At 74.5% G+C, this 112,797-nt stretch carries 98 protein-coding genes, 3 tRNA genes and 1 pseudogene (1 of these 102 only partly in view); 41 read left to right on the top strand and 61 right to left on the bottom strand.

What is annotated here, in order from left to right; genetic code table 11:
• The 3 genes from QSK52_RS12430 to QSK52_RS12440 form a co-directional block, all read right to left on the bottom strand.
• The coding region (locus QSK52_RS12430; protein WP_285736291.1) for an NAD-dependent epimerase/dehydratase family protein at positions 1-103 on the bottom strand (103 nt) is incomplete at its 3' end.
• Between the two features lie 129 nt (positions 104-232).
• Positions 233-892, bottom strand: a complete 660-nt coding sequence (locus QSK52_RS12435; RefSeq protein WP_285736045.1) for a LuxR C-terminal-related transcriptional regulator — start codon at positions 890-892, stop codon at positions 233-235.
• A gap of 146 nt (positions 893-1,038) precedes the next feature.
• Positions 1,039-1,111: transfer RNA gene (locus QSK52_RS12440), tRNA-Thr, on the bottom strand.
• A 180-nt stretch (positions 1,112-1,291) separates the two neighbouring features.
• Here QSK52_RS12440 and QSK52_RS12445 point away from each other — a divergent pair.
• Complete coding sequence (locus QSK52_RS12445; protein WP_285736046.1) at positions 1,292-3,199, top strand: FUSC family protein; 1,908 nt, start codon at positions 1,292-1,294, stop codon at positions 3,197-3,199.
• Between the two features lie 16 nt (positions 3,200-3,215).
• Here QSK52_RS12445 and QSK52_RS12450 read toward each other — a convergent pair whose 3' ends face one another.
• From QSK52_RS12450 to rsmI, 9 genes are all read right to left on the bottom strand, one after another.
• Entirely contained in the window at positions 3,216-5,027 is a 1,812-nt protein-coding gene (locus QSK52_RS12450) for an ABC-F family ATP-binding cassette domain-containing protein (RefSeq protein ID WP_285736047.1), read from the bottom strand.
• A 71-nt stretch (positions 5,028-5,098) separates the two neighbouring features.
• Positions 5,099-6,085: an aldo/keto reductase gene (locus tag QSK52_RS12455; RefSeq protein WP_285736048.1), complete on the bottom strand. Its 987-nt coding sequence runs from the start codon at positions 6,083-6,085 to the stop codon at positions 5,099-5,101.
• 77 nt (positions 6,086-6,162) lie between these two features.
• Positions 6,163-7,098, bottom strand: coding sequence for a 4-(cytidine 5'-diphospho)-2-C-methyl-D-erythritol kinase (locus QSK52_RS12460; RefSeq protein WP_285736049.1), 936 nt, complete (start codon positions 7,096-7,098; stop codon positions 6,163-6,165).
• A gap of 2 nt (positions 7,099-7,100) precedes the next feature.
• Entirely contained in the window at positions 7,101-7,994 is an 894-nt protein-coding gene (gene rsmA / locus QSK52_RS12465; RefSeq protein WP_285736050.1) for a 16S rRNA (adenine(1518)-N(6)/adenine(1519)-N(6))-dimethyltransferase RsmA, read from the bottom strand.
• 16 nt (positions 7,995-8,010) lie between these two features.
• Positions 8,011-8,148, bottom strand: coding sequence for a hypothetical protein (locus tag QSK52_RS12470; RefSeq protein WP_285736051.1), 138 nt, complete (start codon positions 8,146-8,148; stop codon positions 8,011-8,013).
• A 63-nt stretch (positions 8,149-8,211) separates the two neighbouring features.
• Positions 8,212-9,090, bottom strand: coding sequence for a TatD family hydrolase (locus tag QSK52_RS12475; protein ID WP_285736052.1), 879 nt, complete (start codon positions 9,088-9,090; stop codon positions 8,212-8,214).
• A complete protein-coding gene (metG, locus tag QSK52_RS12480; RefSeq protein WP_285736053.1) occupies positions 9,090-10,691 on the bottom strand; it encodes a methionine--tRNA ligase in 1,602 nt (533 codons plus the stop codon). Before metG ends, QSK52_RS12475 begins: the two co-directional genes overlap by 1 nt.
• 83 nt (positions 10,692-10,774) lie before the next feature.
• A complete protein-coding gene (locus QSK52_RS12485; protein ID WP_285736054.1) occupies positions 10,775-11,191 on the bottom strand; it encodes a hypothetical protein in 417 nt (138 codons plus the stop codon).
• A gap of 216 nt (positions 11,192-11,407) precedes the next feature.
• Positions 11,408-12,262 carry a 16S rRNA (cytidine(1402)-2'-O)-methyltransferase gene (rsmI, locus tag QSK52_RS12490; RefSeq protein WP_285736055.1) on the bottom strand — a complete coding sequence of 285 codons (855 nt, stop codon included), beginning with the start codon at positions 12,260-12,262 and terminating at the stop codon, positions 11,408-11,410.
• A 151-nt stretch (positions 12,263-12,413) separates the two neighbouring features.
• On the opposite strand from rsmI, the gene QSK52_RS12495 reads away from it, so the two are divergent.
• Together QSK52_RS12495 and QSK52_RS12500 are read left to right on the top strand one after the other, a co-directional pair.
• Complete coding sequence (locus QSK52_RS12495) at positions 12,414-14,174, top strand: dolichyl-phosphate-mannose--protein mannosyltransferase (RefSeq protein ID WP_285736056.1); 1,761 nt, start codon at positions 12,414-12,416, stop codon at positions 14,172-14,174.
• Positions 14,175-14,324: 150 nt separating this feature from the next.
• A complete protein-coding gene (locus QSK52_RS12500) occupies positions 14,325-16,082 on the top strand; it encodes a penicillin-binding transpeptidase domain-containing protein (RefSeq protein WP_285736057.1) in 1,758 nt (585 codons plus the stop codon).
• 35 nt (positions 16,083-16,117) lie between these two features.
• Here the strand turns inward: QSK52_RS12500 and QSK52_RS12505 are convergent, their stop codons facing one another.
• The 7 genes from QSK52_RS12505 to QSK52_RS12535 all read right to left on the bottom strand — a co-directional run bounded on the left by QSK52_RS12505 (position 16,118) and on the right by QSK52_RS12535 (position 24,296).
• Positions 16,118-17,626, bottom strand: a complete 1,509-nt coding sequence (locus QSK52_RS12505) for a N,N-dimethylformamidase beta subunit family domain-containing protein (RefSeq protein WP_285736058.1) — start codon at positions 17,624-17,626, stop codon at positions 16,118-16,120.
• Positions 17,627-17,740: 114 nt separating this feature from the next.
• Positions 17,741-19,147, bottom strand: a complete 1,407-nt coding sequence (locus QSK52_RS12510; RefSeq protein WP_285736059.1) for an APC family permease — start codon at positions 19,145-19,147, stop codon at positions 17,741-17,743.
• 70 nt (positions 19,148-19,217) lie between these two features.
• A complete protein-coding gene (locus QSK52_RS12515; protein ID WP_285736292.1) occupies positions 19,218-20,642 on the bottom strand; it encodes a penicillin-binding transpeptidase domain-containing protein in 1,425 nt (474 codons plus the stop codon).
• Between the two features lie 86 nt (positions 20,643-20,728).
• Entirely contained in the window at positions 20,729-22,078 is a 1,350-nt protein-coding gene (locus QSK52_RS12520) for an FtsW/RodA/SpoVE family cell cycle protein (RefSeq protein WP_435053230.1), read from the bottom strand.
• A 93-nt stretch (positions 22,079-22,171) separates the two neighbouring features.
• Complete coding sequence (locus QSK52_RS12525) at positions 22,172-22,675, bottom strand: DUF1269 domain-containing protein (protein WP_285736060.1); 504 nt, start codon at positions 22,673-22,675, stop codon at positions 22,172-22,174.
• 128 nt (positions 22,676-22,803) lie between these two features.
• Positions 22,804-23,451 carry an ABC transporter gene (locus QSK52_RS12530; protein WP_285736061.1) on the bottom strand — a complete coding sequence of 216 codons (648 nt, stop codon included), beginning with the start codon at positions 23,449-23,451 and terminating at the stop codon, positions 22,804-22,806.
• Positions 23,448-24,296: an ABC transporter ATP-binding protein gene (locus QSK52_RS12535; RefSeq protein WP_285736062.1), complete on the bottom strand. Its 849-nt coding sequence runs from the start codon at positions 24,294-24,296 to the stop codon at positions 23,448-23,450. The genes QSK52_RS12530 and QSK52_RS12535 overlap by 4 nt, the downstream gene beginning before the upstream one ends.
• Before the next feature lie 95 nt (positions 24,297-24,391).
• Here QSK52_RS12535 and QSK52_RS12540 point away from each other — a divergent pair, with 95 nt between their 5' ends.
• From QSK52_RS12540 to QSK52_RS12550, 3 genes are all read left to right on the top strand, one after another.
• Entirely contained in the window at positions 24,392-25,732 is a 1,341-nt protein-coding gene (locus QSK52_RS12540) for a VWA domain-containing protein (RefSeq protein ID WP_285736063.1), read from the top strand.
• Between the two features lie 2 nt (positions 25,733-25,734).
• Positions 25,735-26,649 (top strand): peptidase, encoded by a 915-nt coding sequence (locus QSK52_RS12545; RefSeq protein ID WP_285736064.1) that lies wholly within the window; start codon positions 25,735-25,737, stop codon positions 26,647-26,649.
• Between the two features lie 197 nt (positions 26,650-26,846).
• Positions 26,847-27,833 (top strand): IS481 family transposase, encoded by a 987-nt coding sequence (locus QSK52_RS12550; protein WP_285736065.1) that lies wholly within the window; start codon positions 26,847-26,849, stop codon positions 27,831-27,833.
• Here the strand turns inward: QSK52_RS12550 and QSK52_RS12555 are convergent.
• Positions 27,830-30,022, bottom strand: a complete 2,193-nt coding sequence (locus QSK52_RS12555; protein ID WP_285736066.1) for a terpene synthase family protein — start codon at positions 30,020-30,022, stop codon at positions 27,830-27,832. The two genes, QSK52_RS12550 and QSK52_RS12555, sit on opposite strands and share 4 nt — an antisense overlap.
• A gap of 240 nt (positions 30,023-30,262) precedes the next feature.
• Between QSK52_RS12555 and QSK52_RS12560 the strand changes: the two genes are divergently transcribed.
• The 4 genes from QSK52_RS12560 (at position 30,263) to QSK52_RS12575 (ending at position 33,341) form a co-directional block, all read left to right on the top strand.
• Positions 30,263-30,583: a hypothetical protein gene (locus QSK52_RS12560; protein ID WP_285736067.1), complete on the top strand. Its 321-nt coding sequence runs from the start codon at positions 30,263-30,265 to the stop codon at positions 30,581-30,583.
• Between the two features lie 117 nt (positions 30,584-30,700).
• Positions 30,701-31,483 (top strand): CPBP family intramembrane glutamic endopeptidase, encoded by a 783-nt coding sequence (locus tag QSK52_RS12565; RefSeq protein WP_285736068.1) that lies wholly within the window; start codon positions 30,701-30,703, stop codon positions 31,481-31,483.
• Complete coding sequence (locus tag QSK52_RS12570; protein ID WP_285736069.1) at positions 31,480-32,757, top strand: sensor histidine kinase; 1,278 nt, start codon at positions 31,480-31,482, stop codon at positions 32,755-32,757. Before QSK52_RS12565 ends, QSK52_RS12570 begins: the two co-directional genes overlap by 4 nt.
• Complete coding sequence (locus QSK52_RS12575) at positions 32,697-33,341, top strand: response regulator transcription factor (RefSeq protein ID WP_285736070.1); 645 nt, start codon at positions 32,697-32,699, stop codon at positions 33,339-33,341. The genes QSK52_RS12570 and QSK52_RS12575 overlap by 61 nt, the downstream gene beginning before the upstream one ends.
• A 1-nt stretch (position 33,342) precedes the next feature.
• Here the strand turns inward: QSK52_RS12575 and QSK52_RS12580 are convergent, their stop codons facing one another.
• The 4 genes from QSK52_RS12580 to QSK52_RS12595 are packed head-to-tail and all read right to left on the bottom strand — an operon-like array spanning position 33,343 to position 36,255.
• Positions 33,343-33,915 (bottom strand): hypothetical protein, encoded by a 573-nt coding sequence (locus QSK52_RS12580; RefSeq protein WP_285736071.1) that lies wholly within the window; start codon positions 33,913-33,915, stop codon positions 33,343-33,345.
• Positions 33,912-34,646, bottom strand: a complete 735-nt coding sequence (locus QSK52_RS12585) for a hypothetical protein (RefSeq protein WP_285736072.1) — start codon at positions 34,644-34,646, stop codon at positions 33,912-33,914. The genes QSK52_RS12580 and QSK52_RS12585 overlap by 4 nt, the downstream gene beginning before the upstream one ends.
• Positions 34,643-36,016: a putative T7SS-secreted protein gene (locus tag QSK52_RS12590; protein ID WP_285736073.1), complete on the bottom strand. Its 1,374-nt coding sequence runs from the start codon at positions 36,014-36,016 to the stop codon at positions 34,643-34,645. Before QSK52_RS12590 ends, QSK52_RS12585 begins: the two co-directional genes overlap by 4 nt.
• Positions 36,013-36,255 carry a hypothetical protein gene (locus QSK52_RS12595; protein ID WP_435053231.1) on the bottom strand — a complete coding sequence of 81 codons (243 nt, stop codon included), beginning with the start codon at positions 36,253-36,255 and terminating at the stop codon, positions 36,013-36,015. The genes QSK52_RS12590 and QSK52_RS12595 overlap by 4 nt, the downstream gene beginning before the upstream one ends.
• A gap of 353 nt (positions 36,256-36,608) precedes the next feature.
• Here QSK52_RS12595 and QSK52_RS12600 point away from each other — a divergent pair, with 353 nt between their 5' ends.
• On the top strand, positions 36,609-37,712 hold the full coding sequence (locus QSK52_RS12600; RefSeq protein WP_285736075.1) for an acyltransferase family protein: 1,104 nt from the start codon (positions 36,609-36,611) through the stop codon (positions 37,710-37,712).
• A gap of 45 nt (positions 37,713-37,757) precedes the next feature.
• Complete coding sequence (locus tag QSK52_RS12605; RefSeq protein WP_285736076.1) at positions 37,758-38,294, top strand: hypothetical protein; 537 nt, start codon at positions 37,758-37,760, stop codon at positions 38,292-38,294.
• A gap of 249 nt (positions 38,295-38,543) precedes the next feature.
• On the opposite strand, the gene QSK52_RS12610 is transcribed toward QSK52_RS12605, so the two are convergent.
• The 5 genes from QSK52_RS12610 to QSK52_RS12630 all read right to left on the bottom strand — a co-directional run bounded on the left by QSK52_RS12610 (position 38,544) and on the right by QSK52_RS12630 (position 42,073).
• Positions 38,544-39,206: a class I SAM-dependent methyltransferase gene (locus QSK52_RS12610; RefSeq protein ID WP_285736077.1), complete on the bottom strand. Its 663-nt coding sequence runs from the start codon at positions 39,204-39,206 to the stop codon at positions 38,544-38,546.
• Between the two features lie 79 nt (positions 39,207-39,285).
• Complete coding sequence (locus QSK52_RS12615; RefSeq protein ID WP_285736078.1) at positions 39,286-39,417, bottom strand: DUF6126 family protein; 132 nt, start codon at positions 39,415-39,417, stop codon at positions 39,286-39,288.
• A gap of 78 nt (positions 39,418-39,495) precedes the next feature.
• Positions 39,496-41,193, bottom strand: coding sequence for a SulP family inorganic anion transporter (locus tag QSK52_RS12620; protein WP_285736294.1), 1,698 nt, complete (start codon positions 41,191-41,193; stop codon positions 39,496-39,498).
• Positions 41,194-41,270: 77 nt separating this feature from the next.
• Complete coding sequence (locus tag QSK52_RS12625) at positions 41,271-41,531, bottom strand: hypothetical protein (RefSeq protein WP_285736079.1); 261 nt, start codon at positions 41,529-41,531, stop codon at positions 41,271-41,273.
• 185 nt (positions 41,532-41,716) lie between these two features.
• Complete coding sequence (locus QSK52_RS12630) at positions 41,717-42,073, bottom strand: ArsR/SmtB family transcription factor (RefSeq protein ID WP_285736080.1); 357 nt, start codon at positions 42,071-42,073, stop codon at positions 41,717-41,719.
• Between the two features lie 240 nt (positions 42,074-42,313).
• Between QSK52_RS12630 and QSK52_RS12635 the strand changes: the two genes are divergently transcribed.
• Entirely contained in the window at positions 42,314-42,667 is a 354-nt protein-coding gene (locus QSK52_RS12635; RefSeq protein ID WP_285736081.1) for a zinc ribbon domain-containing protein YjdM, read from the top strand.
• 997 nt (positions 42,668-43,664) lie between these two features.
• Here the strand turns inward: QSK52_RS12635 and QSK52_RS12640 are convergent.
• From QSK52_RS12640 to QSK52_RS12675, 8 genes are all read right to left on the bottom strand, one after another.
• A tRNA-Ala gene (locus QSK52_RS12640) sits at positions 43,665-43,741 on the bottom strand.
• 144 nt (positions 43,742-43,885) lie between these two features.
• The gene (gene sepX / locus QSK52_RS12645) at positions 43,886-44,875 is read right to left on the bottom strand and encodes a divisome protein SepX/GlpR (protein WP_285736082.1); all 990 of its coding nucleotides are present in this window, start codon (positions 44,873-44,875) and stop codon (positions 43,886-43,888) included.
• A 213-nt stretch (positions 44,876-45,088) separates the two neighbouring features.
• Complete coding sequence (locus QSK52_RS12650) at positions 45,089-45,715, bottom strand: GNAT family N-acetyltransferase (RefSeq protein ID WP_285736295.1); 627 nt, start codon at positions 45,713-45,715, stop codon at positions 45,089-45,091.
• The gene (locus tag QSK52_RS12655; protein WP_285736083.1) at positions 45,712-46,212 is read right to left on the bottom strand and encodes a MogA/MoaB family molybdenum cofactor biosynthesis protein; all 501 of its coding nucleotides are present in this window, start codon (positions 46,210-46,212) and stop codon (positions 45,712-45,714) included. Before QSK52_RS12655 ends, QSK52_RS12650 begins: the two co-directional genes overlap by 4 nt.
• Positions 46,209-46,646, bottom strand: a complete 438-nt coding sequence (gene moaC, locus QSK52_RS12660; protein WP_285736296.1) for a cyclic pyranopterin monophosphate synthase MoaC — start codon at positions 46,644-46,646, stop codon at positions 46,209-46,211. Before moaC ends, QSK52_RS12655 begins: the two co-directional genes overlap by 4 nt.
• Positions 46,647-46,761: 115 nt before the next feature.
• Positions 46,762-48,075, bottom strand: coding sequence for a molybdotransferase-like divisome protein Glp (gene glp, locus QSK52_RS12665; protein WP_285736084.1), 1,314 nt, complete (start codon positions 48,073-48,075; stop codon positions 46,762-46,764).
• Positions 48,076-48,101: 26 nt separating this feature from the next.
• Positions 48,102-49,022, bottom strand: a complete 921-nt coding sequence (gene galU / locus QSK52_RS12670; protein WP_285736085.1) for a UTP--glucose-1-phosphate uridylyltransferase GalU — start codon at positions 49,020-49,022, stop codon at positions 48,102-48,104.
• 58 nt (positions 49,023-49,080) lie between these two features.
• The gene (locus QSK52_RS12675) at positions 49,081-49,920 is read right to left on the bottom strand and encodes a GGDEF domain-containing protein (protein ID WP_285736086.1); all 840 of its coding nucleotides are present in this window, start codon (positions 49,918-49,920) and stop codon (positions 49,081-49,083) included.
• 63 nt (positions 49,921-49,983) lie between these two features.
• Between QSK52_RS12675 and QSK52_RS12680 the strand changes: the two genes are divergently transcribed.
• A complete protein-coding gene (locus QSK52_RS12680) occupies positions 49,984-50,571 on the top strand; it encodes a 5-formyltetrahydrofolate cyclo-ligase (protein WP_285736087.1) in 588 nt (195 codons plus the stop codon).
• A gap of 13 nt (positions 50,572-50,584) precedes the next feature.
• Here QSK52_RS12680 and QSK52_RS12685 read toward each other — a convergent pair whose 3' ends face one another.
• A complete protein-coding gene (locus QSK52_RS12685; protein ID WP_285736088.1) occupies positions 50,585-53,326 on the bottom strand; it encodes a penicillin acylase family protein in 2,742 nt (913 codons plus the stop codon).
• 219 nt (positions 53,327-53,545) lie between these two features.
• Here QSK52_RS12685 and QSK52_RS12690 point away from each other — a divergent pair, with 219 nt between their 5' ends.
• The 5 genes from QSK52_RS12690 (at position 53,546) to mscL (ending at position 58,004) form a co-directional block, all read left to right on the top strand.
• On the top strand, positions 53,546-55,084 hold the full coding sequence (locus tag QSK52_RS12690) for a potassium/proton antiporter (RefSeq protein ID WP_285736089.1): 1,539 nt from the start codon (positions 53,546-53,548) through the stop codon (positions 55,082-55,084).
• Positions 55,085-55,275: 191 nt separating this feature from the next.
• Entirely contained in the window at positions 55,276-56,574 is a 1,299-nt protein-coding gene (locus QSK52_RS12695; protein ID WP_285736090.1) for an MFS transporter, read from the top strand.
• A 95-nt stretch (positions 56,575-56,669) separates the two neighbouring features.
• Positions 56,670-56,975, top strand: a complete 306-nt coding sequence (locus QSK52_RS12700) for an FmdB family zinc ribbon protein (RefSeq protein WP_285736091.1) — start codon at positions 56,670-56,672, stop codon at positions 56,973-56,975.
• 303 nt (positions 56,976-57,278) lie between these two features.
• The gene (locus QSK52_RS12705) at positions 57,279-57,536 is read left to right on the top strand and encodes a hypothetical protein (RefSeq protein WP_285736092.1); all 258 of its coding nucleotides are present in this window, start codon (positions 57,279-57,281) and stop codon (positions 57,534-57,536) included.
• Positions 57,537-57,587: 51 nt separating this feature from the next.
• Positions 57,588-58,004, top strand: a complete 417-nt coding sequence (gene mscL / locus QSK52_RS12710; protein WP_285736093.1) for a large conductance mechanosensitive channel protein MscL — start codon at positions 57,588-57,590, stop codon at positions 58,002-58,004.
• Positions 58,005-58,014: 10 nt separating this feature from the next.
• On the opposite strand, the gene QSK52_RS12715 is transcribed toward mscL, so the two are convergent.
• Both QSK52_RS12715 and QSK52_RS12720 read right to left on the bottom strand, forming a co-directional pair.
• On the bottom strand, positions 58,015-58,218 hold the full coding sequence (locus tag QSK52_RS12715) for a hypothetical protein (protein WP_285736094.1): 204 nt from the start codon (positions 58,216-58,218) through the stop codon (positions 58,015-58,017).
• Between the two features lie 44 nt (positions 58,219-58,262).
• Complete coding sequence (locus QSK52_RS12720; RefSeq protein ID WP_285736095.1) at positions 58,263-59,234, bottom strand: sigma-70 family RNA polymerase sigma factor; 972 nt, start codon at positions 59,232-59,234, stop codon at positions 58,263-58,265.
• Between the two features lie 406 nt (positions 59,235-59,640).
• Here QSK52_RS12720 and QSK52_RS12725 point away from each other — a divergent pair, with 406 nt between their 5' ends.
• Together QSK52_RS12725 and murJ are read left to right on the top strand one after the other, a co-directional pair.
• Positions 59,641-60,597 (top strand): phosphatase PAP2 family protein, encoded by a 957-nt coding sequence (locus QSK52_RS12725; RefSeq protein WP_285736096.1) that lies wholly within the window; start codon positions 59,641-59,643, stop codon positions 60,595-60,597.
• 303 nt (positions 60,598-60,900) lie between these two features.
• The gene (gene murJ, locus QSK52_RS12730; RefSeq protein WP_285736097.1) at positions 60,901-63,000 is read left to right on the top strand and encodes a murein biosynthesis integral membrane protein MurJ; all 2,100 of its coding nucleotides are present in this window, start codon (positions 60,901-60,903) and stop codon (positions 62,998-63,000) included.
• A gap of 580 nt (positions 63,001-63,580) precedes the next feature.
• Here murJ and QSK52_RS12735 read toward each other — a convergent pair.
• Positions 63,581-64,597 carry a LuxR C-terminal-related transcriptional regulator gene (locus QSK52_RS12735; RefSeq protein ID WP_285736098.1) on the bottom strand — a complete coding sequence of 339 codons (1,017 nt, stop codon included), beginning with the start codon at positions 64,595-64,597 and terminating at the stop codon, positions 63,581-63,583.
• A gap of 273 nt (positions 64,598-64,870) precedes the next feature.
• On the opposite strand from QSK52_RS12735, the gene QSK52_RS12740 reads away from it, so the two are divergent.
• The 3 genes from QSK52_RS12740 (at position 64,871) to QSK52_RS12750 (ending at position 66,460) form a co-directional block, all read left to right on the top strand.
• The gene (locus QSK52_RS12740) at positions 64,871-65,200 is read left to right on the top strand and encodes a hypothetical protein (RefSeq protein WP_285736099.1); all 330 of its coding nucleotides are present in this window, start codon (positions 64,871-64,873) and stop codon (positions 65,198-65,200) included.
• Between the two features lie 251 nt (positions 65,201-65,451).
• The gene (locus QSK52_RS12745; protein WP_285736100.1) at positions 65,452-65,736 is read left to right on the top strand and encodes a hypothetical protein; all 285 of its coding nucleotides are present in this window, start codon (positions 65,452-65,454) and stop codon (positions 65,734-65,736) included.
• Between the two features lie 31 nt (positions 65,737-65,767).
• Positions 65,768-66,460 carry a response regulator transcription factor gene (locus QSK52_RS12750; RefSeq protein ID WP_285736101.1) on the top strand — a complete coding sequence of 231 codons (693 nt, stop codon included), beginning with the start codon at positions 65,768-65,770 and terminating at the stop codon, positions 66,458-66,460.
• An 82-nt stretch (positions 66,461-66,542) separates the two neighbouring features.
• Here QSK52_RS12750 and QSK52_RS12755 read toward each other — a convergent pair whose 3' ends face one another.
• The 8 genes from QSK52_RS12755 to QSK52_RS12790 form a co-directional block, all read right to left on the bottom strand.
• A complete protein-coding gene (locus QSK52_RS12755; RefSeq protein ID WP_285736102.1) occupies positions 66,543-68,069 on the bottom strand; it encodes a SagB/ThcOx family dehydrogenase in 1,527 nt (508 codons plus the stop codon).
• A gap of 53 nt (positions 68,070-68,122) precedes the next feature.
• Positions 68,123-70,396, bottom strand: a complete 2,274-nt coding sequence (locus tag QSK52_RS12760; protein WP_285736103.1) for a TOMM precursor leader peptide-binding protein — start codon at positions 70,394-70,396, stop codon at positions 68,123-68,125.
• 28 nt (positions 70,397-70,424) lie between these two features.
• Positions 70,425-73,670, bottom strand: a complete 3,246-nt coding sequence (locus QSK52_RS12765) for a DUF4135 domain-containing protein (protein WP_285736104.1) — start codon at positions 73,668-73,670, stop codon at positions 70,425-70,427.
• A gap of 1 nt (position 73,671) precedes the next feature.
• Positions 73,672-75,918: an ATP-binding cassette domain-containing protein gene (locus QSK52_RS12770; RefSeq protein WP_285736105.1), complete on the bottom strand. Its 2,247-nt coding sequence runs from the start codon at positions 75,916-75,918 to the stop codon at positions 73,672-73,674.
• Positions 75,915-78,242, bottom strand: coding sequence for an ATP-binding cassette domain-containing protein (locus QSK52_RS12775; protein ID WP_285736106.1), 2,328 nt, complete (start codon positions 78,240-78,242; stop codon positions 75,915-75,917). Before QSK52_RS12775 ends, QSK52_RS12770 begins: the two co-directional genes overlap by 4 nt.
• Complete coding sequence (locus QSK52_RS12780) at positions 78,239-79,030, bottom strand: biotin/lipoyl-containing protein (protein ID WP_285736107.1); 792 nt, start codon at positions 79,028-79,030, stop codon at positions 78,239-78,241. The genes QSK52_RS12775 and QSK52_RS12780 overlap by 4 nt, the downstream gene beginning before the upstream one ends.
• Complete coding sequence (locus tag QSK52_RS12785) at positions 79,027-80,277, bottom strand: cytochrome P450 (RefSeq protein WP_285736108.1); 1,251 nt, start codon at positions 80,275-80,277, stop codon at positions 79,027-79,029. The genes QSK52_RS12780 and QSK52_RS12785 overlap by 4 nt, the downstream gene beginning before the upstream one ends.
• Before the next feature lie 106 nt (positions 80,278-80,383).
• Positions 80,384-80,548 carry a hypothetical protein gene (locus QSK52_RS12790; RefSeq protein ID WP_157845508.1) on the bottom strand — a complete coding sequence of 55 codons (165 nt, stop codon included), beginning with the start codon at positions 80,546-80,548 and terminating at the stop codon, positions 80,384-80,386.
• Positions 80,549-80,825: 277 nt separating this feature from the next.
• On the opposite strand from QSK52_RS12790, the gene QSK52_RS12795 reads away from it, so the two are divergent.
• The 3 genes from QSK52_RS12795 to QSK52_RS12805 all read left to right on the top strand — a co-directional run bounded on the left by QSK52_RS12795 (position 80,826) and on the right by QSK52_RS12805 (position 83,278).
• On the top strand, positions 80,826-81,770 hold the full coding sequence (locus tag QSK52_RS12795) for an ABC transporter ATP-binding protein (RefSeq protein WP_285736109.1): 945 nt from the start codon (positions 80,826-80,828) through the stop codon (positions 81,768-81,770).
• Positions 81,767-82,576, top strand: a complete 810-nt coding sequence (locus QSK52_RS12800; protein WP_285736110.1) for an ABC transporter permease — start codon at positions 81,767-81,769, stop codon at positions 82,574-82,576. The genes QSK52_RS12795 and QSK52_RS12800 overlap by 4 nt, the downstream gene beginning before the upstream one ends.
• A gap of 216 nt (positions 82,577-82,792) precedes the next feature.
• Positions 82,793-83,278 carry an ATP-binding protein gene (locus QSK52_RS12805; RefSeq protein ID WP_285736111.1) on the top strand — a complete coding sequence of 162 codons (486 nt, stop codon included), beginning with the start codon at positions 82,793-82,795 and terminating at the stop codon, positions 83,276-83,278.
• Positions 83,279-83,295: 17 nt separating this feature from the next.
• Here QSK52_RS12805 and QSK52_RS12810 read toward each other — a convergent pair whose 3' ends face one another.
• On the bottom strand, positions 83,296-83,787 hold the full coding sequence (locus tag QSK52_RS12810; RefSeq protein WP_285736112.1) for an HPP family protein: 492 nt from the start codon (positions 83,785-83,787) through the stop codon (positions 83,296-83,298).
• A gap of 434 nt (positions 83,788-84,221) precedes the next feature.
• On the opposite strand from QSK52_RS12810, the pseudogene QSK52_RS12815 reads away from it, so the two are divergent.
• Together QSK52_RS12815 and QSK52_RS12820 are read left to right on the top strand one after the other, a co-directional pair.
• A pseudogene (locus QSK52_RS12815) lies at positions 84,222-84,736 on the top strand (DUF5753 domain-containing protein); the annotation flags it as partial.
• Positions 84,737-84,818: 82 nt separating this feature from the next.
• Entirely contained in the window at positions 84,819-85,028 is a 210-nt protein-coding gene (locus QSK52_RS12820) for a DUF397 domain-containing protein (RefSeq protein ID WP_285736113.1), read from the top strand.
• A 122-nt stretch (positions 85,029-85,150) separates the two neighbouring features.
• On the opposite strand, the gene QSK52_RS12825 is transcribed toward QSK52_RS12820, so the two are convergent.
• From QSK52_RS12825 to QSK52_RS12835, 3 genes are all read right to left on the bottom strand, one after another.
• A complete protein-coding gene (locus QSK52_RS12825; protein WP_435053233.1) occupies positions 85,151-86,137 on the bottom strand; it encodes a quinone oxidoreductase family protein in 987 nt (328 codons plus the stop codon).
• Positions 86,138-86,341: 204 nt separating this feature from the next.
• Positions 86,342-87,376, bottom strand: a complete 1,035-nt coding sequence (locus QSK52_RS12830; RefSeq protein ID WP_285736115.1) for an AI-2E family transporter — start codon at positions 87,374-87,376, stop codon at positions 86,342-86,344.
• Positions 87,377-87,540: 164 nt separating this feature from the next.
• A complete protein-coding gene (locus QSK52_RS12835) occupies positions 87,541-88,512 on the bottom strand; it encodes a helix-turn-helix transcriptional regulator (protein WP_285736116.1) in 972 nt (323 codons plus the stop codon).
• A 363-nt stretch (positions 88,513-88,875) separates the two neighbouring features.
• Here QSK52_RS12835 and QSK52_RS12840 point away from each other — a divergent pair, with 363 nt between their 5' ends.
• The 4 genes from QSK52_RS12840 to QSK52_RS12855 all read left to right on the top strand — a co-directional run bounded on the left by QSK52_RS12840 (position 88,876) and on the right by QSK52_RS12855 (position 93,251).
• The gene (locus QSK52_RS12840) at positions 88,876-89,046 is read left to right on the top strand and encodes a hypothetical protein (RefSeq protein WP_285736117.1); all 171 of its coding nucleotides are present in this window, start codon (positions 88,876-88,878) and stop codon (positions 89,044-89,046) included.
• Positions 89,047-89,052: 6 nt separating this feature from the next.
• A complete protein-coding gene (locus QSK52_RS12845; RefSeq protein ID WP_285736118.1) occupies positions 89,053-89,421 on the top strand; it encodes a hypothetical protein in 369 nt (122 codons plus the stop codon).
• 471 nt (positions 89,422-89,892) lie between these two features.
• Positions 89,893-91,668: a hypothetical protein gene (locus QSK52_RS12850; RefSeq protein ID WP_285736119.1), complete on the top strand. Its 1,776-nt coding sequence runs from the start codon at positions 89,893-89,895 to the stop codon at positions 91,666-91,668.
• Positions 91,669-91,808: 140 nt separating this feature from the next.
• A complete protein-coding gene (locus QSK52_RS12855; RefSeq protein WP_285736120.1) occupies positions 91,809-93,251 on the top strand; it encodes a transglycosylase family protein in 1,443 nt (480 codons plus the stop codon).
• An 87-nt stretch (positions 93,252-93,338) separates the two neighbouring features.
• On the opposite strand, the gene QSK52_RS12860 is transcribed toward QSK52_RS12855, so the two are convergent.
• Positions 93,339-93,411: transfer RNA gene (locus QSK52_RS12860), tRNA-Arg, on the bottom strand.
• A 279-nt stretch (positions 93,412-93,690) separates the two neighbouring features.
• Between QSK52_RS12860 and QSK52_RS12865 the strand changes: the two genes are divergently transcribed.
• Together QSK52_RS12865 and QSK52_RS12870 are read left to right on the top strand one after the other, a co-directional pair.
• Complete coding sequence (locus tag QSK52_RS12865; protein WP_285736121.1) at positions 93,691-94,452, top strand: polyprenol monophosphomannose synthase; 762 nt, start codon at positions 93,691-93,693, stop codon at positions 94,450-94,452.
• 73 nt (positions 94,453-94,525) lie between these two features.
• On the top strand, positions 94,526-95,446 hold the full coding sequence (locus tag QSK52_RS12870) for a YhjD/YihY/BrkB family envelope integrity protein (RefSeq protein WP_285736122.1): 921 nt from the start codon (positions 94,526-94,528) through the stop codon (positions 95,444-95,446).
• Between the two features lie 124 nt (positions 95,447-95,570).
• Here the strand turns inward: QSK52_RS12870 and QSK52_RS12875 are convergent, their stop codons facing one another.
• Positions 95,571-97,844, bottom strand: coding sequence for a serine hydrolase (locus QSK52_RS12875; protein ID WP_285736123.1), 2,274 nt, complete (start codon positions 97,842-97,844; stop codon positions 95,571-95,573).
• Positions 97,845-98,144: 300 nt separating this feature from the next.
• Between QSK52_RS12875 and QSK52_RS12880 the strand changes: the two genes are divergently transcribed.
• From QSK52_RS12880 to QSK52_RS12890, 3 genes are all read left to right on the top strand, one after another.
• The gene (locus QSK52_RS12880; RefSeq protein ID WP_285736124.1) at positions 98,145-98,873 is read left to right on the top strand and encodes a GOLPH3/VPS74 family protein; all 729 of its coding nucleotides are present in this window, start codon (positions 98,145-98,147) and stop codon (positions 98,871-98,873) included.
• Between the two features lie 326 nt (positions 98,874-99,199).
• Positions 99,200-100,057 carry a helix-turn-helix domain-containing protein gene (locus tag QSK52_RS12885; RefSeq protein WP_285736125.1) on the top strand — a complete coding sequence of 286 codons (858 nt, stop codon included), beginning with the start codon at positions 99,200-99,202 and terminating at the stop codon, positions 100,055-100,057.
• Positions 100,054-100,260, top strand: coding sequence for a DUF397 domain-containing protein (locus tag QSK52_RS12890; RefSeq protein WP_285736126.1), 207 nt, complete (start codon positions 100,054-100,056; stop codon positions 100,258-100,260). Before QSK52_RS12885 ends, QSK52_RS12890 begins: the two co-directional genes overlap by 4 nt.
• 128 nt (positions 100,261-100,388) lie before the next feature.
• On the opposite strand, the gene QSK52_RS12895 is transcribed toward QSK52_RS12890, so the two are convergent.
• Positions 100,389-101,513 (bottom strand): ADP-ribosylglycohydrolase family protein, encoded by a 1,125-nt coding sequence (locus QSK52_RS12895; protein ID WP_285736127.1) that lies wholly within the window; start codon positions 101,511-101,513, stop codon positions 100,389-100,391.
• A gap of 194 nt (positions 101,514-101,707) precedes the next feature.
• On the opposite strand from QSK52_RS12895, the gene QSK52_RS12900 reads away from it, so the two are divergent.
• Positions 101,708-102,799, top strand: a complete 1,092-nt coding sequence (locus tag QSK52_RS12900; RefSeq protein WP_285736128.1) for a tyrosine-protein phosphatase — start codon at positions 101,708-101,710, stop codon at positions 102,797-102,799.
• Positions 102,800-102,805: 6 nt separating this feature from the next.
• Here the strand turns inward: QSK52_RS12900 and QSK52_RS12905 are convergent, their stop codons facing one another.
• On the bottom strand, positions 102,806-105,412 hold the full coding sequence (locus QSK52_RS12905; protein WP_285736129.1) for a bifunctional FO biosynthesis protein CofGH: 2,607 nt from the start codon (positions 105,410-105,412) through the stop codon (positions 102,806-102,808).
• Positions 105,413-105,597: 185 nt separating this feature from the next.
• Between QSK52_RS12905 and QSK52_RS12910 the strand changes: the two genes are divergently transcribed.
• Entirely contained in the window at positions 105,598-106,809 is a 1,212-nt protein-coding gene (locus tag QSK52_RS12910) for a LolA family protein (protein ID WP_285736130.1), read from the top strand.
• A 186-nt stretch (positions 106,810-106,995) separates the two neighbouring features.
• Here QSK52_RS12910 and QSK52_RS12915 read toward each other — a convergent pair whose 3' ends face one another.
• Positions 106,996-107,325 (bottom strand): hypothetical protein, encoded by a 330-nt coding sequence (locus QSK52_RS12915; RefSeq protein ID WP_285736131.1) that lies wholly within the window; start codon positions 107,323-107,325, stop codon positions 106,996-106,998.
• A 223-nt stretch (positions 107,326-107,548) separates the two neighbouring features.
• Here QSK52_RS12915 and QSK52_RS12920 point away from each other — a divergent pair, with 223 nt between their 5' ends.
• The gene (locus QSK52_RS12920; RefSeq protein WP_285736132.1) at positions 107,549-108,799 is read left to right on the top strand and encodes an ABC transporter substrate-binding protein; all 1,251 of its coding nucleotides are present in this window, start codon (positions 107,549-107,551) and stop codon (positions 108,797-108,799) included.
• 10 nt (positions 108,800-108,809) lie between these two features.
• Here QSK52_RS12920 and rarD read toward each other — a convergent pair whose 3' ends face one another.
• From rarD to QSK52_RS12935, 3 genes are all read right to left on the bottom strand, one after another.
• The gene (rarD, locus tag QSK52_RS12925) at positions 108,810-109,733 is read right to left on the bottom strand and encodes an EamA family transporter RarD (protein WP_285736133.1); all 924 of its coding nucleotides are present in this window, start codon (positions 109,731-109,733) and stop codon (positions 108,810-108,812) included.
• A gap of 159 nt (positions 109,734-109,892) precedes the next feature.
• Entirely contained in the window at positions 109,893-110,930 is a 1,038-nt protein-coding gene (locus tag QSK52_RS12930; RefSeq protein ID WP_285736134.1) for a 2-oxoacid:ferredoxin oxidoreductase subunit beta, read from the bottom strand.
• Positions 110,927-112,797: the 3' portion of a 2-oxoacid:acceptor oxidoreductase subunit alpha gene (locus QSK52_RS12935; protein WP_435053240.1), read on the bottom strand. Its footprint extends 49 nt past the window's final position; 1,871 of the gene's 1,920 nt are visible here — the last part of the coding sequence; its start codon lies beyond the right edge, outside the window — the gene reads right to left on this strand; the stop codon is at positions 110,927-110,929. The genes QSK52_RS12930 and QSK52_RS12935 overlap by 4 nt, the downstream gene beginning before the upstream one ends.

The raw sequence follows: 112,797 nt of genomic DNA on the forward strand, positions 1-112,797 counted from the left end.
ACAGGTCGTCCAGCACGGTCACCTGGTGCCCCGCCTCCAACAGGTGCGCCGCCACCACACTGCCCACGTAGCCGGCTCCACCCGTGACCAGGTACTTGCTCATGCCCTCGACCTCCACGACGTTCGGGTACTCCTCGCCCGGAGCATATGGCAACCGCCCGGACCCCGGAGCGCCCCTCCCGGCCCGCACGGCCGCCCACGAGGCGATCCGTGACGCCAACTCCGTCGGAGATCAGGCCAGTTGGTCCAGCAGGCCGGTCCGGGCCGCCAGCGCGGCCGCCTCCAGCCGGGAGCGGGCCCCGAGCTTGGTCAGCACCCGCTGGACGTGCGTGCGGGCCGTCGACGGCGCGATCCGCATCGCGGCGGCGATCGCCGCGGTGTCCTCCCCGTCCGCGATCCGGGCCAGCACCTGCACCTCCCGCCGGGTCAGCAGCCGCAGCAGCCGCAGCGCCTCGTCGTCCGGCTCCGCCACCGGCCACAGCAGGTGCTCGAACGCGGCCCGCAGCACGTCCACCGCGACCGCCACCTCCCCCGCCCGGACCCGCGCGATCGCCCGGTCCACCACGTCGATCCGCTCGTCGCTGCGCACGTACCCGGCCGCCCCCGCCGCGAACGCCGCCGCGACCCGTCCCGGCGCCCCCAGCGGCCCCAGCACCACCACCGCGATCTCCGGCCGCTCCCGCCGCAACCGCCGCAACGGCTCGAACGGGTCCTCCGCCCCGTCCCCCACCCCCAGCAGGCACACCTCCGGCCGCCGTCCCGCCACCAGCTCCAGGACGGCCCCGCACGGCGACCCGATCCCCAGCACCCGGTGCCCGCGCTGCTGCAGGGCGGCCCCCAGCGCCTCGGCCATCAACCGGTGGTCGTCCGCCACCACGAGCCGTGCGCTCATCCCGCCCCTCCACTCCCGGCCCAGACAGACGCACCATCACAGCGCACAATCGCCCCGCCCGCCAGAGGACATCCCCGGGCGGGCCCCCGGAAACGCGAAGGGGAACGCGAAAGGCCCCGCCTCACGGCGGGGCCTTCGCGTTCCTGAGCCCCCATGCGGAATCGAACCGCAGACCTTCTCCTTACCATGGAGACGCTCTACCGACTGAGCTATAGGGGCTTGTTGCTCCGGGAACCTCGCGGTCCCCCTTGCGACGAGGAAGACATTACATGCTCCGCCGACCGCTTGGGAAATCGGCTTCGGCCAGGTCGGAGGGCTAAACTGCCCGAGAAGACCCGATCTGCCGTGCAATGTCGCCCAGCAGCCGCGAACTCCCGTGCAGCGAAGGCGCGTGATCCTGTGTCAGCCCCCGGCCGCAGCCGTGCTTCCGGTGAGCCCTCCGCCTGGTGGGCGCTGGCCCTGCGGCCGAACCGGCCGGTGGTGCCGCGGGTGCTGGTGGTGCGGGCGGCGGTGGGGATGGCGGTGCCGCTGGGCGTGGGGCTGGTGTGCGGGCGGCTGGCGCTGGGGGTGTTCGCGGCGCTGGGGGCGATGCACGCGACGATGAACGACCGGGTGGAGCCGTTGCGGCTGCGGGCGCCGCGGATCGCGCTGGCGCTGGCCGCGTCCACGACCGGGATGCTGATCGGGGCGGAGCTGCAGCACCGGGGCGCGGGCGGCCTGGAGATCGGGGTGGCGCTGACCCTGGTGGGGTTCGCGGGCGGGGCGCTGTCGGCGACCGGGCCGCGCGGGTCGGCGGCCGGGATGCTGCTGCTGGTGTCGGCCTCGCTGGGCGGCGGGATGGCGCTGCCGCACCCGTGGTGGGCGGCGCCCGCGATGCTGCCGTGCGGGGCGGCGCTGGTGCTGCTGATGGGGGTGCGCTACCGCACCGACGTCCGCACCGATCCGCGCACCCGGGCGCTGGCCGAGGTGTACCTGGCGCTCGGCGGCCTGCTGGCCGCCCTCGGCACCCCGGACGGCGCGGCCGCCCGCCGCCTGCTGACCGGCCGGCTCAACCAGATGCAGGACCTGCTGCCGCCGCCCCGCCCGGGCCGCCGCGAGCCGGAGCGGCTGCACCGGCTGCGCCGCTCGTACGAGGCCGCGCTGGGCGCCACCGAGGCGGCGGCCGGGCTGCTGTGGGCGTGGCGGCCGGTGCCGCCGGAGCTGGCAGCGTTCCCGGCCCGGCTGGCCGAGCAGATCACCGGCGGCCCGGAGCCCGCGTACCCCGACTGGCGGCCCGACACGCCCTCCCGGACGGCCTTCGACACGGCGCTGCGGGCCGCCGCCGACACGGTGGCGGGCCGCTGGGCGCCGCTGGACACCGCCGCCCCGCCGCCGCCGGACCCGTGGCGGCTGCGGGTGCGGCTGCTGTCGCGCGGCTCGGTGCGCTACGGGCTGCGGGTGGCGCTGTGCGTGGCGGTGGCCGAGACGGCGGTCAACCTGCTTCCGCTGGAGCGCAGCTACTGGGTGCCGATGACGGTGGCGTTCGTGCTGAAGCCGGACCTGGGCTCGGTGTTCCAGCGGGCGGTGAGCCGGGCACTGGGCACCGTGCTGGGCATCGCGGTCACCGCGGTGCTGCTGGCGCTGACCACGGACCCGTGGGCGCTGAGCCTGGCGATCTCGCTGTGCGTGGCGCTGCTGCCGTACTCGACGGCCGCGCACTACGGGCTGAACACCGTCGTGATGACGCCGGTGGCGCTGCTGCTGGTGCAGCTCGGCGGGGAGAGCGGCGCGGCCGAGTTCTGGCCGCGGGTGCTGGACACCGCGCTGGCCAGCACCATCGTGCTGGTCTTCGGCTACCTGCTGTGGCCGGAGCGGCCGCCGCACCGGATCGAGCCGGGCATCGTCACCGCCGCGAACGCCCTGCGCCGCTACCTGGCGGCGGTGGCCCGGGTCGAGCCGGTCGCCGAGGTGTGGCTGCGCCGCACCGCGTACCGGGCGCTGGCCGACGCCCGGCAGCAGGTCGACCTCGGCCTGGCCGAGCCGCCGCCCGCCGGGCGCCTCGCCGAGCAGTGGGTGCCCGCGACCGCCGCGCTGGAGCGGCTCTCGGGGGCGGTGGCCGCGTACGCCGCGCAACTGCGGTACGGCGGGCGGCAGCCCGAACCGGAGGTGATCGAACGGGTGCTGCGCTCGCTGGACCGGCTCACCGGCGCGGCCCGCGCCCACCACCCGCCGACCGGCCGGATCGCCCGGCCGACCGGCCCGCACGACCCGGGGCGCAGCGCACTGGCCCGGGCCGCGGACGAGCTCGACCTGCTGCTGGACGGGTAGGCCGCGGACGCGGGTCTCAGACCTGCTCGGCCAGCTCCAGCCAGGACATCTCCAGCTCCTCCTTGTCCTCGCGGACCTTGCGCAGTTGCGCGTCCAGCTCGGCGACCTTGGAGAAGTCGGCGGCGTGCTCGGCCAGTTGGGCGTGCAGCTTGGACTCCTGCTCGTCCAGCTTGGCGATCTGCCGCTCCAGCTTCTGCATCTCCTTCTTCGCCGCCCGCAGGTCGCCCGCCGACAGGCCGGAGGCGGCCGCGGGGGCCGGGGCCTGCACGGCGGCGGCGGCCGCGGCGGCCTCCGCCATCGCGGTGCGGCGCTCCAGGTACTCGTCGACGCCGCCCGGCAGCATCCGCATCCGGCGGTCGCCGAGCAGGGCGTACGCGGTGTCGGTGGTGCGCTCGATGAAGAACCGGTCGTGGCTGATCACGACCATCGAGCCGGGCCAGCCGTCGAGCAGGTCCTCCAGCTGGTTGAGGGTCTCGATGTCGAGGTCGTTGGTGGGCTCGTCGAGGAAGAGCACGTTGGGCTCGTCCATCAGCAGGCGCAGCAGCTGCAGGCGGCGGCGCTCGCCGCCGGAGAGGTCGCCGACCGGCGTCCACTGCTTGTCCTTGCCGAAGCCGAACTGCTCGCACAGCTGCCCGGCGCTCATCTCCCGGCCCTTGCCCAGGTCGACCCGGCCGCGGACCTGCTCGACGGCCTGCAGGACGCGGGTGTTCGGGTCCAGCTCGGCGACCTCCTGCGAGAGGTACGCGAGGCGGACGGTCTTGCCGACCTTGATCACGCCGCCGGCCGGCTGCACGTCGCCCTCGGTCGCGTACGCGGCCTGCATCGCCCGCAGCAGCGAGGTCTTGCCCGCGCCGTTGACGCCCAGCAGGCCGATCCGGTCGCCGGGGCCGAGCTGCCAGGTGAGGCGCTCCAGCAGCAGCTTGTCGCCCGCCTTGACGGTCACGTCCTCCAGGTCGAAGACGGTGCGGCCGAGGCGGGCGTTGGCGAACTTCATCAGCTCGGACTTGTCGCGCGGCTCCGGCACGTCCGCGATCAGCGCGTTGGCGGCCTCGATCCGGTAGCGCGGCTTGGAGGTGCGGGCGGGGGCGCCGCGGCGCAGCCAGGCCAGCTCCTTGCGGGCCAGGTTCTGCCGCTTCTGCTCCTCGGTGGCCTCGATCCGGGAGCGCTCGGCGCGGGCGAACACGTAGTCCGAGTAGCCGCCCTCGTACTCGCGGACCTCGCCGCGCTGGACGTCCCACATCCGGGTGCAGACCTGGTCCAGGAACCAGCGGTCGTGGGTGACGCAGACCAGCGCGGAGCGGCGGTTCTGCAGGTGCTTGGCCAGCCAGGCGATGCCCTCCACGTCGAGGTGGTTGGTGGGCTCGTCCAGCACGATCAGGTCGGGCTCGCCGAGCAGCAGCTTGGCGAGGGCGATGCGGCGGCGCTCGCCGCCGGAGAGCGGGCCGATCACGGTGTCCAGGCCGTCGGCGAAGCCCGGCAGGTCCAGGCCGCCGAACAGGCCCTGGACGATGTCGCGGATCCGGGCGTCGCCCAGCCACTCGTGGTCGGCCCGGTCCGCGATCACCTCGTGCCGGATGGTGGCCTTCGGGTCCAGCGAGTCGTGCTGCGTGAGCACGGCCATCTGCAGGCCGCCGGAGTGGGTGATCCGCCCGCTGTCCGGCTCCTCCAGCTTGGCGAGCATCCGGATCAGCGTCGTCTTGCCGTCCCCGTTGCGGCCCACCACACCGATCCGGTCGCCCTCGCTGACGCCGAGGCTGACCCCGTCCAGCAGGGCCCTGGTGCCGTACACCTTGGTGACGGACTCGATGGTGGCGAGGTTGACGGCCACGAAGCTGCACTCCTGAGGAAGGGGCTGTAACGAGCCCCCAGCCTAGTGCCGCGGGCGGCCCGGCTTCCGTCCTACCGGGCTCCGTCCAGCAACGCCCGCTGCTCGTCGGTCAGTTCCAGGTCGAGCGCGGCCAGGCTCTCGTCCAGCTGGGCCACCGAGGAGGCGCCCACCAGCGGGATCACCGGGAGCTCGCCGCCGAGCAGCCAGGCCAGCACGACCTGGTTGCGGGTGGCGCCGGTCTGCTTCGCCACCGCGTCGAGGGCGGCGAGGCGGACGGGGGTGCCCGCGTGGTCGAAGGACGGGCCGAGCGGCTTGTCCTCCCGGACGTAGCCGCCGCCGAGCAGCGGGGAGTAGGCGACCAGGGTGAGCTCGGGGCTCTCCTTGAGGTACGTGACCAGGTCGCCCTGGACGGCGGCCTGGTCGCCGTCCGCGCAGGTCAGGCCGGGCAGGTCGCCGCGGCGGCGCAGGTAGGTGTGGCCGTACTGGAGCACCTCGTAGCCGGGCAGTCCGGCCTGCGCGGCGATGTTCCGGGCCCGCTCGACCCGCCAGGACCAGTGGTTGGAGACGCCGAGCAGGCCGACCGTCCCCTCGTTGACCAGTTCGCCGAAGGCGTGCACGGTCTCGGCGAGCGGCACCGTCCGGTCCTCGACGTGCGCGTACAGCAGGTCGAGCCTCTCGACGCCCAGGCGCTTGCGGCTGGCCTCCGAGGACGCCCGGATGACCTCCGCTGACAGGCCCTCGCCGTTCTCGACGAAGCCGGTGCCGGGGGCCTTCGGGCGGGCGCCGAGCTTGGTGGCGATCACCACCTCGTCGGTGATGCCGCGGCTGGCCCGCCACCGGCCGAGCACCTCCTCGCTGGCGCCGCCCTGGCTGCCGTCCTGCCAGTACGCGTAGTTGTTGGAGGTGTCGACGAAGGTGCCGCCCGCCTCGACGTAGCGGTCCAGCACCGCGAAGGAGGTGGCCTCGTCGGTGAGCGTGCCGAACAGCATCGCGCCGAGGCTGAGCACGCTGACCTCGCGGCGGGTGCGCGGGTCGGTTCCGATGGTGCGCTTGCGCATCCGGGTTCCCCTCGTTCTCCGCGGCCCGCCCGGTGCGGGCCGCGGGAGAGAGTCTGGAACCCGGAGCGCGCTCCAGGTCAAGCAGAGGTGTGGACCACCGGGACCACCTGCGCGCCCGGGACGGGGCCGTGGGTGGCGTGGGCGGTGCGGCAGGTGCCGGAGGCGCGCAGGGCGGCGGCGACGTGGGCGGCGGCGTCGGCGTCCTTGGCGAGGAAGGCACAGGTGGGGCCGGAGCCGGAGACCAGGGCGGCCAGCGCGCCCGCCTCGGTGCCCGCGCGCAGGGTGTCGGCGAGGGCGGGGCGCAGCGAGACGGCGGCGGCCTGCAGGTCGTTGGCGAGGGCGGCGGCCAGCGCGACGGGGTCGCCCTCGGCGAGGGCGGCGAGCAGGGCGGGGTCGGCGTCGGGGTCCGGGATGTCGGCGGCGGACGATCCGAGGCCGGCTTCTTCCCGCAGGCGGTCGCACTCGCGGTAGACGGCCGGGGTGGAGAGTCCGCCGTCGGCGACCGCGAACACCCAGTGGAACGTCCCGGCCACCGGCAGCGGCTCCAGCAGCTCGCCGCGGCCGCGGCCCAGGGCGACGCCGCCGAGCAGCGCGAACGGGACGTCGGAGCCGAGTTCGGCGGCCAGCTCCAGCAGGACGGACTGCGGGGTGTCCAGGCCCCACAGGGCGTCGCAGGCGAGCAGGGCGGCGGCGCCGTCCGCGCTGCCGCCCGCCATGCCGCCCGCGACCGGGATGGCCTTGTCGATGTGCAGGTGGACGCCGGGGTCGGCGAGGCCGTGGTGGGCGGCCAGCAGCCGGGCGGCGCGGGCGGCCAGGTTGCCGTCGTCGAGCGGGACGGCGTCCGCGTCGGGCCCGGTGCAGCTGAGCGTGACGCCCTCGCCGGGGGTGGCGGTGACCTGGTCGCCGAGGGCGACGGCGAAGAAGACGTTCGCCAGGTCGTGGTAGCCGTCGGGGCGGACCCCGCCGACGCCGAGCTGGACGTTGACCTTGGCGGGGACCCGGACCGTGACCATGTTCAGTGTTCCTCTGCTGCCTCGGTGGCCTTGGGCTTGTGCTCGGCGATCGCGGCGAACTGCTCGACGGTGAGCATCTCGCCGCGCAGCGTGTGGTCGATCCCGGCGCCCCGCAGGGCCTCCTCGGCGGCGGCGGGCGATCCGGCCCAGCCCGCCAGGGCGGCCCGCAGGGTCTTGCGGCGCTGCGCGAAGGCGGCGTCGACGACGGCGAACACCTCGCGGCGGGTGGCGGTGGTGGACGGCGGGTCGCGGCGGACCAGCGAGACCAGGCCGGAGTCGACGTTCGGCGCGGGCCAGAACACGTTCCGCCCGATCGCCCCGGCGCGCTTCACGTCCGCGTACCAGTTGGCCTTGACGGAGGGCACCCCGTACACCTTGTTGCCGGGCTTGGCGGCGAGCCGGTCGGCGACCTCGCTCTGCACCATCACCAGGGTGCGCTCGATGCTGGGGAAGGTCTCCAGCATGTGCAGCAGCACCGGCACCGCGACGTTGTACGGCAGGTTCGCGACCAGCGCGGTCGGTGCCGGGCCGGGCAGTTCGGTGACGTCCATCGCGTCGCTGAGCACCAGGTCGAAGTCGGCCGCCTTCGCGGGCATCCGCGCCCGGACGGTGTCCGGCAGGTGCCGCGCCAGCACCGGGTCGATCTCCACCGCCGTGACGTGCCGCGCCACCTCCAGCAGCGCCAGCGTCAACGACCCGAGCCCCGGCCCGACCTCGACCACCGCGTCCTCGTCCGTCACCTCCGCGGCCCGGACGATCCGCCGCACGGTGTTCCCGTCGATGACGAAGTTCTGCCCGCGCTGCTTGGTCGGCTTCACGCCGAACGCCTCGGCCAGCGCACGGATGTCGGCGGCTCCCAGCAGGTGGCCGTCGGAGGTGGGTTCGGTGGTGCTCACCCGCCAAGGATACGGGTCAGCGCTTGACGAGCCGCTTCAGATCGATCTCGACGGGGAACGGCAGCTCGGTGCGGAGCGACCCTTCGTGCACGGCGACGGGGAGGTGGACGCCCTTCTCCGCGTACAGGCCGGGTTTGGTGAACCGGTCGGCCACCCGCGACCCGGGGGAGACCACCTCGACGGCCGGGGCCAGGGCGCGCCCGTCGCCGGGATGCGGTCAGTAGCCGAAGGCGCGGGCGGTGTTGGCGGCGATCGCCGTGGCGAGTTCGTCCTCCCCCAGTGCCAGGTGGTCGGCCATCGCGCGCAGCGTGACCGGGATCAGGTACGGGGCGTTGGGGCGGCCGCGGTAGGGGTGGGGGGTGAGGAAGGGGGCGTCGGTCTCGACCAGGACGCGGTCGAGGGGGGTGGCGGTGAGGGCTTCGCGCAGGACGTGGTTGGCCTTGTAGGTGACGGGGCCGGCGAAGGAGAGGTACCAGCCGTGCTCGGCGCAGGTGCGGGCCATCGCGGCGTCGCCGGAGTAGCAGTGGAAGACGGTGCGCTCGGGTGCGCCCTCTTCGAGGAGCAGGTCGATGACGTCCTGGTGGGCGTCGCGGTCGTGGATGACCAGGGCCTTGCCGTGGCGCTTGGCGATCTCGATGTGGCGGCGGAAGGACTCCTTCTGCAGGTCGACGCCCTCGGGGCCGGTGCGGAAGTAGTCGAGTCCGGTCTCGCCGACGGCGAGGACGTGCGGGAGGGCGGCGAGGCGGTCGATCTCGGCGAGGGCCGCGTCCAACGCCTCCTGCCCGCCCGCCCCGCGCTGCTGCCCGGACCAGCCGTCGGGGTCGCCGAGGAAGATCCGCGGCGCCTCGTTGGGGTGCAGGGCGACGGCGGCGTGCACCTGCTCGTACTGGGCGGCGAGGTCGGCGGCCCACTGCGAGCCGGGCACGTCGCAGCCGACCTGGACGACGGTGGTGACGCCGACCGAGGCGGCCCGGGCCAGCCCCTCGGCGGGGGTGCCGGACTGCATGTCGAGGTGGGTGTGCGAGTCGGCGACCGCCACCGCGAGCGGCTCGGGCAGCGGCGGCGGGGTGCGGTCCTGCTCCTTCTTGGCGCCCATCAGACGGCGGCCTTCTCTTCGAGGCGGGGGAAGAGGATCTCGCCCTTGGTGACGGTGGCCCCGGCGGGCAGTCGGCCCCAGTCGGCGACGGTGGCGATCCGCTGCTCGGCGAGCGCGCCGAGGGCGGGCTCGGCACCGAGGGAGGCCCAGAGCTTGGCGGCGGAGTCCGGCATCAGCGGGTTGAGCAGGACGGCGGTGGCCCGCAGCGCCTCGGCGGCGGTGTACAGGACGGTGGCGAGCCGGTCCCGCCCGTCGGGGGACTTGGCGACCTTCCAGGGCTCCTGCTCGGTCAGGTAGCCGTTGACCAGCTTGACGAACTCGAAGACGGCCGCGATGCCGCCCGCGAAGTCCAGCTCCTCGCCGATCTTCCGGTCGGCCTCGGCGGCGGCCCTGACCAGCGCGTCGGCGACGGCCTGTTCGGCGGGGCCGTGGTCGGTCGCGGCGGGGAGCGCGCCGTCGAAGTACTTGCCGACCATCGCGGCGACCCGGGAGGCCAGGTTGCCGAAGTCGTTGGCGAGTTCGGAGGTGTAGCGGGCGGTGAAGTCCTCCCAGGAGAACGACCCGTCGGTGCCGAACGGGATGGCCCGCAGGAAGTAGTACCGGTACGCGTCGACGCCGAAGTGCGAGGTCAGGTCGGTGGGCGCGATGCCGGTGAGGTTGGACTTGCTCATCTTCTCGCCGCCGACCATCAGCCAGCCGTTGGCGACGACCCGGCGCGGCAGCGGCAGCCCGGCGGCCATCAGCATGGCGGGCCAGATGACGGCGTGGAAGCGCAGGATGTCCTTGCCGACCAGGTGCACGGAGGCGGGCCAGAGCCGGGCGAAGCGCTCGGGGTCGCTGCCGTAGCCGGCCGCGGTGATGTAGTTCTGCAGGGCGTCGACCCACACGTACAGGACGTGCTTGTCGTCCCAGGGCAGCGGGACGCCCCAGTCGAAGGTGGAGCGGGAGATCGACAGGTCCTTGAGGTCCTGCTCGACGAAGCGCAGCACCTCGTTGCGGGCGGAGGCGGGCTGGATGAAGTCCGGGTTGGCGGCGTAGAACTCCAGCAGCTTCGGGCCGTACGCGGAGAGCCGGAAGAAGTAGTTCTCCTCCTCCAGCCACTCGACGGGGCGCTTGTGGACGGGGCAGAGCTTCTCGTCCTCGGTGGCGCCGGGCAGCAGCTCGCCGGGGAGCTTGTACTCCTCGCAGCCGACGCAGTACGGGCCGGTGTAGCTGCCCTGGTAGATCTCGCCCTTGTCGTACAGGTCCTGGACGAACTCCTGGACGCGGTCGGTGTGCCGGGCCTGGGTGGTGCGGATGAAGTCGTCGTTGGCGATCCGCAGGTGCTCCCAGAGCGGCTTCCACGCCTCCTCGACCAGCTTGTCGCACCACTGCTGCGGGGTGACGCCGTTGGCCTCGGCGGTGCGCAGGATCTTCTGGCCGTGCTCGTCGGTGCCGGTGAGGTACCAGACGTCCTCGCCGCGCTGGCGGTGCCAGCGGGTCAGCACGTCACCCGCGACGGTGGTGTACGCGTGGCCCAGGTGGGGCCGGTCGTTCACGTAGTAGATCGGGGTGGTGACGTAGTACGCGTCGGTGCTGGTGTGGTCTTCCAAGGCCGCCATACCCCGGAATCCTAGTGGCCCGGCCCCGTCCGCCCCGACCGCCCGGACCGCCCCGGGCGGGGGCGGCCGGGTGGGGCCGGTGGTCAGCCGGTGCGGTGCAGCCAGGCGAACCAGCGGCGCCGGGCCCGCAGTCCGGGGGGCTCCGGCGGGCCCTCGGGTTCGGCGGTGGGCGCGTAGCCGGGCCCGTTCCTGGTGACGGCGGCCATGTCCGCCACCCGCCCGGCCCGCATGATCCGGACGCGTTCGCCGCCGCAGCCGGGGCAGACCAGCTCGCGCAGCGGGGAGGGGACCCGGACGCCGTTCGCCGTGTACTCGACCACGGTGTGGCCGTCCCTGGCCGTGTGGTGCTCGATGTCGTACGCCTGCTCCCAGCCGTAGCCGCAGTTGAGGCAGGCGAAGGAGTACGCCTCGTGGACCGTCTGCACGGAGGCGGGACGGCTGGTCGTGCCGAGGCCGCTGGGTGCTCCGCCGTTCCGGGGGCTGTCGATCGTGTCGCTCATGCGCCACCTCGCTTCGCTCGGAGCCCGTCGCCCGGTCCTCACCGGCCGGGTGCGGGTCGTTCCATCCCAGGGAATGCCCGGGAGGGTCCGTCCGATGCCCGGCTTGCCAAGTCTTGGTCCCGAATTGGCCCTCCGCTGGGGTGCTCATTCCAACGTACGCGCGATTCCGGCCATTGCCATACAAACCGATCGACACACTGGATGATCCGGGGTCGCTCAGGGCGCGTGCTTGGCCGCCACCACCGCGTCGAACACGACCGACTTGCGCAGCCCCAGCTCGGCGGCGACCGCGGCGATGGCCTCCTTGCGGCGCTCCCCGGCCTCCTCCCGGACGGCCACCCGGCGGGCCAGCTCGGCCGGGCCGACCTCCTCGGGCGCGGCGGGCGGGGCCCCGGCCACCACCACGGTGATCTCGCCCCGGACGCCGTCCGCCGCCCAGGCCGCCAGCTCGCCCAGCGGGCCGCGCTTGACCTCCTCGTACGTCTTGGTCAGCTCCCGGCAGACCGCGGCCGGGCGGTCGGCGCCGAACGCGGCGGCCATCGCCTCCAGCGTCTCGGCGATCCGGTGCGGGGCCTCGAAGAAGACCATGGTGCGCGGCTCGGCGGCGACCTGGGCGAGCTGCCGGGAGCGGTCGCCCGCCTTGCGCGGCAGGAAGCCCTCGAAGGCGAACCGGTCCACCGGCAGCGCGGACAGCGCCAGCGCGGTCAGCACCGCGGACGGGCCGGGCACCGCGGTGACCTTGATCCCGGCGGTGACGGCGGCGTCCACCAGCCGGTAGCCGGGGTCGGAGACCGAGGGCATCCCGGCGTCGGTGACCAGCAGCACCCGGGAGCCGTCCTGCAGCGCGGCCACCAGCTCGGGGGTGCGGGCCACCTCGTTGCCCTCGAAGTAGGACACCACCCGGCCGGTCGGCACCACGCCGAGCGCCTGGGTCAGCCGGCGCAGCCGCCGGGTGTCCTCGGCCGCGATGACGTCCGCCCCGGCGAGTTCGGCGCGCAGTCGGGGCGGCGCGTCCTCGACGTCGCCGATGGGGGTACCTGCCAGTACGAGAACACCAGTCACGGACACCATCCTCCCCTACCCGGGGGCGGCCCGTGGCTGCTGAGGGGGCCGCGGGGCGGGGGCGCCGCGGGGGCGGGGGGCGGACGAGGGTCGGGGGCCCCTTGTGACTTCAGCCGTTGCCCCTACGATGTGGCCCGTGAACGGCGACATGGAGAGTGGTATGGACCACCCCGAGCGGGGCGGCGTGACCGTGCTGGAACCGGCCGACCCGGCCGCCGTTCCGGCCCCTCGCGCGGAGCCCGAACCGGCCTCCCGATGGGCCCGCGCGCTGTCCGGCGTCGGCTACCGGGCCCCGCGGCGCACGCCCCTGGCCGAGCAGTTGGTGCCACCGATGCCGGACGGCCCGGGCGTCACGCCCGCGGTGGTCGAGCCCTCCCCGGTGCTCGCCCGGCTCGGCGTCCGGCTGCCCGCCCCGCTGTGGTCCTGGCTGTGCCGGTGGGCCGGCTGGCTCGGGCCGCTCGGCGTCGCGGTCTTCGCCGGGGTGCTGCGCTTCGCCGGCCTCGGCAGCCCGCACGCGCTGATCTTCGACGAGACGTACTACGCCAAGGACGCGTACGCGCTCTGGCACCTCGGCTACGAGAGCAGCTGGTCCGACGACGCCAACGGCCTGATCACCGCGCCCAACCCGGTCGTCCCGCTGCGCACCGACGCCGCGTTCGTGGTGCACCCCCCGGTCGGCAAGTGGATCATCGGCCTGGGCGAGCACTTCTTCGGCATGCACCCCTTCGGCTGGCGCTTCACGGTGGCCGTGCTCGGCACCCTCTCGGTGCTGATGCTGGCCCGGATCGCCCGCCGGATGTTCCGCTCCACCCTGCTGGGCTGCGTGGCCGGCCTGCTGCTGTCCGTGGACGGGCTGCACTTCGTGCTCAGCCGCTCCGCCATCCTCGACCTGGTGGTGATGTTCTGGTTCCTGGCCGCGTTCGGCCTGCTGCTGGTCGACCGGGACAAGAGCCGCGCCAGGATCGCCGAGCGGGTCGAGCAGGGCCTCGGCGCCGACTGGTGGCACCTGGGCTGGCGCCCCTACCGGCTGGCCGCGGCGGTCTGCCTGGGCCTGATGACCGGCACCAAGTGGAGCGGCGCCCCGGCGGTCCTGGCGCTGGTGCTGCTCGCCGGGTTCTGGGACTCCTCCGCCCGCCGCCTGGCCGGCAACCGCGGCAACCTGCGCGGCCTGTGGGACTTCGCCTGGTCCGCACTGTCGGTCACGCTGACCGCCGGTGTCACCTACCTGCTGACCTGGACCGGCTGGATCCTCTCCTCCCCCGAGCCCGGCAAGGGCGGCTACCTGCGCAACTGGGCCGCGCTCAACCCGAGCGACACCTGGGGCTGGGTGCCGGACTGGGCCCGCAGCCTGTGGCACTACCACCACGAGATCTGGCACTTCAACGTCACCCTGACCAGCCCGCACACCTACCAGTCCAACCCGTGGAGCTGGCTGCTGGTCGGCCGCCCGGTCTCGTTCTTCTACGAGTCGCCGAAGAACGGCCAGGCCGGCTGCACCACCGCCGAGTGCGCCCGCGAGGTGCTCGCCATCGGCACCCCGTTCCTGTGGTGGGCGGGCATCGTCGCGCTGGTCTACTGCCTGTACCGCTGGCTGATGCGCCGCGACTGGCGGGCCGGGGCGATCCTGTGCGCGCTGGCGGCGGGCTACCTGCCCTGGTTCAACTACCAGGCCCGGACGATCTTCCTGTTCTACGCGGTGTGCTTCGTCCCGTTCCTGGTGCTCGCGGTGACCATGATGATCGGCGCGATGCTCGGCCCGGCCACCTCCTCGCCCGACCGCAGGCTCGCCGGGGCCACCGGCGCCGGACTGCTGGTCGCCGCGATCATGTGGAACTTCCTGTACTTCTACCCGATCTACACCGGGCAGACGATCCCGATGGACGACTGGCGGGCCCGGATGTGGCTCGACACCTGGATCTAGCCCGGCCCGCCCGCACGGTCGCCACACCCGTCGCACGTGTACCGGAACTGTCACAAACCAGCCCCGCGTCGTGAGTGCACGAAAGGCATCTGCCTATGGTGTCGTGGCCGCTGAACCCGAACGGCCACGACTCACCATGGGGGACTCGACGTGAACAAGGGCGCGAAGATCGGCGTCTCCGTCATCGCCGCGGCGGTGCTCCTCGGCGGGGGCTACGGGGCGTACGCCCTGGTCTCCGGCGACGACTCCGGCAAGGACGGGGCGAAGAAGCCCCGCACCGTGGTCGCCGAGCCCCCGAGCCCCGAGCTCGCCGCGTCCGGCGCCAAGGCGTTCCTGGACGCCTGGGCCAAGGGCGACCTGTCCGCGGCCGCCAAGCTCACCGACGACCCGGACAAGGCGCAGGCCGGGCTGCAGGCCTTCCAGGACAACGTGAAGCCCAGCGCCGTCCACCTCACCGTCGGCGGCCCCACCACCGCGCCCAGCGCCGCCGCGTCCAAGTCCGCGAGCGCCCCCGCCTCGGCGGCCGCCTCCGCCCCGGCGCAGGGCGCCGCGCCCACCGGCGTGCTGGAAAGTTTCAAGGCTTCCGTGGAGTTCGCCGAGACCGGCAGCCCCTGGAACTACGACGGCGTCCTCGGCGTGGTCAAGATGAGCGACGGCACCGCCGCCGTCCACTGGGTGCCCAACGTCATCCACCCCAAGCTCGACGCGGGCGAGACCATCGCGGTCAAGCCGCTCTACGCCGCCCCGGCCGCCATCACCGACCGCAAGGGCAGGCCCCTGGCGAGCTACCCCTCGCTGACCGGACTGCTCAACAAGCTCAAGTCCGCCGCCCCGCAGGCCGGCGACCCCGCCGACGCGGGCAGCGGGGTGGTCATCTCCGCCGCGGACGCCCCCGCCGGGTCCGCCAGCCCGAGCCCGAGCAGCAGCGCGACCGGCAGCGGCGGCGGCAAGGCGGCCGACGTGAAGCTGTTCACGGTCAAGGAGCCCAAGCCCGTCCCCAACCTCAAGCTCACCATCGACGCCGACCTGCAGCAGGCCGCCGAGCAGGAGGTCGCCGCGCAGGGCGGCAAGCCCGCCTCGATGGTCGCCATCGAGCCCAGCAGCGGCAACATCCTCGCCTACGCGTTCTCGCCCTCCACCGGCCAGAACCGCGCCTTCTCCGGCGCGACCGCGCCCGGCTCCACCATGAAGGTGATCACCGCCGCGGCGCTGATGGAGGCGGGCGTCACGCCCACCAGCCCGATGCCCTGCCCCGAGACCACCATGGTCACCGGCAAGTCCATCTCCAACGACGAGCCCGGCGCGCATCCCGAGTACACGCTCACCGACGCGTTCATCCACTCCTGCAACACCTCCTTCATCGAGAAGGGCAAGGACGTCCTCAAGCCGAACAGCCTGCCCTCGATCGCCAAGGACGTCTTCGGGCTCGGCCTGGTCTGGCAGACCGGCCTGTCCAACTTCGACACCGACATCCCGGTCGAGGGCAACATGGCCGGTGCGGCGAGCGAGTTCATCGGCCAGGGCAAGGTGCGCGCCAACCCGCTCGGCATGGCCTCGGTCGCCGCGACCGTCCAGTCCGGGGTCTTCCGGCAGCCGATCCTGGTGCCCGGCATGGAGCAGAAGAAGGCCGCCCGCACCCTCTCCCCCGAGGTCCTCGGCAACCTGCAGTCGCTGATGGTGCAGACCGTCCGCTCCGGCACCGCCTCCGAGGTCAAGCCCGCCCTCCCGGCCGGCTCCGGCGCGAAGACCGGCACCGCCGAGGTCGACAACAGCCCCGACGCGAACTCCTGGTTCACCGCCTACTCCGGCAACCTCGCCGTCGCCGCCGAGGTCCAGGGCGGCGGCCACGGCTCCGCGGCGGCGGGCCCGGCGGTCTCCAAGGTGCTGCGGGTCGGCAACAAGGGCTGAGCGGAGGAGGCCCCTGACCGTTCCGACCCACCCGCCTAAGGGTGCTGCGCGGCGGCGAACCCGCGGAGCAGGTTCTCGGTGACCCGGCGGGTGAAGTCGCCCGCGCGGCCGTCGATGCCGTGGACGGCGGTGCCGCCCGCGGGGCCGGTCGCTTCGAGGGACTCGACCCACCGCATGGTGCCGGTGGCGAAGACCGTCGCGCCGCTGGCGGCGGTGTAGAGGGCGGTGTCGGCGTAGGAGTGGCGGCCCTCGCAGACGACCGGGGAGTGGGCGATCGTCTCGATGCCCTTCGGGGTGGGGAAGGACGGGTCGACGCGGTCGTACTCGACGCCGACCAGGTGGGGGAAGCTGTCGCCGTTCCGGGCGCCGGTGCCGGCCAGTAGCCAGTGGTCGGCGTTGGTGACGACGTACGGGGCGTCGACGGGGTAGCCGTCGTAGAGGACGCCGAGCAGGGAGGATTCGGGGTCGGCGCCGGGCGGGGAGCGGAAGTCGGTGGTGGCGGGGTGGCCCGCCCTGTAGCCGGGGTCGTCCTTCCAGGCGCCCTTCCAGCAGACCACGGTGCGGTCGGGCCCGGTCGGCGAGGGTTCGTAACGGACGCGCCGGTAGCAGCAGTTGGCGCCGAGGAAGGCGAGGTGGGTGCCGGCGTCGCGGGCGGCGGTGACGTGGGCGCGCTGCTCGGGCGACCAGTACTCGTCGTGGCCGAGCGAGAGCACCGCCGTGGCGCCGTGCAGCAGGCCGGGGTCGGCGGCGAGGTCGATGCCGGTGGTGTAGGAGAGCGGGAGGCCGAGCTTCTCGGCGAGGGCGACGAGCGGGGCCTCGTAGACCAGGAAGAGTCCGGCGCCGTCGTCGTAGCGGTAGGGGCGGTCGAAGCTGACCTGCAGCGAGCGGGTGGGGAGGCCGCCGGTGGGGCCGTTGTAGAGGTTGTAGCCGCCCCACTCGTTGTAGGCCTGCCAGGTGGTGACGGCGTTGACGACGACGGTCGTCCCGGCGGTGCTGCGGGAGCGGACGGTCAGCGGCACGTAGCGCTGTCCGGCGCCGCCGTCGGCGTCCAGGCGGAGCAGGTAGCAGCCCTCGGGCCAGCCGGTGGTGTCGACGGTGGTGGTGCGCGGCCAGGCGGTGCTGACGGTGCGGGTGGTCCGGTCGACGGTGAACGGGGCCTGCCGGGTGCCGGGTTGCCGGTCGGAGCGCCAGATCCGGCGGGCGCGGGCGCCGCCGTACCAGCCCATCCGGTAGGCGGTGACGGTGTAGCCGGGCGCGGTGGTGGAGACGTGCAGTCCGACCTGTTCGCCGGGCAGGGCGCTGACCCGGTCCGCCCAGCCCTCGATCGCCTGGTCGGGTCCGGCGGCGGTGATCCGCCAGTCGGCGTCGCCGGGGCGGGCGTTCTCGGCGGCGGTGGCGGACGGGCCGGGGCCGGGGCCGGTGGCGGTGGCGGGGCCGCTGGCGGTGGCCGCTCCTGTGGGGCGGCCGCCGGGGCCGCAGGCGGTGAGGCCGGCCGCGGCACCCGCGGCCAGTCCGAGGAATCTGCGGCGTCCGGTGGCGCCCAATGTCACTCCCGTGTTCGAACGTGCTCCGCCCTCACCCTAGGCAACGCCCCGGCCCGGTGGTGCGTCCGTGGCCGGGGCATGGGGAACTCTTGGGCGGCGGGTGGGGGACCGGGGTCAGCGGTCCCGGGCGAGGCGGGAGTGCCTGGCGCTGTAGGTGAAGTACAGGACGGCGGCGAGGGCCAGGACGACCGCGAAGGCGAGGAAGGTGTCGGCGTGCAGCTTGGTGATCAGGTAGATGCAGAACGCGGCGCTGAGCACCGGCGTGACGGGGTAGAACGGCACCTTGAAGCCGCGCGGCAGGTCGGGGCGGGTGCGGCGCAGCACGACGATGCCCACCGAGACCGCCGTGAAGGCCACCAGGGTGCCCATCGAGGTCATGTCGGCCAGCAGCTTGAGCGGGAAGACCGCGGCGAGGACCGCGACGGCGGTGCCGACCACGACGGTGTTCCAGACGGGGGTGCCGGTGCGGGCGGAGACCCGGGTGAAGGGGCGCGGGAGGAGTCCGTCGCGGCCCATCGCGTAGAGGATCCGGGTCTGGCCGTAGATCACCACCAGGGTGATGGAGAAGATCGAGATGATCGCCCCGGCGGCGAACACCAGGGCGGGCCAGGTCTGCCCGGTGACGTTCTGCAGGATCTGGGCGAGGCCCGCCTCCTGGCCGTCGAACTGCTGCCAGGGCTGGGCGCCGATCGCGGTGACGGCGACGGCGATGTAGAGGACGGTGACGACGACCAGCGAGATCAGGATGGCGAGCGGCAGGGTGCGCCGCGGTTCGCGGACCTCCTCGCCCGCGGTGGAGACGGCGTCGAGGCCGATGAAGGAGAAGAAGATGGTGGAGGCGGCGGTCTGCACGCCGTCCCAGCCGTTGGGCGCGAACGGGGTGAAGTTGCCCGCGGTGAAGCCGGTCAGGCCGACGGCGACGAACAGCACCAGGATGCCCAGCTTGATCGCCACCATGGCGGCGTTGACCTTCGCGGACTCGCCGACGCCGCGGATCAGCAGGACGGTGACCAGCAGGACCAGCACGACCGCGGGCAGGTTGAAGACGCCGCCGTCCCCGGGCGGGGCGGCGAGCTTCGCCGGGAGGTGCAGGTCGAAGGCCAGGTCGGAGAACTGGTTGAGGTACTGGCCCCAGGTCACCGCGATCGCGGAGGCGGAGACGCCGTACTCCATGAGCAGGCAGACGCCGACGCCGAAGGCGACGATCTCGCCCATGGTGGCGTAGGCGTACGAGTAGGAGGAGCCGGCCACCGGGATGGCGGAGGCGAGTTCGGCGTAGCAGAGCGCGGTGAGCCCGGCCGTGACGGCGGCGATCACGAAGGAGAGGATCACCGCCGGTCCGGCCTCGGGCACGGAGGTGGTGAGGACGAAGAAGATGCCGGTGCCGACGGTGGCGCCGATGCCGATCGCGGAGAGCTGCCAGAGCCCGATGGAGCGGCGCAGCTCTCCGGCTCCGGTGTCTCCTGCCTCGGCGATCAGGGTGTCCACGGGCTTGCGCCGCAGCAGGGGGGTGGTGCTCATCGCTGTCCTTCTGGTGGGGGATCGGACCGGGACAGTAGCAAATGCCGCTTTTCCGCTGTTTGGCGAGGTCCTACCGGTTGAGCACGGCCTGCATGACGGACCTGGCGATGGGCGCGGCCAGCCCGCCCCCGGTGACGTCGGTGGCCTGGCTGTCGGCGACCACGACGGCGACGGCGACCGGCGGGGTGGCGGTGGACCCGGCGGGGCGGGCCCAGGCGATGAACCAGGCGTAGGGGGTGCCGGAGTTGTCGACGCCGTGCTGGGCGGTGCCGGTCTTGCCGCCGACCTCGGCGCCGGGGATGCGGGCGTTGCGGCCGGTGCCGTTCTCGACCACGTCGACCATCAACTGCCGCAGCTGCTGGGCGACTCCGGCCCCGAACGCCTGGTGGTAGAGGCTGGGGTGCATCAGCTGGACCTGGCTGCCGTCGGCCTTGGTGAGCCTGTCGACGAGCTGCGGGGACATCACCTGGCCGTCGTTGGCGGCCCCGGCGGCGACCATGGCCATCACCAGCGGGGTGGCGGCGGTGTCGTACTGGCCGATGGAGGAGAGCGCCAGCTGGGACTTGTTCATCTCGGTGTCGAAGTTGGAGCGGGCGGCCCGCACCGGGACGTCCAGCCTGGCGTCGTTGAAGCCGAAGTTCCGGGCCATCGCGGTCATCCGGTCGAGTCCGGTCTGCACGCCGAGGTAGCCCATGACGCTGTTGCAGGACAGCGTCATCGCCTCGTCCAGCGACAGCCCGGCCTGGTTGCAGGCGCTGGTGTCGTTGGTGAGCGGGGTGGTGGTGCCGGGCATGACGTACGGGTACGGGGCGTCGGTGGGGGCGTCGATGTCGGTGACGACGCCGCTGGCGAGCGCGGCGGCGGCGGTGACCACCTTGAAGGTGGAGCCGGGCGGGTAGATCTGGCGCAGGGCCCGGTTGAGCATCGGCTGGTCGGGGTCGTCCTGGAGCCTCTTCCAGGCGTTCTGGTCGGCGGTGGAGGTGCCCGCGAAGCTGCCGGGGTCGTAGCTGGGGGTGGAGGCGAGGGCGAGGATCCGGCCGGTGGCGGGTTCGATCGCGGCGACGGCGCCCTTCTGGCTGCCCAGGCCCTGCACGGCGGCGCGCTGGGCGGCCGGGTCGATGGTGGTGACCACGTCGCCGCCGGGCTGCTGCTGCCGGGTGACCGCGTCCCAGACCGCCCAGCCCGCGAGCTTCGGGTCGGTGCCGGAGAGCACGTCGTCGTAGACGCCCTCCAGCTGGGTGTTGCCGTAGGTCTGGGACGAGTAGCCGGTGACGGCGGCGTACAGCGGGCCGTCGGCGTAGGTGCGCTTGTAGGCGTAGCGGCCGCCGGTCGGCGCGGAGCCGGTGACGGGCTGCCCGGCGACCAGCAGGTTGCCGCGGGGCTGGGAGTAGCGCTGGATGGTGGCGCGCTGGTTGGCGGCGTTGTGGTCCAGCTCGTTCTTCTGGAACACCTGGACGCGGGTGGCCTGGAGGGCGAGGGCGACGATCAGCAGCATGCAGAACGTCCCGGCCCGGCGCCCGGTGGTGGAGATGCCGGGGAGCCCGTCCGGCCCGCCGTTGGTGCCCTCGGGCCGGGTGAGCCTCACGCGTCCTCCTCGGGTGCGGGGCGCCGGGCGAGGTCGCTCATCCGCACCAGCAGCGCCACGATGATCCAGTTGGTGACCACGGACGAGCCGCCCTGGGCGATGAACGGCAGCGTCATGCCGGTCAGCGGGATCAGGTCGAGGACGCCGCCCGCGACCACGAACACCTGGATCGCGACCAGGGCGGCCAGGCCGATGGCGAGCAACCGCCCGAACGGGTCGCGCAGCGCGATGCCGGTCCGGAAGCCCCGGGCCACCAGCAGGGCGTACAGCAGGAGCACCGCGAACAGGCCGGTCAGGCCGAGCTCCTCGCCGACGGTGGCCAGGATGAAGTCGGACTTGGTGGCGAAGCCGATCAGCGCGGAGTGGCCCAGGCCCAGGCCGGTGCCGAGCTGGCCGCCCCAGGCGAACGCGAACAGCGACTGGGCGATCTGGTTGGCGCCCTGCCCGGCCTCGATCGAGGCCAGCGGGTGCAGCCACTCGGTGACCCGGCTGTGCACGTGCGGGGAGAGCCAGCCCACGCCGACCGCGGCCAGCGCGGACAGCAGCAGGCCGATCACGATCCAGCCGGTGCGGGCGGTGGCGACGTACAGCATCACCACGAACAGGCCGAAGAACAGCAGCGAGGTGCCCAGGTCGGTCTCCAGCACCAGCACGCCGACGAACGCCGCCCAGATCAGCAGCACCGGCCCGAGCACCCGGCCCAGCGGGAGCTGGAACCACAGCACCCGGCGGCCGGTCAGCGCCAGCGCGTCCCGGTGCGCGGCCAGGTAGGCGGCGAAGAAGATCGCCAGCAGGACCTTGGCGAACTCGCCGGGCTGGAAGGAGAGCGGGCCCAGGGTGATCCAGATCCGCGAGCCGTACACCGGCGGGAAGAACACCGGCAGCACCAGCAGGACGAGCGCGACGAACGCCCCGACGTACGCGTAGCGCTGCAGGCGGCGGTGGTCGCGCAGCAGGAGCAGCACCGCGATGAACAGGCCCACCCCGAGGGTGGACCAGAGCAGTTGGGTGGGGGCGGCGGCGCTGCCGGGGTTGCGGTCCAACCGGTAGATGACGACCAGGCCGATGCCGTTGAGCAGCACCGCGATCGGCAGCAGCAGCGGGTCGGCCCACGTGGCGCGCCAGCGCACCGCGGCGTGCGCCAGTAGGGCGAGCACGCCGAGCGCGGCGCCGTACTGGGCGGCGTCCGGCGGGGCCTGGCCGTCGATGTTGACGCCGACCTCGACGTAGCCGAACACCGCGATGCCCACCGCGGCCAGCACCAGCACCAGTTCGGTCCAGCGCCCGGTCCGGGCCCGCCGGGCGCGGGGCGCCCGGGCCGCCCGGGTCGCGGAGTCAGTCGCCACCACCAGCCGTCCTCGCCAGCTCGAAGGGGCACGGACGGCGGGGCGCCGGGCGACGCGCGCCCGGCACCCCGCCGGAAGGTCGGTGCTGCGGCGTCAGAGCGTGGAGGCCGGGTACGCCGCCTTGGCGATCTCCCGCAGGTGCTCCTCCTCGTCGTGGCTCAGCGAGGTCTGGATCAGCTCGCCGCCGAACTGGGCGACCGCCGGGATGACCTTGTCCTGCGTCGCCGAGCGGACCAGGGCGAACACCGCGGCCTTGCCGGGCTCCAGCTTCTCGCCGACCTGGCGCATGAAGTTGTCGTCCACGCCGGTGTCGGTGGACGCGCCGACCGCCGCGCCGGTCGCGCCGCCGACCGCCGCGCCCAGGAACGGCATGAAGAACAGCAGGCCGATCACGCCGCCCCACAGGGCGCCCGAGGCCGCGCCCATGCCGGTGTTGGACACGGCCTGGTGCAGCTTGATCTTGCCGTCCTCGCGGCGCTCGACCACCACGACGTCCTCCAGGTCGACCAGCTTCTGCTTCTGCAGGCCGACCAGCTCGTCACGGACCTTCTGCGCGGTGGCGACATCCGGGTAGGCGATCGCGAACAGGTTGCTCACGGCGGGCTTCCTTCCAGCAGGCACGGGGCACGTCTCCTAGCACCCTAGCCAGAATTGGCCGGGTTCAACCCGATCCGAACCGGTGTGTCCGTTTCGCACCGGCCCGGCGCACCGGCCCGGCCGGGCGCTCAGTCACCGCGCCGGACGGCGGCCGCCACCGCCGCCCAGCAGCACCCCGCCGCCAGGGCCGCCGCGGCCGGGAGCGTCCACCACGGCACGTCCGGCGCGTGCTGCCGCGCGCCCAGCACCAGCGCCCGCACCGCCTCGTTCGCCGGGGAGCCCGGCACCAGCAGCACCGCCACCACCGCGCCCAGCCCCAGCGGCACCGCGTACGGCCCCGCCACCACGGGGCGGTTGCACACCGCGCCGACCGCCGCGCCCGACAGTACGCACACCACCGTCGCCGCCGCGCCCCCGGCGACGCCCGCGGCCGTGGCGCCGCTGCCCAGCAGCAGCACCGCGGCCAGCCCGAGCGCGCCCAGCACCAGGCCCGCCAGGGCCGCCGCGAGCAGCGCCGACAGGTGCACCCGGGCCCAGCCCGCCGCCGCCACCAGGCAGGCCCGCGACTGGGCCGGTTCGGCGCCCACCGCGCCGCGCACCAGCCAGCCCGTCACCGGCACCAGCAGCCCGGCCGAGAAGGCGGCCGCCGAGGAGACGTCGTCCCCGCCCGACAGGCCCAGGCCCAGCACCACCAGGTACGTCAGGCCCGGGGGCAGCCAGCGCTGCGAGCGCACCAGCAGTTCCAGGTGGTAGCGGGTCAGCACGCGCAGCGTCACGGCCGCGCTCCTTCCGGGTGCTCCGGTCCGGCCACGCTCCGGACGTGCACCGGGGGCGTCGAGTTGAGGAGCCTGCGCAGCAGGGCGTCGGAGTGGGCGGCGGCCACGTCGAGGCGGACGGTGCCGTCGACGAGCGGCTTGCGCTCCGGGTGGCCGGGGAGGTGCTCGGGCAGGCGCTCGGCGCGGACCACGACCACCGCGCGCGGGCCGTCCTCGTCGGCCCGGACGGGCGGGACCTCGTGCAGGGCGCCGTTCCTGACCAGGTGTCCGGCCGTGGTGAGCCCGGCCAGCCGGTTCGGGTCGTGGTCGACGAACACCACCAGCCCGCCGCCGTCGGCCCGTTCGGTGACGGCCGCGTCGAGTTCGCCGCGGGCGGCCAGGTCGAGGCCGGTCCACGCCTCGTCCAGCAGCAGCAGGTCCGCCTCGGCGAGCAGGGCCTGGGCGACGGCGACCTTCTGGCAGGTGCCCTTGGAGAGCCGGCCGATCGGGGTGCCCGCGTAGCCGGTGATGCCGAAGCGCTCCAGCCAGTGGTCGGCGCGCCGCCGCCCCTCCGCGGCGCCCAGGCCGCGGAGGCGGCCGAGGTGGCACAGGTAGTCGCGGGCGTCGAACGGCAGCGCGGGCGGGAAGCGTTCGGGCACGTAGGCCCGGCTGCCGGTGACCTCCACCGTGCCGCGCTCGGCGCGCTCGATGCCCGCCAGGAGCTTCAACAGGGTGGACTTCCCACTGCCGTTGGCGCCCTCGACCCGGACGATCCCGCCCGGCGGCAGCGTCAGGTCGACGCCCCGCAGGACCCACGGACCCCCGCGCCCGTAGCGTTTGCCGACCCCGGCCAGACGCACCGTCATGCGCTCTCCTCGCCCGCTCCGTCCGTGCGTTCAGGGTAGGTGCCGCCCACCACCCGCGTTGGGCGATTCGAACTGACGGTCCCTAGGATGCGGCGGTGATCACCACTACCACACCACGACGGACGGCCCGCGCGGCCGCCCTGCTCGGGGCCCTGACGATAGTCGTGGGCACCGCGCTGGGCACCCTCCCCGCGCACGCCGACGAACCCGGGGCGCCGCCCGCCGCGACCGAGGCGCCCAAGGTCGACCTGATCCTGGACGGCTCGGGGTCGATGCGCACCATGGACATCCAGGGCAAGAGCCGGATGGAGGTCGCCCAACAGTCGATCAAGGAGGTCATCGACGCGCTGCCGGAGGAGACCGAGTTCGGCATCCGCACCCTCGGCGCGACGTACCCGGGCAACGACCAGAAGGAGGGCTGCAAGGACACCCAGCAGCTCTATCCCGTCGGGAAGACCGACAAGGTGCAGGCCAAGACGGCCGTCGCCACCGTCCGCCCGACCGGCTGGACCCCGATCGGGATCGCGCTGCGCGCCGCCGCCCAGGACCTGGGCACCGGCCCGACCACCCGCCGGATCGTGCTGATCACCGACGGCGAGGACACCTGCGCCCCGCCGGACCCGTGCGACGTGGCCCGCGAACTGGCCAGCCAGGGCATCCACCTGGTCGTCGACACCCTGGGCCTGGCCCACGACGACAAGACCCGGCAGCAGCTGATCTGCATCGCCAACGCGACCGGCGGCACCTTCACCGACGTCCGCAGCCAGGACCAACTGACCAAGCGCGTCAAGCAGTTGGTCGAGCGCGCCCAGGACACCCACACCGTCGCCCCGGCGAAGGTCACCGGCACCGACACGTGCGCGAACGCCCCGGTCCTCTCCCCCGGCGTCTACACCGACCGGGAGAAGTTCTCCGAGCACCGGGTCTACCGGGTGCCGGTGAAGGCGGGCGAGGAACTGCGCGCCTCGGTCAGCGTCACCCCGGACCGGGCCGTCGCCCGGGACTACGGGGTGCTGCTGCAGGCGACCGACACCGGCGGCCAGGAACTGGTGCGCGGCAGCGACGCCGGCTCCGGCCGCACCGACGTGGCCTCCACCGGCGTGCGCTGGTCCGCGGCCGAGGACGGCGACGGGGACGGCACCGGCTCGGCGTCGGCCTCCCCGTCGAAGGGCGCGGGCTCGAAGTCGGCCGCCCGGACGGTCTGCCTGGTGGTCAGCAACTCCTTCGCCGCGCAGGCGGGCGTGCAGGCCGACCCCGGCCTGCCGCTGGAGCTGACCGTGGACGTCGCCGCCGCCTCCCCCGCCCCCGACGGCCCCGCGATGGGCCTGGGCCGCGGCTGGATCCTGCTCGGCGTCCTGACCCTGGCCGGCCTGATCGCCGGTCTGCTCTTCGGCTGGCTGGCACGCTGGCGGATCGCCGTCTGGCGGGAGAACTGACCATGCGCAAGCTCCGCACCGCCGCGGCCGCGGCCGCCGCGTTCACCGGCCTGCTCCTGCTGGCCCCGACGTCGGCCTCGGCCGCGTCCCCGTCCGCCTCGCCGTCGGCGTCCGGCACCGCCAAGCCGGTGGTCAACTCGGTGGGCACCAGCTTCCTCACCGCCACCACGCTGGCCTCCGGCCAGGACGCGGACGTGCCGGTCTCCACCGGCGACTACCTGTACTGGGCGTTCCCGGCCGCCGAGGGCCAGACCGCGACCGTCCAGGTCAAGGTCACCCTGCCGGACGCCGCGGACCGGCACGGCGCGCAGACCTGGACGGTCGAGCTGTTCGACGGCCTGCGCCGTCGGCAGTCCTGCACCGCGGGCCCGCAGAACGGCACCGCCGAGCAGAGCGCGGCCACCCTGGAGCTGAGCTGCACGCTGCGGCAGATCCGCTCCTGGGCCGAGCCCTGGTCCGGTGACCCGCTGCCCGGCACGTACTACGTCCGGCTGTCCACCACGGACATCCCGCAGACCGACCTCGGCCTGGCCTCCACCGTCCACGTGCACGTCGCCACCAAGGGCGGCGCGGACGACGCCCAGCCCGAGGGCGGCTCGCTGAAGGCCCCGCTGGTGCCGCCGGTCAACGCCGGGGCGACGGCCGCCCCCTCGGCGGCCGCCCCGTCGCCGAGCGCGAGCGCGACGTACGCGGCCGCGCCCGCCGAGGAAGAGACCCACTGGTACTCGGACCTCTTCTCCGGCTGGAACACCCGCTGGTGGTGGACCGTCGCGGGCGGCGTCCTCGCCGCCCTCGCCGGTGTCCTCGGCTACACGCTCACCCGCCACCCCCGCGGGCACCGCCACCACCCGCACCGCCCGGCCCCCGTCCCGCACCAGGCGCCCCCGGGGCAGCCGCGGCAGGACAGCTGGCAGTAGGACGGCAGGACAGCGCACCGCGGGGCCGCGAGGGGACGTCGACCGACCGTCCCCTCGCGGCCCCGCGGCCGTTCACCCCCGCTGCCCGCTAGCTGTATTGGCCATGAGCGTTGTTGACGGTCCCGGGATTTGATCAAAAGCGAAGACCTCCGGTGTGGTGGAGGTGTCTAGGCTCCACACCACACTCGGAGGTCTTCGTGTCCCACCGTAACGCCCGCCTGACCGTGCACGGCAGGCGGCTCCTGGTCGAGCGGGTCAGGGCCGGGCGCCCTGTCGCGCACATAGCCGCCGAGATGGGGATCTCCCGCACCACCGCCCACAAGTGGGTCCGCCGATGGCAGGAGGAGGGAGAGGCGGGCCTGCACGACCGCCCCAGCAGGCCCCGCACCACCCCGCACCGCACCCCGGACGCGATCGAGGCCGAGGTCTGCCGGCTGCGACGCGAGCGCAGACTCGGCCCCGCCCGGATCGCGCCGATCCTCGGCATGCCTGCCTCCACGGTCCACCGGGTCCTGACCCGGCACGGCGTGAACCGGCTGCGCTGGATGGACCGGCCCACCGGACAGGTGATCCGCCGCTACGAACGCGACCGCCCCGGCGAGCTGGTCCACGTCGACATCAAGAAGCTCGGCAACATCCCCGACGGCGGCGGCCACCGCGTCGTGGACCGCCAGGCCGGCGAGAGCAACCGGCACGCCACTACCGACCTGCGGACCCCGAGCGGGACACCGAAGATCGGCTACAGCTTCGTCCACAGCGCCGTCGACGACCACACCCGCCTCGCCTACAGCGAGATCCTGCCCGACGAACGCAAGGAGACCGCGGTCGCGTTCTGGCGAAGGGCCGAACAGTTCTTCTCCGGCCTGGGCATCACCGTCGAACGCGTCCTGACCGACAACGGCTCCTGCTACAAGTCACACCTGTGGCGCGACACCCTGCGGACGTCGGGCATCGCGCACAAGCGCACCCGCCCCTACCGCCCGCAGACCAACGGCAAGGTCGAGCGCTTCAACCGCACCCTGCTCGACGAGTGGGCCTACCAGCGGCCCTACACGAGCAACCAGGAACGAAGCGAAGCGCTCCCCGACTTCCTCCACCGCTACAACTACCATCGCTGCCACACCGCACTCGCAGGCCAGCCCCCGATCACCCGCGTCAACAACGCTCGTGGTCAATACAGCTAGCGGCCGATCGTCTCCAGGATCCGCATCGCCGCCGTTCCCAGCTCCGGCCGGACGGCCGTGCTCGGGGCGAAGTGCCGCCGCAGCGCGTCGTCCGTGTAGCGGCGGCACTCCCGGTGCCAGTGCAGGACGGCGGCCATCCAGTCCTGCAGCTCGCGGACGTACCCGTCGAGGGCCTGTTCGGCCTCGCCCTCGATGGCGAGGTCCTGCTTGAGCAGCGGGAGTTCACCGTCGAGCAGGTGGGCGAACTGGCTGAGCCGGGAGGCCATCAGGTCGGCCACGATGTCGACGGCGACCGGGTGCTCGCAGGAGAAGAAGTTCTCCACCACCCGGACCAGGTTGTGGAACTCGCCCTCGTACTCGGTCTCCTTGCGGTACGAGTGCAGGTCGTTGACCAGGCAGGCGTAGTCCGCCGCGGAGTCCTCGATCGCCCGCAGGGTGCCGCTGGCGTACACCTCCTCGGGGACCGCCTCGCCGCGGCCGAGCCGGGACAGGCTCATCGTCAGGTCGGAGCCGAAGGTGGCGCGGCGCATCTCGATGTAGTCGACCGGGTCGGGGATCCGGTTCTGGGCACCGTTGGCGAGCTCCCAGAGCCAGCTGTCGAGCATGTCGCCGACGGCCTTGCGGAACGCGGCCCGGGCGCCCTGCCCGAACGGCGCGACGGTGCGCCGCCAGACGTCGGCGAGGCCGGACTCCAGGGCGTTGCGCGGGGCGAAGGGGAGGCTGCCGTCGAGCGTCATCAGGGCGTGCAGGCGCTCGTTGGCGGCCTTCGCGCCGAGCAGGTCGCGGGGGCGGCCGAAGACCGCGGGGTAGTAGTCGTCGGCGTAGGTGCCCCAGGTCAACCAGGCCGAGGAGAGGTCGAGTTCGGCGGGGGTGGCGTCGGGGTCGATGCCCGCGGCGCAGAGCGCGAAGTCGTAGTCGCGGAGCTTGGCCTCGTTCCAGACGTCGGAGCCGGGGACGCCGGGCTCGGGGTCGAGCAGGCCGAACTCCCGGGCCCAGGCGACCACCGACTCGCGGGCGCCGTCCAGGTGCGGGTTGAGCGTGAGGGGGTAGGGCATCGGGAAGGCGGGCAGCGGGGCGGGGACGGCCCTGCGGTACGGGGTGTGGGTGAAGCTGCGCAGTCCGCGGACGCCCGCGGCGAGGCGGATGTCGGCGGCGGAGGTGCCCAGTCCGGTCGGGCCGAGCGCGGGGGCGGCCGCGCCGCCGCCGTTCATGTAGCGGCTGGAGCGCATGTGCCACTCGTGGCCGCCGGACTGCCAGTCCTGCATGCCCTTGACGTAGGCGAGGACCCGGGCGACCTCCTCCGGGCCCAGCGCGTGCTCGACGACCAGCGGGGCGAGTTCGGTGAGCGCGGTGTTCTCGAACTGCTGGAGCCGGGAGGTGAGCAGGTCGTTGACGGCGTCGGCGGCCTGCTGGGTGGAGCAGCCGAGGAAGGTCTCCAGCACCAGGACGCCGTTGGAGAGCTCGCCCTCCTCGCCGATCTCGCGCTCGTACGAGAACAGGTCGTTGCGCAGGTGCACGCCGTCCGAGAAGGCGTCGCGCAGGACGCGCAGCGGCCGGGAGTGCGCCACCGACCCGGGCACCTCGGCGTTCGCCGCGTACTCGATCAGCCCGGCGGACCAGGGGGCGCCGCCGACCTTGCGGCGCATCTCGATGTACTCGACCGGGTTGGCGACCCGGCCCTCGTTGATGTTGGACAGCTCCCAGAGCGACTCGTTCAGCAGGTTCCTGGTCGACTCGGCGAACCGGGCCCGCCAGTCGGCCGACATGTGCGGGACGGTGCGCTGCCACAGGTCCGCCAGGCCGGCCTCGACCGGGTTGGTGGCCTCCGGGTAGCCGTCCGCGAGGTCCATCGGCATGAAGGCGGGCAGCCGGTCCAGGTACGCCTTGCCGCCCTCGCGGTCGAGGGTGCGCTTGAAGGTCTCCAGGAAGTGGTCGTCGAAGAAGAAGACCCAGGTGTACCAGTCGGTGACGAGGTCCAGCGCCTCGCTGCCGCAGTCGGGGTGGGTGTAGGAGCAGAGCAGCGCGTAGTCGTGCGAGTCGAGGTCGTGCTCCTCCCAGACGCCGGAGCCCTCCAGCATGCCGAAGGAGCGCGCCCAGTCCTTGGTGTGGACCCGCGCCTCCTCGTAGTGCGGGTTGATCCGGGCCGGGTACGGCACGTAGAAGTCCGGCAGTTCGAACGGCTGAGCCACGAGTTCCCGCCCCTGTAGGTGTTCGTCCGGTGTGGTCGTCCGGTGTGGTCGCCGACGGAGATCGGCACGAGGCCTAACGAGCCCGTGGGCCCGCGGTCACCGGTACCCGGCTGAGCCACCCGGATTCCGCAATCCACTCGTACGGGTGACGTTGTCGCGCGTTGCCGTGACGGCGGACGGTGTCGGACCCCTGCGGCAGACTGGCCCCTCCTGCCCCACCGCACCCGAGGGAGCCGCCCGATGGGCCCGTTCACCGAGGAGACCTGGCGCCTGCTGCGCGGCGCCGAGCTGGTCGGCGAGATCCGGATCGACGAGGCGGACTTCCCGTGGCTGTCGGGCGCGTTCGTCCCGGGCCCGGCCTGGCCGGAGTTCGCGCCGGGGTTCGCCGAGTGCCGCCGACTGGCCGAGGCGGAGGAGTGGGCGGCCTGGGAGCGGGCGTACGACCCGCTGGAGGCGGCCTGCGCCCTGCACTCCCCCGACGGCCCGGTGGCCGAGTTCCTGCTGCACGTGGAGCCGCCGCGGGCCTGGTTCCGGTTCAGCGAGGAGCCGTTCGAGGAGTAGCCGGGGCCGGGGGTGCAGGTAGCTGCACCCCGGTCGGGCAGCTGGGTGCAGTGGATCGGGGCGCCGCGCACGGAATCGTCGGGGTGGGAGGAGATTCCGAACGAGGGGTGGAGTGCGGTGCGCGGGAAGTGGATCGGGCCGACCGGGCTGTTCCTGGCGGTGGCGTTCGTCGCAGCGGGGGCGCTGGGGGCGGTGCAGCCCGCGACGGGGCTGCCCGAGGAGGTGCTGCAACTGACGCAGTTCGGGCCCGGATTGGGAGTGGCGGCGGTGGCCGCGTGGCGGCCGGGGCAGGTGCGGCGGCTGCTGGCCGGGCGCGGCGGGCGCGGGCCGTCCGGACGGGTGCTGCTGTCCGCGGTGGCGGTCACGGCGGTCGCGGTGGCCGGGGCGGCGCTGTGCGGCGTGCCGGTCGCGGTGCGCGACCCTGGGTCGCTGGCCGCGCCCTTCGGGGTGGTCGCGGCGGCCCAACTGCTGGGCGCCTGCGGGGAGGAGGTCGGCTGGCGGTGCCTGCTGCAGCCGCTGCTGCGGGAGCGGTTCGGGCCGTGGGCCTCGTCGGTGGCGGTCGGGCTGGCCTGGGGGTGCTGGCACGTCGGGGTGTTCGCCCGGTCCCCGCTGTACGCGGCGGGCTTCCTGACCGCGACGGTGGCGATGTCGGTGCTGCTGGGCTTCGCCTGGGAGCGGGTGGGGCGGTGGCGGTTGGCGGTGGCGGGCGGTTTCCACGCGCTGGTGAACCTGGGCCTGCTGCTGTTCCTGGACCAGGAGTCGGGGGCGACCGGGCCGGTGCTGCTGTTCGGCGCGGCCTGCGTCCTGGTGGCGCTGCCCTGGGTGCTGACGGCCCGTCGGACGGGACGGCCGGGGCGGGCGGACCGGGCGGGGCGCGCGGATAGCATCGTGCTGATATGACGATGCGACCGCAGTCCGTGCGGCTCCGGGCCGCCCTGCTCGCCCTCGGCCGCTGCCACCTGGCCTCCTGGCGCGCCCTGGGGACGTCCCTGCGCGGCCTGGCCGCGGGCGGTGCGCTGACCCTGCTGCCGGTCGGCCTCGGCCTGCCGCTGCTGCCGCCCGCCGCCCGGCTGCTGCGCCGCGGCGCCGACCGCGAACGCGCGCTGCTCGCCCGCTGGACGGGCAGCGCGCCCGCCGCCCCCGAACCGCTGCCCGCGGGCGTGGTGGCGCTGCTCGGCGCGCCCGGCTTCCGCCGCGAACTGGCCTGGTCCTGGCTGGCCCCGTTCACCGGCTGCCTGCTGGTGGCCGTCCCGCCCACCCTGGTCGGCTACGGCCTGTCCGGGGCGTTCGTGCAGCCGTTCCTGTGGCGGCTGCTGGGCCCGGGCAACTGGTACGCCTTCGTCCCGGTCGACTCAACCGTCAACGCGCTCGCCGCGGCCCTGCTCGGCCTGGGCTTCGCCGCCGCCGGGCTGTGGCTCTCCCCGCCCGTGCTGGCCCGGTACGCGGCCTGGACGGCCAGGCTGCTGGACGGCCCCGCGCAGGCCCGGCTGGAGCGCCGGATCGACCAGCTGACCGACAGCCGGGCCGTCGTCCTGGACGCCCAGGCCGCCGAACTGCGCCGGATCGAACGGGACCTGCACGACGGCGCCCAGGCCCGCCTGGTCGCGCTCGGGCTGAACCTGGACCGGGCCGAGCAGCTGCTCGACGAGGACCCGGCCACCGCCCGCCGCCTGCTCGGCGAAGTCCGGGCCACCTCCGAACGGGCCCTGCAGGAGCTGCGCGACCTGGTGCACGGCGTCCTGCCGCCGGTGCTCGCCGACCGCGGCCTGCCCGACGCCGTCCGCTCGCTCGCCCTGGACTCCTTCCTCGACGTCGAGGTCACCGCCGACCTGCCCGGACGGCTGCCCGCCCCCGTCGAGGCCGCCGCCTACTTCGCCGTCGCCGAGCTGCTCGCCAACGCGGGCAAGCACTCCGGCGGCGGCCGGGTGGACGTCGAACTCCGTTGCACCGACGGCCTGTTGCGGGCGGTAGTGCGCGACGACGGCCGCGGCGGCGCCGACCCCGGCCGGGGCAGCGGGCTCACCGGCGTCCGCCGCCGGCTCGCCGCCCTGGACGGCACCCTCGCCCTGGACAGCCCCCCGGGCGGACCGACCACCGCGATCCTGGAGCTCCCGTGCGCGTCGTCCTCGCCGAAGACCTCTTCCTCCTCCGCGACGGCCTCGCCCGCACCCTGACCGAGCACGGCTTCGAGGTCGCCGCCGCCGTCGACAACGGCCCCGAACTGCTGCGCGCCCTGCGGGAGTCCGCCCCCGACGTCGCCGTGGTCGACATCCGGCTGCCGCCCACCCACACCGACGAGGGCCTCCAGGCCGCCCTGACCGCCCGCCGGGAACGCCCCGCCCTGCCGGTCCTGGTCCTCTCCCAGTACGTCGAACAGCTCTACGCCCAGGAGCTGCTGGCCGACGGCCGCGGCGCCGTCGGCTACCTGCTCAAGGACCGCGTCACCCGCACCACCCAGTTCGTCGACGCGGTCCGCACCGTCGCCGCGGGCGGCACCGTCATGGACCCGCAGGTCATCGCCCGCCTGATGGCCCGCTCCACCGCCCGCGGCACCACCGCCGACCTCACCCCGCGCGAACTCGACGTCCTGCGGCTGATGGCCGAGGGCCGCTCCAACGCCGCGATCACGGCCGCCCTCCACATCGGCGAGAGCGCGGTCGCCAAGCACACGGCCGCGATCTTCGCCAAGCTCCGGATCGACCACACCCCCGACACCAACCGCCGGGTCCTCGCCGTCCTCGCCTACCTCAAGCGCTGACTCACCGCCACCCGCCGCCCCCGGCCGACGGCTGCTGGTGGGGGCCGCCGGACTGCTGGGGGTGCGGCGGCACCGGCTGGGACCGGAAGAGGTGGATCTCCGACTTCTGCGCGTCGTTCCGGTCGATCTGCCAGCCGCGGCGGGCCGCCAGCACGGCGAGCCCCTCGGCGCCGATGCCGCGGTAGTAGCGCCTGCGGATGGTGGTCCGGGGCACGAGGGCGTCCCCCTCGACCCGGTACCGCGTCCTGCCGGTGTTGTAGTGCTCCGCGCTGCTCACCACGCCGCGCGTCGCGGCGGCGGTGCCCCGCGCCAGGGCCCGGTCGGCCCACGCCTCCCACTCCGCCCGGGTGCCGCTGCGTTCGAGGCGGTACCGGCTGGGCGTGAGGACGAACTTCCGGTACTCCTGCTCCTCGGCCACGCAGTCGGCGGCGGGATCGTCGAACAGGTACCAGACCACCCGGAAGGGCAGCCAGAACCACTGCAGGCAGAACTGCAGCCACAGCCCGACGGCCCCGCGCCGGGGCAGCGCTCCGGCGCCGGGACCGGGCGGGGCCGGCGGGTGCCGGGTGCTCACCCGAACATCTCCGTGATCCGGCTGGCCGACTCCTGGCTGAGCACCGGCGCGGTGCGCTGCTCGCCCGGGCGGACGAGTGCGACGCTCTCCACGACGGTGGCCAGGGCCGCCATGTAGTCCGGGAACTCCTTCAGGATGGGCGTGCTGATCGTCATGGTGAGCAGGTTGTCGACCTGCGGGACGGGGATGTACGCGGTGGCCTCGGCGAGTTCGAGCTTGGCCTGGTTCCCCTCGCCGTCGTCGAACTCGTTGATGGTGCCGTAGGCGGAGACGACCACCGGCCCGACCGGGGCGTCCACGGTGAAGACCTCGTTGGCCGGGTCGTTGGAGAGCAGTTCCTCGATCGCGGCGGCCACGGCCTCGGCGTCCTGGGTGTCGGCCGGTGCGCTCTGGATGACCAGGCTGCCGGTGCTGATCCGGCCGTCGTCGAGGACGCCGAGCAGGAAGCCGGAGTAGACGGCGCCCGCCTCGGCGGCATTCTGCGCGATGTCCCGGTACCAGGAGGCCACGGTCTCGCGCTGGAAGTCGGTGCCGCCGCTCCAGATCTCCTGGGCCACCTCGGCGAGGTGCGCCTCCCGCTCCTCCTCCGGCAGTTCGAGGCCGAGCGAGTGGAAGAGGACGGGGACGTCCCAGTAGACGACCGGCCCGTCGACCGCCTCCGCCCCCGCGGGGTCGGCCGCCGACGCCCGGTCGGCCGCGGTGGGGTCGGTCGGCGTGTGTTCCGTCGTCATGATCCGGTCACCTGGTGGTAGAGGTTGGGTGCGTGCATGCCCAGGCCGAAGGCCTTGACCGCGGCTTGGGGCACGGTCGACCACATGGACTGGACCGACAGCTTCCCGGCCAGTTCACCGGCCTCGTGGATGAGGGCGAAGTTCCGCAGCGGCGTCTTGGTGACCGCCATGCCGATCGCCTTGTGCATGATGCCGCCCTCCGCGGCGACCTTGACGACGTTCTCCCCGACCTTCGCCGCGACCTTCCCGGTGTTGGCGGCGAAGCCCGCCCCCTTGACGATGACCGGGGCCACCGCCTCGGTCACCACCCGGCCGCCCTTGACCACCGCCTCGGCGCCCGTGATCGCGGTCTTGGCCGCCTTGCCCGCCTTGAAGGCGCCGGTCCCGAACGGGACGGCGCCGATGGCGTCCCCCGCGAGGGTCATCAGGCTGATGTCCGCGCCGCCGAGCTTGGCCATGCCGTGGGCGCCGAGCGCGACCGCGGAGGCGCCGGCCGAGGCCACGCCGAGGGCCGCCGACAGCGGCGGGCACCACACGGTGGCCAGGGAGGCGATGCCGAGCACGCCGGAGATGCCGCTGGCGATGTCGCCGATCTTCTTGAGGGTGTCGGCGTGGTCCGTCGCCCACTTCTTGATGGACTTGCCGATGTCCTTGAACTTGTTGCCGATCTTCTCCCAGGCGCTGATGTCGGGCGCGTTCTGGTTGGCCCGGCGCAGCGCCTTCGCGGTGCGGCCCGCGTCGTCCTGGTGGTGGAAGTAGAGCTCCCTGGCCTGCTTGACGATGGCTTCCAGCTCGTCCTTGATGGCCTGCAGGTCGCGGTTGGCCGCCTCCAGCGCGTCGCCCGCGGCCTGGTACTCGGCGCTGGCGGAGTCGATCTGGTTCTGCGCCTGGGAGAAGGTGGCCTGGTCGTCGAAGTGCATGCCGATCAGCTTGAAGGCGGGGCTGTCGGCTGCCTTGTCGTAGCGGTCGGACGCCTGCTCGCGGGACTTCTTCGCGGCCTCCAGGCGGTCCTTGGCGTACTGGGCCTCTTCCTCGTAGCGCTTGGCGGTGTCCTGGTAGGAGGAGAGCTGGCTGCGCCAGTTGTTGAGCGCGGAGGAGGCCTGGCGCATCGCGTCGACGCTGTCCTCCAGGTAGCCGGGCAGCTCGCCGATCTTGCCGGAGAACGCCTGGGCCGCGTCGCCCTCCCAGAGGCTGCCGCCGCGGCCGACCTCGACCAGGGTGCGGTGGGCGTTGTCCATGGCGTTGGCGGCCTTGTTGAGCTTGCCGACCAGGCCGTCGACGTTGCCGGGGTTGCCGGGGGCCGGGTTGAAGCCCAGGGCCGGGAAGTCCGGGTCGAGCCCGGCGACGTAGGAGAAGAAGTCACCGCTCATGCCGAGGCCCCGCTGAACATGTCGCGGAGGGCCTGCTCGGTCTCCGAGTAGTTCTTGCAGGTCTGGTCGAGCTTCTCCTCCAGCGCTTCGACGCCCTGCGAGATGCGGGTGATGGCGTCCTGCCAGCTGTCGTTGAAGTCGTCGCAGGCGTGGTCGAGGTCCTTGCTGCCGGTCGTCTTCGGGCCGGTCTCCTTCATGGCGTGGAGCGCCTCGCGCATGTCCTGCTGACTGTCCTTCATGCGCTGCATCAGCTTGGAGAGATCGTCGACTTCGACGCGGAAGTAGGCCCCCATGGCGTTTTCGTCCCCCTAGGTCATCACTTTGGTCATTACTGGTCGGCACTTTGCAGACCATCAGACTAGGAGCGCCCCGTGACGGGCGAGCACACGGGTGCACACCGCCACACTTCCTTCACTTCCGGCACGCGGGTGCACCACCTTCCGCCGTTCAACTCCCCTCCCCGTCAGGCACGATGACGTCTCGGGACAGACCGGTCGGTCCGGCGGAACCGGATCGGCGGAACAGCCGCAGTACCACCCCTTTACCGAATCGAATCCGGAACCGCCCGCCCGTTCGCCCCCTGGAGAATCCCGTGCGCACCGAACCCCCCGTCGACCGGCCCCGCACCGAACCGGCCGACGCCGCGGCGGACCGCGGCGCACGCGACCCGTTCTTCGACCGCGTGAAGCTGCTGGCGACGGTGCTGGTGGTGTGCGGGCACTTCTGGGAACCGTTGGTGCGGGCGCCGGGCCACCGGGTGCTGCACGCCGGGTACCTGCTGGTGTACGCGTTCCACATGCCGGTGTTCGTGTTCGTCTCCGGCTGGTTCTCCCGCTCCTTCGCCGCCCGCCCGGACCAGCTCGGCCGACTGCTGAGCGGCGTCCTGGCGCCGTACCTGCTGTGGACGACCCTGCTGGGGGCGTACGCGGCGTGGCTGGGCGGCGGGCGGTTCACGCTCGACCTGCTCACCCCGGTCTGGGTGACCTGGTTCCTGCTGTCGCTGTTCCTGTGGCGGCTGAGCGCCCCGCTCTGGCACCGGCTGCGCGCACCGCTGACCACCGCCGTCGCGGTCTCGCTGCTGGCGGGGGCGCTGCCGCTGACGCCGCAGCTGTCGATCGGGCGGACGCTGCAGTTGCTGCCGTTCTTCGTCGCCGGGCTGGTCCTGGACCGCCGCCGGGTGCTCGCGCTGCGCGGCCACCGGTGGCTGCGGGCGGCCGCGGTGCCGGTGCTCGGGGCGGCCGCCCCGGCCGCGTACTGGCTGGTGCCGCGGCTGGACGCGGCCTGGTTCTACCGCAGCGCGAGCGCGGCCGGGCTGCACGCGGGCTACCCGCGCTGGCTGCTGGTGTCGCTGGGGGTCAACCTGGCCGGGGCGGTGCTGGGCGCGGTGTTCCTGGCGCTGGTGCCGGTGCGGACGCGGTCGCCGCGGTGGGCGGCGCTCGGCGCGGCCGGTACCGCGGCGTTCCTGGTGCACCCGTTCCTGCAACTGGCCCTGGTGCACGGCGGCTGGTACGGGCGGGGCTTCCTGCCGTCCGCGGCCGGGCAGTTGGCGCTGACCACCGCCGCGGCGGGGCTGACCCTGCTGCTGTGCTCCCGGCCGGTGGCCCGGCTGCTGCGGCCGCTGCTCGCACCCCGGCTGCGCCTGCTGCTGCGGGAGCAGCGGCCGTCACCGGCCGGTCCGCCGGCCGGCCGACTATGATCCGGGAACTGCCGTCCGGACGGGACGGCGCACCGGGGGGTAGGCATGTCCGCTGTACGGGCCTGGCACCGCAGGCCGCTGACCTGGGTACTGGTCGTGCTGCTCGCCCTCGGCGGCGGCCTGGTCGGCGCCCGCGAGGCGTGGGGCAGCTGCTGGCCGATGCACCCGCACGACGCCCGCGCGTACCGGCAGTACGACTGCGCCAACCTCGGCGGGCCGCGCAACCTGGCCACCCTGCTGCGCTACTACGGCGTGACGCTGCCCGCGGGCGCGACCGGGGTGCGGTACTACAGCGACGACAACTCGGTGTCCGGCCCGGACGTCCTCTTCCTGCGCTTCACCGTCCCGTCCGCCACCGCCACCGCCTACTTCGCCGCCCTGCACGCCACCGAGAGCACCACCGACCCGGCCACCGCCCTGCAGGACACCGCCGGGTTGCGCCGCCGCGACCACGTCGACTGGACCTTCCCCCCGGACAGCCCCCACCGCGTCCTCACCTTCGGCCCCGCCCCCGCGGGCACCGCCGTCACGACCCCGGACGGCGACGCCACCACCGTCCACCTGACCGTCCTGCACGCCTGAGCCCCTCCCCGGGGTGCAGCAGCGCCTCGGCGATCTCCCGGACGCGCGCCCGGGTGATCCCGGTGCGCTGCTCGACGGTCGGCGGGTGGCCGGTGGGCTCCAGCTCGATGTACGGGCGCTGTCCGACCGACCGGGTGTGTCGCCGTGCGGCAGACCCCGGCCCGGTGCCCGGACGGCCCCTCGGCAAGGCCCGGGCGCGGCAGGACCGCACGGGAGGGCCCGGCGCGGGAGGGCCCCGGCGCGGGAGGGTCAGCCGTCGGGCCAGCGGTCGGGGCGCAGCGTCGGGTACCCGACGAAGTCGAACATCCGCTGCCCGGGGGCCAGTTCGTCGGGCGTGCCGGTGAAGCGGTGCGCGCCGACGGCGTAGCCGACGTCGGGCGGGGAGAGCCAGCGCTGCTCGAACTCCGCCTCGGCGAACCAGTCGAGGATCCGCGGCACCAGGTCGGGCGCCTCGCGGTGCCTGGTCCAGATCACCGTGCCGCCGGTGCGGCACAGCGCCCGGCAGGCCCGGACGGTGCGGGCCACGTCGGCGTCCGTGAGGTTGCCGAAGACCCCGCAGGCCAGCACCACGTCCGCCGGGGCGAGGCCCGCGTAGTGGGCGGGCAGCGCGGCGTCCCCCGTCACCGTCTCGACCTGGGCACCGAGTCCCGCCGCCTCGGCGCGCCGTCGGGCCGCCGCGGTGTTGCGCGCGTCCGCCTCGACCAGCCGGACCCGGACGTCGGCCCGGCGCGGGTGCTCGGCCAGCACGCCCAGGACGTCCCGCCCCTCGCCCGCGCACAGGCTGACGATGCCCAGGCCGCCCGGCGGGGCGCCGTCCAGCACCTCCCGCAGCCGGGCCTGCACGGTGAGCAGCCGCCGGGCCTGCCAGGAGCCCGGGTCGTCGTAGGCCCCGTGCCACGCGCTCCAGTCCATGCCCGGACGGTACGCCCGCGCACCACGGCCCGGCCAGCCGTTTTCCCTTGCCCGTACGTGATGGTGACGGTCCGTCAGGTCAGTGGCGGCCGCCGACGGTGAACAGCAGGATCACGAACCCCGCGAAGAGGTGGGTGCCGGCGATGTAGATCAGGGCGCGGACGATCATCGCCCGGCGCTTGCTCTTCTCGTCGCGGACGGCGTCGCTCATGACTGCTCCGATGCTGGTGCTGGTGCTGGTGCTGGTGATGGTGTCGGTGCTGGTGTCGGCAAAGGGGTGGGCGGCCGGTCACCGCACCCCGCCGCGGTCGGCGGTCGGTGCGGGGCTCCGCAGGCCCTCGGCGTCCAGGTGCCGCCGGGCGCAGGCGACCGCTTCCGGGGTGCTGCCGAAGACCCGGCCCTGTTCCCGCAGCCGGTCCAGCACGCCGAGCGCGTCCAGCGGCCGGTGGTGCTCCGCGCGCAGGCCGGAGAGCAGCACCAGGGTGCCGCGCCGCTCCAGTTCGGCGATGGTGTCGCCCAGCACCACCGCGCCGCTGGCGTCGATCGCGCTGACCCGCGACATCCGCAGGATCGCCACCCGCACCCGGCCCGCCCCGGTCAGGGCGGGCCGGAAGCGGTGCGCGGCGGCGAACAGCAGCGGCCCGTCGATCCGGTACGCGACGACGTGCTCGGCGAGCAGCGCCCGTTCCCCGTCCCGCTCCCCGTCCCGCCCCGTGCCCGCACCCGCCGCCGCTCCGCCCGGGGGCTCCCCGTGCAGCGGCACCTGCTCGACCCGGGCCGCCCGCGCCACCTCGGCCAGTGCCAGCACCCCGGACAGCAGCAGGCCCACCGCCACGGCCGTCACCAGGTCGAACGCCAGGGTCGCGGCGGCCGTCAGCACCAGCACCGCCGCCGCGCCGCGCCCGCTGCGCGCCAGGGCCCGCAGCGGGCCGACCTCGACCATCCGGACGGCGGTGGCGATCAGCACGCCCGCCAGCGCCGCCAGCGGGATCCCGGCCACCAGCGGCGCGGCGGCGTACACGATCGCCGCGAGGACGGCCGCGTGCACCAGCGCCGCCAGCCGGGAGGCCGCGCCGGAGCGGACGTTGACGGCGGTCCGGGCGATCGCGCCGGTCGCGGCGATCCCGCCGAACAGCGGCGCGACCAGGTTGGCCACCCCCTGGCCGAACAACTCCCGGTCGCTGTCGTGCCGTTCGCCCGCGGCGGCCGCGGCGCCCTTGGCGCCCATCGCGTCAGCGGCGGTCGCCGACATCAGCGACTCCAGTGCGGCGAGCGCCGCCACCGCGAGCGCCGGGGGCAGCAGCGCGGGCACGTCGGCCGCCTCGAAGAAGTCGAGCGAGGGCGCGGGGAGCCCGGCGGGCAGGTGGCCGATGGTGGCCACCGGCAGGTCGGCCGCCCGGGCCAGCAGGGTGGCCGCGACCACCGCGAGCAGCGAGAACGGGACGGCGGGCCGCAGCCGCGCGCCGATCAGCATCACGGCGGCCACGCCCAGCGCCAACCCGAGCGCGGCGGGGTGCGGGGCGGCGAGGAAGGCGCCGACCGCCCGCACCGCGACCACCGCCGGGTTGTCGCCCGCGGGCCCGGGCACGCCGAGCGCACCCGGCACCTGCTGCAGCGCGATCACTCCGGCGATGCCGACCGTGAACCCCTCCACCACCGGCACCGGCACGTACGCCATCCAGCGCCCGGCCCGGGCCAGCGCGAGCACGACCAGCACCACCCCGGCCAGCAGGCCGACCGTCAGCACCCCGTCCACGCCGTACCGGTGGACGATCGGCACCAGCACCACCGTCATCGCCCCGGTCGGCCCGGACACCTGCAGGTTCGACCCGCCGAACACCGCCGCCAGCGCACCCGCCACCACCGCGGTGGCCAGGCCCGCCGCGGCGCCCGCGCCGGAGGAGATCCCGAAGCCGAGCGCGAGCGGCAGCGCGACGACCGCGACGGTCAGCCCGGCGAGCAGGTCGGTGCGCGGGGAGCGGCCCATGCCCGCGAGGATCCGCCGGTCCGGCAGCACGCCGGCCAGCCCGGCCCGTACGCCCGCCAGCCCGGCCCGTGCGGTGCTCACGCCCGTTCCGGCGCGGCGTGCGGTGCGGCGTGCGGCGTGGATTCCGGTGCGGCGTGCGGTGCGGCGTGCGCCGTGGATTCCGGTGCGGCGTGCGGCGGGAGGGCGATCCCGTGCTGTTCGGCGATCCGCAGCAGTTCGGCGATCCGTCCGGCGTAGGCCCGCTCGCCGTCCTCGTCCCCGGCGGTGCGCGCCGCGTGCTCGGACTGCCTGGCCAGGGCGAGTTGGTCGCGCAGTTCCTGGTCGAAGACCCCGGTCACCGTGGCCCTCCTTCGGCCGTCCCCGGCCCGGCCCGGCCCGGTCGGGCACACCGGCGTCCGGTCCCACAGCAGGCATCATGTATGGACTTTACGAATTTCGCAAGTCGATGTTTTCGCATGTCGCCCGCCCGAGGGTCCACCCGCGGAGGACGGAGGGAGGGGCGGAGGAGGCCGAGCCGCCCGGCTCAGGACCGGGACGGTCCGCCGGACGCGCGCAGGCCGTCCAGGAGCTCGACCTGCCCGATGATCACCCCGCCCAGGATCTCGCGGGCCACCGCGAGCAGCTCCGCGACCCGCGGGCTGGTGAGGCTGTAGTGGACGGTGCTGCCCTCCCGGCGGGCGACCACCAGGTTGGCCCGGCGCAGGACGGCGAGCTGCTGGGAGAGGTGGGCCGCCTCCACCCCGGTCTCGGGCAGCAGTTCGGCCACCGCGTGCTCGCGCTCGCTGAGCAGCTCCAGCACCCGGATGCGGACCGGGTGGCCGAGCGTCTTGAAGAACTCCGCCTTCACCTGGTACAGCGGCGTGCTGACCACGGGGGACACGCGGGGGGCGTCGGCACCCACAGGTTCACCCCATCTCCGTCGGATCCTGGACGCTGCCGTCAGGCACGACCTTAGCAACCGCGCCGCAGCCCCGAGAGCGCACGCGGTCCGCCCGCCCGCGCCGGGCATGTCGACCTTCGCAGTTGCTAACATCGGCAACCGAGGGACGGCACCCTGACCCCGCCCACCATCCGCCCCGCGCCGCACGGCAGTTCGGCGCCCTCGGCTAGGGTGGGCGAAATGAGCGAGAACCTCCCTCCTTGTCCGAAGTGTTCCAGCGAGTACACCTACGCGATGGACGCCCTGGTGGTCTGCCCCGAGTGCGGCCACGAGTGGTCCCCCGCCGAAACCGCGGGTGCCGCGGACCCCGTCGGGCGGGTGGTCCGGGACGCGGTCGGCAACGTGCTGAGCGACGGCGACACGGTGACGGTCGTCAAGGCGCTCAAGGTGAAGGGCAGCCCCTCCGGCATCAAGGCGGGCACCAAGGTGCGCAACATCCGCCTGGTCGACGGCGTCGACGGCCACGACATCGACTGCCGCGTCGAGGGCTTCGGCGCCATGCAGTTGAAGTCGAGCGTGGTCAAGAAGGTCTGAGCGGACCCCGGCCCGTTCCCCCTTCCGCTCCGGGACGCCCGAACTCCTCGGCTCGCCGGGCCTCCCCGTCGTCCCGTGGGAGCAGGCTCCCGACCTCGGTCCCGAGCTGGCGACATCCGCCGGCTTCGGCGGCCGACACCCTTGCCCCAACGGGAAGTTGACTGTCCACTCGCGCGGGTTCGGCTACAACAAGAAGCCGACCGCACCGGACACCGGGGGTCGGGGCGTCCCCGTGTTCGGGGTGTCGCCGGAGTGGCCGCCGGACGACGGCGGGGCGCCGATCGCGGACGCGCTGGTGCCTCGCCGTAGCGCCACTGGCGCAGTCGCAGCAGCCCGGGGGTCTCGACGGCGGTGGCCCGCGCAGGTGGCCGTCCCCAGTGGATCGCCACCGCGCTGGCGCCGATGCCGTCCGGGCCGTGCAGCCGCACCTGCCGGGGGCGGCCGTCGACCCTACGCCCGGCCTCCCGGTCGAGCGCGGCGAGCAGGTCCCTGCGGTCGGTGAAGTACCGGGCGGAGGCGGGCAGCAGCCGCGGCACCGCGCGCACCGGGCCCGGGGCGCCGTCGGCCAGGCCACTCGTCCAGGCGGCCGGCGCCCGGGCCCGTTCCGGGTCGTGGCGCACCCCCTCGACCAGCAGCCGGGCCAGCCCCTCCCGCTCCTCCCCCCGACCGGCGCGGCGATCTGTCGGCCGGTCACCCGCTGGGCGAGGTTCCCGACCGACTCCCAGGCCCACTTCCCGGCCTCCCCCGCCGTCGCCGAGCCGACCGCGCCCAGCACCCCCGTGACCGCCGCGGCCGACAGCGGATCGCCCCCCCCGCATCCCCAGAACCGTGCCCGATCGGCCACCGCCGCCCGCATGCGCCACCTGACGAGCCCAACAGTGGCCTGCCCACCACGCTCCGTCAGCACGCTCCCGGCCCTTGGCCCGTCGCCCCCCGCGCCCGGCTGACGGCCCGGAATGCAAGAAATCCCGCCCGGTTTCCCGGGCGGGATTTCTGTTGGTGGAGCTGAGGGGATTCGAACCCCTGACCCCCTCGATGCGAACGAGGTGCGCTACCGGACTGCGCCACAGCCCCAACAAGAAAGAACTCTATCACCTCTGCGGGGGTACTCGTGACCATGGTCGTCCCGGCCGGGCCGCGGGGGTGTCCGGGCGTGCGAACGCCCCGGCGCAGGCGGGGCGTTGCGGCCGGGGCGGGCGGTGGGACGGGGCCGTGGCGTCACTCGTTGGCGGCGCGGGGGCGGGTGGTCCAGTCGGCGGCGGGGGGCGGGGCGGGCTCGCCGTACTGGTCGAAGAGCGGGGTCGCCGGGCGGCCGGAGTCCCAGGTGTCGGGGGCCGAGAGGTCGAGGCCCCGGGTGGTGCGGGGGGCCACGGGGGCGGTGACGTAGGTGGGGAGCGGGACGGGGACGGGCTCCCAGGAGTCCGGCCCGGCGGCGGCCCGGGCGCGGACGCCGTCGGCCCACTCCTCGTGCTCGGTGGCCTCGGCCAGCACGGTCGCCCTGGTGGTGGCCGGGTCCGCGGGGGCGGCCGGTTCGGCGGCGGACGCGGGGCGGGCCGTCGCCGGCTCGGACGCGGGGCGGGCGGTGGAGCGGGCGCGCTCGCGCTCGCGCAGTCGCTCGGCGGCCTGCGCGGCCCTGGTGCGGTCGAACTTGACCTCGTAGCGCTGCCGCTCCAAGCGGCGCAGGTGGCCGATGTAGAGGGTGAGCAGCACGCCGGGGACGGCGGGCACCCAGAGGAAGGCGAAACCGGCCACGGCGGCGACCACGGCGCCCAGCGCGAAGGCGAGGAACAGCATGGTGACCATCCGCCGCCGCCGGGCGAGCAGCCGGGCCCGGCGCTCGGCGGAGCGCCGGTCGCCGTGCTCGCGCTCGCGCTCCCGCTCGGGCTTCGCCGCCGCGGCCGGTCCGGCGGCCGGTTCGACGGCAAGCCCGGCGGCGGGCTCCACGGCCGGCTCGGCGCCGTCCCAGCCAGCGGGCCGGGCGGTGGGCCGGGTGGCGACCTCCGCGGGGTCGGCCGCCGGGCCGGTCGCGGGGTCGGCGAGGGCCCCGTCCGGGTCCTCCCCGGCGGGGTGCTGGTCGGCGGTCTGGTCGCCGAGGGCTCGGGCCGCGCGCCGCTCCATGGCCGATCGACCGGCCAGCAGGCGGATCGCGGTACTGAAGCGTTCCGTCGGACGCGACTCGTTGAGCTCGTCCTGCCTGCGGAGCCACATCGGCACCAGATAGGCAGCCCAGGCCCCTACGATGACCGCGTAGATAAGGCCGCTACTGCTCACGTTTCACACGGTAAGGGCGCGGGCGAAGGCACTGCAGCAATTTGGCGCGGCGTGTCGTGTGATCAAGCTGATTCTCAGACTATTTTGCCGGTATTTGTGGCGGCTCGCCCCGGCCCCGATGCCATATCGATATCTATTTCGAACAAGTATTCAATTATCCTGCGGCGGCCGGTTCCTGAGGTCGTGCCAGCGCCGCAGCAGCCCGTCGGCGGCCTCCTCGGCGGTGAGCGCGTACACCAGGTGGTCGCGCCAGTCGCCGTCGATGTGCAGGTAGCGCGGGCGCATTCCCTCCTCGCGGAAGCCGAGTTTCTCCACCACCCGGCGGCTGGGCCGGTTCTCCGGGCGGATGCACACCTCGACCCGGTGCAGGCCCAGGTCGCGGAAGCAGTGGTCGACGGCGAGCGCGACGGCGGTGGGCATGATGCCGCGCCCGGCGACGGCCTCGTCCACCCAGTAGCCGACGTTGGCGGAGCACATCGAGCCCCAGGTGATCCCGCCGACCGTCAACTGGCCGACCAGGCGGCCCTGGTGGAGCACCACGAAGGGGAGCATCCGGCCGGCCGCGGCCTCGGCGCGCAGGTAGCGGACCATCTGCCGGTAGGTGGGTCGGGGCAGCGGGGCCCGGCCGGGCGGGGCGGGCGGGACGGTGGCCTCCCAGCGGCGCAGCCAGTCCCGGTTGCGGCGGCTGACCTCCTGCCACTCGGCCTGGTCGCGGCGGCGGATGGGCCGCAGCACGATGTCGCCCTCGACGAGTTCGACGGGCCAGCCGGCGTTCAGCGGGCGCTCCCGGAAGGATCGGCGGGGCGCGGGTGGTCGCCGCCGGCCAACTGGTCGACGGCGTGCGGCAGCAGCGGGGCGAGCACGGCGAGGCCGTCGCGGACGCCGCCGGTGGAGCCGGGCAGGTTGACGATCAGGGTGCGTCCGGCGAGCCCGGCCAGGCCGCGGGAGAGCGCCGAGGTGGGGACCTTCGCCCGGCCGTGCGCGCGGATCGCCTCGGGGATGCCGGGGATCTGCCGGTCGATCACCCGGGCGGTCATCTCGGGGGTGAGGTCCTGCGGGGAGATCCCGGTGCCGCCGGTGGTCAGCACCACGTCGTACCCGGCGGCGACGGCCTCGCGCAGCGCCGCCTCGACCGGCTCCCCGTCCGGGACGACCAGCGGGCCGTCGGCGGTGAAGCCCATCTCGCGCAGCCCGGCGACCAGCAGCGGGCCGCCCCGGTCCTCGTACACGCCGGCCGAGGCCCGGTTGGAGACGGTGACGGCGAGCGCCCTCACCGCTCCCCCTCCCTCGACCAGTCGCCGCTCTTGCCGCCGGTCTTGCTGAGCACCCGGACGTCCTCGATGGCGGCGGCCTTGTCGACGGCCTTGACCATGTCGATGACGGTGAGCGCGGCGGTGGCGACGGCGGTGAGCGCCTCCATCTCGACGCCGGTGCGGTCGGCGGTCCGGACGGTGGCGGTGATCTCGACGGCCGTGTCGGTGACGGCGAGGTCGACGGTGGTGCCGGTGAGCGCGATGGGGTGGCAGAGCGGGATCAGTTCGGGCGTCCGCTTGGCGCCCATGATCCCGGCGATCCGGGCCACCGCGAGGGCGTCGCCCTTGGGGACGCCCTCGCCGCGCAGCAGTTCCACCACCCGGGGGGCGACCCGGACGCGGCCGGCCGCCACCGCGACGCGGGTGGTGGCGGCCTTCTCGGAGACGTCGACCATCCGGGCAGCGCCGGTGTGGTCGACGTGGGTGAGGCGGTCGCCGGGGGGTGTGTCGGTCACGAGTGGCTCCAGTGGCACGGTGCGAATCTCGCGCTACCGTACAACCCCGCCCCGGTCAGTCCGTGAGAAGGACCACATCCACGGCGCTCCCGGCGGGCAGCGCGGTGGTGTCCTCGGGGACGGTGATCAGGCAGTCGGCCCTGGCCAGCGCCCCGACCAGGTGCGACCCCTCGCCGCCGACCGGGGAGACGGTGCCCGCCGCCGGGTCGTACCGGCCGCGCAGGAACTGCCGCCGCCCGGCCGGGGAGCGCAGCGCCGCGGTGGTCGCGGCGCGCACCACGGGGCGGTGCACGTCGGGGGCGCCGAGCATGGTGCGGATGACCGGGCGGACGAACAGCTCGAAGGAGATGTACGCGCTGACCGGGTTGCCGGGCAGCGCCAGCAACGGCACGCCGGGGCCCGCGCCGATCCGGCCGAAGCCCTGCGGCTTGCCCGGCTGCATCCGCAGCCGCCGGAAGTCCACGCCGCCGTAGTCGGCGAACACCTCCTTGACCACGTCGTACGCGCCGACCGAGACGCCGCCGCTGGTGACGATCAGGTCGGCCCGGCCGAGCTGGTCCTCCAGCACGGCGCGCAGCGTGCCCGCCTCGTCGGGGACGCCGCCGACCCGGTAGGCGACGGCTCCGGCGGCGATCGCGGCGGCGGTCAGGGTGAAGGAGTTGGAGTCGTGGATGCGGCCCGGTCCGGCGGCCTCGCCGGGCTGGACGAGTTCGCTGCCGGTGGAGAGCACGACCACCCGGGGCCGGGGGGCGACCCGGACGGTGCCGCGGCCGATCGCGGCCAGCAGGCCGAGCTGGGTGGGGCCGAGCACGGTGCCCGCCTCCAGCACGGTGTCGCCCGCGGTGACGTCGCTGCCCCGGCGGCGGATGTGCGCGCCCTCGGCGACCGGGCGCAGCACCCGGACCTCCTCGCCGGCGACGGGCGCGCCCATCGCGTCGGCGGCCCGCCCGGTGCCGGTGCCGCCGTCGGTCCACTCGACCGGGGCGACGGCCTCGGCGCCGGGCGGGACGGGGGCGCCGGTCATGATCCGGGCGGCCTGACCGGGGCCGACCTTGGGCAGGTCGGCGGCACCCGCCGCGATGTCGCCGACCACGGCCAGCACCGACGGGTACTGCTCGGTGGCGCGCACCGTGTCGGCGGTGCGCAGCGCGTAGCCGTCCATCGAGCTGTTGTCGAAGGGCGGCAGGTCGTCGTCGGCCCGCACGTCCTCGGCGAGCCGGCAGCCCTGGGCGTCCAGCAGTTGCAGCTCGATGGGCGGCAGCGGGGCCACCGCGGCGAGGACGTCGGCGAGGTGCTCGTCGACGGTCCACAGGCGCGACGAGGCCGGAGAGCCGGCGCCCTCGCAGCAGGGGTCGTGCTTCCCGGTCATCGCCTCACGCTCGCCTTCGTGGTGGGTCAGCCCTGCATCTCGGTGGTGACGAACTGCCGCAGCCAGGTGCGGAACTCGGGGCCGAGGTCGTCGCGCTCGGCGGCCAGCCGGACGATCGCGCGCAGGTAGTCGGCGCGGTCGCCGGTGTCGTAGCGGCGGCCCTTGAACAGCACGCCGTGCACCGGGCCGCCGTCGGACCCGTCGCGGGTGGCCAGCTCGCGCAGCGCGTCGGTCAGCTGGATCTCGCCGCCGCGGCCGGGCGGGGTCTCGCGCAGCACGTCGAAGACGGCCGGGTCGAGGACGTAGCGGCCGATGACGGCGTAGTTGGACGGGGCGTCCGCGGTGTCGGGCTTCTCCACCAGGTCGGTGACCTGGAAGACGTCCTCGCCGAGCTCGGTGCTCTTGACGGCGGCGCAGCCGTACAGGTGGATCTGCGCGGGGTCGACCTCCATCAGCGCGACGACGGAGCCGCCGAGCTCCTGCTGCACCTCGATCATCCGGGCCAGCAGCGGGTCGCGCGGGTCGATCAGGTCGTCGCCCAGCAGGACGGCGAACGGCTGCCCGGCGACGTGCTGCTCGGCGACCGAGACGGCGTGGCCGAGGCCCTTGGGGTCGCCCTGGCGGACGTAGTGCATGCTCGCGAGCTGCACCGACTCCTGCACCCGGCGCAGGCGCTCCTTGTCGCCCTTGCGGCTGAGCAGCTCCTCCAGCTCGTAGGCGCGGTCGAAGTGGTCCTCCAGAGCGCGCTTGTTGCGGCCGGTGACCATCAGTATGTCGGACAGGCCGGCCGCGGCGGCCTCCTCCACGACGTACTGGATGGCCGGCTTGTCGACGACCGGCAGCATCTCCTTCGGCGTGGCCTTGGTGGCGGGGAGGAACCTCGTACCGAGCCCGGCGGCCGGGACGACTGCTTTGGTGACCGGCTGGCGGGCGTGCTTGTTCGTCATGCGTCCGACCTTACTAAGGCGTGCATTCCACTCTGCTGGGAGTGGAGTGAATCGATGGTTAGGGCCTGTCACCGGTCGGGCCCGGGCCGACGGTGGTCGCATGCGGGGTGAGGGGTGCCCCGCCGGGGCCGGAAGACACCTTACCGGGCGTCGGTGAAACGTTCGGACCGGGAAGCTCCGCGGGGAGGTTCTCGGTGGAGCGCCAGCAGTCGCCGCCCGCCGCCCGGGCCGCCGCCAGGGCCCGGTCCGCGGCCCGCAGCAGCAGGGCCGCGTGGGCGCCGTCCCGGGGCAGCACGGCCAGGCCGACGGCGGCGGTCAGGCCGCTCCGCTCGTCCGGGGCGGCGCTCTCGCCGGGGTGACGGTCGGTCAACCGGTGGCGGCGCACCGACCAGCACAGCCGCTCGGCGACCTGCGCGGCGCCCTCCGGGCCGGTGTCCGGGAGCAGGGCCAGGAACTCCTCCCCGCCGTACCGGCCCAGGGTGTCGCAGCCGCGGATCTCCATCGCCAGCCGCTGGGCGAGGTCCCGCAGCATCGCGTTGGCGCGGGTCCGGCCGTGCTCGGCGACCACGCCGTCGAAGCCGGCCACCTCCAGCAGCAGCACCGACAGCGGGCGCGGGTCGATCGCGGTGGCCTCGGCCCGGCGGGCCCGTTCGATCTCGCGGTCCAGGGTGAGCTGCAGGTGCCGGTAGTTCCACACCCCGGTCAGCGGGTCGCAGGACGCGGTGCGCGCCAATTCGTCCCGTTCCTCCGTGAGTTCCGCGATCTTCGCCAGAAGTTCCGTCTCCCGGGAGCCGTGCTCGGCCCGGGACCGGCGGCGCCGCACCGCACGGACGCCGGCGACGGCCGGAGCGGCCGCGCCGATCGCGGCCAGGGCCTGGAGCAGGAGCGGGGTGGACATGCGGCGGCCTCGGCGTGTCAGGCTCGTGTCAGTGCACGGGACAGAGCTGGAGGGAATCGAACGGTGACTGCGGATCGGTTGTCCAACGACAAGGCGGCGCTGAGGTCACGGCTGCTCGCCGAACGGCGGGCGCTCGCCGCGGCGGAGCGCTCCGCCGCGGCCGAGGCGCTGGCCGGGCACGCCGCCGCGCTGGTGCCGCCGGGCGGCACCGTCGCCGCGTACGTCTCGGTCGGCGCGGAGCCGGGCACCCGGCCGCTGCTGGCTGCGCTCGCCGCGCGCGGCGTGCGGGTGCTGCTGCCCGTCCTGCTGTCCGACAACGACCTGGACTGGGCCCCGTACGAGGGCGAGGACCGCCTCTCCCCCGCCGCCCGCGGCCTGCTGGAGCCCACCGGCCCGCGCCTGGGCCCGGACGCCGTCCTGGCCGCGGACGTCGTCCTGCTGCCCGGCCTCGCCGTCGACGCCCGCGGCGTCCGTCTCGGCCGCGGCGGCGGCTCCTACGACCGCGTCCTGGCCCGCCTCGCCCGCGCCGGCGCCCGGCCGCTGCTGGCGACGCTGCTGTACCCGCACGAGCTGCTCCCGGCCGTGCCCGCCGAGCCGCACGACCTGCCGGTGCACGCGGTGGCCACCCCGGAGGGCGTGACGCGCTTCTGAATCCGGGCCCCTCTCAGTTGGTCAGGGTCAGGGTGTTCTTGCCCGCCTTGGTGACCGCGTCCTTGGTGTAGGCCCAGGGCAGGAGCCGGCCGGAGGCCCAGAGTTCGGTCTGGTCGTTGTAGTTGGGGTGGAAGGCGTGGCCGGAGGCGCCGCCGACGTTGATCCAGCGGGAGGAGTCGAAGTCGCTGAGGTCGACGACCATCCGCATGGAGGGGATCCAGTCGACGTCGTAGCCCGCGGCGGCGTTCCAGCCGGTGGCGTCGACGGCGGCGCTGCCGCCGGAGAGCTTGTAGGGGCCGCGGTTGAGCAGCTTGTGGACCAGGCCGGAGGCGATCGAGGAGTCGTCGCTGCCGAGGGTGGGCTCCTGCAGGGTGAGCTGGTGCAGGCGGCCCCAGCTCCAGGTGGAGATGTCCTTGCTGAGGCGCGAGGTGAGGTCCTGGCGGGCGTCCTTGAGCGCCTCGGCGAGCAGGTTGTCGAGCCCGTGCTGCTGCTGGTGGTCGGAGTCGATGTAGTCCCACCAGGGCGACTTCGGGTCGGCGAGCTGCTGGCGGACGACCTCCGTCCAGCGGTCGCCGCCGTCCGGCTGGGCCTGCGCGGCCTTGCGGGTGCCGCACTCGGTGACGGCCTGCGCGGCGCCGCCGAGCGCGTCGTCGGGCAGGGTGTTGTCGCGCTTCTGGCGCACCAGCAGGCAGTCGCCCTCGACCCGGAGGTCGGCGGGGAACTTCTGGCCGAAGGCGAGGGTGAGCAGGGCCCGCCAGACGCCGTTGTAGTAGGCGGCGGCGGCGGAGTCGGCGTCCTGGTGGTAGTTCCAGTCGCGCAGCAGGTCCTGGGCCTCGCGCACGTACGGGTCGCTGATCTGGACCTTGAGCAGCAGCGGGACGAGTTCCTTGGCCATCACGCTGGTGTTGTCGAGCTGCATGGACTGCATGTCGTCCAGCGAGATCTTGCCGCCGTTCTTCAGCTTCTCCTGGATCTGGTCGGTGATCTCCTTGGCGCGGGTGCCGTACTCCCAGTCGGTGGTGAGCAGCGCCTTGTAGCTCGGGTCGACGACGGCCTGGTTGGCGGTGACGATGTAGCCCTCGGGCGGGTTGTACGCGTAGGGCAGCGACTTGAACGGCAGGTAGCCGCTCTTCCAGGCGTAGGCGGAGTCCCAGCCGGGGGCGGGGTAGCGGCCGTCGCCCTTGCCGCGGACCGGGATCAGGCCGGGGGCCTGGTAGCCGATGTTGCCCTTGGTGTCGGCGTAGATCAGGTTCTGCGCGGGGACGGCGAAGTCCTGCGCGGCGGCGCGGAAGCCGGCGAAGTCGGTGGCCCGGTCGAGCTCGAAGACGGCGTCCATGGTCTTGCCGGGGACGAGCGCGGTCCAGCGCAGGGCGACGCCGTAGCCGGCGGCGCGGTCGGGGGCGGCGTTGCCCGCGGGGGCGTACTGGCCGACCTTCTGGTCCTCGGAGGACTGGTCGGAGATCAGCGGCATGCCGTCCTGGGTGGTGCGGACGGTGATGGTGCGGTCCTCGCCGCCCGCGACCTTGATGGTCTCCTTGCGGACGGTGAACTTCATGTCCTTGTTGTCGAGGAGGTAGGTGTCGGGGCCGGTGACCTTCTCCAGGTACAGGTCGGTGACGTCGGCGCCGAGGTTGGTGAAGCCCCAGGCGATGTCCTTGTTGTGGCCGATGACGACGCCGGGCATGCCCGCGAAGGTGTAGCCGGCCGTGTCGTAGTGGCAGGTCGGCGAGACGGCGCGGCAGTGCAGGCCCATCTGGTACCAGATGGAGGGCATGCCGGGGCCGAGGTGCGGGTCGTTGGCCAGCATCGGCCTGCCGGTGGTGGTGTTGGCGCCGGCCACCACCCAGGAGTTGGAGCCGATGCCCTGGCCCTGCGGGCCGAGCAGCTCCGGCAGCGCGGCCACCTTCTCGGACAGGTCGCCGAGCAGGCTCTGGGCGGCGGCCCGGGCCTGGGCGCTGCTCGCGGCGGTGCCGGCGCCGGGCGCGGGGGGCACGGTGGCGCCCGCCCCGGGCGTGTAGGTGCCGTCGCCGGAGAGCTTGCCGGTCTTCACGATGGTGCCGTTGCGCTCGTACGGGTAGCCGGGGTAGAGCTGCTCGATCTGCTCGGCGGTGAAGTCCTGGGTGAGCAGGGAGCGGTCGATCTCCTCCTGCATGTTGCCGGACAGGCTCCAGGCCATCGCCTTGAGCCAGGCGACCGAGTCGACCGGGTCCCACTTCTCGGGCTCGTAGCCGGAGTTGACCGTGCCGAGCAGCGCGTACTCCAGCGAGGCGCCGGCGCCGCCGGGGTGCTCGGCGAGCCAGGCGTTGACGCCCTCGGTGTAGGCGGTCAGGTTGCGCTTGGTGTCCTCGGACAGGACGGTGTCCCACTCCTTCTGGGCGACCTGGCGCCAGCCCATGGTGCGCAGGAGGGTGTCCTTCTCGACCGAGGCGGAGCCGAACATCTCGGAGAGCCGGCCGGCGGTGATGTGCCGGCGGACGTCCATCTCCCAGAACCGGTCCTGGGCCTGCACGTAGCCCTGGGCGCGGAACAGGTCGGCGTCGGTGTCGGCGTACAGCTGCGGGATGCCCTTGTCGTCGCGGACCACGTCCACCGGGGCGGACATGCCGGGCACCTTGACGGTGCCGCTGACCTGCGGGAAGGAGGAGCGGACGGTGTCCACCGCCCACCAGCCGCCGCCGACCAGACCCGCGATCAGCAGCACGGCGAGCAGGATCATGATCAGACGTGCGCGCCGGAACTTCTTCGAGCGGGGCATCCGAGTCCTTGTATGAGGGAGCGTGCGGCCGTGACAGGTCACCACATTAGGGCGAGGGCACCGGCAGCCGTGAACGGGGGACACCGGCGGCGGTTCGACGGCACCGCAGGGACCCTACCGGGCGGGGGTGAACGACGGGACTAGCGTAAAGATCAAGTAAAATGTTAGGATGGGTAACGATCCGTCAGTAGCTCCCCTCCCTGCCCGAGGTGCCCCTGCGTGACCGTTGACCACCTGAACGCCCTGCTGCTCGAGTCCGCCGTGATCCTGCTGTTCGCCGTCGTGGCGGTGCGGATCTCCACCCGCTCGGGGCTGCCCTCGCTGCTGATCTACCTCGGCATCGGCGTCGCCCTCGGCCAGAACGGCATCGGCATAAGCTTCAACAACGCCGAACTCACCCAGGTCCTGGGCTACGCGGCCCTGGTGGTCATCCTCGCCGAGGGCGGGCTCAAGACCAGCTGGCGGTCCATCAGGCCGGTGGTCCCGGCCGCCGCCGTGCTCGCCACCTTCGGCGTCGCGGTCTCGGTGTTCGTCACCGCCGCCGGTGCGCACTGGCTGGTCGGCCTGGAGTGGCGCACCGCGCTGCTGCTGGGCGCGATCGTCTCCTCCACCGACGCCGCGGCGGTCTTCTCGGTGCTGCGGATGGTGCCGCTGCCCAAGCGGCTGACCGGCCTGCTGGAGGCCGAGTCCGGCTTCAACGACGCGCCCGTGGTGATCCTGGTGGTCGCCTTCGCCACCACCGGCGAACTCGACCCCTGGTACGTGCTGGTCGGCACCATCGTGGTCGAGCTGGCGATCGGCGCGGCCGTCGGCCTCCTGGTCGGTCGGCTCGGCGCGTACGCGGTGCGGCGGGTCGCGCTGCCCTCCTCCGGCCTGTACCCGATCGCGGTGCTGGCGCTGATCGTGCTGGCCTACGCGGGCGGCGCGCTGCTGCACGCCTCCGGCTTCCTGGCCGCGTACATCGCCTCGGTGATCCTCGGGAACTCCAAGCTGCCGCACGGGCCCGCGGTGCGCGGCTTCGCGGACGGGCTGGCCTGGATCGGGCAGATCGGCATGTTCGTGCTGCTCGGCCTGCTGGTCACGCCCGCCAGCATGGGGTCGGCGGTGGTGCCGGGCCTGGTCGCGGGCGCGGTGCTGGTGTTCGTCGCCCGGCCGCTGTCGGTGCTGCTGACCCTGACGCCGTTCCGGGTGCCCTGGCAGGAGCAGGCGCTGCTGTCCTGGGCCGGGCTGCGCGGCGCGGTGCCGATCGTGCTCGCCACCATCCCGCTGGTGTCCGGCGCGGCCGACGCGCAGCACCTGTTCAACGTGGTCTTCATCCTGGTGGTGGTCTTCACCCTGCTCCAGGGCCCGACCCTGCCGCTGGTCGCCAAGTGGCTGCGGATCGGCGAGGGCGACATCGGCCAGGACCTGGGCATCGAGTCCGCCCCGCTGGAGAAGCTGCACGGCCACCTGCTCTCCGTCCAGCTCTCCCCCGGCTCCCGGATGTCCGGCGTCGAGGTCTCCGAGCTGCGCCTGCCCAAGGGCGCCGCCGTCACCCTGGTGGTCCGCGAGGGCGCCAGCTTCGTCCCGGACCGGATGACCGTGCTGCGCGAGGGCGACGAACTGCTGGTGGTCACCACCGACGAGGTCTCCGCGGACGCCGAGCGCCGGCTGCGCGCCGTCGACCGCGGCGGCAAGCTCGCCGGGTGGCTGCACAACGCGGAGGAGCCGTCCGCCGCCCGGAAGACGCCTGCCAAGGCCAGGAAGAAGGGCGACTGAGCCGCCGAACCGAAGGCCGACGCGGCAGTACACCCTGGTATACCCTTGTACATTCTGATCCGACCTGAATTTCCACATCTGCCTGATGCAGGGTCGGCGCGCCGGCCCCGTCCGGCGCGCGAGAGGACGACACTCGGCGCCCGCCCGGCCCCACCCCCGGGCGCGCTACCAGGCAGCAGAGAGGACCGACCGTGGCGGCCCGCCGACCGGTCGACGACACCACCCCGCACGGCACCGGCTACGGTGCGCTGCTGCGCACCCCGCGCGCCTGGACCTTCCTGTTCCCCGCCCTGGTCGCCCGGCTCCCGTACGCGATGCTCAGCCTGGGCATCGTGCTGCTGGTCCACGACACCACCGGCTCCTACGGCCTGGCCGGCGCGGTCGCCGCGACCGCCGCCGTCTCCCAGGCCCTGATCGGCCCGCAGACCGGACGGCTGGCCGACCGCCACGGGCAGGCCGCCGTGCTGGTCCCCGCCGTGGTCGTGCACGCCTGCGCGGTCGCCGCGCTGATCGTGCTGGCCCACGCCGGCGCCCCCGACTGGACGCTGTTCCTGGCCGCCGCGCCCGCCGGGGCGGCCGTGCCGCAGGTCGGCGCGATGGTGCGGGCCCGCTGGGTGCACCGGCTGGGCGAGCGGCCCGCGCTGCTGAACACCGCCTTCGCCTTCGAGTCCGTCACCGACGAGTTCACCTTCGTCATCGGCCCGATGCTGGCGACCGGCATCGCCACCCTGGTCAACCCCTCGGCCGGGCTCACCGCCGAGGCCGCCCTCACCCTGCTCGGCGGCCTGGCCTTCGCCGCCCGCCGGGACACCGCCCCCGCCCCCACCGGCCCCGCCGCCCCCGGCGTCCGCCGCGCCTCCGCGCTGGCCTCCCCCGGCGTGCGGCTGCTGGCCGGCGCCTTCCTGGGTCTCGGCACCGTCTTCGGCACCCTGCAGGTCTCCATCACCGCCTTCGCCGAGGACGCCGGCTCCGGCGGGCTCAGCGGCCTGGTCTACGGCCTGTTCGCGACCGGCTCGATGGTGGCGGGCGTGCTCTACGGCCTCGTCCCGTGGCGCAGCAGCGCCCGGCGGCGGATGGTCGTCTGCTACGCGTTGCTGGTGCTCGGCTGCTCCACCCTGTGGGCGATGCCGAACCTGGTCGCGCTGACCGTGGCCGGGCTGTTCTGCGGCCTGGCCATCGCGCCCACCCTGATCACCGGGTACACCCTGGTCGAGACCCTGGTCGCGGACGGCGCCAAGACCGAGGCGTTCACCTGGCTGACCGGCTCGATCGGCCTGGGCCTGGCGCTCGGCTCCACCGTCGCCGGACAGCTGATCGACCGCTCCGGGCCCTCGCTCGGCTTCACCGTCGCCCTGGCCGGGTCGGGCCTCGGCCTGGTGGCGCTCGTCACGATGCGCCGCCTGCTGCTCGCCCCGGCGCCCGCGCACCGTACCGTGGCACGGGGCGGCGCGGTCCGCGAGGAGGCGGTGACGGCTGCCCGGCGCGGCTGAGCGGCTGGACTCCACCCGCGGAATGCCGCATCATGGACCGTCGTTAGCACTCATGGCGTGAGAGTGCCAGGGGGAGTGACAGGAGGAAGCGGAAAGTGCCCACGTACCAGTACCAGTGCACCGAGTGCGGCAACGGCCTCGAGGCGGTGCAGAAGTTCAGCGACGACGCGCTGACCACGTGCCCCGACTGCCAGGGGAAGCTCCGCAAGGTCTTCTCGGCCGTGGGCGTGGTCTTCAAGGGCTCCGGTTTCTACCGCACCGACAGCCGCTCCAGCTCCAGCAGCTCGGTGAGCGGCTCGTCCTCCTCGACGTCCTCGACCTCGACGACGTCCTCGACCTCGTCGTCCTCGACCGGCAGCTCCAGCAGCAGCTCCTCCAGCTCCGCGGCCGCCGCGAGCTGAACCCCGCTCTTTCCACGGAGCCCCCGTCCGGCCGTCGCCGGGCGGGGGCTCCGTGCTGTTCCGGGCCGCCTCCGCGGCGCCGCGGGGCGGGTTACGCGGGTTCCTCCGGACGGCGGGGCGGGGGCGGTCACGGGTCGGGGGCCGAACGGAGCAGCGGTTCACCCGCGGGGGTGAGGGCGGTTTTCCACAGGGCGGGGTTTTCCACAGGGTGGGGAAATCCGCGGACGCCGTCCGGCGGGCGGTCGCAGGATGGCGTCGTGGCCTCGACCGGGGTCGCGCCCACCCGTCGGAAGGCCCGCTGCCGTGACCTCCTCCGTGCTGCCCCCGCTGCCCGCCGCGCTCGTCCCGCCGCGCCGCGAGGTGCCCGATTTCCCGCCGATCCGCGGCACCGCGCGGGGCCGCCACCGTCTGCGCTGCGCGCTGCGGCGGCGGCCGGGTCGGTTCGCCGCCGGGTGCCTGCTGCTGGCGGCCGTGCTGCTGTCCGGCCCGCTGCGGGGGGCTCCGCCGCCGCCCGCCGGGGCCTCCACCGGGGTGCCCGGCTGCCCCCGGGCGTCAACCTGACGGTGGCGGGTTCACCCGTGACCTCCACCGGCGTCCGCCGTTCGACGCGGCATGAAAGGCTTCAAGGAATTCCTGCTCCGCGGCAACGTGGTGGACCTGGCCGTCGCCGTCGTCATCGGCGCGGCCTTCACCGCCGTCGTCAACGCGTTCGTCAAGGGCGTGATCAACCCGCTGGTCGGCCTGTTCGGCACCAAGGACCTGGCCGCCTACACCTCGTGCCTCAAGGGCCCCTGCGAGGTGGACGCCGCGGGCAACGTCACCTCGGGCATCTTCATCCTCTGGGGCTCGGTGCTCAGCGCCGCGCTCACCTTCCTGATCACGGCCGCCGTCGTCTACTTCCTGCTGATCCTGCCGATGAACCACTTCATGCGGAAGCGGAAGTCGGTGGAGGAGGAGGCGCTGGAGGCCGAGGCCAAGGAGGTCGAACTGCTCACCGAGATCCGCGACGCGCTGGTGCGCCGCGGCTGACCCACCGCCCCTACTTCTCCCCGTGGTGCGGGGGCCGCTGGCTGCGGTACCAGTCGAGCCCCCGCTCCCCCGACCCGTCGCCCCAGCCGCGGTCGGTGTCGTCGGAGGTCTGCTGCTCGAACGGGTCCTTGAAGACCAGCCGGGGCCGCGGGGCGGACCCGGGCCGGGAGTCGGGTCGGGGCTCGGGCTGCTGCTGGGCGTCCGCGGAGGTCATGCCCTCCACTCTAGGACCGGCCGCGGGCCCCGACGGCCCGCCCACTACGCCGCCTCGAAGCCCGCGTGGTCCGCGATCTTCTTCAGCTCGGCCAGGGCGTGCTTCTCGATCTGGCGGATCCGCTCGCGGGTCAGGCCGTGCTGCTTGCCGACCTCGGTCAGCGTCCGCTCGCGGCCGTCCTCCATGCCGTAGCGGCTGCGGATGATGGACGCGGTGCGGTCGTCCAGGCGGCCGATCAGGTCGTCCAGCTCCTCGCGGCGCATCATCACCATGACCGCGTCCTCCGGGGAGACCGCGCCGGTGTCCTCCACCAGGTCTCCGAACTGGGTCTCGCCCTCGTCGTCGACCGACATGTTGAGGCTGACCGGGTCACGGGCCCAGTCCAGGACGTCCTTGACCCGCTGCTCCGTGGTGTCCAGCTCGGCGGCGATCTCCGCGGGCTCCGGCTCGCGGCCCAGCTCCTTGGCCTTCTCGCGCTGCACCCGGCGGATCCGGCCGAGCTCCTCGACCAGGTGGACGGGCAGCCGGATGGTGCGGGACTGGTCGGCGATGGAGCGGGTGATCGCCTGGCGGATCCACCACGTCGCGTAGGTGGAGAACTTGAAGCCCTTGGAGTAGTCGAACTTCTCCACCGCCCGGACCAGGCCCGCGTTGCCCTCCTGGATCAGGTCGAGCAGCGGCAGGCCGCTGCGCGGGTAGCGGCGGGCGACGGCGACGACCAGGCGCAGGTTGGACCGGATGAAGACGTCCTTGGCGCGCTCGGCGTCGTCCGCTATCGCCTGCAGCTCCTCGGTGGTGACGCCGTCGAGCTGCTCCTCCTCGTCCAGCAGGTGCTGGGCGAAGACCCCGGCCTCGATGCGCAGGGACAGCTCGACCTCCTCGGCGGCGTCGAGCAGGGGCGTCCTGGCGATCTCGTCAAGGTACATGCCGACCAGGTCGCGGTCGGCTTCGAGGTTGGTCGGGCGGGCCGTACGACTCCGATCGGCCCTGTCGCGTACGACGGCACGGGTGGCCATGCTTGCTCCCTCACTGACGCTGCCGGGGGCGCTCCGTTCCGCCGCTCGGCACCAGCGTGTGGGCCGTTCGTGGCTCACACGTAACGATCCAACGCACAGAAAACGGACAACATTCCCAAGTGGCTCAGTTTTCCCCGGGCGATGCAGTATCCTGCCGGTTTTCATCCGACCGGTACACGCAGCGTGACGCGTGCCGCACGGCGTGCTGCCGCGGATCGGCACCGAATCGGCGCGGGGTCTTCGCGGCGCGTCCGCACAACCGATGCGCAATCGCTATCGCCCCAGCGCCGGATCGCTTCCCGCCGCTGGGAAGGTGTCTGTCATGCACCAGCCCAACGACCCCGGCCCGGGGCCCGGCCCCGGCTCCGCGCCCGGAACGGTCCGTCCTCCGGTACAACGCACGGCGGTGCTCCGTTGTGCCGGGGCGGCCCTCGCGGGTGCGCTGGTGTTCGCCCTGCTGCTGCTCCTGGCGCGGACCGGCTGGTCGCCGCTGGCCCGGTTCGACCGGAGCTGGACCTCGCTGCTGCACCGGTACGCGCTGCGGCACCCGGTGTGGACGGCCGCCCTGCAGACGCTGGGCGACCTGGGCGCGCCCTGGGTGATGCGGGCGCTGCTCGGGACGGCCGCCGCCTGGCTGTGGGTCACCGGCACCCGGGCCCTGGCGGGCTGGGCCGCGGCCGCCGCCCTGCTGGGCTGGGCCGCGGGCCGGGCCGGACGGGCCCTGGCCGACCGGCCCCCGCCGCACTTCGCCGACCCGGTCTCGGCCGCCTCCGGCCCGTCCTTCCCCTCCGGGCCCGCGCTGGCCTCCGCGGTCACCTGCGGGGCGCTGCTGGCGCTGCTGTGGCCGCGGGCGGAACGGCCGGTGCGGGCCGTGGCGGGCGGCGCCGCCGCGCTGGCCGTGCTCGCCGTGGGCTGGACCGTGATCGCGCTCGGCGTGCACTGGCCCAGCGACGTGCTGGCGGGCTGGGCGGCCGCCCCGGTGGTGCTGGCCGTTCCCGCGCTCGCACTGGAGCTGTGGCGGCCCGGGCGGATCGGCCGGGACGTGCGGCGGCTGCGGCGGCGCGCCCGGCCGCGGGTGCAGCGGGTGCTGGCGCCGCCGCTGCCACCGGTGGGGGCCGCGGAGGCGGCCGGGCCGGGGGGCGGGCCGACGGGCGAAGGCGGACCGGGGGGCGGAGGCGGACCGGGGGGCGGAGGCGGACCGAGGGGCGGACGGGTCGGCTCGGCGCGTTCGACGGGTCCGGCGCGTTCGACGGGTCCGGCGCGTTCGACGGGTCCGGCGCGTTCGGCGGGTTCGGCGGGTTCGGCGGTCGAACCGGTGGGGTGGGCGGAGTCCGCCACGGAGCGCGATCCGGGGCGCTCCTGACGGACCGTGAGCAACGTCACACTGCGTTGCCCGCATCCTCCGCCCGGGGGAACGGCGTGACCAGCATTCCGCGTGTTTCCGGGCGCAAACGGCGCTGCCCGGCGTCCGTGGCAAGGCCCCCGGGCACCCGTGCGACCCGGCCGGACACCCCGCCGGTCGGCACCCGACTCCCCATCGGGTGCCGAAGTGGGGCAGACTTCTGCGGCTGGTGCACCCTGCAACCGGCAGGCGGAGTCCGGAACGGACCGACTTCCCGCACTCACCCACGCAACGCCGGACGGGCACCGATCGACGGGGGGTCCGATGACCATGCACACCGCGGACGGATCCGGCGACCCGTACTCCCCGCAGGGCGGCGGGTACGAGCAGCCGCAGGCAAACCCGTACCAGCAGCCGCAGGGCAACCCGTACCAGCAGCCGCGGCCGCCGCAGGGCGGCTACGCCGGGCAGGACCAGCCGACCGTGCAGCTGGGGCGGATCCCGGCCCAGGCGTTCGAGCAGCCCGGCTGGCCGTCGTACCCGCCGCAGGCCCCGGAGCGTCCGGTGCCGCCGCCGCGGGTGGGCGAGGAGCCGGCCGCCGGGGCCCCGGAGCCCGCCGCGGCCGAGCCCGCCGCCTCCACCGGCCGCAACGGCCTGATCATGGCACTGGGCTCGCTGGCCTCCCGGGCGCTGGGCTTCGTGCGCAGCGCGGTGATCGTGGCGGCGCTGGCCACCGGCCCGGCCGGTGACGCGTTCAACGTGGCGAACTCGCTGCCGAACATCGTCTACATGATGCTGCTCGGCGGCGTGCTGGCCTCGGTGTTCGTGCCGGAGCTGGTGCACGCGATGCAGACCCACAAGGACGGCGGCCAGGCGTACACCGACCGGCTGCTCACCCTGTGCGGGGTGATCCTGGTGGTGCTGACGGTCGGCGCCTGGCTGTTCGCCCCGCAGATCGTCGACTTCTACTCCGAGTTCGAGGGCGTGCAGCGCGAACTGGCGATCACCTTCGCCCGGTACTGCCTGCCGCAGATCCTCTTCTACGGCGTGTTCACCCTGCTCGGGCAGGTGCTGAACGCCCGCGACCGGTTCGGCGCCATGATGTGGACGCCGGTGCTGAACAACGTGGTCGCGATCGGCGTGTTCGGCGGCTACCTGGCGATGGGCAGGCACGCCTACGAGGCGAACGAGGTGAGCAGCGGGGACGCCCTGCTGCTGGGCCTCGGCTCGACCCTGGGCATCGTGGTGCAGGCGGTCGCGCTGCTGCCCTCGCTGCGCTCGGCCCGCTTCACCTACCGCCCGCGCTTCGACTGGCGCGGCGCGGGCCTGACCCGGCCGCTGCGCGCGGCGGGCTGGGCGCTGGCCCTGGTGCTGGCCACCCAGCTGTCCTTCGCGGTGATCACCAGCCTGAGCACCAGCGCGGGCACCGCGGCGAAAGCCGCGGGCATCCTGGGCGGGCGCGGCTTCTCCGCCTACAACAACGCCTACGCGCTGTTCGTCGTCCCGCAGGGCGTGATCACGGTGTCGCTGGTGACGGCGCTGCTGCCGACCATGTCCCGGGCCGCGACGGCGGGCGACTACCGGAAGATCGGCGAGGACCTGTCGGGCGTGCTGCGCTCCTCGGCGGCGATGGTGGTCACCGCCGCGGTGCTGTTCTTCGCGCTGGGCTCGCAGATCGCGATGGCCGCGTACGGCTACGGCCCCGGGCAGTCCGTGCACGACGACGCGATGGTGGTCGGCCTGCTGTTGATGGCCTTCGCGGTCGGCCTGCCCGCGTTCTGCGCCCAGTACGGCCTGGCCCGCGGCTTCTACGCGATGGGCGACGCCCGGACTCCGTTCTGGCTGACCCTGATCTCCACCGGCACCAACGCGGCGCTGTGCTGGGTGGCGTACGAGACGCTGCCGCTGCGCTACAAGGTGATCGGCATGGCGGTGGCGCACACCGTGGCGGCCACCCTGTCGGCGGTGGTGACCGGCGTGGCGCTGGGCCGCCGCCTCGCGAAGGGCGCGCCCGCGGCCACCACGGTGCCCGCACCGCGACAGCCGGAGGGGAACCCGGACGCCACGATGGTGCTGCGCACCGACGCCTTCGCGCCCGGCGCCAACGCCACCGTCGACCTGGGCGTGCGCCGCGGCGGACGGCGCGGCAGCGGGCTGGAGGGCGGCCGCCTGGTCACCCTGCACCTGGGCCTGGTCCTCGCCTGCGTCCCCGGCGCGCTGGCCGCGCACTGGCTGGCGGGGCGCTTCGGCGCGAGCCTCCTCGGCAGTCTGACCGGCCTGGCGGTGGGCTCGCTCGCGGTGCTCCTGTCGCTCTTCGTCCTCGCCCGCCCGCTCGGCGTGGGCGCCTCGGTCGCCCCCTTCGCCCGCAAGCTCCGCATCCCGTACCCGACGCCCGCGCCGACCAGCGGCAAGCACCGCCGCTGAGACCGCCTGCGGCGGGCAGCCGCACCGGAGGGCCGGGAAGCGACTGCGACGGGCTGGGCGGCGGCGGACGTCGTCAGGCGGGCACGTGCACAGGGCGCCGGGCGCCGACGCCGCAGGACGCCTGCGGTGGGCAGTCGGGCCGGAGAGCCGCGCAGCGCCTGCGGCGGGCACCGGTGTCGCGGAGCGCCTGCGGCGGGGCGAGCACGGCGAGGAGAACCCCTGCGGGGCACGACGGGGCGAACACCGCCAGGGCCGCGCAGGTGCCGGGCACCGGTGGCGCAGGAGGCCCGTGGCGGGCGGCCCTGCCGGGTGCCGGGGTGCGCGGGCGGCCGTCTGCCGGGTGCCGGTACCGCGGGACGCCTGCGGCGGGTAGCCGGGCCGGGGAGCCGCGCAGCGCCTGCGGCGGGCACCGGTGTCGCGGAGCGCCTGCGGCGGGGCGAGCACGGCGAGGAGAACCCCTGCGGCGGGGGTCGCCGGAGCAGGGGGCCGGTGTCGCGGGACGCCTGTGGCGGGTGGCCGGGGTGCGGGTGCGGCCGTCTGTCGGGGGGGGGCCGGGCCGGGGGTCTGGGGTGGGTGGGGGTCAGGCGGGGGCGTCCTCGGGGGTTTCGAGCCAGCCGAGGGCGGCTACGTGGATGCCGGCCTGGAAGCGGCTGCGGGCGTCCATGCGGACCATGAGGTCGGCCATCATGCGGCGGACGGTGCGCAGGGAGACGCCGAGGCGTTGGCCGGCGCGTTCGTCGGTGAGTCCTTCGGCGAGGAGGCGGAGGAGTTCGCGTTCCTGGCCGGTGAGGCCGTGGGGGTCGCGCTGGGGGCTCTCGCCGAGGGGGCGGGCGTGTTCCCAGACCTGGTCGAAGAGGGCGCGGAGGGCGGCGACCACGCCGGGGCTCTGGAGCAGGACGGCGCCCTTGCGGGGGTCCTCGGGGTCGATCGGGACGATGGCGGTGGCGTTGTCGACGACGATCATGCGCAGCGGGAGGGTCGGGGTGGTGCGGACGGCGCCGCCGAGGCCGTGCAGCCAGCGGGCGTACTGGACGGTGGCGGGGTCGTTGCGGACGCTGTCCTGGTAGACGGTGCGCATCCGGACGCCGCGTTCCAGGGTCTCCTGGTCGAGGGCGCGGCTGGCTTCCATGACGGGGGCGGGCTGGGGGCCGCCGGGGGCGAAGGAGAGCACTTCGGCGGTGGCGTCGGAGGCGAGCTGGATGAGCCGGTCGCGGACCTGGTCGAGGCTGGAGAGCATCTCGATGCCGCGCTGCTCGCCCGCGCCGGGGGCGTGGATGCTGGCGTACTCGGCGATCAGCCCGGCCATCGCGGCGCGGCTGCGTTCGGCTTCGCGCTGGCGGCGGGCCTCCTCGGCCTCCTGGTGGGCGAGGAGGGCGGCGAGGCCGCGTTCGGGGTTGACGGCGCGCCAGCGGGTGCCGCAGCTGGCGGGGCGGGTGAGGGCGAGGTCGGCGAGCCGGTCGAGGGCGTCGCAGACCTCGGCCTCGGTGGCGTCGAGGTGTCCGGCCAGGCCGCCGGTGTCCAGGTCGGGGTGGAGCAGCATGGCGCGGTAGACCGCCTCGCCGAACGCGTCGAGCCCGACCGGGCCGCCGGCGGTCAACGGCCGGTCTTCCGCGCGTCCGACCAGGTGCCCGTTCTCGTGGTTCTGCCCATGTCGACCTCCAGCGCGCAGGTGCCGCGCACCCCCCGGATTCCTGCTGACCGGGCGTCAGACTAGCGCTGACCGGACAGCGGGAGAACTGGCTTGCGGAGATTCTGTCGCACTGGTGGGCGAGACGTGAAGGGCGCCTCGCAACTGTCATATTGGTGCCAGGCGGGGATCTGACACCCGGCGGACGGCCCGGAACGGCGCGGGATTTGCCACGCTGGAGGAATGTACGCGATCCGTCTGGAGCTGGTTCCGCCGCCCGTCGCGGACGGCTGCCCGGAGGCGGCCGGGGCCGGTCCGGTGCGGGCGCTGCTGCTGCGGTTGCCGCTGGACGGGGCCCGGGTGTGCCACGCGCGGGTGCGGGAGGACGGCGACGGGCTGGTGGCGGTGTGCTTCCTGACGTCCTCCTCGCTGCTGGCGGCGGAGTGGGCGTTGCGGGCGGGGGCGCGGGCGCTGGTGGGGCCGGAGGGGCCGCTGGCGGGCTGGTCGGTGGCGCGGTGCGAGGCGGACCCGTGGTTCGCGCTGGGCCGGTGGCAGGACCGCGCCCGCAGTTGACTGTACATCAACAACGCACGTCCGGAGCTGTCCTCAGGGTGTCACGGCACTCTGGTGCCAGCTCCGGCTACTGACACGGAGGGGCCACCGGGAGCACTCTCGTTGCTGTCGGCAGGACGACGGAACGGGAACCGCGGCAGCAGCCCCCGGCGGGGGACGCGGAGCGCACCGGACGCCTGGCGACGGTTCACACCACACTCCCCCGGTGGCAGCCCGGGGAACAGCCGAACACGAGAGGACCGGGCACTCCCATGTCGCTGAACATCCGAATTGTCGCGATTGCCGCACTTGGCGCTCTGACCCTGGGTGGCGTCGCCACCGCCGCCGAACTGGCCGGGCCGGCCCAGCGGGCCGCCGTGGTCACCGCCGACGGGGCGGTCGCGGGCGGCCCGCAGCAGCCCGTCGAGGCGGGGGCGCAGGCGGTCGTGATCGGCCCCGGCGTGTCCGACCCGACGCCCGTGCCGTCCGGCAGCCCGAGCCCGTCCGGCAGCCCGACCGGCGGCGCGCAGGAGTCCGGCACCTGGGGCTGGGGCTGATCGGGCCGGAACGGACCGGGGAGGCGCGCGGATGACGACCGCACTGGAACGCCCGCTGGAGCAGCGGGTCATGACCGGCCGGTTCCCGCCCACCGGGGCGGTGGCGGCGGAGCAGGCCACGCTCCTGCTGGCCGACGGCCACCACCTGTTCCGCTCGGGCCTGGGGGCCCTGCTGGACCGGGAGGAGGACCTCGCGGTGGTCGCCGAGGCGGCCGGCGGCGAGGAGGCCGCGGCGGCGGCCGCCCGGGTGCGGCCCGCGGTGGCGGTGCTGGGCCTGGAGCCGGAGCAGCCGGACGGCCCGGCGCTGGCCCGGCAGGTGCAGCAGGCGGCGCCCGGCACGGCGGTGCTGCTGCTCGTCCCGGCGCTGCCGCGGACGGCGGAGCTGCGGCGGGCGCTGGTGGAGGGCGCGGCCGGGGTCCTGCTGAAGGACGTGCAGGCCGCGGCGCTGATCGCGGCGGTGCGCGAACTGGCCCGCGGCGGCCGGGTGTACGACCCGCGGCTGGTGCTGGACGTGGTGCGCACCGGCCAGGCCGGGCCGCTGAGCCGCCGGGAGCTGGCGGTGCTGGGCGAGATCGCCGAGGGCAGCACGGTGCGGGAGGCGGCTGCGGCGCTGTCGCTCTCGCCGGGCACGGTGCGCAACTACGTCTCGGCGGCGATCGCCAAGACCAGGGCCCGCAACCGCTGCGACGCGATCCGGATCGCCCGCGAGTGCGGCTGGCTGTAGGGCGGTCGAAGGAGGAGAACGGCTCGCCGACGACCCGTCAGATTCCCGCTGACGGGTCGCAGGCGTGCGTCCGGAAGGGGCGTCAGAAGTTCTCGCCGAAGCCCTCCCCCGCGCGGGCCGCGTCCACCACGTCCGCGAAGCCGTGCGCGGTGCGCGGCACCCCGGCCGGGCGGCTGCCGATCAGGAACTCGCCGACCGAGGACTCCGCCGTCCAGTCCAGGCCGAGCGCCCGGGCGGCGGCGTCGGTGTCGCCGGAGCCGAGGCCGCACGGGGCCAGGCCCATGGCGGTGGCCACCAGGTAGAGCGTCTGGTAGAGCACGCCGACGTGCTTGAGGGTCAGCGCGTACGCGATCTGGCTGTACTTCCAGGAGAGCCGGCCGAAGCGGCTGGTGACGGTGAGCAGCACCTGCGGGTCGACGGTGCAGGCGGTGGCGCGCCAGGCGGCGGTGACGAGTTCGCTGAACGCGGCCTCCTCGCCGGGGTGCTGGAACGGGCGGGGGCGCAGCCGGTGGGCGGCGGCGTCGTAGCGGTAGACGCCGGGTTCCAGGCCGGTGCACTTGACCACCGAGAGGTAGACCTCCAGTTCGCCGGTGGCGCCGCCGGCCGGGTAGGGGCGTTCGACGCCGTCGTAGCCGTGCGGGTCGGCGGGGTCGCCGGGGATGACGCGGCGGACCCGGGCCACCCGGTAGAGCAGTTCGGCGAGTTGGTCGAGGCTGACCGGGGCGTCGGCGTAGGTGCGCACCGAGCGGCGGCCCTCCAGGACCTCGCTGAGCGCGGGGTCGCGGGCGACCACGGTCTCCCAGTCGGGGACGGGCAGGTCGATGCCCTCGCCCTCCTCGCGGGCGCCCGGGGTGGAGACCGCGGGCAGTTGCGGGACGTCCTGGTGGGCGAAGACGCCGCCGGTGGGGTAGTCGTGGCGGCCGGGGCGGCTGCGGGCGTGGAACAGCAGGTCGTGGAAGTCCCAGAGCGGGGCCTCGGCGCCCTTGCCCGCGTCCAGGAAGCCGCCGCCCGCGAGCAGTCCGGCCAGCGCCTCGCCCTCGGCGGGGCTCATCCCGGCGAGCAGGGCGGCGGCCTCGGCGGTGCGGGAGGTGCTGAGCGCGGCGACGAAGGCTCCGGCGGAGGCCCGGTGCAGGGTGAGGCGGAACGGCGCCATCGGCGATTCGAGGACGCAGCTCTCGCCGTCCTGGCCCTGGCCGTCCGGCAGGCGGCGCAGGTAGGCGAACCGGGAGAGCACCAACTCGCCGGTGGGGCGGGCGAACCCGGGCAGGGCGGCGGAGCGGGCGATCGGCACGGCGGTGGCCAGCGGGGTGCCGAACCGGTCGGCGACGGTGGTGGTGACCAGGTACGGGAAGCGTTCGAGCAGCTTCAGCAGTCGGACGTGGTCGAGCGCCAGCAGGTCGAGGTCGGCGTCGGCGCGGGTGAGGTCGAGCAGCGCGGCGACGGTGTGCTCGCCGAGGGCGTGGACGCGCTGGCGGCCCCACGGGTGGGCGAGTTCGACGTCGGCGCCCTGGGCGGTGACCTCGACCTCGGGTCGCAGCCGCAGCAGGCGGCGCAGCGGGTGGTGGCCCCCGGTGGCGGGGGCGGGCGGCAGGGTTTCGATGACGGTCACGGGTACCTCCCCGGAGGGGGCGGGGCAGCCGGGCCCGGCTGCCCCGCGGGCGGTCAGATGAAGACGGGGATCGGGTTGAGCTCGCTCTCCGGGGTCGGGGTGTCCAGCCAGCCGAGCCGGACCGGGACGTCGTAGAGCCGGCCGGGCGCGAACCTGGCCCAGAAGTGCCGCATGCCGGGGACGATCACCCGGGCGACGGGCAGCCCCACGTCGGGGCGGGTCTGGTCGGCGACCAGGAACTCCATGCCGTGGTCCTCGACGATCCGCTGGACGAGCGCCAGGTCGTCGGCGAGGTCGGCGCCCGCGAGCGGGAGCCAGCTGGCGGGGGTGGAGCGCGGGGCGTTCGGGTCGGGCAGCAGGTAGGGCTGGTTGGCGACGGTGGCGGTGGTCCACCAGGCCTTCTGCTCGGGGTCGGCGCCCGCGTAGGTGACCCGGCCGTGCTCGTCCCCGGCGACGGGGCCGAGGAACTGGTTCATCTCGGTCAGGGCGCGGGTGAGCGCGATGTGCGGGTCGAGGTGGGCGCCGAACGCGATCAGCACGTCCTCGTTGGTGCCGTTGCTCCCGGCGTCGAGCCGCCGGGAGAACGCGCCGACCACGGGGATGCCGAAGTCGGCGGTCAGGTCGAGCGCCCAGATCTCCCGGCGCAGGCCGCGGTAGACCTCGCGGAGCCGGTCGACGTACGGGTCGCCGAAGGCGTCCAGGTCGACGGCGGGGCGCTGGACGCGGTTGTACCACCACAGCGCGACGGCGTCCCGTTCGACGAGTTCCAGGAAGCCCTGGAGCACCGCGTCCTCGAAGGAGGTGCCGGCCGCGCAGCCGTTGGAGTCGCCCGCGGCGTAGAACCGGCCGGCGTGCCGGTAGCCGTAGTACATCGCCTGGGTGGGCAGCCAGCGGTGGCGCTGCTCGGTCAGCGACCAGGCCGGGGACCACTCGATCGGGTCGTCCTCGCGGAACGGCACCGGGACGACGTTGAACATCGACTGCTTGACGTTCCAGCGGTCGCGCTCGGCGTACTGCCTGGCGGAGTAGAGCAGGGTGCGGGAGGGGTGGATCGCGGCGTCGCCGAGTTCGGCGAAGGTCGCGGTGCGGCGGGCCTCGTCGCCCTGGAAGACGCCGGAGAAGCGCTCCATGGCCTCGCCGAGCGCGGAGGCCCGGGCCTGCACGTCGGTGCGGCCCTTGCCGCAGGAGACCGAGCGCAGGCCGGTGCGCAGCTGCCTCAGGTCGCCGCTCTGCCGGGAGAGGTTCTGCCCGGAGACGTAGACCCGCAGGCCGGTGGGGGTGCGGGCGGCCGGGACGAGGGTGGTGACCACGCCGGTGATCGGGCTGAGCTGGGGGCGGTACTTCTCCAGCATGTCCTCGGGCGAGGCGGAGCGGTGGCCGCCGTCGGCGGTGAACGCCTTGGGGCGGGACGCGAAGGCGACGGGCGCCAGTTGGCGCCTGGAGACCATCGCGTCGTCGCCGCAGGAGGGGCACTGCGGGCGGCGCACCAGGACGTGCTTCTCGCTCTCCAGCAGCACGGTGTCCAGGGTGGTGACGGCGGGCTGCGGCGGGCGGGCCCCGGCCAGCCACTTGGCGGTCTCCAGGGCGGCGAGCTGGGTGCCGAGCGCCAGGGTGGCGGGCAGGTGGGCCCCGGCGGTGGAGATCGGTTCGTCCTGGCCGAGGCGGTGCTGCAGGTAGCTGAGCGACTGCCGGTTGGCGGACAGCCGGTGCGCCAGGCACTCCCAGCAGCCGGAGCCCTCGGTGTCCCCGGCGTCCGGGGCGTCGGGGCTGAACACCGGGCCGACCCAGACGATCGAGCCGACCGGGCGGGCCAGCAGCCAGGGGCGGCCGTCGGCGAGGGCCTGCCGGTTGCGTTCGGCCAGGCCGGGGTGGAGGTAGTCCTCGGTGAGGGCGACGGTGAAGGCGGCGTCCTGGTCGACGGTGACGCCCGCGGCGGCCAGCGCGGCCAGGAACGGGGCGGGGTCGAGCTCCCCGTACACCTCGACCCGGACGGTGGCGCTGCGCAGCGCGGTCATCGCGGTGTCGCCGTCCTGCCCGGCCATCTCGAAGAAGGCGGCGCCGGGGCGGTCGGTGGCCGGGTCGGCGGCGGTGACCCAGCCGCCCGCGCGGAGCTTGTCGACGCCCGCGCGGAGCCTGTCGGCGGGGACGACGCCGTCCAGGGCGGCGCCGATCTGCTCGGCGGTGCGGGTGCCGTCCAGCAGCGGGGCGAGGGCCTGGGCGAGCGTGCCGTCGACCACCGAGACGCCGCGCTCGGAGACCAGGTAGACGGCCTCGCCGTCGACCACGTACGGGGTGAAGTGGCGTTTGAAGCCGATGAGTTCGGACATGGCGGGTACTCCTCGTGGCGGCGCGCGGTCAGCGCAGGGTGGCGAGCGGGGCGGCGGAGGCGTCGTGCAGGCGCAGCAGCAGCAGGCCGACGGCGACGGTGCCGTCCAGCGCGCCGAGGTTGACGGCGTCGTGCGCGGCCCGGTCCGGGAACCAGGTGCCGTGCAGGCGGTGGCGGGTGAGCAGTTCGCGGACCATCAGGGCGGCGGCCTCGCGGCCGTCGTAGAACGGGCCGTCCAGCAGGGCCTCGGCGCCTTCCGGCAGGGTGTGGACGAGTCCGGCCTCGGCGGCGGTGAGCGCCTCGGTGGCGGCGGAGAGCAGGGCGCGGCCGGTGAGGGCGGCGAGTTCGGGACCGGTGACGGGCGGGGCGAGGGCGCCGAGGTCGGCCCGGTCGACGGCGTCGGCGCCGAGCGAGACGGCGGTGTCGAGGCAGGCGAGGCGGCCGGAGCGGGTGCCGGTGGCGAAGCGGTGGGCGCGCAGCCGGGCCCGGACGTCCGCGGGGTCGGCGAGCAGGGCGGGGGCTTCGGCGAGGGTGCGGGCGAGCGCGGCGGCGATCGAGTCGGTGCCGCCGGGGACGAGCTCCAGGAAGTCGAACGGGGTGTGCTCGTCGGCGAGTCGGTCGACCGCCCCGGCGGCCAGCACCCGGATCGCCCGGTCGGTCTCGCCGTGGCTGCCGCCCGCGGCGCGGCGCAGCCGCAGCAGGTTGAGCAGCAGGCCGGCGGTGCCGAGCGGGACGTCGCCGTGCGGGACGCGCACCGGGCGGCCGGGCCGGTTGGAGGCGGACTCGGCGACCGTCAGCGCGCCGGGGACGAGGGCCTGGGCGGCGGTGAGGAAGTCGGCCTCGCCCAGCAGCAGGCCGCCGCGGGCCAGGCCGTGGATGATCGCGCCGGGGCCGAAGAAGCCGCCGGGGACGGGCGCGCCGGAGGCCAGCCGGGAGTCCCCGGCGAAGGCGAAGGCCATCGGCTCCTCCGGGTCGATCAGGGCGGCGGCCTCGGCGAGCAGGCCGTGCGCGGCCCGGTGGAAGCGGGGTTCGCCGGTGGCGGACCAGAGTTCGGCGAACAGCAGGGCGATGCCGAGGGTGCCGGAGGTCAGGTCGGGGCCGAGCGCCTCGACCTGGCGCAGGCCGGTGCCCGGGTACCAGCTCTGGCCGAGCCAGCCGGTGGGGCGCCGGTCGGCGAGGATGCGGTCGCCGAGCGCCGTGGCGGCGGAGAGCAGCTCGCCGGAGGTGGGCGGTTCGGCCGCGCGCAGCGGCCGGAGCGGCTTCGCCGGGGGCTGCTCGGTGCCGGCCCGGGCGGCGTCCGTGCAGCCGGACAGCACCGCGACGTGCCCCTCCAGGTCGAAGCCGTCGAGTTCGGCGACCCGCTGTTGCAGGCGCTCCCAGCCGGTGGACCGGAAGTGCCCGGGGATCTCCCGGCCGTCGGCGGTGAACACCGAGGAGGAGGTGGTCAGCGAGCGGAAGAACGGGATGTCGAAGGAGCGGAACGAGTCGAGTTCGGCGAGCACCACCTCCAGCAGGTCGCCGCGGGCGGCGTCGCCCGCGCGGGCGGTGACGGCGCCGCGCAGCGCACCGGCGATGACGGTCTCCCGGGTCGCGCCGTCGTCCAGGGCGAGCGGGCTGGTGGAGGCCCGCAGGATCTTGTAGCCGTCCCAGGTGTGGCGCCAGATGTAGCGCACCCAGATGCCCCGGAACCCGCTCAGCGGACCTTCGGGGTCGGCGAGTTCGCCGCGCAGCCGGTGCAGGGCCGCGTGCATCTCGCGGTAGCCGTCGGCCACCTCCTCGGTGTACTGCCACGGATCGGCCGGCTGCCCGTCGTGCACCGGGCGGTAGGCGGGCAGCGGCAGGGCGGGCACGCCGGGGGAGGTCTCCAGGCTGCCGACCCGGGACAGGCAGCCGATGTCGAGGGCGTCGGTGCGCCCGGCCGGGGTCCACGCCTGGAAGGCCATCGCGGTGCGCACCACGGTGGTCTCCAGCTCGTCCAGCAGGCCGCGCTGGCCCTCCGTCAGGACCGGCGGGGCCTGGACCCGCGGGTAGAGCAGGCACTCCAGGTCGATCAGGACGGGGTGCTCGCCGTCGGCCAGCAGGTTGTCGGCCCACAGGTCGCGGCCCTCCAGCAGCTGCACCAGCCGGATCGTCATGCCCAGGCGGCGGTAGAACCGGGCGAAGCCGGCCCGGTCGGCGCACGGGCGGGACGGGACGAGCTCCTCCCAGCCGTAGTCGCCGGAGCAGTCGGTGCTGAGCGAGGCGGCGTGGCCGTCGTCGCCGCGGTCGGAGCGGATCAGCACGGTGCGCAGCGGCAGGTCGAGGCTCAGCTCCCGGTTGAGGCGCTCGACCAGGCCGAGGAAGGCGGCGGCGTGCCGCATGTCCTTGGGCTTGTAGACCACGCCCGCGCCGTTCTCGAAGCGCAGCAGCGCCACCGAGCGGCCCTGGGCGTGCCGGTCGCCCGCGTCGCCGTGCACCGAGTCCAGCGCGCCCGGGTCGACGCCGCCCCACATCTGCTCGACCAGGCCGGGCCGGTCGGCGGCGAAGCGGGCGAACATCTCGGTGTACATCTCCTGCCACTGGCGGCAGACCGTGCCGATCAGGTAGGCCAGTGCGGGCAGCCGCTCCAGCCGGGCCAGCCAGCCCGCGGTGGAGGCGTCCGGTCCGCCCTCGGCGTCCCAGCCGGTCGCCCGGGGGCGGCCGGTGGCGAGCTGGAACTCCTGGCACAGGGTGAGGTTGGCGACCTCCACCAGCCGCCCGGTCAGGGTGGCGGCCACGTCGGCGCGGCCCTTCGCGGTGACCGGGACGCCGAGCACCGAGCCCTCCCCGGCGGGCAGCAGGGCGTCGGCGGCGGCCCGGAAGCCCGCCGTGACCGCGCCCGGCCCGGTCGCGGGCACCGCGCTCTGGGCGCGCAGGAACACCGCCAGCGGGTACGCCCAGCTCGGCAGCTTCGCCGGGTCGGCCAGGCGGACGCGGCGCAGGCCGTCGCCCAGCGGGCGGCCGGTCCCGGCGAGGTGGTCGAGCAGCACCCCGGCCGAGCGCTGGTCGCCCGCGGCGCGGCGCAGCCAGGTCTCCACGACGGCGGCGCGGCTGCGCCGGTCCTCGGCCGGGTCGGGGGCGAACGGGGCCTGCCCGTCGTCGCGGGCGGCGGCCCGTTCCTCGAAGCTCGCCGCGGCGGCGATCACGGCGTGCAGCCGCTCGTCGGCGCCGGGCAGGCCGGGCAGCAGGGCGGTCGTCGGGGCCTGGTGGCCCGGGCTTCCGGCGGTGCGGAGCCAGGTCTGAACGTCGAGCGACATCTCACATCTCCTGGAGGCGGGCGAGGCGGGTGAACAGCGGGTCGGTGCCGAGCAGTTCGCGGTAGGTGCCCTCGGCGGACACCCGTCCCCCGTCCAGCACGTAGATGCGGTCGGCGGTGCGGACGGTGCTCAGTCGGTGGGCGATCACCAGGCGGGTGCGGTCGAGGCCGGCGACGGCCTCGGCGACCCGCTGCTGGGTGGTGTTGTCGAGCGCGGAGGTGGCCTCGTCGAGCAGCAGCACGGCCGGGTCACGGACCAGCGCGCGGGCCAGCAGCAGGCGTTGCACCTGGCCGCCGGAGAAGCCCTGGGCGTCCTCGCCGACCCGGGTTCCGAGGCCCATCGGCAGTGCCCTCAACTCGTCGGCGATCCCGGCGAGTTCGGCGGCGCGCCAGATCCGCTCCTCGGTGACGTCGGGGTCGGCCCCGGCCAGGTTCTCCAGCAGCGAGCCGCGCAGCATCCGGCCGTGCTGGAGCACCGAGCCGAGCTGGCGGCGCACCAACCGGGCGTCCAGCGCGGCCAGTTCGCGGCCGTCGTAGCGGACCGCACCGGACTCGGGCTGCTCGAAGCCGAGCAGCAGCCGGACCAGGGTGGACTTCCCGGCGCCGGACGGGCCGACCACCGCGACGAACTCGCCGGGCTCGGCCCGCAGCGACACCCCGTCCAGGGTCGGCAGCGCACTGCCCGGGTAGCGGAACACCACGTTCTCCAGGGCGAGTTGCCCCCTCAGGCGGCCCGGGTCGGCGAGTCGGCCGGCCCGCTCGGCGGCGTTCACGGCCGGTTCGGCGAGGATCGGCCGCAGCCGCTCCAGCACCGGGGCGACCCCGTAGGCGCCCGCCGCGGCGTGGGTGACCTGGCCCAGCGCCAGCGCGACCTGGCCGGCCGCGACGCCCGCCGCGACCAGGTGCCCGGCCTCGGCCGCCGAGCCGAACGTCGCGCCCGCCAGCAGCACGGCCAGCAGCAGGGGTTGGAGCGCGGCGGTGAGGGCGCCGGAGAGCGCCTCGCTGCGCATCGCGGCGGCGTCCGCGCGCTTCTGCCCGGCGAACGGGACGGCCCAGCGGGCGAACGCCTGGATCTCCCGGCCCGCGGTCTGGATCTTGTCGATGCCCAGCAGCAGCCCGTACAGCACGCCCTGCAGCTGCCCGTGCGCCTCGTACACCTGCGACTCGTGCTCCTGGCGGCGACGGCCGAGCAGCAGCAGCCCGGCCGTCACCGCCAGCACGGCGAGCAGCAGCAGCCCGCCGAGCCGCCAGTCCACCAGCAGCAGGACCGTCAGGCCGGTGACGGCGAACACCGCGCCCAGCACGGCGCCCACCAGCACCTCCGAGAGGGCCTGCCGGGCCTGCGCCACCGCGTTCGCCCGGTGCACCAGGTCACCCGTGGTGTAGTCGCGGAAGAACCGCGCGTCCTGGGCCAGCAGCCGGTCCCAGACGGCGGGTTCGAGCGCGTGCTGCACCCGGCTGGTGAGCCGGACGGCCGCGGTGTTGCGGACCAGCGTGAGCAGCCAGGACGCCACCACCGCGGAGCCCAGCAGCACGGCCAGCCAGCGCACCGGGTGCCGTTCGGCCAGCAGCAGGCCGGGCAGCAGCACTCCGGTGGACAGCGGGACGAGCAGACCGAGCAGCGCCGACACCAGACCCGCCACGCTCAGCACCGCCAGGTCCCGGCGGGCACCGGGCACGGCGAGGGCGAAGCGCAGCAGGTCGGCCGGGGTCGGGCACCCCGGTGGCAGCGGCGGGTGCAGCAGCAGCGCCTGGCGGCTCAACTCCGCACGGGTGGCAGCCCGTCCGGAACCCGGGTCGTGGCGGCGGTGCCGCCCCGCCCGGGGGATCAGGGCGATCGGCCGGCCGTCCTCGGCGGCGAACGCCACCATCGGCCCGGCCGTACCGCGCTCGTCCCCGCCGTCCAGCGTCACGGGCCGCCAGCGCACCCCGGCCCGGCGCAGCAGCGCCGTCACCGGGTCGGCGGCGTCCCGCACCGCGGCGGGGACCTCCTTCGGCACCGGCACCCCCAGCGCCCGCAGCACCTCCCGCGCCTGGTCCGCGCGGTGGCGCGGCGCTGTCGGCGCGGCTCCGCCGCGGCGCGGGGAGGTGTGCGGACGGGTGGTGGTGCCGAACTGCGCCAACGCGTCCGCGAGCGCGGTCCGGTTGGCGTCCGCGGTGGCGTCGGCCCGGGTCGCCGGGCCGCGCTCGGTGTCCGCCGCGGTGGTCCGCGGGCCGCCCGCGGGGGCGGCAGTGGTGGTGACGGTCATGCCTGCTCCTCCGTCCGGACGGGCTGGTGCGGGGTGGTCCGGGTGGTCCCGGCGTTCTCGGACTCGCGCAGCAACTCCCGGTAGGGGCCGTCCTGTTCGGCGAGTTCGGCGGGCGGGCCCTGTTGGACGATCCGGCCGCCTCGGATCACCACGACCCGGTCGGCGGCCCGGATGGTGCTGAGGCGGTGGGCCAGGACGAGGCAGCTGACGCCGCGGCGGCGCAGGTGGGTGTTGACGGCGGCCTCGGTGTGGGCGTCCAGGGCGCTGGTCGCCTCGTCGAGCACCACGAGCACCGGGTCGAGGGCCAACGCCCGGGCGATCTCCAGGCGTTGGCGTTCGCCGCCGGACCAGTTGCGGGCGTCCTCGTCGATCCGGGCGTCCAGTCCGCCGCGGCGGCGGACGAGTTCGGCGGCTTCGGCGTCGGCGAGGGCGCGGTGCAGGGCGTCCTCGTCGGCGGAGGGGTCCCAGAGCGTGAGGTTCTCCCGGACGGTGCCCTCGAAGAGGCGCAACTGCTGCTCGACGTAGGCGACCTGGCTGGTGACGACGGCCCGGTGCCAGTCGTCGCGGGGGCGGCCGTCGAGCAGCACCTCGCCCTTCCAGGGGCGCAGCACGCCGGCCGCGAGCCGGGCCAGGGTGGATTTTCCGCTGCCGCTGCCGCCGACCACGGCGACCCACTCGCCGGGGGCGATCCGCAGCGAGATGCCGGTGAGGGCGGGGGGCCGGTTCGGGTCGTAGCCGAACTCCAGCTCGCGCAGCTCCAGTTCGCCGCGCAGCCGGACCGGTTCGGCGGGGGCGTCGAGGACGGGGGTGAGGTACGGGTCGACCTCGCTGGTCTCGATGTCCTCCAGCAGCGCGTTCTGGGCCCGGGCGACGGTGAACTCCGATCCGGTGCCGACGAGTTGGGAGACCGGCAGGAGGAAGCCGTTGAGCAGCAGCAGGAAGGCCAGCAGGGTGCCGAAGGAGAGCGTTCCGGCCAGCAGCAGGGCGGTTCCGGCGATCACCGCGGCGGCCGCGGCGGCGGAGTTGAGCGCGCCGGGCAGCGAGAGCGGCACCAGGACGCTCCGGGCGACCTGCTGCCCGGTGTGGGCGGCGCGGGCCTGCCAGCCGGCCCAGGAGCGGAACAGCGCGTCCTCGGCGCCCTCGGCCTTGACCGTCTCGATGGCGGACACCCCGGCGAAGGCGACGCCGTCGCGCTTGTGGCCCTCGGCGTGCAGCCGGTGGACGGTGCCGCCGCGCCGCCGGTCGGCGGAGCGCAGCGCGAGCACGTCGAGCGCGGCGACGGCGAGCGGGATCGCGGCGAGCCGCGGGGCCAGCCAGAGCAGCGCGGCGAGGTGCACGGTGGCGGCGGCGAGCGAGGAGGCCGCGCCCGCGACCCGGTAGGAGAGCAGGTTGGCCAGGCCGTCGTTGAGCTGCACGCGGGTGACCAGGCCGCCGAGCTGGCGGCGGTGGAAGAACGCGCCGGGCAGCCGCAGCATCTTCCACAGGAAGGCGGCCGAGGAGCGGGCGGCCATCGCCTCCAGCACCCGGTTGACCATCGCGGAGCGCAGCCAGTTCCCGGCCAGGACGAGTGCGGTGACGGCGGCCCCGGCCAGGGTCAGCGGCAGGGCCCAGTCGGTGGCGCCGCCGTTGACCACGGTGGCCAGGTAGGTGCGCAGCAGGAACGCGGAGGCCACGCCGGGCAGCGTCATCAGCATGCCGACCAGGACGGCGGCCAGCATCGGCCAGGCGTACGGCCGCATCCGGCTGCCGAGCGAGCGCAGCAGCGGGAAGCGGCGGCCGCCGGGTGCGAAGTCGGGGCCGGGTTCGAAGCCGACCGCGATGCCCGCGAAGGAGTCCCAGAACTCGGCGGGGGTGGCGGAGTAGGAGCCCAGCGCGGGGTCGTTGACGTGCACCCGGCCGCGCCTGACGCCTTCGAAGACGGCGAAGTGCGGGCCGGTGACCAGCACCACGGACGGCACCGGCACCGCGTCGAGGCCCTGCAGCCTCTCGCCCTCGCGGCGCACCACCCGGCGGCCGCGGGCCTGCAGCCCGTACCGTCCGGCGGCGCGGGCAATGGCGGCGGCGCTGACCCCGTCCCGGCTGACCCCGCAGGCCCGGGAGGCCTCGTTCAGGGTGACCCGCCGCCCGAACGCGCCGAGCACCACGGCGAGGCAGGCCGCCCCGCAGTCCTGCTCCTCCATCTGCGGCACGACGGGCGTGCGCAGGTAGGTGCGCTTCCTGCCGGGTCCGGGCCGCTGCGGGGCGGCGGCCTTCGGCGCCCCGCTGTTGGCGGTGCGCGGTTCGGTGGCGGGCGGTTCGACGGCCGCGGTCCGGACGGGCCTCATCGCTTCGCCTCCTGGCCCAGCACCGCCTGGTACGGGTGGCGGCTGCCGAGGTCGACCCGGACGTCCAGGGCCAGCGGGCCGTCCAGCGCGACGCCCTGCGGGAGCCGGGCGTAGGCGACCCAGACGGGGGCGCCGCCGGCGGGCAGGCCGGGGACGGCGACCGGGAGGGTGCCGTCGAGGGTGTCGGCGCGGACGGGCAGCGGTTCGACCCGGTCGACGAGGGCGCGGATCGCACCGCCGCCGGGCACCGGCACCAGGACGGGCAGGCCGGGGGCGAGCTTCGCGGCCCGCGCCGGGTCGTCCACCAGCAGCCGGACGGTGGCCGGGGCGTCGGCCCGGTCCAGCGCCAGCACGGGGGTGCCGGGGGCGAGCGGAGCACCGGGGGCGGCCAGCAGGGCGCTGACGGTGCCGGCGGCGGGGGCGGTCAGCTCGGTGCGCGCGGTGCCGTCGCCGACCAGCGCCAGCACCTGTCCGGCGGCGACCCGCTCGCCCGGCCGGACCTCGAACTCGACCAGGCTGCCCGCGCGTTCGGCGGCGACCCGGACGGGGGCGTCCCCGTGCGCGGCGACCGCGGGCACGGTCATGGTGTGCGGGAGCCTGCCCCACACCGCCCAGCCCGCGCCCGCACCGACGGCCAGCGCCAGGGCGGCGCCGGCCAGCCACAGCCGGGGCCCGATCAGCCGGACGGGCTGGTCGAGCCCGGGTTCCAGCACGGCAGCGGCCCGGGCGGCGGCAACGGCCGCGGTCTGCGGACGCTGCCGTTCCTCGGGTTCGGTCACGGTGGTCATGCCGCCACCTCCATCGGCGCGGGCCGCGGCGCGGCGCGCAGCGGGCAGGCCACCGGCAGTTCGCGGATCCCGCCGAAGGCGAACTGCTCGTTCGGGCGGGCGGTGGCGTCGGTCAGGGTGGTGCTCAACTCCCGTGCGGCGTCGGCCTCGGCGAGGCCGCGCAGGACGGCGGCGCCCGCGATCAGGGAGAGCGGGGCGCCCAGGCAGTGGTGCGGGCCGTGGCCGAAGGCGAGGTGCTGGCGTTCGGGGCGGTCGGGGTCGAAGCGGTCGGGGTCGGCGAAGCGGCGCGGGTCCCGGTTGGCGGCGGCGTACAGCAGCATGGCGACGCTGCCGGCCGGGAGGACGGTGTCGCCGAGCGCGACCTCGCGGGTCAGCGCGCGGGCGCTGGCCCGGACGGGACTGCCGAGGCGCTGCGCCTCGTCGAACACGGCGGCGGCCAGGTCGGGTCGGGCGCGCAGTCGGGCGGCCAGGCCGGGGGTGCGGATCAACTCCCAGGCGGCGACGGCCAGTCCGGAGGTGAGCGTCTCCAGCCCGTTGGCGAGCAGCATCACCACGAAGGCGAGCAGTTCCTCGGTGTCGAGCCGTCCTTCGCTACGGGCGACGGTCAGCCTGCTGATCAGGTCGTCGCCGGGGCGGGCGGCCCGTGCGGCGCACAACTCCTCGACGTAGGCGTGGAATTCGGCGAACTCGGCGTCCAGCTCGGCGGCCCCGGGGCCGGTGCCGGCGGGGTCGAGCATGGCGCGGGAGACCAGGCCGGCCCAGCCGGTGATCCGGTCCTGCTCGGAGTCGGGGACGTCCAGGATGGCGCAGGAGACGGCGACCGGCAGCGGGACGGCCAGGTCGGCGACGAGTTCGAAGGAGCCCGCGGCGATCAGCGGGGCGAGCAGCCGGGCGGCGGTGGTCTCGATCCGCTCGCGCATCTGCTCCAGCCTGCGGTGGCTGAACGCGGCGGTGGCGAGCCGCTTGAGCCGGGTGTGGTCGGCGCCGTCGCGCATCGGCAGCATCCGGTTGACCACCTTGAGCAGGGCGGTGTTCCCGGCCCGGGGCAGTCCGACGGTGGTCGGGTCGACGTTGGTGCCGGGGTTCATCAGGACGGTGAGGATCTCCTGGTGCCCGGAGACCACGTACAGCGGACCGAGGTCCAGGACGGGCGCCTCGGCCAGCAGCCTGCGGTAGAGCGCGGGTGGGTCCTGCTGAGCGGCGGGCTGCTGGATGAACCGCGTCAGCTCGTGCCGGAGGCTGTCCATGCCCGGCTCTCCTTCAATCTGGCGGTGGGGCTGGGGGGGTTCGGGGCCGGAGCGGGGTGCGGGGGTGGGCCGCCGGAGAGCGGACCACCCCCGCACAGGACCCGAATTACTCGGCCGAGACCTCGGCGACGGAGTTCGACACCGAGCTGAAGCTCGACACCGGGCAGGCGGCGGAGAGCAGGGAGGAGACGGAGACGCCGCCGTTGACGGTGTCCAGCTCCTCGACCTCGATGTCGAACTGCTCGTCCTTGTTGATCTCGTTCTGCGCCATGGGAGGCTCCTTCGGTTGCGCGGCTCCGGCCCGCTGGTCGGGTCGGTCGCCTCGGTTTCCCTTTTCCGCCGTTCGCTCCCCGGTCCGGCTTTCGCTTTTCCCGGTTCCGCTCTCGGCGATGTCTCAACTATGACCGGGTTCCGAAAATCCGTGCAGTAGGAGATGTCAGATTCCGCGGGGCGTAAATGTCACCACCCGAGATGACATTTTGCACATGTTCTGACCTGCGGTGATGCGCTACTTGCCGTTCCCGGCCCGCACCCGTCACGCTGCATGCATGACACCTCTTTCCGAGAAATCCCCGGCCGTGGAGGTAGTGGACCTGCGGCGCAGTTACGGAGAATACGAGGCGGTGCGCGGCATCTCCTTCTCCATCGCCCGCGGCGAGCTGTTCGCCCTGATCGGCACCAACGGCGCGGGCAAGACCAGCACCCTGGAGGTGCTGGAGGGCCACCACCCGCCGACCTCGGGCCGGGTCCGGGTCCTCGGCCTGGACCCGTTCGCGGCGGGCCCGCAGGTCCGCCGCCGCACCGGCGTGATGCTCCAGGAGGGCGGGTTCTTCAAGGAGTTGACGGTCAAGGAGACCGTGGACTGCTGGCGCTCCTTCACCAGCCGGGCCCGGCCGACCGCCGAGGTGCTGGCACGGGTCGGCCTGGAGGCGAAGGCCGGCACCCGGGTCGCCCAGCTGTCCGGCGGCGAGCGCCGCCGCCTGGACCTGGCGCTGGCCGTGCTGAACGACCCGGAGCTGCTGTTCCTGGACGAGCCGACCACCGGCATGGACCCGGAGGCCCGGCGGGCCACCTGGCGGCTGGTCGAGGAGCTGCGCGCGGCGGGCACCACGGTGCTGCTGACCACCCACTACCTGGAGGAGGCCCAGCAGTTGGCCGACCGGGTGGCCGTCATGGACCGCGGGGTGATCGCCGCCGCGGGCACCGTCGCCCAGGTGCTGGCCGACCGCGGCGACCTGATCAGCCTGCCGCTGCCGCCCGGCCGCGACCTCGCCGCCCTGCCCGTGCTGCTGGGCACCGCGCCCGCGTCGGCGAACGGCCGGGCGGTCTACCGGGTGCCCCGCTCGGCGCCCGCCCTGGCCGCGCTGCACGCCTGGGCGGCCTCCCACGGCGTCGAACTGGACGGCCTGGAGGTGCGCTCCGGCTCGCTGGAGGACGTCTTCCTCGACCTCGCCGACCGCCACTCACCCACCCCGACGGGAGCGTCCCGATGAGCTGGTCCGCTTACGCCAAGGGGCAGTTCGCCCTGTCCTGGAAGGTGTTCTGGCGCAACCGGCGCTCCACCTTCATCGGGTTCCTGCTGCCGGTGCTGCTCAACCTGGTGATCGCCGCACCGCTGCGCGAGAAGGAGATCGGCGGGGTGAACGCCGCCGGGTACGTGGCGGTGGGGCTGCTCGGGCTGGCCCTGGTCACCTCGTTCGTCAACCTGCTGGGCAGCGTGGTGTCGCGCCGCGAGGAGCTGGTGCTGAAGCGGCTGCGCGGCACCGAGTGCCCGCCGAGCGCGGTCCTGGCCGGGCAGGTGGGCGCGGGCGGGGTGGTGGTGCTGATCCAGGCGCTGGTGCTGGGCGGCGTCGCGGTCGGCTGGTTCGGGGCGCCGCTGCCCGCCGATCCGGTGCTGCTGCTGCTCGTCCTGCTCGGCGGCCACCTGCTGTTCTCGGTGCTGGCGGTGGCCCTGTCGGGGGTGACGCCCTCGACGGAGTCCGCGCCGCTGGTGGCGACGCCGGTGCTGGTGCTGTGCATGTTCGGCGCGGGCGTGTTCACCCCGGTCGCGGGCCTGCCCGACTGGCTGCGGGGGCCGTCCGGCGCGCTGCCGCTCTCCCCGGTGGTCCGGGGGCTGCGCACCGCCTGGTTCGGTCGCGAGTTCGGCGCGGAGACCTGGGCGGGCGGCCCGCTGCGGGAGCTGGACCTGGTGCACGGCTGGACGTCCGCCTGGCCGTCGCTGCTGCTGCTGGCCGCCTGGCTGGCCGGGGCCGCGGTGCTCTCCCGGCGCCTGATGCGCTGGGAGCCGCGCCGCGGCTGACCCGCCGTCGGCCGTCCGCGCGCCGCGGTCGGTTAACGCCGCCTACTCACCTCCGACCGGCCCGCCCGTCCCGAAGTGCCCCTCCGCCGGGGGACTTCCGGCCGTGGCGGGCCGTCGGCGTGTCGCCGGATGCTGAATGGTGCGGGTCGTCCCCCGCCCCCGCCGCGGGCCGGACGTCCCGCCCTGCTCCTGCCCGCCACCCACCGGAGGCCCGTGATGTCCCGAAGTCGACCGCAGCTCAGCCTGTTGACGCTCGACAGCTCCCCCGAGTCGGTCGCCGGGGCCCGCCGCCACACCGCGCAGGTGCTGCAGTGCTGGCGGGCCAGGGTCGAACTCTCCGACGCCGCCCGGCTGGTGGTCTCCGAGCTGGCCACCAACGCGGTCCGGGCCCGCTGCGACCCCGACGGGTTCGCCCTCTCCCTGGTGCTGCACGACGGCGCGCTGCTGGTCCAGGTCGGCGACCAGGACCCGCGTCCGCCCCGCCCCCGGGTGGCCGGCCCCGACGCGACCGGCGGGCGCGGCCTGCACCTGGTCGACGAACTCTCCTCCCGCTGGGGCTACTACCGCACCTCGCCGCGCGGCAAGGTCGTCTGGGCCGAGCTCCCCACCGCGGACGGCTCCGGGCCCGGCTTCCGCACCACCGTGGTCGACGTCCGGCTGCCCGCGCTCCCGACCGCCCCGCCGCCCGTCGAACAGCACTGACCTCCGGCCCGGTGCGGTCACCAGGCCACGGGGTAGCGCACCGGATGACCGCCGACCCGGTGCGGCAGCAGGCCGAACAGCACCAGGACGGCGGCGGCCAGGGCCAGCAGCGGCAGGAAGAGCACCGGCCGCGGCGACTGCAGCACCACGATCACCGCGGTCGCCGCCGCGGGCGAGTGCGGCACGTGCGCGACCAGCATCGCCACCAGCGCCAGCCCGCCCGCCACCGCCGCCGCCCACGGCCCCGGCCCGGCCACCGCGAGCACCAGGAACCCCACCGCGGCGGACAGCAGCTGCCCGCCCACCAGGTTCCGCGGCTGCGAGATCGGCAGTCCGGGCGCGCCGTGCACCAGCGCCGCGCTCGCCGCCAGCGGCGGGATCAGCACCGGCTGGTGCAGCACCACGCCGACCGCGACCAGCACCAGCAGTGCCCCCGTGGCAAAGCTTCCGGCCCGCATCGCGTGCCACGCCCGGCGTCCCAGCGAGGCGGCGTTCGGGGTGACGGACATGCGGAACCTTCCTGATCAGCGGATATGCGTTCCCAGGATCTTAAACAGACTGTTGACGTTTCAAGAACCCATTTGCCTTAGAGGCAAATCCGCGGGCAGTGTCACGCGGGGCGAGCTCGCCCAGCGTGGTGACGCCCTCCCGCCCGGCAGGGCCGGTCGCACGCCGTGCTCGGACGGCAACCCCGCGAGCCGCCACGCCGGCTCCACGGCGTCCGCCGCCTCCTCCCCCAGCGCCTTCTACGGGGCGGAGGTCCGCAGGCTCCACGAGGAGAAGGGGCTCTCCCCGAGCGCGCTGGGCGAACTGGTCTTCTGCTCCGGCGCGTACATCGGCCGGATCGAAGTCGCGGTCCGCAAACCGCAAACCGCAGGCGGACCTCTCCGAACGACTCGACGCGGCCCCGGGCACCGGAGGCCACTTCACCCGCCTCTACCCCATGGTGGCCCGCGCCCGGCATGCCGCCCACTTCGCCCGCGCCGCCGAGCTGGAGGCCCAGGCCGGGACGATCTCCCACTACGCGCCCACCCTGGTGACAGGACTGCTGCAGACGGCCGACCACGCACGCGCCGTCGTCCGTGCGGCGAAGCCGTTCGCGGCGGCCGAAGCGGTGGACGACGCGGTGGACGACGCGATGGCGGCCAGGCTCGAACGGGCCCGCATCCTGGCCGGTCCAACAGCGCCCTTGTTGTGGGTGATCCTCCACGAAGCGGTGCTCCGGACGCCCGTCGGTGGCGGTCCCGTGATGGCCGATCAGCTACGCCGCCTCCTGGCGCTGGCCGAGGCGGGCAGACTCCTGCTCCAGGTACTGCCGTTCAGCGCCGGGCACACGCGATGACCGCAAGCTCGGTCCTCCTGGTGACATTCGCGGAAGCCCCGCCGGTGGCACACGTAGAGGGCCTGCACTCGGGCCAGTTGCTCGACGATCCGGTCCTGGTCGCCCGCTGCCAGGGGTCATACGATTTGGCCAGGGCCGTCGCGCTGTCGCCAGTGGCGTCCCTGGCCCTGATCGAGTCGGCGGCGGAGGAATACGCACATGAGTGGAGCGACCGGCCTCAGCCCCTCCACCTGGCGCAAGTCGTCCTACAGCGACGGCAACGGCGGCGAGTGCGTGGAGGTGGACGACGCCGACCCCGGCACCGTCCGCGACTCCAAGGACCCCGACGGGCCCCGCCTCGCCTTCACCACCCGCGCCTGGCAGGCCTTCGTCACCAGCCTCGAGGCGGGCGACCTCCCCGTCGCGTGACGACCCGGCGGCCCCGGCGTGACGTCTGCCGCCGGGGCCTTCGCATGCCCGCAGCCGCCGTAACTCCCCTCTCCCACAGGAGATTGACCCGCGGGTCCACCCGGGCGGGCAGGCGGGCGGCATCAGCCCTGCGTCTCCTCGCGGCGTCCGGGGGCGGCCGCACCGGGGATGACGAGCAGCTTGCCGGTGGTGCGCCGGGCCTCCAGGTCGCTGTGGGCGCGGGCGGCCTCGGACAGTGCGTAGCGGCCCGTCACGGTGACCTCGATCGCCTTGGAGCGCACCCACTCGAACACATCGGCGGCCCGTCGGAGCAGTTCGGACCGATCGGCGATGAAGTCCCCGAGGCTGGGCCGGACCAGGGTCAGCGAACCGCCCCGGGCGAGCCGCATCGGATCGAACGGGGGCACGGCGCCGCTTGCCGCACCGAAGAGCACGAGACGGCCGCGGGTCCGCAGGCTGGCGAGGCTCGCATCGAAGGTGTGCGCGCCGACGCCGTCGAAGACGACCGGCAGTCCCTGACCGCCGTTGAGCCGCCTCACCTGGGCCGCGAGGTCGTCGACCGCGGAGGAGAGGATCACCTCGGCGGCCCCGGCACGCTTCGCCAGTTCGGCCTTCGCCGTGGTCGACGTTGTGCCGATCACCCTGCCGCCGAGGTGGGTGACGAGCTGGGTCAGCAGCAGCCCCATGCCACCGGCGGCCGCGTGCACGAGCACCGTGTCGCCGCCCTGGACCGGGTGGGCGTCCTTGACGAGGTAGTGCGCGGTCATGCCTTGGAGGAGCACGGCGGCGGCCGTCTCGAAGTCGACGTCGTCGGGCAGCGGCACCAGCCGGGAGGCGTCCACGACGGCCCGCTCGGCGTACGTGCCGGGAACCTCCACCCAGCCGACCCGGTCCCCGACCGCGACGTCGGCGACGCCGGGTCCGACGTCGACGACCGTGCCGGCGCCCTCGGTGCCCGGGGTGAAGGGCAGCGGGAGGCGGTACCGGCCTTCGCGGTGGTAGACGTCGACGAAGTTGACCCCGGATGCGGCGACCTCCACGAGCGCCTCGCCCGGTCCCGGCCGCGGCTGCTCCACCTCGGCCTCCTGCAGCACCTCGGGACCGCCCACTTGGTGCACCTGTATCGCTCGCATGACCCTCCGATGTCGGCTCGTCCCCCCGCCAACCCCGGGGACGGCGATCCGATTCCCGGTCGGCGGACCAGCCCGCCGCCCCGCCGCCGACCCGCCGCCGACCCGCCACCGGCCCGCCGCCCCGGTCCGAGCAGCGTCAACCCCGGCCCCAGCCGGATCGACTGACGCGGCGTCGACCCACTACCAGCGTCGCACCTGCCCGGCGACGCCGACCGCGGCCGCCGTCAGCGGCACCGCCAGCAGCGTCCCGAGCAGGCCGCCCAGCGAGGCGCCCGCCGAGATCGCCAACAGGACGACGGCCGGGTGCAGTCGGACCGTCCGGCTCTGCACCGCGGGCTGCAGGATCGCGCCCTCCAGCGCCTGCACGCCCAGCACGATGCCGAACGCCCACAGCGCCTCGCCGAGGCCGCCGTCCGCGAACGCCACCACCACCGCGGTCAGTCCGGACAGGAACGCGCCCGCGTAGGGCACGTACGCGCCGACGAACACCAGCGCGCCCAGGCCCGGGGCGTGCGGCACGCCGAGCAGGGTCAGGCCGAGGGCGATGAAGCCCGCGTCGATGGCGGCGATGATCGTGGTGCCGCGCATGAAGCCGGACATCGCCGCGTAGCCCGTCCCGGCCACCCCGAGCACCTTCTCCTCCTGCCCGGCCGGGGCGGCCCGGCGCAGCGCGGCCACCAGCAGCGCCCGGTCCTTCAGCAGGAAGAACGCCAGCGCCAGGGTCAGCACCCCGCAGGCCAGCACCTGCGCGGCCAGGCCGACCCCGGTCAGCACCCCGGAGACCACGCCCGCGCCCAGGCTCCGGCCCAACTGCTCCAGGCCGCTCGCCGCGCCGCGCACCGCCTGCGCGAACGGGTCGGTGCCGGAGGCCCGGTCCGCGGCCGCCTGCAGCGAGGCGGTCAGGCCGGAGGCCGCGTCCGAGATCAGCTTGACCACCACCCACAGCGCCCCGCCGACCACCGCGACCAGCAGCAGGCAGCCGGTGGCCGCCGCCATCGCCCGCGGCAGTCCGCGCGCGGTCAGCCGTCGGCTGACGGGTTCCACCAGGGCGCTGATCAGCACCGCGATCAGCAGCGGCACCACCGCCGCCCGCAGCAGCACGCACAGCGCGACGACCAGCGCCACCACGGCGGCGGCCACCAGCACCGCCGTTCCCCAGCGGGAGGCCGACCGCCAGTCCGCCCCCTTCGCGACAGGTTCCCGCTCGAAGTCCACGAGGTCCGCCCTTCCGCCGCACCGCCGCGCCCGCCGCCCGGTGTGCGCCGAATACTCCCCCGCGGTCACCGCCCCGAGACCGCCCCGACCGGCCGTCCGAACCGAATCACCCGCCCGGCCCACCCCGGCTGGCGCCCCCGCCCCGGGGCTCCGGCGGGTTGGGGTCAGAGCCAGCCGCGTTGGGCGGCCTTGATGCCCGCTTCGAAGCGGCTGCTGGCGTTGAGGCGTTCCATGATGGAGGCCATGTGGCGGCCGACGGTGCGGGAGGAGAATCCCAGGCGCTGGCCCGCGGCGTCGTCGGTGAGGCCGGAGCCGAGCAGGCGCAGCAGTTCGCGTTCGGTGGGGGTCAGGCCGGTGGCGGGGTCCTCGGGGGTGGTGGAGCCGAGGGGGACGGCGGTGTTCCACGCCTGGTCGAACAGGTCGGTCAGGGAGTGCAGGATGCCGGGCTCGGTGACGTACAGGGCGCCCTTGCGGTTGTCCTCGGGGTCGACGGGGACCAGGGCCTCGCGGCGGTCGACGACGACGATCCGCTGCGGGACGGTGGGGGAGGTGCGGACCTCGCCGCCCTGGCTGCGCAGCCAGTGGGCGTAGGCGACGGTGTGCGGCTGGTGGCGGGTGGAGTCCTGGTAGAGGGTGCGGACGGTGATGCCGCGGGCGAGGACCCGGGCGTCGGCGGGGCGGGAGGCGTCGAGGTCCTCGGGGCGCTGGTTGCCGGGTTGGATGCTGATGACCTCGCGGGTGGTGTCGCGTCCCATGCGTTCGAGGCGGTGCAGGATGGCGTCCATGCCCAGCAGCCGCTCGCCGTGCTCGGAGCGGTGTTCGGCCCGGTCGGCGACCATGCGGGTGACGGCGGCGCGGGAGGCGGCCAGGGTGGCCTGGCGTTCGGCGAGTTCGGCTTCCTGGCGGGCCAGCAGGTCGGCGAGGCCGACGGCGGGGTCGACGGCGCGCATCCGGCCGGGGTGTTCGGCGGAGGCGCGCACCAGCATCAGGGTGCCGAGTTCGTCCAGGCTGTCGTGGACCTGGGTGGCGCTGAGCGCGCAGTGGGCGGCGATCTCGTCGATGCCGTCGGCGGGTCGGTCGAGCAGTGCCCGGTAGACCCGGCCGGCCGTGGCCGTGAGTCCTAGAGCCTCCAGCATGGGCCCCCCTCATGTGGTGGTTCGTGGGTGATGTCGTGCGCAGTCGCGTACGAAGCGTCACGCATCCTGGCAGACCGGCGCACTCGATCACAAGATCGATTCCGGGGGCTTTGGGGCATCCGCAGACCTATGTCCGGAGGATGGCCGACCCCAATTCTTGGCGCGTTCATGACAGTGCGTCTGGTGTCGGACAGTCCGGTTGGCGACATCCGGAACCCCTTCCGAGGGGTTCCCGGAACGACGAAAGTAGAGATCGCCGCCAGGGAGAACGACAACCGGGCGGCAACCGGAGGGGAAGTCAACCGCGGGACTCCTCCACCGGACCGACCACCGATCCCCCGTCACGTCCGAAGGAAGACCACCATGACCAGCACCCGCATCGCCAAGGCCGCCGCGGTCCTCGCCGTCTCGCTCGGCGCGCTGCTCCTGTCCCCCGCCGCCGCTGCCGCGGCCTCCGCCACCGACACGGCCGCGGTCTCCACCGTCACCACCGCTGGTGCCGTCACCACCGACAGCCTCGGCTGGGGCGGCTGACCGCGGATGGACATCGTCTACGCCTCGCTGGGCCGCAAAGAGGCCGCCGGGCCGGCCCCGGACGGGGAGGCGGCGGAAGTCCTGGCCGCCCTGTGGGCGCACGCCAGACCCACCGACGCCCTCCAGCACATCACCGTCCGCTGCGAGCCGGAACGGGTCGACCTGCTCCTCTACCTGCTGACCCGCCCCACCGCCGCTCCGGCTCCCGCTCCGGCCCCCGTTCCTGCCGCCGACCTCCCCGCCCGGGCCCCTTCCGAGGACACGGCGAAGGACCCGCTGGCCGTCGCACACGACCTGGTCACCCGCAGCCACCAGGCATCGCCGACGCTGCGCTGGCGCTACTACTGGCGGCCGATCCCGCCCGCTGCGCGCTGACCCCGCGCACTCCCGCCTGCCCCGACTGTCCCGCCGCGCCACGCCATCGACCGCTGCTCCTGCAGGGCAGCCGTCCGCCGCCGATCCGGCGGCCGCGGCCCCGGGCGCCCCGCCGCTCCTCCCGGCACCGCCCCACCGCTGTACCCCCTGCTGTTCCCGCGGACGGCCCCCTACCGGCCCGTCCGTGCGTCCTTCGCTCCACCGGTCCGCGCCGCCCCGGCCGCGCGGTGCCCCGCGGCCGCCCACCCGGTGACCCGGCCGCACCCGCAGCACCTTCGACACCGATGTGCCGCCCCGCTCCGACGGCCGGCCGCGCCCCGCCGTCCGTCCTCCTGCGACGGCTGCGCCCCCGAACTCCCACGGCCCGCGTGATGCGGCTGTTCCTGCAGGACAGCCGTACCCGCTCCCGGGCCGACCCGCCGCACCTGCTTCGTCCGACGACGCCTCGGGCCACTCGAAAAGGAATCCGCCATGTCCGCCAAGACCTCCCGCCTCTCCCGCCTCGTCCTCGCCGCCGCCGTCGCCACCGCCGGCCTGGCCGGCTCCCTCGCCGTCGGCAACTCCGCCCACGCGGTCGGCACGTCCTCCGTCAACGGCCAGATCACCCGCAGCGAGGTCCTCGCCCGGGCCCAGTCCTGGGTGGACGAGGGCGTGCCGTACAGCCAGGACGGCTCCCACCCCTACACCGACAGCAACGGCAGCTACCGCTCGGACTGCTCCGGCTACGTGTCGATGGCCTGGCACCTCGGCTCCAGCCTCACCACCCAGACGCTGCGGAGCGTCTCCACGCAGCTGAACAGCTTCGACGACCTGAAGCCCGGTGACATGCTGGACCGCTACGACAACGGCAACTACAACATCCACGTGGTGCTGTTCGCCGGCTGGGCCGACAGCGCGCACACCACCGCGAACGTCTACGCCGAGTCGACCTGGGGCACCACCGCCTCCCGCAAGACGTACTCCCGCTCCTACCTGAACAGCGCCGACTTCCGCCCGTGGCGGTACAACAACATCGTCGACGGCACCACCGGCAGCTACCCGGACCCGGCGACCCTGCCCACCGGCACGCTGGTGAAGTCGCCGAACAACCCGGCGGTGAAGCTGATCATCAACGGCGCGGGCCTCGCGGTCGCCGGCTCGGACGTCACCCCGGACGGCTACAACATGGGCGCCGTCGTCACCGTCGACGACGCCAAGTTCTGGGCGCTGCCGAGCTCGCTGCCCTCCGGCACCGTGGTCCACGACCAGTCCGGCACCTCCAACAGCCGGTACGTGATCGTGGGCGGCGCGGCCCTGTCGATCACCGGTGCCGAGTGGACCGCCGACGGCTACAACACCGCCCCGGACATGGGCGTGCCCACCTCCTGGCTGCAGCAGGCCCTGCAGAACACCCTCCCCGCCGGCATGGTGGTCCACGACCAGTCCGGCACCTCCAACAGCCGGTACGTGATGGTGGGCGGCGCGGCCCTGTCGATCACCGGTGCCGAGTGGACCGCCGACGGCTACAACACCGCCCCGGACATGGGCGTCCCGGGGGCCTGGCTGCAGACCGCGGCGGCCAAGACCCCGCCGACCGGCACCGTACTGATGGACCAGTCCGGCCTCGACAACAACCGCTACGTGATGGTGAACGGCGCGGCCGTGCACATCTCGGGCGCCGAGTGGACCGCCGACGGCTACAACACCCAGTCGCTGATGGGCGTCCCGGGCACCTGGCTGGCCGGCTCGGTCAACTCGACCGTCGCCGACGGCACCCTGGTCAAGGGCCGCAGCGGCGCCGACCCGAGCGTCTACGTGATGGCCAACGGCTCGGCGCTCCCGCTGACCAGCGCCGAGTACACCCAGGTCTTCGCCAGCGCCCCGGTGACCGGCGTGCCGGAGACCTGGGAGGCCGCCCAGGTCGCCCGCCCCCTCAAGGACGGCACCGTCATCAAGAACGCCTCCGGCGCCGACCCCTCCATCTACGTCATGGCGGGTGGCAAGGCCGTCCCCCTCACCTACGCCGACTACACCGGCCTCGGCTACGACAAGCAGCCCCTGCGCGGCGTCCCCGGCACCTGGGAGGCCACCGCCGCCGCCAAGTCCGTCCCCGCCGACGGCACCCTCCTGAAGTCCTCCGACACCACCACCGTCTGGCAGGTCGTCAACGGCGGCAGCAAGAAGGCGGCAGTGGCCGGCAGCTACAACACCGCCGCCGTGGTCGCGGTGCCCACCGCGCTGACCGCGCAGCTGCCGACCGTCCAGTAACCACCGCCCGGGGCGGGGCGGGCCCACCGCACACCGGGCTGCCCCGCCCCGCACCACCGCGCACCCGACCACCACGTCCGACCAGCACGCCGTCCGCGCACCCGATCGCACACCGGCCGCCACCCAGGGGGGAACCCGCCATGACCGCCAGCACCCGTGCCAAGAAGCCCACCCTCGCCCTCGCCGCCACCGCCCTGCTCGCCCTCGTCGTCCCGCTGGCCGCCGGCGGCCAGGCGTCCGCCGCCTCGGTCTCCACCTGGGACAAGGTCGCCCAGTGCGAGAGCAGCGGCAACTGGTCGATCAACACCGGCAACGGCTACTACGGCGGCCTCCAGTTCTCCGAGAGCACCTGGCTCGCCTACGGCGGCGGCCAGTACGCCCAGTACCCCCACCAGGCCACCAAGCAGCAACAGATCCTCACCGCGGAGAAGGTCCTCGCCGCCCAGGGGCAGAACGCCTGGCCCACCTGCGGCCCGCTCGCCGGCCTGGGCAGCGACCACGCCAACCCCTACCCCGCCACCACCACCTACCCCGCCCCGTCGTCGCTGCCCAGCGGCACCCTGGTCAAGTCGCCCAACGGCCCCGCCGTCAAGGTGCTGATCGCCGGAGCGGGCCTGGCGGTCGCCGGTTCCGACGTCACCCCCGACGGCTACAACCTGGGCGCCGTCGTCACCGTCGACGACGCGGCGTTCAACGCCCTGCCCACCGCCCCGCCGGCCGGGACCGTCGTCCACGACCAGGCCGGTGGCTCCGCCCGCTACGTGGTCGTCACCGGCGCCGCCCTGCCGATCTCCGGCACCGACTGGACCGCCGACAGCTACAACACCCGCCCCGACATGGGCGTCCCGACCTCCTGGCTCGCCACCGCCACCGCCGGCACCCTGCCCACCGGCCTGGTGGTGATGGACCAGTCCGGCACCGACAACAACCGCTACGTCATGGTCGACGGCGCCGCCCTGCACATCTCCGGCACCGAGTGGACCGCCGACGGCTACAACACCCGCACCCTGATGGGCGTCCCGACCGACTGGCTCAGGACCGCCGCCACCAGGACCCCCTCCAACGGCACCGTGCTGATGGACCAGTCCGGCACCGACAACAACCGCTACGTCATGGCCGGCGGCGCCGCCCTGCACATCTCCGGCACCGAGTGGACCGCCGACGGCTACAACACCCGCGCCCTGATGGGCGTGCCCGGCGAATGGCTCGCGACGACCGCCGGCCGCCAGGTGACCAACGGCTCCGTCGTCAAGGACGCCTCCGGTGCGGACCCGAGCGTCTACGTGATGGCCGGCGGCATGGCCGTCCCCCTCACCTACGCCGACTACACCGGCCTCGGCTACGACAAGCGCCCCGTCACCCCCGTCCCCGGCACCTGGGAGGCCACCGCCGTCGCCAGGACCGCCCCCGCGGAGGGCACCCTGCTCCTGTCGCCCGACACCACCACCGTGTGGCAGACCGTCGGCAACGGCAGCAAGAAGGCCCTCGCCGCCACCGACTTCGGCCCGGGCAAGCTCAGCTTCGGCGACGTGGTCAACGTCCCCACCGCCCTCACCGCCAAGCTCCCCACCGTCACCCAGTAGCCGACGGTCCCGCACCACCCGGTCGCCACCCGCCCGCAAACGCCGCAGGCCCCCACCCGGACGGGTGGGGGCCTGCGGTCCTGCGCGTGCCCCAGACAGGAATCGAACCTGCGACACCGGCTTTAGGAGAGCCGTGCTCTATCCCCTGAGCTACTGAGGCGAGGTCCGGCGGACACCGCCGCAGGACCGCTGACAGCGTAGCGGATCGCGCTCCGGGCGCGCTGACCGCTTTCCGCGCCGGGCCCGCGTCACGGCCGTGACCTGCGAGGACGGGGGCCGCGGGGGCGGTGGGCCGACGCCCCCGCCGGCGCGGGCGATGGTGCGGGCGACCTCGGACCACCGCGTCGGGTGACCCGGGGCACCCGGTGCGGTGGCCTACGGTGGGGAGGCACGTGCCCGTGCACCGCCCTGGTCAGCCGCTCGTGAAAGGCCCCCATCTGTGACCACCTCCCCGGAGACCCCGTTCGCCGGCCTCGGCAGGATCCTGGTGATCATCCCGACCTACAACGAGGCCGAGAACGTCGAACGGATCGTGTCCCGCGTCCGCGCCGCCGTCCCCGAGGCGCACGTCCTGGTCGCCGACGACAACAGCCCGGACGGCACCGGCAAGCTCGCCGACGCCCTCGCCGCCGACGACGACCACGTGAAGGTGCTGCACCGCAAGGGCAAGGAGGGCCTCGGCGCGGCCTACCTGGCCGGGTTCCGCTGGGGCATCGACGACGGCTACGACGTGCTGGTCGAGATGGACGCGGACGGCTCGCACCAGCCCGAGGAACTGCCCCGGCTGCTGACCGCGCTGCGCAGCGCGGACCTGGTGCTGGGCTCGCGCTGGGTGCCCGGCGGCGCGGTGGTGAACTGGCCGAAGTCGCGGCTGCTGCTGTCCAAGGGCGGCTCCACGTACTCCCGGCTGATGCTGGACGTGCCGATCCGGGACGTCACCGGCGGCTACCGGGCCTTCCGCAAGGAGACCCTGCTCGGCCTCGGCATGGACCAGGTCGCCTCGCAGGGCTACTGCTTCCAGGTCGACCTGGCCTGGCGCGCGGTGAAGGCCGGGTTCAAGGTCGCCGAGGTGCCGATCACCTTCGTCGAGCGCGAGCACGGCGCCTCGAAGATGAGCCGCAACATCGTGGTCGAGGCGCTGTGGCGGGTCACCGCCTGGGGAGTGAACGACCGGATCTCCCGGCTCACCCGGAAGAAGTAGGCGCCGGGCTCCGCCCCGCGGGCCGGGTGACGATGGAGGTTCCCGGCCCGGCGGAGCTTGCGGAGGTTTCGGCGTGACAGAGGCACTGCAACGAGCGGAGCAGGACCCGCCCCCCGAACCCGGCTCCGGCTCCGGCCGGTGGGAGTCGGCGAAGCAGCGGGCGGCCCGGCTCGCCGAGTCCGCCAAGGGCGCCCCCGAGCGGATCCCGCTGGTCGGCCGGGCCGTCAGCAACCTGATCCGGGTCAACCTGCTGGACAACGCGACCCGGCTGGCCGCCCAGGCCTTCCTGTCCGCGCTGCCCGCCCTGTTCGTGGTCGCCGTCTTCGCCCCCGCCACGGTCAAGCACAGCGTCACCGGCTCGCTGCGCGAGCAGCTCGGCCTGGAGGGCGCCGCCCAGCAGCAGGTCCAGCAGCTGATGAACACCCAGGCCGACGGCACCACCCAGAGCATCGGGGCCCTCGGCGCACTGGTCACCCTGGCCTCCGCGACCGCGCTCAGCCGGGCCCTGCAGCGGGTCTGCGAGCGGGCCTGGGAGATGCCGAAGAACAGCGCCCGGCTGGCCCTGTGGCGCTGGGTGGTGTGGCTGCTGGGCTGGATGGTGTTCCTGGTCGTGCAGGTCCCGCTGCGCAGGGGCTTCGGCGCCGGCCTGTGGCTGGGCGTCCCGCTGACCTTCGTGGCCTCCACCGCCGTGTGGTGGTGGACCCAGCACCTGCTGCTCGGCGCCCGGATCCGCTGGTACCCGCTGCTGCCCGGCGCCCTGCTGTGCGGCCTCGCCGAGGTCGGCCTCGGCATCGCCTCGAAGGTCTACCTGCCGCACGCGATGACCGCCTCCGTGGAGAAGTTCGGCCCGTACGGGGTGGTGTTCACCGCGCTGTCCTGGCTGATCGCGCTGTTCAGCGCCGTCACCCTGGCCCTGGTCCTCGGCCGGGTGCTCTCCGAGGAGCCCGCCCTCGCCCGCTACCTCGGCACCCGCGACGAACGCGGCCGCTGGTAGCCCGACCGCCGGTGGCCCCGGCCGCTGGTGGCCCCGGCCACCAAACGGCTCCCCCGGAGAACGACGAACCGGCCCGGACGATCCGTCCGGGCCGGTTCGCGCGTCACCCCCGCGGCGCGGTGCCTCAGCCGAGGCGCAGCAGCCGGGAGCCGATGGACGCCGGGGCCAGGTCCGACTGCAGCGTGACCGGCACCTCGACGCGGCCCTCGCCCTCGCCCGCCGCCAGCGTGCCGACCTGGGTGCCCGCCGCCAGGGTGTGCGCGATCTTCCCGACCGGGGTCAGGGTCAGGTGCGCGGTGACGCCGTTCCAGCCCGCCACGGTCAGGTCCTTCGCCGCGACCAGCGGCACCCGGCCGCCCACGCCGTCGTCCACGTAGCCGACCACGTCGCCCTTCTTGGCCAGCGTCTGCCCGGCCAGCGCGGCCTGCGCGGCCACGTTGATCCGCTGGCTCGGCGGCTGGGCGGCGCGCACCAGGCTCATCTCCTCCTTGGTCTGCGGCTGGCCCAGCGTCACGCCGAGGATCATCCGCTGCTCGCCGCCGATCTCCTTGACCGCCGCCCACATCAGGCAGGACTGCGCGGGCGTGGACGAGCCGGTCTTCACGCCGATGTTGCCGTTCTTCCCGAGCAGCGCGTTGGTGTTGTAGATCCGCTGCCCGTTGAACCGGGTGTCCGGTTCGGCGACGATCTGCTTGAAGATCTCCATCTGCATGACCTTCTCGGCCAGCTTCAGCTGGTCCTTCGCGGTCGACTTGGTGTCGTTGACGTACCCGGCCGGGTCCGCGTAGGTGGTGTTGGTCATGCCGAGCTGCGCGGCGGTGGCGTTCATCTTCTTCACGAACTCCGCCTCGCTGCCGGAGTCCCAACGCGCCAGCAGCCGGGCCACGTTGTTGGCCGACGGCAGCATCAGCATCTCCAGCGCCTCGTACTCGGTGAGCTTCTGGCCCTCCTTCAGCGTCACCGTCGACTCGTCACCGTTGCCGGACTCCTGCGCGGCCTGCTGGTCCACCGTGAGCACCGGACCGCTCTCCCCCTTCTTCAGGGGGTGCGCCTGCAGGATCAGGTACGCGTTCATCACCTTGGTCACCGACGCGATCGGGACGGGCGTCTCCTCCCCCGACGACCCCAGGCTGCCCACGCCGACCACCTCGGCCGCGGCCTGGCCCTTCGTCGGCCACGGGATGTTCGGCTGCTCCCCGCCGAAGGTGAACGAGTCCGCCAGCGAGAGCTTCGCCTTCGGCGTCGGCAGCGGACGCAGCAACTGCGCCGCCACCAGCACGCCCAGCACCACCGCCAGGAACCCGCCCCAGAGCGCGACCCGCTTCAACGCCCGCCGCAACGGGGAGACCGGACGGGCGCTCAGCCCCTTCAACACCTCCAGCGCCTCGATGGTGCTCTCCGGCCCGGGCGCGGCCGCGGCGGGAGCCGCGACGGGAGCCGCAGCGGCAGCAGCGGGCGCCGGAGCGGGCGTGGGCACGGCCCTGGGCGCGGGCTTCGCCGCGGCGGCGACCGGCCCGGTCCTCGGCTCCGGGCCCGACTTCGGCTCCGGCTCCGACTTCGCCTTCGACTTCGGCTCCGACTTCGCCTCGGAGGCGGTGGCGATCGGCACCGTCTCCGCCACCGCTCCCGGCCCGGCCGCGGGCTTCGGCTCCGCCCCGGACTCCGCCCCGGACGCGGCGGCGACCGGCCCGGTCCTCGGCTCCGGCTTCCCGGCGTCCTCCTTGGGCAGCCGCAGCATCACGGTCTGCTCGGGGCGCTCCTTGTCGACCCGCAGCGTCATCGTCGCCCCGGGCTTCGCGGCGGGCGCGTCCCCGGCCCCGTCCGCGTCCTCGTCCTCCCCCTTCGGGACGTCCGACAGCCGCAGCGTCATCGTCGGCTCGGGCTTCGCAGCGGACGCGGGCGCCTCCTCGTCCCCGTCCTCGGCCCCGGCCTCCGCCGCGTCCCCGTCCCCGTCCTCGTCCTCGGCCTCCGCCCCGTCCCCGGCCTCCTCCTTCGGCAGGTCCGACAGCCGGAGCATCATCGTCGGCTCGGGCCCCGCCGGAGCGTCCTCCGGCTCCTCCTCGTCCTTCTCCCTCTCCTTCGCCTTCTCCTTCGCCTTCTCCTTCTCCGGGAGGTCCGACAGCCGCAGCGTCACGGTCGGCTGGGGGCCGGTCGATTCGGTCTCGGATTCCGGGACGTCCTCGTCTTGAGGGGTGGGACGGGAGGCGGCGAGGGCGGCGCTGGACTCGGGGAGGTCGGCGGGGAGGCGCAGGTCGGTGGTGCGGGTGTCCGCATCGCGGACGCGCAGGTGGACGGTGCCGTTGCCCGCGGCGTTGTCGCCGGGTTCGCGCGGGGTCTCCTCGGTTCCGGTCGACCGCTCCTCGCCGTCGGGCCGCTCGCTCTTCGGGGACTCGCCCACGTAACCCACTCCTCCTCGTCCGCCCGGCACCGCCGGTCCGATCACACAAGCTGGTTTTTTTCGGGCGGGTTCTCGACCCGGCCCAGCACCTGTACAGTCTCCGGCACCGAGCCCGCAAGGGCCCGTCGCACCCCGCCCGACCGGCGGTTTTTCCTGCCCGCACGGGCCGTTGCCCGGTGGGACGCGGAGCCGTCGGACGGCGGTTCCAGCCTGCCCGGGCAAGGTCACGATTCGGAGGCGTACTCGACAAGCCTGTGTGAGAGGCGTCACCCTGTCATTCATCCACGCGGGGAGGCTTGGATGGGCAGAGGCCGTCGAACCATTCCCGAGGAGCTGTTGTTGCTCGCGCTGGACCCGGCCACGGGTACCACCGCGCAGCCGCAGACCCTCGACCTCGGACTTGCCGGGGCGCAGCTCGTCGAGCTGTCCCTGGCCGGAAGGATAGTCCCGGACGGGGACCGGATCGCCGTGGTGGTGCCACGGCCGACCGGCGACCCGACCCTTGACCACGCATTGGAACTACTGCGCCGGCGCGGCAGCCCGGTGCGCGCCGCGCACTGGATCGGCGGCCCGCGCCTGGGCCTGCGGCAGACGTACCTGGCGCACCTGGAGCGGTGCGGCATGGTGACGGCGGTGCCCGGGCAGGTCTGCGGGGTGCTGCCGACGACGCGCTACCAGGCGTCGGACGACTGCACCAACGCGGCGATCAAGCAGCGGCTGGACACGGCGATCCGCACCGGCGTGCCGCCGGACCCGCGGACGGCGGCGCTGGCGGCGCTGGCGCACGCGGTCGGCCTGGGCAAGCACCTGTACCCGGGCAACGAGGGGCGCTCCTCGCGCTCCCGGCTGCGGGACCTGATCAGGTACGACCCGCTGGGCGGGATGGTGGCCCACGCGGTGATGGACGTGCAGAACGGTCTGCCCGCCCAGCAGCAGCAGGGCAGGTCGGCGCCCGCGGGTTCGCGCGGTCCGGCCGGTCGTCCCGCCGCCGCGGGGCGCAGCGTGGCCAGTCGGGTGGGCGCGCGATGAGCGGCGCACGCCGTTAGCGTTCGGTTCGACCAGAGGGCGGGTGGCCCGGTGCGATGCACCGGGCCACCCGCCCTCGGTCGTTCCCGGGCCCGGCGTCCGTGCCCGGCGGTTCCCGAAGTGCCGTTTACCGCACGGGATCCCCATTAGCGGGTAGGCGCGCCGTTGGCAAGTGCGGACATCCCGATTGAGCTATTTTCAAATGATCTGTTCCACTGCGGTACTGCGATTCCCGGGCACGGACCGCAGTTGAGGTGGCATGCTGCTCAGCGTCAGGGGGGTTGGTACCAATTACCGCACTGTTGCCAGAAGTAGGGCCGGAGGTCGATGTGTCCGCCAGCGTGAATCCGACGGTTCGCCGCCGCAGGCTCGGTGCCGAACTGCGGCGCCTGCGCGAACTCAGGGGGATGACCGCCGAAGAGGTGGCCGGCCGCCTGATGGTCTCCCAGTCGAAGATCAGCCGACTGGAGAACGGCCGCCGCTCGATCAGCCAGCGCGACGTGCGCGACCTGTGCGACGTCTACGAGGTCGAGGACGAGCGGGTCCGCACCGGGCTGATGGAGATGGCCAAGGAGTCGCGCCAGCGCGGCTGGTGGCACGAGTTCGGGGACATCCCGTACAGCGTGTACATCGGACTGGAGGCGGAGGCTTCCTCGATCCGGGCCTACGAGTCCTCGTTCGTGCCGGGGCTGCTGCAGACCCGCGAGTACGCGGAGGCGGTGGTCGCGGGCACCCAGCCGGACACCGACCCGACCGCGATCCGGCGCCGGGTGGACGTCCGGCTGAAGCGGCAGCACCGGATCCACGGCGAGGACCAGCTGGGCAGCCTGTGGGTCGTCATAGACGAGGCCGTGCTGCGCCGCCAGGTCGGCGGCAAGCGGGTGATGGCCGAGCAGTTGTACCAACTCGTGGAACTGGGCGAGCGGGCGAACATCAACCTGCAGGTCATCCCGTTCTCCCACGGCTCGCACCCCGGCATGACCGGGACATTCTCCTTGCTGGAGTTCCCCGAGTCAGCGGATTCCACGGTCGTCTACTTCGAAGGAGTGACGAGCGATCTCTACCTGGAGAAGGACGCCGACGTACGCCGCTATACCAATCTGTACGACCACCTGAGGGCCGCGGCGCTGAGCGTCGCGGAGAGTCGGTCGATGATCGCCACCATCGCAGAGGAGTTCATGAAATGAGCAAGGCCACCGAGAGCCTGACCTGGCGCAAGAGCAGCTACAGCGGGGGCAACGGCGCCTGCGTAGAGATCGCCGTGCCGGGTTCGGCCTCGATCGCGGTCCGCGACTCCAAGGACCCGCAGGGCCCGCAGTTGCGCTTCACCGGCGAGTCCTGGGCCGCGTTCGCCGCGGCGGCCGGTGCGGGCCGCTTCGGCGAGGTCTGAGCCGCCGCCTGAGCCATCCCCCGACCGGACCGGTCCGGGCCACGGCCCGAACCACCGCAGGACCGCACGCAGGTGCCCGCCGCTTCCCGCGCGGCGGGCACCTGCGCGTCCGCCCCCGGTACGACGGGTCAGGCGGTGGCAGTGGCGGCGGTGGCAGTGGCGGCGGGGTAGCGCTCGGCCCAGACCTCGGTGCCGTGCAGTTCGGGGCCGTGCAGCAGCTCCAGCACCAGGTCGTCGGCGAGTTCCAGGATCGTGCCGCGGCCCTCCACCTCGGCCAGCAGGTCCGGCGGGAGGGCGGTCTCGCCGTGCAGGGCGCCCAGCAGGTTGCCGCAGATCGAGCCGGTGGAGTCGCTGTCGCCGGAGTGGTTGACGGCCAGCAGCAGGCCGCTGCGGATGTCCTCGGCGACCAGCGCGCAGTACAGGCCGATGGCGAGCGCCTCCTCGGCGACCCAGCCCTCGCCGAGCGCCTCGACCCGCTCGGGGGACGGCGCCCCGGCCCGCACCGCGTCCAGCGCGGCGCGCAGGGCGGCGGTGGTCTCCTCGTGGCCGGTGCGCTCGGAGAGCAGGGCCAGTGCCAGGTGCACGCCCTCCTCCAGGGTGCCGCCGCGGGCCACCGCGTGGACGATCACCGCGAACGCCCCGGCGGACAGGTAGCCGGTGGGGTGGCCGTGGGTCAGCACCGAGCACTCGACGGCGAGCTGGAAGACCAGGGCCGGGTCCCAGGCGGTGAGCAGCCCGAACGGGGCGGCCCGCATCACGGTGCCGCAGCCCTTGGAACCGGGGTTGCGCGGCTCCTCGACGGTCGGCAGCGGCCCGTTCTCGGTGCCCGCCAGGCCGGACAGGCAGGCCTGGCCGGGGGCGCGGCGGGCGTACAGCCACTCCTGGCGGCCGAGCCAGCCCAGGTCCCGGCGGCGCTCGTCCGGGCCCCAGTCCTGCTGGGTGGTGTACCAGCGCAGGTAGGCGCGGTGCACGTCGGACGGCGGGTGCCAGGCGCCGCCCTCGCGGTTGACGTGGGAGCGGATCAGGCCGTCGACGGTGAACAGGGTCATCTGGGTGTCGTCGGTGATCGCGCCGCGCCGCCCGTACGCGGGGACGTAGCCGGTCACCCCGGCCTCGCCGTGCGCCTCGCGGATCTGCTCCAGCTGCTCGAACTCGACGCCGCCGCCGAGCGCGTCCCCGATCGCCCCGCCGAGCAGGCAGCCCCGGACCCGGCTGCGGAAGTCCTGCTGCTGGGCGCGTGACCACAGAGGCATCACGAGGCGGAACCCTTTCGGTCGGCGGCACGGTCCACCGCCCGGGGCGGACGCCCGGGCGGTAGACGCACCTTATTCGAAGAGCCGCGCGAAAAGGCGGCCCACCCCGAACGTCGATTCGTTCAACCGGTCGTCGGAACGACGACATCCGCAGGCCACCGGGCCAGCGGTCGGTGTGCCTACGGTCGGCGTCCATGACCTCCCCCCGCACCCGGCTGGTCGCCGCGGCCGCCCTCACCGCCGCGCTGACCGTCACCGCCCCCGCGCTCGCCGCCCCGGCCCTGGCCGCCCCGTCCGCCGCCCCGGCGCAGCACTCGGCCCGCGCGGTCCCGTTCACCGCCGCCACCGCCGCCCAGCAGGCCGACGGCGCCTTCACCCTCAGCTGGACCGCGCCCGGCGCCCGGCACGTCACCGTGTACGCGGGCACCGACCGGGACCACGTCGCGCACCGCCGGGCCGTCGCGTCCGGCGCGGGCAGCGCCACCGTCACCGTCTCCGGCCTCGGCGCGGCCGACCGCTGGTACTTCGAGCTGGTCCCGGACCGGGGCGCGCCGCTGGTCGTCGCCGACCGCTCGCTGCACCTGGCCTCCGCCCCCAACTTCCGCGACCTGGGCGGCTACCGGACGGCGGACGGCCGCTGGGTGGAGCTCGGCCGGGTGTACCGCTCGGACGACCTGTCCGAGCTGACCGACCAGGACCTCGCCAAGCTGCACCGGCTGGGCATCCGCACCGTCCTCGACCTGCGCACCCCCGCCGAGCAGCAGGCCGCCCCCGACCGGCTCCCGGCGGGCGCGCGGAGCGTCTCGGCGAACGTCCTGGGCACCGCCGACACCGGGCAGTTCGACGTCAGCAGCCCGCAGGCCGCGGTCGACGCGATGATCGCGGGCGAGCGGACCATGGTCTCCGCCGACAGCGCCCGCGCCGCCTACGCGCAGCTGCTGGACGCCGCCGCCGGCCGCGGCGCCGTCCTGTTCCACTGCACCGCGGGCAAGGACCGCACCGGCTGGGGCGCGGCCGCCCTGCTCACCGCGCTCGGCGTGCCGCAGGAGACCGTGCGGGCCGACTACCTGGCGTCCAACACCTACCGGGCCCGGGCCAACGCCGCCGTGCTGGCCCAACTGCCGCCCGCCCGGCAGGCGGTGTACCGGCCGCTGCTGGAGGTCCGCCCCGAGTACCTGGCGGCGGGCTTCGACGAGGTCGAGGCCCGCTACGGCGGCTTCGACGCCTACCTGGAGGACCTGGGCGTGGACGCGCGGCAGCTGCGCCGGAACCTGCTGGTCGGCTGACCCGCGTCAGTCCAGCACCGGCAGCAGCTGCGGCAGGTGCCCGTCGGAGGCCAGCGCGGCGGCGCGGCGCTCGGCGGGCACCTCGCCGTAGAGGGTGGTGCGCTGGCGGGCCGGGCGGCCGGCCAGCGCGGCGATCGCCTCCAGGTCGCGGACCGACTTGTAGGAGCCCCAGGAGGAGCCCGCCATCCGGGAGATGGTCTCCTCCATCAGGGTGCCGCCGAGGTCGTTGGCACCGCTGCGGAGCATCTCGGCGGCGCCCTCCGCGCCGAGCTTCACCCAGCTGGTCTGGATGTTGGTGATGTGCGGGTGCAGCAGCAGCCGGGCCATCGCGGTCACCGCCCGGTTGTCGCGGGCGGTCGGGCCGGGCCGGGCGATGCCCGCCAGGTAGACCGGCGCGTTGGTGTGCACGAACGGCAGGGTGACGAACTCGGTGAAGCCGCCGGTGCGTTGCTGGATCCCGGCGAGCAGCCGCAGGTGGCCCAGCCAGTGCTTCGGGCTGTCGACGTGGCCGTACATCATCGTCGAGGAGGAGCGGATGCCCAGCTCGTGGGCGGCGGTGACCACCTCGACCCAGGTCGCGGCGGGCAGCTTGCCCTTGGTCAGCACCCAGCGGACCTCGTCGTCCAGGATCTCCGCGGCCGTGCCGGGGATGGAGTCCAGTCCGGCGCCCTTGGCCCGCAGCAGCCACTCGCGGATCGGCAGGCCGGTCCTGGTCGCCCCGTTGACCACCTCCATCGGCGAGAAGGCGTGCACGTGGATGCCCGGCACCCGCTCCTTCACCGCCTGCGCGATGTCGAAGTACGCGGTGCCCGGCAGGTCCGGGTGGATGCCGCCCTGCATGCACACCTCGGTCGCCCCGACCTGCCAGGCCTGCTCGGCCCGTTCGGCGACCTGCTCCAGCGAGAGGGTGTAGGCGTCGGCGTCGGTGCGGCGCTGGGCGAAGGCGCAGAACCGGCAGCCGGTGTAGCAGACGTTGGTGAAGTTGATGTTCCGGGTGACGCAGTACGTGACGTCCTCGCCGACGGTGTCGCGGCGCAGGTCGTCGGCGATCCGGGTGAGCGCGTCCAGCGCGTCGCCGTCGGCCTGGAACAGGGCCAGCGCCTGGTCGTCCGTCAGCCTGACCGGGTCGTCGGCGGCCGTGGACAGCGCGGCCCGCAGGTCGGCGTCCAGGCGGCGGGGGGCGGGCAGCGCGGCTTGCTCGCGCAGTGACTCCCAGTCGCCGTACACGTCGTCGAAGTCGGAGCGCCGGTCGCCGGTGCGGCCCTCGGTGTCGACGGTGCGGAACAGGTCGGTGCGGCCGCCGCCGGTCATCGGCTCGTCCGGCTCCTGCCAGGGCAGGCCGACCGGGCGGGCGCCCTCCACGGCCAGGCCGGTCTCCGGGTCGGCCAGCGCCCGGACGTGCGGCAGCAGGCGCGGGTCCAGCCAGGGCTCGCCGCGCTTGAGGTACTCGGGGTAGATCGTCAACCGCTCGCGCAGGGTGAACCCGGCGGCGGCGGTGCGTTCGGCCAGTTCTTCGACGTGCGGCCAGGGGCGCTCCGGGTTGACGTGGTCGGGCGTCAGCGGGGAGACGCCGCCCCAGTCGTCGATGCCCGCGCCGATCAGCAGCGCGTACTCGGCGTCCACCAGGTTCGGCGGCGCCTGGATCCGGGCCGCGGGCCCCAGCACCAGCCGGGCCACCGCCACCGCCGCGGCCAGCTCGGACAGTTCGGCGTCCGGCATGGCGCGCATCGCGGTGTCCGGCTTGGCCCGGAAGTTCTGCACGATCACCTCCTGCACGCCCTGGTAGGCGCGGGCGACCCGGCGGATCGCCAGCAGCGAGTCGGCCCGCTCCTCGTACGTCTCGCCGATGCCGATCAGCACGCCGGTGGTGAACGGCACCGCGCTGCGCCCGGCGTCCTCCAGCACCCGCAGCCGGACGGCCGGTTCCTTGTCGGGCGAGCCGTGGTGCGGGCCGCCGGGCTCCGACCAGAGGCGGACGGCGGTGGTCTCCAGCATCATGCCCATCGACGGGGCGACCGGCTTGAGCCGCTGGAAGTCCGTCCAGGACAGCACGCCCGGGTTGAGGTGCGGCAGCAGCCCGGTCTCCTCCAGCACCCGCACCGCCATCGCCCGCACGTACGCCAGGGTGTCGTCGTAGCCGTGCGCGTCCAGCCACTCGCGGGCCTCCGGCCACCGGGCCTCGGGGCGGTCGCCGAGCGTGAACAGGGCCTCCTTGCAGCCGAGTTCGGCCCCCTTGCGGGCGATGTCCAGCACCTCGTCCGGGGACAGGTACAGCCCGTGGCCGTCCCGGCGGAGCCTGCCGGGCACGGTGGCGAAGGTGCAGTAGTGACAGCGGTCCCGGCACAGCCTGGTCAGCGGGACGAACACCTTGCGCGAGTACGTGATGACGCCGGGGCGGCCGGCCTGCTCCAGTCCCGCGTCCCGCAGCCGGGCCGCGACCGCGCACAGCTCGGCGAGGTCAGCGCCGCGGGCCTGCAGCAGCACCGCCGCCTCCGCGACGTCCAGCGCCACCCCGTCCCTGGCCCGGCGCAACGCGCGCCGCATCGCGGTCGCGGTCGGGGCGGGCGCGGACGTGGGCTCGGACGGGCGCTCGGACGGGTGCTGAGGGCTCATGGGCCCGACCCTACGCGAGAGGTACCCCTGCGGGACTACACGACCCTGACGGCTTCTCAGGGTCGCAATGCCCCGGATACAACGCCAGGCGTACCCGGATCTGCTGCCGCCGGGCGACGCCGCCGCGGGCCGCCGGGGGCTCTAATGGACGATGACAGCGCACAGGCACTCGGAAGGGGGCTGCCATGGAGCACGACTCCACCGCAGGACAGGACACCACGCCGCTCCGGATCGCACCGCCCGCGGCACCCGCCGGACGGCCCGCCCGACCGGTGAAGCGGCGCACCGCCGTCCGCGTCGGCGTGCCGGTGGCCGTGGCCGCCGCGGTCGCCGTCGGCATCGGACTGCCCGCGCTCGCCAGCGACGAGGCGCCCGACCTGCCCACGATCAGCGCCCAGGACCTCGTCGCCAAGGCGCTCGCCGCCGACACCGACACCTTCTCCGGCACCGTCCGGGTCAGCGCCGACCTCGGCCTGCCCACCGCCCTCACCGACGCCCTCGGCGGCTCCGGTCCGGTCGGCGACCTCGCCCGCAGCGCAGGCGCCCCGGTCGGCAGCGCCGACCCGCAGCTCAAGGCCGTCGAACTCCTCGGCGGCGCGCACACCCTGAGCGTCGCCTCCGACGGGCCCGACCGGCAGAAGGTCGTCCTCACGGGTGAGAAGTCGTCCGGCTACGAGCTCGTCCACAACGGCACCCAGCTGTGGGCCTACGACCGCGGCTCCCAGCAGGCGCTGCACCTCACCGCCCCGGCGGGCGCCGCGGACGGGCACCGGGCCGCCGGACCCGGCATCGGCTCCCTCACCCCGCAGGAGGTCGCCAAGCGGTTCCTGGAGCAGTCCGCCGCGACCACCGCCGTCACCGTCAGCGGCACCGAGCGGGTCGCCGGGCACGCCGCGTACCGGCTCAGCATCAAGCCGAAGCAGTCCGGGTCCACCATCGACGAGATCCGGGTCGCCGTCGACGCCGAGAAGGGCGTGCCGCTGGCCGTCCAGGTCCGCACCGTCGACGGCGCGACCGCCTTCGACGTCCGCTTCGGCAGCCTCTCCTACGCCAAGCCCGACGCCGCGACGTTCGAGTTCACCGCCCCCAAGGGCGCCAAGGTCACCGAGGCCCCCGCCGACGGGCACCCCGACGGCCCGCTGTCCTCCGTCCTCCCCGAGTTCGACACCGCCGGGGCCGGCCCCGCCGCCGTCATCGGCGAGGGCTGGACCACCGTCCTGCACGGCGCGGCGGGCGCCGACGCCGCGAAGGGCCTCGGCAAGTTCGCCGGCCGCCACGTGGACGGCGGCACCCTGGTCTCCACCCGCATCGTCAACGCCCTGATCACCGACGACGGGCGCGTCTACCTCGGCGCGGTCACCCCGGAGACCCTGCAGAAGGCGGCGAAGAACTCCTAGGCAGAAGCAGGGGGACGATCCGGGGGCTCGGGGAACGGCGAGTCCGAGCTGCCGGCGGCCGGAGCCCATCGGCACGTCCGTGCTGCTTCGGGCCGGGAACAGAACCCGAAGCCGATGCCCGCACCGGCAGTGAACCGTCAGCAGACTCGTGCCCGCCGTTCCCCGGGCCCCTGACGGGTCCCTCTGTCAGCGCACCTGGCGGGTGGACGCCGCCGCCAGGGCCAGGGCCGGGAGGTCGGACGGGGGGACGAGGAAGAGCGGGGACCAGCCGGTGGTGACGAGGCGGACGCCCGCGGTGAGGCCGTGCAGGCGGGCGCGGGGGGAGTGGCGGAGTTCGACCCGGTCGAGGCGGTAGGGCGGGAGCAGGTCGACCGGGTCGCCGCCCGCGGGGCGCCAGCTGATGGCGGCGGGGAGACCCGCCTGCCGGGTGATGCGCAGCTCGCCGCTCTGGGCCCCGCCCGCTTCCCGTCGCACCGCGGGAACGTGGTGGAGCACGGGCCGGGCGAGGTGCACCATCGGAGTTCCTCCCGCGCGCCGGGACAGCTGCGGCCGGGTCGCGCAGCACGGACGTTAGCAGTCCGGGAGTCCGGTTGAGGAGATCCCGAGGAGGCGTTCTTCCCGGGCGCCGGGCCGGGCCGGACCCTTGACGCGGGCTCGGGCCGGACGGTGGGATGGTGGGCCGCCGCGGACCGTTCGTCCGTTGTTCGCCCGCCCGTCCGTTCGACCCGCTGGGAGCGCCGTGCCGATCCGCCGCCGTCAGGTCCTGCTGGGCGGACTGGCCGCGCTGTGCGGCACGGCGCTGGCCCGGTACGGGTCGGCGGAGGCGAGTTCGGGGAGCGGGCCGTCGGGGCTGCTGGAGGTCTCGACGGGCTGGACGGCGGGGCCGGAGCAGAACGGCCTGCAGGCGCTGCTGGCCGCACTGAAGGGCCGGGCGCCGAACGTCACCTTCGTCGCGGGGGACGGCTCCAACCCGGCGGGCACCGCTCTCGCGGCGCGGCTGGCCGACGGTCCGCCGCCGGACGGCTTCCGGTGCGTCGGCGGGGCCGAACTCGCCGAACTGGCACCCTACTTGGAGCCGCTGGACGGCCTCGCCAGGGCCCGCGGCTGGGCCGCCGGGCTACCGGGGGCGCTGCTGCCCCGGCTGGGCGTCCGCGGGGTCCTGCACGCCGTCGCGGCCGGGGCGCGCCGCACCAACCTGCTGTGGACCAACCCGCGGGTGCTGGCCGCCGCCGGGGCGGGCGCCGCCCCGCGGGACACCGCGGGGCTGCTGGAGCGGCTGCGGAGCGTCGCCGCGACCGGCGCCGTCCCGCTGGCCGTCGGCGGCCCCACCGAGGTGCTGCACCTGGCCGAGACCGTCCTGCTGGCCGCGCACGGACCGGACGCCTTCGCCGCCCTCTGGCGGCCCGGCGGGCCCTGGGACTCCCCCGCCACCACCGGCGCGCTGCGCACCCTGGACCAACTGCTGGCGCTGGCCGCCCCGCCCGCGCCGGGGGCCGACTGGACGGACGCCGCCCGGCTGCTCGGCACCGGTCAGGCCGGGTACCTGGTCACCGGCGACTGGGCCGACACCTGGCTGCGCGACAACCTGGCCCTGCGCCCGGGCACCGACTACGGCTGGGGCCCGGCGCCCGGCACCGACGGCCTGTTCCAGTCCCGCCTCGACGCCTTCGCGCTGCCCCGCGGGGCCCGCAACCGCCCCGCCGCGCTGGCCTGGCTGGACGTCTGCGCGGGCCCGGACGGCCAGGTCGCCCTGAACGGGGCCCGCGCCGCCGTCCCGGCCCGCACCGACCTGCCGGACACCACCCGCGCGCTGTTCGGCCCGTACGCCCGCTGGTCGCTGGACGAGTGGCGCACCCGCCGCCCGGTCGACTCGCTGGCCCACGGCGGCCTGCTCGGCCCCGGCCGCCGGGCCGCCGCGGTGGCCGCCGCGGGCGCGTTCACCGGGCACCGCGACAGCACCCGGCTGGCCCGCGAGCTCGCGCGGGTCTGAGGGCGGGCCGTCAGCCCGCGACGGCCTCCAGGACGGGGGCCCGCCGGCGCTCGGTCCGCATCCGGCGCAGCGCGTCCGCGCTGAGCACCACCAGGGCCACCCAGACCAGGGCGAAGCCCGCCCAGCGGGCCGGGGCCATCGTCTCGTGGAACACCGCGACGCCGATCAGGAACTGGAAGACCGGCGCCAGGTACTGCAGCAGCCCCAGCGTGGTCAGCGGCACCCGCAGCGCGGCCGCGCCGAAGCACATCAGCGGCACCGCCGTGATCACGCCGCTGAGCACCAGCAGCGCGCTGTGCCCCCAGCCGTGGCCGAGGGTGCCCTCGCCGCGCACCGCGAGGTAGACCAGGAAGGCCAGCGCGAAGGGCAACATCACGGCGCTCTCCACGGCGAGGCTCTCCGGGCCGCCCAGGCCGACCTTCTTCTTCAGCAGGCCGTAGGTGGCGAAGGAGAACGCCAGCGCCAGCGCGATCCACGGCGGGCGGCCGTACGCGACCGTCAGCACCAGCACGGCCGCGGCGCCGACGCCGACCGCCGCCCACTGCGCCGGGCGCAGCCGCTCGCGCAGCACCAGTACCCCGAAGGCGATGGTGACCAGCGGGTTGATGAAGTAGCCGAGGCTGGTCTCCACCACGTGGCCGGAGTTCACGCCCCAGATGTAGACGCCCCAGTTGACCGAGACGGTGGCGGCGGCGAGCGCCAGCAGGCCCAGGCGCCGCGGCTGGCGCAGCAGCGGGCGGATCCACGCCCAGCGGCGGCGCACCAGCAGCATCGCGCCGACCGCGACCAGCGACCACACCATCCGGTTGGCCAGGATGTCGAGGGCCCCGGCGGGCTCCAGCAGCGGCCAGAACAGCGGGAACAGCCCCCACATCCCGTACGCCGCGAAGCCGTTCCACAACCCGATCCTGGCCTCCCGCGCACCCTCCGCCATGGCCTGCCCTTCACCTCGCCGCACGCTATCGCATCCACCCGAAAGGTAGCGGCCCGCACGCGCCGCTGTCATCTCCTATTTCGGGTTTGGCTCCTGACAGGGAGGGCGGAGGGCCGGGCCCGGAGGAGCACCGCTCCTCCGGGCCCGGCCGGGGTGCCGCTACCCGCCCACCGTCCAGGTGCTGGAGCCCGCGAGCAGCGCGGCGAGGTCGCCGCGACCCTGCCGCTCCTCGGCGCGGGCGAGCTGCTCGGTCAGCTGGGTGTCGTAGACCGGGCGGGAGACGTCGCGCAGCACGCCGACGGGCGTGTGGTGCAGGGTGTCGGCGTCGGCGAGCCGGGTGAGCGCGAAGGCGGTGCTCGGGCTCGCCGCGTGGGCGTCGTGGACGATCGCGGTGCCCTCGCTGCGCGGGGCGATCCGCAGCTCGCCGTCCGGGTCGCGGACCACGTGGTGCCCGGCCCCGGCCAGGACCGGCTGCCCGTGCTCCAGCCGGATCAGCGCCTCGTCGCGGGTGCCGGGCTCCTTCAGGACCTCGAAGGCGCCGTCGTTGAAGATGTTGCAGTTCTGGTAGATCTCCACCAGTGCGGTGCCCTCGTGCTGCGCGGCGGCCCGCAGCACGGACTGCAGGTGCTGCCGGTCGGAGTCGATGGTGCGGGCCACGAAGCTCGCCTCGGCGCCGATCGCCAGCGACAGCGGGTTGAACGGGGCGTCCAGCGAGCCCATCGGCGTCGACTTGGTGATCTTGCCGACCTCGCTGGTGGGCGAGTACTGGCCCTTGGTCAGCCCGTAGATGCGGTTGTTGAACAGCAGGATCTTCAGGTTGACGTTGCGGCGCAGCGCGTGGATCAGGTGGTTGCCGCCGATCGACAGCGCGTCGCCGTCACCGGTGACCACCCACACCGACAGGTCGGGACGGGAGGCGGCCAGGCCGGTGGCGATCGCCGGCGCGCGGCCGTGGATCGAGTGCATCCCGTAGGTGTTCATGTAGTACGGGAAGCGCGAGGAGCAGCCGATGCCGGAGACGAAGACGGTGTTCTCCCGCCGGATGCCCAGCTCGGGCATGAAGGACTGGACGGCCGCCAGGATGGCGTAGTCGCCGCAGCCCGGGCACCAGCGCACCTCCTGGTCGGTCTTGAAGTCCTTCGCGGACTGCGGGCCGTCCGCCTTGGGGACCAGGCGCAGGGCGGGGAAGTCGGTCATCGGGTCTCCTCCGCGTCGAGGCTGCCGAGCGCGGCGTGCAGCACGTCGGCGAGTTGGGCGGCCTTGAACGGCAGGCCGCGGACCTGGTTGTAGGACTGCGCGTCGACCAGGTACCTGGCGCGCAGCAGGAGGGCGAGCTGGCCGAGGTTCATCTCGGGGACGATCACCCGCTCGTAGCGCTCCAGCACCGCGCCGAGGTTGGCCGGGAAGGGGTTCAGGTGCCGCAGGTGGGCCTGGGCGACGTGCCCGCCGTCCGCCCGCACCCGGCGCACCGCGGCCGTGATCGGGCCGTACGTGGAGCCCCAGCCGACCACCAGGACCCGGGCCTCGCCGCTCGGGTCGTCGACCTCGACGTCCGGGACGGCGATGTTGTCGACCTTGGCCTGCCGGGTGCGGACCATGAAGTCGTGGTTCGCCGGGTCGTACGAGATGTTGCCGGTGCCGTCCTGCTTCTCGATGCCGCCGATCCGGTGCTCCAGGCCCGGAGTGCCGGGCACCGCCCACGGGCGGGCCAGCGTCCGCGGGTCGCGCTGGTAGGGGCGGAAGGAGCCGCCCGGGCCGTTCGGCTCGGTCGCGAACTCGACGCGCAGGTCCGGGAGCTCGCCGACCTCCGGGAGCTTCCACGGCTCGGAGCCGTTGGCCAGGTAGCCGTCCGAGAGCAGGAACACCGGCGTCCGGTAGGTGAGCGCGATCCGGGCCGCGTCCAGCGCGGCGCCGAAGCACTCGGCGGGCGTCGCGGGCGCCACCACCGGCACCGGCGCCTCGCCGTTGCGGCCGAACATCGCCTGCAGCAGGTCGGCCTGCTCGGTCTTGGTCGGCAGGCCGGTGGACGGGCCGCCGCGCTGGATGTCGACCACCAGCAGCGGCAGCTCCAGCGACACCGCCAGCCCGATCGTCTCCGACTTCAGCGCCACGCCCGGCCCGGAGGTCGTCGTCACCCCCAGCGCCCCGCCGAACGCCGCGCCCAGCGCGGCGCCGATCCCGGCGATCTCGTCCTCCGCCTGGAAGGTCCGCACGCCGAAGTTCTTGTGCTTCGACAGCTCGTGCAGGATGTCCGAGGCCGGGGTGATCGGGTACGAGCCGAGGAACACCGGCAGGCCCGAGCGCTCGCCCGCCGCGACCAGGCCGTACGAGAGCGCCAGGTTGCCGGAGATGTTGCGGTAGGTGCCGGGGGCCAGCTCGGCGGGCGGCACCTCGTAGGAGACCGCGAACTCCTCGGTGGTCTCGCCGAAGTTCCAACCGGCCCGGAACGCCGCCACGTTGGCCTCGGCGATCTCCGGCTTCTTGGCGAACTTCTGCCGCAGGAACAGCTCGGTGCCGTGCGTCGGCCGGTGGTACATCCAGGACAGCAGGCCCAGCGCGAACATGTTCTTCGCCCGCTCGGCGTCCTTGCGGGCCAGCCCGCTGTCCTTCAGCGCCTCCAGCGTCAGCGTGGTCAGCGGCACCGGGTGCACCCGGAACGCCTCCAGCGAGCCGTCGCCCAGCGGGTCCGCCGCGTACCCGACCTTCGCCAGCGCCCGCTTGGTGAACTCGTCGGTGTTGACGATGACCTCCGCCCCGGCCGGCAGGTCCGGCAGGTTCGCCTTCAGCGCCGCCGGGTTCATCGCCACCAGCACGTCCGGCGCGTCGCCCGGCGTGAGGATGTCGTGGTCGGCGAAGTGCAGCTGGAAGCTGGAGACCCCCGGCAGCGTCCCGGCGGGCGCCCGGATCTCGGCCGGGAAGTTCGGCAGCGTGGACAGGTCGTTGCCGAACGCCGCCGTCTCCGAGGTGAAGCGGTCGCCGGTGAGCTGCATGCCGTCGCCCGAGTCGCCCGCGAAACGGATGATCACCCGGTCCAGCCGCCGGATCGGCTTGGCCGTCCGCCCGG

Origin of the sequence: Kitasatospora phosalacinea (genome assembly GCF_030268885.1) — a bacterium.
GTDB lineage: Bacteria > Actinomycetota > Actinomycetes > Streptomycetales > Streptomycetaceae > Kitasatospora > Kitasatospora phosalacinea_C.

Excerpts from the sequence above, each read along its gene's own strand:
- QSK52_RS12475 (WP_285736052.1), bottom strand. The coding sequence starts at position 9,090 with ATGGGCGCCAAGAAGGAGCAGGACCGCACCCCGCCGCCGCTGCCCGAG.
- QSK52_RS12845 (WP_285736118.1), top strand. The coding sequence starts at position 89,053 with ATGGACATCGTCTACGCCTCGCTGGGCCGCAAAGAGGCCGCCGGGCCG.
- QSK52_RS12800 (WP_285736110.1), top strand. The coding sequence starts at position 81,767 with ATGAGCTGGTCCGCTTACGCCAAGGGGCAGTTCGCCCTGTCCTGGAAG.
- QSK52_RS12795 (WP_285736109.1), top strand. The coding sequence starts at position 80,826 with ATGACACCTCTTTCCGAGAAATCCCCGGCCGTGGAGGTAGTGGACCTG.
- QSK52_RS12915 (WP_285736131.1), bottom strand. The coding sequence starts at position 107,325 with ATGGTGCACCTCGCCCGGCCCGTGCTCCACCACGTTCCCGCGGTGCGA.
- QSK52_RS12535 (WP_285736062.1), bottom strand. The coding sequence starts at position 24,296 with ATGACGGTGCGTCTGGCCGGGGTCGGCAAACGCTACGGGCGCGGGGGT.
- murJ (WP_285736097.1), top strand. The coding sequence starts at position 60,901 with ATGACCATGCACACCGCGGACGGATCCGGCGACCCGTACTCCCCGCAG.
- QSK52_RS12850 (WP_285736119.1), top strand. The coding sequence starts at position 89,893 with ATGTCCGCCAAGACCTCCCGCCTCTCCCGCCTCGTCCTCGCCGCCGCC.
- QSK52_RS12835 (WP_285736116.1), bottom strand. The coding sequence starts at position 88,512 with ATGCTGGAGGCTCTAGGACTCACGGCCACGGCCGGCCGGGTCTACCGG.
- QSK52_RS12900 (WP_285736128.1), top strand. The coding sequence starts at position 101,708 with ATGACCTCCCCCCGCACCCGGCTGGTCGCCGCGGCCGCCCTCACCGCC.
- QSK52_RS12910 (WP_285736130.1), top strand. The coding sequence starts at position 105,598 with ATGGAGCACGACTCCACCGCAGGACAGGACACCACGCCGCTCCGGATC.
- metG (WP_285736053.1), bottom strand. The coding sequence starts at position 10,691 with ATGGCGGCCTTGGAAGACCACACCAGCACCGACGCGTACTACGTCACC.
- QSK52_RS12560 (WP_285736067.1), top strand. The coding sequence starts at position 30,263 with ATGGGCCCGTTCACCGAGGAGACCTGGCGCCTGCTGCGCGGCGCCGAG.
- QSK52_RS12770 (WP_285736105.1), bottom strand. The coding sequence starts at position 75,918 with ATGACCGTCACCACCACTGCCGCCCCCGCGGGCGGCCCGCGGACCACC.
- QSK52_RS12765 (WP_285736104.1), bottom strand. The coding sequence starts at position 73,670 with ATGTCGCTCGACGTTCAGACCTGGCTCCGCACCGCCGGAAGCCCGGGC.
- QSK52_RS12545 (WP_285736064.1), top strand. The coding sequence starts at position 25,735 with ATGCGCAAGCTCCGCACCGCCGCGGCCGCGGCCGCCGCGTTCACCGGC.
- QSK52_RS12515 (WP_285736292.1), bottom strand. The coding sequence starts at position 20,642 with ATGCTGCTGATCGTCGCCCTCGCCCTCCAGGCCACCCGCGTCCAGGTG.
- QSK52_RS12820 (WP_285736113.1), top strand. The coding sequence starts at position 84,819 with ATGAGTGGAGCGACCGGCCTCAGCCCCTCCACCTGGCGCAAGTCGTCC.
- QSK52_RS12620 (WP_285736294.1), bottom strand. The coding sequence starts at position 41,193 with ATGGGCCGCTCCCCGCGCACCGACCTGCTCGCCGGGCTGACCGTCGCG.
- QSK52_RS12610 (WP_285736077.1), bottom strand. The coding sequence starts at position 39,206 with ATGGACTGGAGCGCGTGGCACGGGGCCTACGACGACCCGGGCTCCTGG.
- QSK52_RS12720 (WP_285736095.1), bottom strand. The coding sequence starts at position 59,234 with ATGGCCACCCGTGCCGTCGTACGCGACAGGGCCGATCGGAGTCGTACG.
- QSK52_RS12460 (WP_285736049.1), bottom strand. The coding sequence starts at position 7,098 with ATGGTCACGGTCCGGGTCCCCGCCAAGGTCAACGTCCAGCTCGGCGTC.
- moaC (WP_285736296.1), bottom strand. The coding sequence starts at position 46,646 with ATGGTCGACGTCTCCGAGAAGGCCGCCACCACCCGCGTCGCGGTGGCG.
- QSK52_RS12495 (WP_285736056.1), top strand. The coding sequence starts at position 12,414 with ATGGACCACCCCGAGCGGGGCGGCGTGACCGTGCTGGAACCGGCCGAC.
- QSK52_RS12855 (WP_285736120.1), top strand. The coding sequence starts at position 91,809 with ATGACCGCCAGCACCCGTGCCAAGAAGCCCACCCTCGCCCTCGCCGCC.
- QSK52_RS12590 (WP_285736073.1), bottom strand. The coding sequence starts at position 36,016 with ATGAGCGGTGACTTCTTCTCCTACGTCGCCGGGCTCGACCCGGACTTC.
- QSK52_RS12760 (WP_285736103.1), bottom strand. The coding sequence starts at position 70,396 with ATGTCCGAACTCATCGGCTTCAAACGCCACTTCACCCCGTACGTGGTC.
- QSK52_RS12745 (WP_285736100.1), top strand. The coding sequence starts at position 65,452 with ATGTCGCTGAACATCCGAATTGTCGCGATTGCCGCACTTGGCGCTCTG.
- QSK52_RS12840 (WP_285736117.1), top strand. The coding sequence starts at position 88,876 with ATGACCAGCACCCGCATCGCCAAGGCCGCCGCGGTCCTCGCCGTCTCG.
- QSK52_RS12675 (WP_285736086.1), bottom strand. The coding sequence starts at position 49,920 with ATGTCCACCCCGCTCCTGCTCCAGGCCCTGGCCGCGATCGGCGCGGCC.
- QSK52_RS12750 (WP_285736101.1), top strand. The coding sequence starts at position 65,768 with ATGACGACCGCACTGGAACGCCCGCTGGAGCAGCGGGTCATGACCGGC.
- QSK52_RS12905 (WP_285736129.1), bottom strand. The coding sequence starts at position 105,412 with ATGAGCCCTCAGCACCCGTCCGAGCGCCCGTCCGAGCCCACGTCCGCG.
- QSK52_RS12595 (WP_435053231.1), bottom strand. The coding sequence starts at position 36,255 with ATGAAGGACAGTCAGCAGGACATGCGCGAGGCGCTCCACGCCATGAAG.
- QSK52_RS12615 (WP_285736078.1), bottom strand. The coding sequence starts at position 39,417 with ATGAGCGACGCCGTCCGCGACGAGAAGAGCAAGCGCCGGGCGATGATC.
- QSK52_RS12715 (WP_285736094.1), bottom strand. The coding sequence starts at position 58,218 with ATGACCTCCGCGGACGCCCAGCAGCAGCCCGAGCCCCGACCCGACTCC.
- QSK52_RS12780 (WP_285736107.1), bottom strand. The coding sequence starts at position 79,030 with ATGACCACCGTGACCGAACCCGAGGAACGGCAGCGTCCGCAGACCGCG.
- QSK52_RS12785 (WP_285736108.1), bottom strand. The coding sequence starts at position 80,277 with ATGGACAGCCTCCGGCACGAGCTGACGCGGTTCATCCAGCAGCCCGCC.
- mscL (WP_285736093.1), top strand. The coding sequence starts at position 57,588 with ATGAAAGGCTTCAAGGAATTCCTGCTCCGCGGCAACGTGGTGGACCTG.
- QSK52_RS12510 (WP_285736059.1), bottom strand. The coding sequence starts at position 19,147 with ATGAGCACCACCCCCCTGCTGCGGCGCAAGCCCGTGGACACCCTGATC.
- QSK52_RS12455 (WP_285736048.1), bottom strand. The coding sequence starts at position 6,085 with ATGCGCAAGCGCACCATCGGAACCGACCCGCGCACCCGCCGCGAGGTC.
- rsmI (WP_285736055.1), bottom strand. The coding sequence starts at position 12,262 with ATGGTGTCCGTGACTGGTGTTCTCGTACTGGCAGGTACCCCCATCGGC.
- sepX (WP_285736082.1), bottom strand. The coding sequence starts at position 44,875 with ATGTGGCTCCGCAGGCAGGACGAGCTCAACGAGTCGCGTCCGACGGAA.
- QSK52_RS12810 (WP_285736112.1), bottom strand. The coding sequence starts at position 83,787 with ATGTCCGTCACCCCGAACGCCGCCTCGCTGGGACGCCGGGCGTGGCAC.
- QSK52_RS12485 (WP_285736054.1), bottom strand. The coding sequence starts at position 11,191 with ATGAGCGACACGATCGACAGCCCCCGGAACGGCGGAGCACCCAGCGGC.
- QSK52_RS12790 (WP_157845508.1), bottom strand. The coding sequence starts at position 80,548 with ATGGCGCAGAACGAGATCAACAAGGACGAGCAGTTCGACATCGAGGTC.
- QSK52_RS12435 (WP_285736045.1), bottom strand. The coding sequence starts at position 892 with ATGAGCGCACGGCTCGTGGTGGCGGACGACCACCGGTTGATGGCCGAG.
- QSK52_RS12880 (WP_285736124.1), top strand. The coding sequence starts at position 98,145 with ATGGGCAGAGGCCGTCGAACCATTCCCGAGGAGCTGTTGTTGCTCGCG.
- QSK52_RS12895 (WP_285736127.1), bottom strand. The coding sequence starts at position 101,513 with ATGCCTCTGTGGTCACGCGCCCAGCAGCAGGACTTCCGCAGCCGGGTC.
- QSK52_RS12805 (WP_285736111.1), top strand. The coding sequence starts at position 82,793 with ATGTCCCGAAGTCGACCGCAGCTCAGCCTGTTGACGCTCGACAGCTCC.
- QSK52_RS12685 (WP_285736088.1), bottom strand. The coding sequence starts at position 53,326 with ATGCCCCGCTCGAAGAAGTTCCGGCGCGCACGTCTGATCATGATCCTG.
- QSK52_RS12635 (WP_285736081.1), top strand. The coding sequence starts at position 42,314 with ATGAGCGAGAACCTCCCTCCTTGTCCGAAGTGTTCCAGCGAGTACACC.
- QSK52_RS12930 (WP_285736134.1), bottom strand. The coding sequence starts at position 110,930 with ATGACCGACTTCCCCGCCCTGCGCCTGGTCCCCAAGGCGGACGGCCCG.
- galU (WP_285736085.1), bottom strand. The coding sequence starts at position 49,022 with ATGACGAACAAGCACGCCCGCCAGCCGGTCACCAAAGCAGTCGTCCCG.
- QSK52_RS12570 (WP_285736069.1), top strand. The coding sequence starts at position 31,480 with ATGACGATGCGACCGCAGTCCGTGCGGCTCCGGGCCGCCCTGCTCGCC.
- QSK52_RS12775 (WP_285736106.1), bottom strand. The coding sequence starts at position 78,242 with ATGAGGCCCGTCCGGACCGCGGCCGTCGAACCGCCCGCCACCGAACCG.
- QSK52_RS12585 (WP_285736072.1), bottom strand. The coding sequence starts at position 34,646 with ATGACGACGGAACACACGCCGACCGACCCCACCGCGGCCGACCGGGCG.
- QSK52_RS12890 (WP_285736126.1), top strand. The coding sequence starts at position 100,054 with ATGAGCAAGGCCACCGAGAGCCTGACCTGGCGCAAGAGCAGCTACAGC.
- glp (WP_285736084.1), bottom strand. The coding sequence starts at position 48,075 with ATGACCGGGAAGCACGACCCCTGCTGCGAGGGCGCCGGCTCTCCGGCC.
- rarD (WP_285736133.1), bottom strand. The coding sequence starts at position 109,733 with ATGGCGGAGGGTGCGCGGGAGGCCAGGATCGGGTTGTGGAACGGCTTC.
- QSK52_RS12605 (WP_285736076.1), top strand. The coding sequence starts at position 37,758 with ATGTCCGCTGTACGGGCCTGGCACCGCAGGCCGCTGACCTGGGTACTG.
- QSK52_RS12740 (WP_285736099.1), top strand. The coding sequence starts at position 64,871 with ATGTACGCGATCCGTCTGGAGCTGGTTCCGCCGCCCGTCGCGGACGGC.